This window comes from Mycobacterium sp. Dal123C01 (assembly GCF_052566995.1).
Window position 1 is genome coordinate 5,361,713 of sequence record NZ_CP199580.1, and the last position, 113,656, is coordinate 5,475,368.

At 63.9% G+C, this 113,656-nt stretch carries 108 protein-coding genes, 2 tRNA genes and 2 pseudogenes (2 of these 112 cut by a window edge); 48 read left to right on the top strand and 64 right to left on the bottom strand.

Annotated features, from left to right (window positions below; all coding sequences use genetic code 11):
- From ACTXG5_RS25025 to ACTXG5_RS25045, 5 genes are all read right to left on the bottom strand, one after another.
- A protein-coding gene (locus ACTXG5_RS25025; RefSeq protein WP_445161346.1) for a DUF3349 domain-containing protein crosses the window boundary here: on the bottom strand, window positions 1–12 show its 5' portion. 411 nt of this gene lie to the left of the window's left edge; the window shows 12 of its 423 coding nt (coding positions 1–12); it begins with the start codon at window positions 10–12; its stop codon lies beyond the left edge, outside the window.
- A 117-nt stretch (window positions 13–129) separates the two neighbouring features.
- On the bottom strand, window positions 130–618 hold the full coding sequence (locus tag ACTXG5_RS25030; RefSeq protein ID WP_445161347.1) for a hypothetical protein: 489 nt from the start codon (window positions 616–618) through the stop codon (window positions 130–132).
- A 144-nt stretch (window positions 619–762) separates the two neighbouring features.
- Complete coding sequence (gene nrdF, locus ACTXG5_RS25035; RefSeq protein WP_445161348.1) at window positions 763–1,737, bottom strand: class 1b ribonucleoside-diphosphate reductase subunit beta; 975 nt, start codon at window positions 1,735–1,737, stop codon at window positions 763–765.
- A gap of 116 nt (window positions 1,738–1,853) precedes the next feature.
- Window positions 1,854–2,912 (bottom strand): YncE family protein, encoded by a 1,059-nt coding sequence (locus ACTXG5_RS25040; RefSeq protein ID WP_445161349.1) that lies wholly within the window; start codon window positions 2,910–2,912, stop codon window positions 1,854–1,856.
- A gap of 29 nt (window positions 2,913–2,941) precedes the next feature.
- Window positions 2,942–3,544: a TetR/AcrR family transcriptional regulator gene (locus ACTXG5_RS25045; RefSeq protein WP_445161350.1), complete on the bottom strand. Its 603-nt coding sequence runs from the start codon at window positions 3,542–3,544 to the stop codon at window positions 2,942–2,944.
- Between the two features lie 93 nt (window positions 3,545–3,637).
- On the opposite strand from ACTXG5_RS25045, the gene ACTXG5_RS25050 reads away from it, so the two are divergent.
- Genes ACTXG5_RS25050 through ACTXG5_RS25060 form a run of 3 tightly spaced genes read left to right on the top strand, consistent with a single transcriptional unit; the run spans window position 3,638 to window position 6,223 of the window.
- The gene (locus ACTXG5_RS25050; RefSeq protein WP_445161351.1) at window positions 3,638–5,212 is read left to right on the top strand and encodes a phytoene desaturase family protein; all 1,575 of its coding nucleotides are present in this window, start codon (window positions 3,638–3,640) and stop codon (window positions 5,210–5,212) included.
- A gap of 41 nt (window positions 5,213–5,253) precedes the next feature.
- The gene (locus tag ACTXG5_RS25055) at window positions 5,254–5,700 is read left to right on the top strand and encodes an SRPBCC family protein (RefSeq protein WP_445161352.1); all 447 of its coding nucleotides are present in this window, start codon (window positions 5,254–5,256) and stop codon (window positions 5,698–5,700) included.
- Window positions 5,684–6,223 (top strand): TetR/AcrR family transcriptional regulator, encoded by a 540-nt coding sequence (locus ACTXG5_RS25060; RefSeq protein ID WP_445161353.1) that lies wholly within the window; start codon window positions 5,684–5,686, stop codon window positions 6,221–6,223. Before ACTXG5_RS25055 ends, ACTXG5_RS25060 begins: the two co-directional genes overlap by 17 nt.
- A 30-nt stretch (window positions 6,224–6,253) precedes the next feature.
- Here ACTXG5_RS25060 and ACTXG5_RS25065 read toward each other — a convergent pair whose 3' ends face one another.
- A complete protein-coding gene (locus tag ACTXG5_RS25065; RefSeq protein ID WP_445161354.1) occupies window positions 6,254–6,826 on the bottom strand; it encodes a TetR/AcrR family transcriptional regulator in 573 nt (190 codons plus the stop codon).
- A 100-nt stretch (window positions 6,827–6,926) separates the two neighbouring features.
- Here ACTXG5_RS25065 and ACTXG5_RS25070 point away from each other — a divergent pair, with 100 nt between their 5' ends.
- On the top strand, window positions 6,927–7,856 hold the full coding sequence (locus ACTXG5_RS25070; RefSeq protein WP_445161355.1) for an SDR family oxidoreductase: 930 nt from the start codon (window positions 6,927–6,929) through the stop codon (window positions 7,854–7,856).
- A gap of 4 nt (window positions 7,857–7,860) precedes the next feature.
- On the opposite strand, the gene ACTXG5_RS25075 is transcribed toward ACTXG5_RS25070, so the two are convergent.
- The 6 genes from ACTXG5_RS25075 to ACTXG5_RS25100 all read right to left on the bottom strand — a co-directional run bounded on the left by ACTXG5_RS25075 (window position 7,861) and on the right by ACTXG5_RS25100 (window position 14,322).
- Window positions 7,861–9,438, bottom strand: a complete 1,578-nt coding sequence (locus ACTXG5_RS25075) for a flavin-containing monooxygenase (RefSeq protein WP_445161356.1) — start codon at window positions 9,436–9,438, stop codon at window positions 7,861–7,863.
- A 153-nt stretch (window positions 9,439–9,591) separates the two neighbouring features.
- On the bottom strand, window positions 9,592–10,332 hold the full coding sequence (locus tag ACTXG5_RS25080) for a TetR/AcrR family transcriptional regulator (protein WP_445161357.1): 741 nt from the start codon (window positions 10,330–10,332) through the stop codon (window positions 9,592–9,594).
- 56 nt (window positions 10,333–10,388) lie between these two features.
- Complete coding sequence (gene nrdE / locus ACTXG5_RS25085; protein WP_445164585.1) at window positions 10,389–12,470, bottom strand: class 1b ribonucleoside-diphosphate reductase subunit alpha; 2,082 nt, start codon at window positions 12,468–12,470, stop codon at window positions 10,389–10,391.
- Window positions 12,471–12,520: 50 nt separating this feature from the next.
- Window positions 12,521–12,976: a class Ib ribonucleoside-diphosphate reductase assembly flavoprotein NrdI gene (gene nrdI, locus ACTXG5_RS25090; protein WP_445161358.1), complete on the bottom strand. Its 456-nt coding sequence runs from the start codon at window positions 12,974–12,976 to the stop codon at window positions 12,521–12,523.
- Between the two features lie 35 nt (window positions 12,977–13,011).
- Window positions 13,012–13,251, bottom strand: coding sequence for a redoxin NrdH (locus ACTXG5_RS25095; protein ID WP_445161359.1), 240 nt, complete (start codon window positions 13,249–13,251; stop codon window positions 13,012–13,014).
- A 513-nt stretch (window positions 13,252–13,764) separates the two neighbouring features.
- Window positions 13,765–14,322 (bottom strand): NAD(P)H-dependent oxidoreductase, encoded by a 558-nt coding sequence (locus tag ACTXG5_RS25100; protein ID WP_445161360.1) that lies wholly within the window; start codon window positions 14,320–14,322, stop codon window positions 13,765–13,767.
- 90 nt (window positions 14,323–14,412) lie between these two features.
- Between ACTXG5_RS25100 and ACTXG5_RS25105 the strand changes: the two genes are divergently transcribed.
- Together ACTXG5_RS25105 and ACTXG5_RS25110 are read left to right on the top strand one after the other, a co-directional pair.
- Window positions 14,413–15,027 (top strand): TetR/AcrR family transcriptional regulator, encoded by a 615-nt coding sequence (locus ACTXG5_RS25105; protein ID WP_445161361.1) that lies wholly within the window; start codon window positions 14,413–14,415, stop codon window positions 15,025–15,027.
- Between the two features lie 9 nt (window positions 15,028–15,036).
- A complete protein-coding gene (locus ACTXG5_RS25110; protein WP_445161362.1) occupies window positions 15,037–16,080 on the top strand; it encodes a DNA polymerase IV in 1,044 nt (347 codons plus the stop codon).
- Here the strand turns inward: ACTXG5_RS25110 and ACTXG5_RS25115 are convergent.
- Complete coding sequence (locus tag ACTXG5_RS25115; protein WP_445161363.1) at window positions 16,042–16,947, bottom strand: SDR family oxidoreductase; 906 nt, start codon at window positions 16,945–16,947, stop codon at window positions 16,042–16,044. The two genes, ACTXG5_RS25110 and ACTXG5_RS25115, sit on opposite strands and share 39 nt — an antisense overlap.
- Before the next feature lie 37 nt (window positions 16,948–16,984).
- Entirely contained in the window at window positions 16,985–17,626 is a 642-nt protein-coding gene (locus tag ACTXG5_RS25120) for a TetR/AcrR family transcriptional regulator (RefSeq protein WP_445161364.1), read from the bottom strand.
- A gap of 115 nt (window positions 17,627–17,741) precedes the next feature.
- On the opposite strand from ACTXG5_RS25120, the gene ACTXG5_RS25125 reads away from it, so the two are divergent.
- Window positions 17,742–19,223, top strand: coding sequence for a cytochrome P450 (locus tag ACTXG5_RS25125; RefSeq protein WP_445161365.1), 1,482 nt, complete (start codon window positions 17,742–17,744; stop codon window positions 19,221–19,223).
- A gap of 11 nt (window positions 19,224–19,234) precedes the next feature.
- Here the strand turns inward: ACTXG5_RS25125 and ACTXG5_RS25130 are convergent, their stop codons facing one another.
- Window positions 19,235–19,789, bottom strand: coding sequence for a homocitrate synthase (locus ACTXG5_RS25130; RefSeq protein ID WP_445161366.1), 555 nt, complete (start codon window positions 19,787–19,789; stop codon window positions 19,235–19,237).
- Between the two features lie 363 nt (window positions 19,790–20,152).
- On the opposite strand from ACTXG5_RS25130, the gene ACTXG5_RS25135 reads away from it, so the two are divergent.
- The 3 genes from ACTXG5_RS25135 to ACTXG5_RS25145 all read left to right on the top strand — a co-directional run bounded on the left by ACTXG5_RS25135 (window position 20,153) and on the right by ACTXG5_RS25145 (window position 21,168).
- On the top strand, window positions 20,153–20,278 hold the full coding sequence (locus tag ACTXG5_RS25135) for a hypothetical protein (protein ID WP_445161367.1): 126 nt from the start codon (window positions 20,153–20,155) through the stop codon (window positions 20,276–20,278).
- Window positions 20,279–20,638: 360 nt separating this feature from the next.
- Window positions 20,639–20,782, top strand: coding sequence for a hypothetical protein (locus ACTXG5_RS25140; RefSeq protein WP_445161368.1), 144 nt, complete (start codon window positions 20,639–20,641; stop codon window positions 20,780–20,782).
- A gap of 197 nt (window positions 20,783–20,979) precedes the next feature.
- Window positions 20,980–21,168 (top strand): hypothetical protein, encoded by a 189-nt coding sequence (locus ACTXG5_RS25145; RefSeq protein ID WP_445161369.1) that lies wholly within the window; start codon window positions 20,980–20,982, stop codon window positions 21,166–21,168.
- A gap of 55 nt (window positions 21,169–21,223) precedes the next feature.
- On the opposite strand, the gene ACTXG5_RS25150 is transcribed toward ACTXG5_RS25145, so the two are convergent.
- The 3 genes from ACTXG5_RS25150 to ACTXG5_RS25160 all read right to left on the bottom strand — a co-directional run bounded on the left by ACTXG5_RS25150 (window position 21,224) and on the right by ACTXG5_RS25160 (window position 25,054).
- A complete protein-coding gene (locus ACTXG5_RS25150) occupies window positions 21,224–22,189 on the bottom strand; it encodes an anti-sigma factor RsbA family regulatory protein (RefSeq protein ID WP_445161370.1) in 966 nt (321 codons plus the stop codon).
- Between the two features lie 159 nt (window positions 22,190–22,348).
- On the bottom strand, window positions 22,349–23,839 hold the full coding sequence (locus ACTXG5_RS25155; RefSeq protein ID WP_445164586.1) for a FadR/GntR family transcriptional regulator: 1,491 nt from the start codon (window positions 23,837–23,839) through the stop codon (window positions 22,349–22,351).
- Window positions 23,840–23,860: 21 nt separating this feature from the next.
- Entirely contained in the window at window positions 23,861–25,054 is a 1,194-nt protein-coding gene (locus ACTXG5_RS25160; protein ID WP_445161371.1) for a thiolase family protein, read from the bottom strand.
- 66 nt (window positions 25,055–25,120) lie between these two features.
- On the opposite strand from ACTXG5_RS25160, the gene ACTXG5_RS25165 reads away from it, so the two are divergent.
- A complete protein-coding gene (locus ACTXG5_RS25165; RefSeq protein WP_445161372.1) occupies window positions 25,121–25,471 on the top strand; it encodes a Zn-ribbon domain-containing OB-fold protein in 351 nt (116 codons plus the stop codon).
- Between the two features lie 18 nt (window positions 25,472–25,489).
- On the opposite strand, the gene ACTXG5_RS25170 is transcribed toward ACTXG5_RS25165, so the two are convergent.
- Window positions 25,490–27,667, bottom strand: coding sequence for an acyl-CoA dehydrogenase (locus tag ACTXG5_RS25170; RefSeq protein ID WP_445161373.1), 2,178 nt, complete (start codon window positions 27,665–27,667; stop codon window positions 25,490–25,492).
- A 124-nt stretch (window positions 27,668–27,791) separates the two neighbouring features.
- Window positions 27,792–28,550 carry an SDR family NAD(P)-dependent oxidoreductase gene (locus ACTXG5_RS25175; RefSeq protein ID WP_445161374.1) on the bottom strand — a complete coding sequence of 253 codons (759 nt, stop codon included), beginning with the start codon at window positions 28,548–28,550 and terminating at the stop codon, window positions 27,792–27,794.
- A gap of 111 nt (window positions 28,551–28,661) precedes the next feature.
- Between ACTXG5_RS25175 and ACTXG5_RS25180 the strand changes: the two genes are divergently transcribed.
- From ACTXG5_RS25180 to ACTXG5_RS25200, 5 genes are read left to right on the top strand one after another with little or no spacing between them, the layout of a single operon-like run.
- A complete protein-coding gene (locus tag ACTXG5_RS25180; RefSeq protein WP_445161375.1) occupies window positions 28,662–30,203 on the top strand; it encodes an ATP-dependent DNA ligase in 1,542 nt (513 codons plus the stop codon).
- Between the two features lie 37 nt (window positions 30,204–30,240).
- Window positions 30,241–32,502, top strand: coding sequence for a carbon starvation CstA family protein (locus ACTXG5_RS25185; protein WP_445161376.1), 2,262 nt, complete (start codon window positions 30,241–30,243; stop codon window positions 32,500–32,502).
- A 45-nt stretch (window positions 32,503–32,547) separates the two neighbouring features.
- Window positions 32,548–34,071, top strand: coding sequence for an Hsp70 family protein (locus tag ACTXG5_RS25190; protein ID WP_445161377.1), 1,524 nt, complete (start codon window positions 32,548–32,550; stop codon window positions 34,069–34,071).
- Between the two features lie 19 nt (window positions 34,072–34,090).
- Window positions 34,091–34,969, top strand: a complete 879-nt coding sequence (ppk2, locus tag ACTXG5_RS25195; protein WP_445161378.1) for a polyphosphate kinase 2 — start codon at window positions 34,091–34,093, stop codon at window positions 34,967–34,969.
- 51 nt (window positions 34,970–35,020) lie between these two features.
- Entirely contained in the window at window positions 35,021–35,848 is an 828-nt protein-coding gene (locus ACTXG5_RS25200; protein WP_445161379.1) for an oxidoreductase, read from the top strand.
- A gap of 6 nt (window positions 35,849–35,854) precedes the next feature.
- On the opposite strand, the gene ACTXG5_RS25205 is transcribed toward ACTXG5_RS25200, so the two are convergent.
- The 4 genes from ACTXG5_RS25205 to ACTXG5_RS25220 are packed head-to-tail and all read right to left on the bottom strand — an operon-like array spanning window position 35,855 to window position 40,542.
- Complete coding sequence (locus tag ACTXG5_RS25205) at window positions 35,855–36,991, bottom strand: flavin-containing monooxygenase (RefSeq protein ID WP_445161380.1); 1,137 nt, start codon at window positions 36,989–36,991, stop codon at window positions 35,855–35,857.
- A gap of 17 nt (window positions 36,992–37,008) precedes the next feature.
- On the bottom strand, window positions 37,009–38,601 hold the full coding sequence (locus ACTXG5_RS25210; RefSeq protein ID WP_445161381.1) for an AMP-binding protein: 1,593 nt from the start codon (window positions 38,599–38,601) through the stop codon (window positions 37,009–37,011).
- A 23-nt stretch (window positions 38,602–38,624) separates the two neighbouring features.
- Window positions 38,625–39,350, bottom strand: coding sequence for an alpha/beta fold hydrolase (locus ACTXG5_RS25215; protein ID WP_445161382.1), 726 nt, complete (start codon window positions 39,348–39,350; stop codon window positions 38,625–38,627).
- A gap of 10 nt (window positions 39,351–39,360) precedes the next feature.
- On the bottom strand, window positions 39,361–40,542 hold the full coding sequence (locus tag ACTXG5_RS25220; RefSeq protein ID WP_445161383.1) for an acyl-CoA dehydrogenase family protein: 1,182 nt from the start codon (window positions 40,540–40,542) through the stop codon (window positions 39,361–39,363).
- A gap of 279 nt (window positions 40,543–40,821) precedes the next feature.
- Between ACTXG5_RS25220 and ACTXG5_RS25225 the strand changes: the two genes are divergently transcribed.
- The 6 genes from ACTXG5_RS25225 to ACTXG5_RS25250 all read left to right on the top strand — a co-directional run bounded on the left by ACTXG5_RS25225 (window position 40,822) and on the right by ACTXG5_RS25250 (window position 47,548).
- Window positions 40,822–41,853 (top strand): AraC family transcriptional regulator, encoded by a 1,032-nt coding sequence (locus ACTXG5_RS25225; protein ID WP_445161384.1) that lies wholly within the window; start codon window positions 40,822–40,824, stop codon window positions 41,851–41,853.
- A 123-nt stretch (window positions 41,854–41,976) separates the two neighbouring features.
- Window positions 41,977–42,891: a cyclase family protein gene (locus ACTXG5_RS25230; protein WP_445161385.1), complete on the top strand. Its 915-nt coding sequence runs from the start codon at window positions 41,977–41,979 to the stop codon at window positions 42,889–42,891.
- A 203-nt stretch (window positions 42,892–43,094) separates the two neighbouring features.
- Window positions 43,095–44,303, top strand: a complete 1,209-nt coding sequence (locus ACTXG5_RS25235; protein ID WP_445164587.1) for an acetyl-CoA C-acetyltransferase — start codon at window positions 43,095–43,097, stop codon at window positions 44,301–44,303.
- The gene (locus tag ACTXG5_RS25240; RefSeq protein WP_445161386.1) at window positions 44,300–45,094 is read left to right on the top strand and encodes an enoyl-CoA hydratase/isomerase family protein; all 795 of its coding nucleotides are present in this window, start codon (window positions 44,300–44,302) and stop codon (window positions 45,092–45,094) included. Before ACTXG5_RS25235 ends, ACTXG5_RS25240 begins: the two co-directional genes overlap by 4 nt.
- A complete protein-coding gene (locus ACTXG5_RS25245) occupies window positions 45,091–46,233 on the top strand; it encodes a CaiB/BaiF CoA transferase family protein (protein WP_445161387.1) in 1,143 nt (380 codons plus the stop codon). Before ACTXG5_RS25240 ends, ACTXG5_RS25245 begins: the two co-directional genes overlap by 4 nt.
- A gap of 19 nt (window positions 46,234–46,252) precedes the next feature.
- Complete coding sequence (locus tag ACTXG5_RS25250; protein WP_445161388.1) at window positions 46,253–47,548, top strand: acyl-CoA dehydrogenase family protein; 1,296 nt, start codon at window positions 46,253–46,255, stop codon at window positions 47,546–47,548.
- A 6-nt stretch (window positions 47,549–47,554) separates the two neighbouring features.
- On the opposite strand, the gene ACTXG5_RS25255 is transcribed toward ACTXG5_RS25250, so the two are convergent.
- Window positions 47,555–48,235, bottom strand: coding sequence for an MspA family porin (locus tag ACTXG5_RS25255; protein WP_445164588.1), 681 nt, complete (start codon window positions 48,233–48,235; stop codon window positions 47,555–47,557).
- 195 nt (window positions 48,236–48,430) lie between these two features.
- Here ACTXG5_RS25255 and ACTXG5_RS25260 point away from each other — a divergent pair, with 195 nt between their 5' ends.
- Window positions 48,431–48,682: a hypothetical protein gene (locus ACTXG5_RS25260; RefSeq protein ID WP_445161389.1), complete on the top strand. Its 252-nt coding sequence runs from the start codon at window positions 48,431–48,433 to the stop codon at window positions 48,680–48,682.
- 16 nt (window positions 48,683–48,698) lie between these two features.
- On the opposite strand, the gene ACTXG5_RS25265 is transcribed toward ACTXG5_RS25260, so the two are convergent.
- Both ACTXG5_RS25265 and ACTXG5_RS25270 read right to left on the bottom strand, forming a co-directional pair.
- The gene (locus ACTXG5_RS25265; protein ID WP_445161390.1) at window positions 48,699–49,658 is read right to left on the bottom strand and encodes a phosphotransferase family protein; all 960 of its coding nucleotides are present in this window, start codon (window positions 49,656–49,658) and stop codon (window positions 48,699–48,701) included.
- A complete protein-coding gene (locus tag ACTXG5_RS25270; protein ID WP_445161391.1) occupies window positions 49,658–50,458 on the bottom strand; it encodes an SDR family NAD(P)-dependent oxidoreductase in 801 nt (266 codons plus the stop codon). The genes ACTXG5_RS25265 and ACTXG5_RS25270 overlap by 1 nt, the downstream gene beginning before the upstream one ends.
- A 176-nt stretch (window positions 50,459–50,634) precedes the next feature.
- On the opposite strand from ACTXG5_RS25270, the gene ACTXG5_RS25275 reads away from it, so the two are divergent.
- A complete protein-coding gene (locus tag ACTXG5_RS25275) occupies window positions 50,635–51,270 on the top strand; it encodes an HD domain-containing protein (RefSeq protein WP_445161392.1) in 636 nt (211 codons plus the stop codon).
- A gap of 39 nt (window positions 51,271–51,309) precedes the next feature.
- On the opposite strand, the gene ACTXG5_RS25280 is transcribed toward ACTXG5_RS25275, so the two are convergent.
- Window positions 51,310–51,729, bottom strand: a complete 420-nt coding sequence (locus tag ACTXG5_RS25280) for a DoxX family protein (protein WP_445161393.1) — start codon at window positions 51,727–51,729, stop codon at window positions 51,310–51,312.
- A gap of 48 nt (window positions 51,730–51,777) precedes the next feature.
- Between ACTXG5_RS25280 and ACTXG5_RS25285 the strand changes: the two genes are divergently transcribed.
- A complete protein-coding gene (locus ACTXG5_RS25285; RefSeq protein ID WP_445161394.1) occupies window positions 51,778–52,116 on the top strand; it encodes a DMT family transporter in 339 nt (112 codons plus the stop codon).
- On the opposite strand, the gene ACTXG5_RS25290 is transcribed toward ACTXG5_RS25285, so the two are convergent.
- Window positions 52,009–53,010, bottom strand: a complete 1,002-nt coding sequence (locus tag ACTXG5_RS25290; protein WP_445161395.1) for an alpha/beta hydrolase — start codon at window positions 53,008–53,010, stop codon at window positions 52,009–52,011. The genes ACTXG5_RS25285 and ACTXG5_RS25290 overlap by 108 nt on opposite strands.
- Window positions 53,011–53,129: 119 nt before the next feature.
- Window positions 53,130–53,489, bottom strand: a pseudogene (locus tag ACTXG5_RS25295) (catalase); the annotation flags it as partial.
- A 175-nt stretch (window positions 53,490–53,664) separates the two neighbouring features.
- On the opposite strand from ACTXG5_RS25295, the pseudogene ACTXG5_RS25300 reads away from it, so the two are divergent.
- Window positions 53,665–54,371, top strand: a pseudogene (locus ACTXG5_RS25300) (hypothetical protein).
- Window positions 54,372–54,505: 134 nt separating this feature from the next.
- Window positions 54,506–55,567 carry an NAD(P)-dependent alcohol dehydrogenase gene (locus ACTXG5_RS25305; protein WP_445164589.1) on the top strand — a complete coding sequence of 354 codons (1,062 nt, stop codon included), beginning with the start codon at window positions 54,506–54,508 and terminating at the stop codon, window positions 55,565–55,567.
- Here the strand turns inward: ACTXG5_RS25305 and ACTXG5_RS25310 are convergent.
- Window positions 55,564–57,060: an MFS transporter gene (locus ACTXG5_RS25310; protein ID WP_445161396.1), complete on the bottom strand. Its 1,497-nt coding sequence runs from the start codon at window positions 57,058–57,060 to the stop codon at window positions 55,564–55,566. The genes ACTXG5_RS25305 and ACTXG5_RS25310 overlap by 4 nt on opposite strands.
- Window positions 57,061–57,249: 189 nt before the next feature.
- On the opposite strand from ACTXG5_RS25310, the gene ACTXG5_RS25315 reads away from it, so the two are divergent.
- Both ACTXG5_RS25315 and ACTXG5_RS25320 read left to right on the top strand, forming a co-directional pair.
- Window positions 57,250–59,760: a glycogen/starch/alpha-glucan phosphorylase gene (locus tag ACTXG5_RS25315; RefSeq protein ID WP_445161397.1), complete on the top strand. Its 2,511-nt coding sequence runs from the start codon at window positions 57,250–57,252 to the stop codon at window positions 59,758–59,760.
- A 43-nt stretch (window positions 59,761–59,803) separates the two neighbouring features.
- A complete protein-coding gene (locus tag ACTXG5_RS25320) occupies window positions 59,804–60,409 on the top strand; it encodes a hypothetical protein (RefSeq protein WP_445161398.1) in 606 nt (201 codons plus the stop codon).
- 31 nt (window positions 60,410–60,440) lie between these two features.
- On the opposite strand, the gene ACTXG5_RS25325 is transcribed toward ACTXG5_RS25320, so the two are convergent.
- Entirely contained in the window at window positions 60,441–62,627 is a 2,187-nt protein-coding gene (locus ACTXG5_RS25325; protein ID WP_445161399.1) for an acyl-CoA dehydrogenase, read from the bottom strand.
- 105 nt (window positions 62,628–62,732) lie between these two features.
- Between ACTXG5_RS25325 and ACTXG5_RS25330 the strand changes: the two genes are divergently transcribed.
- Genes ACTXG5_RS25330 through ACTXG5_RS25340 form a run of 3 tightly spaced genes read left to right on the top strand, consistent with a single transcriptional unit; the run spans window position 62,733 to window position 65,548 of the window.
- Window positions 62,733–63,551 (top strand): amidohydrolase family protein, encoded by an 819-nt coding sequence (locus tag ACTXG5_RS25330; RefSeq protein WP_445161400.1) that lies wholly within the window; start codon window positions 62,733–62,735, stop codon window positions 63,549–63,551.
- The gene (locus ACTXG5_RS25335) at window positions 63,544–65,055 is read left to right on the top strand and encodes a class I adenylate-forming enzyme family protein (RefSeq protein WP_445161401.1); all 1,512 of its coding nucleotides are present in this window, start codon (window positions 63,544–63,546) and stop codon (window positions 65,053–65,055) included. Before ACTXG5_RS25330 ends, ACTXG5_RS25335 begins: the two co-directional genes overlap by 8 nt.
- A gap of 10 nt (window positions 65,056–65,065) precedes the next feature.
- A complete protein-coding gene (locus ACTXG5_RS25340) occupies window positions 65,066–65,548 on the top strand; it encodes a polyketide cyclase / dehydrase and lipid transport family protein (protein ID WP_445161402.1) in 483 nt (160 codons plus the stop codon).
- A gap of 35 nt (window positions 65,549–65,583) precedes the next feature.
- Here ACTXG5_RS25340 and ACTXG5_RS25345 read toward each other — a convergent pair whose 3' ends face one another.
- The 3 genes from ACTXG5_RS25345 to ACTXG5_RS25355 form a co-directional block, all read right to left on the bottom strand.
- Window positions 65,584–65,790 carry a long chain fatty acid-CoA synthetase Faa4p gene (locus ACTXG5_RS25345; RefSeq protein ID WP_445161403.1) on the bottom strand — a complete coding sequence of 69 codons (207 nt, stop codon included), beginning with the start codon at window positions 65,788–65,790 and terminating at the stop codon, window positions 65,584–65,586.
- Window positions 65,791–65,926: 136 nt separating this feature from the next.
- Window positions 65,927–66,733: an SDR family oxidoreductase gene (locus ACTXG5_RS25350; RefSeq protein ID WP_445161404.1), complete on the bottom strand. Its 807-nt coding sequence runs from the start codon at window positions 66,731–66,733 to the stop codon at window positions 65,927–65,929.
- Window positions 66,730–67,608 (bottom strand): HpcH/HpaI aldolase/citrate lyase family protein, encoded by an 879-nt coding sequence (locus ACTXG5_RS25355; protein ID WP_445161405.1) that lies wholly within the window; start codon window positions 67,606–67,608, stop codon window positions 66,730–66,732. Before ACTXG5_RS25355 ends, ACTXG5_RS25350 begins: the two co-directional genes overlap by 4 nt.
- Window positions 67,609–67,797: 189 nt before the next feature.
- Here ACTXG5_RS25355 and ACTXG5_RS25360 point away from each other — a divergent pair, with 189 nt between their 5' ends.
- The gene (locus ACTXG5_RS25360) at window positions 67,798–67,983 is read left to right on the top strand and encodes a hypothetical protein (protein ID WP_445161406.1); all 186 of its coding nucleotides are present in this window, start codon (window positions 67,798–67,800) and stop codon (window positions 67,981–67,983) included.
- A gap of 172 nt (window positions 67,984–68,155) precedes the next feature.
- Window positions 68,156–68,920 (top strand): pyridoxamine 5'-phosphate oxidase family protein, encoded by a 765-nt coding sequence (locus tag ACTXG5_RS25365; RefSeq protein WP_445161407.1) that lies wholly within the window; start codon window positions 68,156–68,158, stop codon window positions 68,918–68,920.
- An 11-nt stretch (window positions 68,921–68,931) separates the two neighbouring features.
- Here the strand turns inward: ACTXG5_RS25365 and ACTXG5_RS25370 are convergent, their stop codons facing one another.
- Window positions 68,932–69,822 (bottom strand): DUF1295 domain-containing protein, encoded by an 891-nt coding sequence (locus tag ACTXG5_RS25370; RefSeq protein WP_445161408.1) that lies wholly within the window; start codon window positions 69,820–69,822, stop codon window positions 68,932–68,934.
- A 1,059-nt stretch (window positions 69,823–70,881) separates the two neighbouring features.
- On the opposite strand from ACTXG5_RS25370, the gene ACTXG5_RS25375 reads away from it, so the two are divergent.
- The 6 genes from ACTXG5_RS25375 to ACTXG5_RS25400 all read left to right on the top strand — a co-directional run bounded on the left by ACTXG5_RS25375 (window position 70,882) and on the right by ACTXG5_RS25400 (window position 76,165).
- Window positions 70,882–72,147, top strand: coding sequence for a PPE family protein (locus tag ACTXG5_RS25375; protein WP_445161409.1), 1,266 nt, complete (start codon window positions 70,882–70,884; stop codon window positions 72,145–72,147).
- Window positions 72,148–72,161: 14 nt separating this feature from the next.
- Window positions 72,162–73,529 carry a PPE family protein gene (locus ACTXG5_RS25380; protein WP_445161410.1) on the top strand — a complete coding sequence of 456 codons (1,368 nt, stop codon included), beginning with the start codon at window positions 72,162–72,164 and terminating at the stop codon, window positions 73,527–73,529.
- Between the two features lie 93 nt (window positions 73,530–73,622).
- Window positions 73,623–73,988, top strand: a complete 366-nt coding sequence (locus ACTXG5_RS25385; RefSeq protein WP_445164590.1) for a DUF732 domain-containing protein — start codon at window positions 73,623–73,625, stop codon at window positions 73,986–73,988.
- Window positions 73,989–74,037: 49 nt separating this feature from the next.
- Entirely contained in the window at window positions 74,038–75,009 is a 972-nt protein-coding gene (locus ACTXG5_RS25390; protein ID WP_445161411.1) for a PPE family protein, read from the top strand.
- 152 nt (window positions 75,010–75,161) lie between these two features.
- Window positions 75,162–75,446 (top strand): hypothetical protein, encoded by a 285-nt coding sequence (locus ACTXG5_RS25395; protein ID WP_445161412.1) that lies wholly within the window; start codon window positions 75,162–75,164, stop codon window positions 75,444–75,446.
- A 20-nt stretch (window positions 75,447–75,466) separates the two neighbouring features.
- Window positions 75,467–76,165 carry a PAS and ANTAR domain-containing protein gene (locus tag ACTXG5_RS25400; protein WP_445161413.1) on the top strand — a complete coding sequence of 233 codons (699 nt, stop codon included), beginning with the start codon at window positions 75,467–75,469 and terminating at the stop codon, window positions 76,163–76,165.
- A gap of 46 nt (window positions 76,166–76,211) precedes the next feature.
- On the opposite strand, the gene ACTXG5_RS25405 is transcribed toward ACTXG5_RS25400, so the two are convergent.
- The 7 genes from ACTXG5_RS25405 to ACTXG5_RS25435 all read right to left on the bottom strand — a co-directional run bounded on the left by ACTXG5_RS25405 (window position 76,212) and on the right by ACTXG5_RS25435 (window position 84,070).
- Entirely contained in the window at window positions 76,212–77,708 is a 1,497-nt protein-coding gene (locus ACTXG5_RS25405; protein ID WP_445161414.1) for a flavin-containing monooxygenase, read from the bottom strand.
- A 53-nt stretch (window positions 77,709–77,761) separates the two neighbouring features.
- On the bottom strand, window positions 77,762–78,514 hold the full coding sequence (locus tag ACTXG5_RS25410; RefSeq protein WP_445161415.1) for an alpha/beta hydrolase: 753 nt from the start codon (window positions 78,512–78,514) through the stop codon (window positions 77,762–77,764).
- On the bottom strand, window positions 78,511–79,902 hold the full coding sequence (locus tag ACTXG5_RS25415; protein ID WP_445161416.1) for an NAD(P)/FAD-dependent oxidoreductase: 1,392 nt from the start codon (window positions 79,900–79,902) through the stop codon (window positions 78,511–78,513). The genes ACTXG5_RS25410 and ACTXG5_RS25415 overlap by 4 nt, the downstream gene beginning before the upstream one ends.
- Before the next feature lie 89 nt (window positions 79,903–79,991).
- Window positions 79,992–80,408 (bottom strand): hypothetical protein, encoded by a 417-nt coding sequence (locus ACTXG5_RS25420; protein ID WP_445161417.1) that lies wholly within the window; start codon window positions 80,406–80,408, stop codon window positions 79,992–79,994.
- A 22-nt stretch (window positions 80,409–80,430) separates the two neighbouring features.
- A complete protein-coding gene (locus ACTXG5_RS25425; protein ID WP_445161418.1) occupies window positions 80,431–81,912 on the bottom strand; it encodes a glycoside hydrolase family 130 protein in 1,482 nt (493 codons plus the stop codon).
- Between the two features lie 5 nt (window positions 81,913–81,917).
- On the bottom strand, window positions 81,918–82,940 hold the full coding sequence (locus tag ACTXG5_RS25430; protein ID WP_445161419.1) for a glycosyltransferase: 1,023 nt from the start codon (window positions 82,938–82,940) through the stop codon (window positions 81,918–81,920).
- Window positions 82,937–84,070, bottom strand: a complete 1,134-nt coding sequence (locus ACTXG5_RS25435) for a glycosyltransferase (RefSeq protein ID WP_445161420.1) — start codon at window positions 84,068–84,070, stop codon at window positions 82,937–82,939. Before ACTXG5_RS25435 ends, ACTXG5_RS25430 begins: the two co-directional genes overlap by 4 nt.
- Window positions 84,071–84,323: 253 nt before the next feature.
- On the opposite strand from ACTXG5_RS25435, the gene ACTXG5_RS25440 reads away from it, so the two are divergent.
- A complete protein-coding gene (locus tag ACTXG5_RS25440; protein WP_445161421.1) occupies window positions 84,324–86,354 on the top strand; it encodes a hypothetical protein in 2,031 nt (676 codons plus the stop codon).
- A 196-nt stretch (window positions 86,355–86,550) separates the two neighbouring features.
- The gene (locus tag ACTXG5_RS25445) at window positions 86,551–87,942 is read left to right on the top strand and encodes an amidase (protein WP_445161422.1); all 1,392 of its coding nucleotides are present in this window, start codon (window positions 86,551–86,553) and stop codon (window positions 87,940–87,942) included.
- A 110-nt stretch (window positions 87,943–88,052) separates the two neighbouring features.
- On the opposite strand, the gene ACTXG5_RS25450 is transcribed toward ACTXG5_RS25445, so the two are convergent.
- From ACTXG5_RS25450 to ACTXG5_RS25465, 4 genes are all read right to left on the bottom strand, one after another.
- Complete coding sequence (locus ACTXG5_RS25450) at window positions 88,053–88,895, bottom strand: hypothetical protein (protein WP_445161423.1); 843 nt, start codon at window positions 88,893–88,895, stop codon at window positions 88,053–88,055.
- Between the two features lie 211 nt (window positions 88,896–89,106).
- Window positions 89,107–89,197, bottom strand: a tRNA-OTHER gene (locus ACTXG5_RS25455).
- A gap of 149 nt (window positions 89,198–89,346) precedes the next feature.
- A complete protein-coding gene (locus tag ACTXG5_RS25460) occupies window positions 89,347–89,706 on the bottom strand; it encodes a hypothetical protein (RefSeq protein WP_445161424.1) in 360 nt (119 codons plus the stop codon).
- Window positions 89,707–89,708: 2 nt separating this feature from the next.
- On the bottom strand, window positions 89,709–89,915 hold the full coding sequence (locus ACTXG5_RS25465) for a helix-turn-helix transcriptional regulator (RefSeq protein ID WP_445161425.1): 207 nt from the start codon (window positions 89,913–89,915) through the stop codon (window positions 89,709–89,711).
- A gap of 102 nt (window positions 89,916–90,017) precedes the next feature.
- On the opposite strand from ACTXG5_RS25465, the gene ACTXG5_RS25470 reads away from it, so the two are divergent.
- From ACTXG5_RS25470 to ACTXG5_RS25485, 4 genes are all read left to right on the top strand, one after another.
- Window positions 90,018–90,419, top strand: a complete 402-nt coding sequence (locus ACTXG5_RS25470; protein ID WP_445161426.1) for a hypothetical protein — start codon at window positions 90,018–90,020, stop codon at window positions 90,417–90,419.
- A 74-nt stretch (window positions 90,420–90,493) separates the two neighbouring features.
- The gene (locus tag ACTXG5_RS25475) at window positions 90,494–92,587 is read left to right on the top strand and encodes a hypothetical protein (protein ID WP_445161427.1); all 2,094 of its coding nucleotides are present in this window, start codon (window positions 90,494–90,496) and stop codon (window positions 92,585–92,587) included.
- Window positions 92,588–92,670: 83 nt separating this feature from the next.
- Window positions 92,671–93,078 carry a hypothetical protein gene (locus tag ACTXG5_RS25480; RefSeq protein WP_445161428.1) on the top strand — a complete coding sequence of 136 codons (408 nt, stop codon included), beginning with the start codon at window positions 92,671–92,673 and terminating at the stop codon, window positions 93,076–93,078.
- Window position 93,079: 1 nt separating this feature from the next.
- Complete coding sequence (locus ACTXG5_RS25485; RefSeq protein ID WP_445161429.1) at window positions 93,080–93,607, top strand: hypothetical protein; 528 nt, start codon at window positions 93,080–93,082, stop codon at window positions 93,605–93,607.
- A gap of 69 nt (window positions 93,608–93,676) precedes the next feature.
- Here ACTXG5_RS25485 and ACTXG5_RS25490 read toward each other — a convergent pair whose 3' ends face one another.
- The 8 genes from ACTXG5_RS25490 to ACTXG5_RS25525 all read right to left on the bottom strand — a co-directional run bounded on the left by ACTXG5_RS25490 (window position 93,677) and on the right by ACTXG5_RS25525 (window position 103,177).
- Window positions 93,677–94,390, bottom strand: coding sequence for a PaeR7I family type II restriction endonuclease (locus tag ACTXG5_RS25490; protein ID WP_445161430.1), 714 nt, complete (start codon window positions 94,388–94,390; stop codon window positions 93,677–93,679).
- Window positions 94,391–94,431: 41 nt separating this feature from the next.
- A complete protein-coding gene (locus tag ACTXG5_RS25495) occupies window positions 94,432–96,105 on the bottom strand; it encodes an Eco57I restriction-modification methylase domain-containing protein (RefSeq protein WP_445161431.1) in 1,674 nt (557 codons plus the stop codon).
- Window positions 96,106–96,265: 160 nt separating this feature from the next.
- Complete coding sequence (locus ACTXG5_RS25500) at window positions 96,266–97,690, bottom strand: ADP-ribosylglycohydrolase family protein (protein ID WP_445161432.1); 1,425 nt, start codon at window positions 97,688–97,690, stop codon at window positions 96,266–96,268.
- Window positions 97,691–97,891: 201 nt separating this feature from the next.
- Window positions 97,892–98,464, bottom strand: coding sequence for a recombinase family protein (locus ACTXG5_RS25505; RefSeq protein WP_445164591.1), 573 nt, complete (start codon window positions 98,462–98,464; stop codon window positions 97,892–97,894).
- Window positions 98,465–98,661: 197 nt separating this feature from the next.
- Window positions 98,662–101,061 (bottom strand): hypothetical protein, encoded by a 2,400-nt coding sequence (locus ACTXG5_RS25510; RefSeq protein WP_445161433.1) that lies wholly within the window; start codon window positions 101,059–101,061, stop codon window positions 98,662–98,664.
- A 25-nt stretch (window positions 101,062–101,086) separates the two neighbouring features.
- Window positions 101,087–101,557 (bottom strand): hypothetical protein, encoded by a 471-nt coding sequence (locus ACTXG5_RS25515; RefSeq protein WP_445161434.1) that lies wholly within the window; start codon window positions 101,555–101,557, stop codon window positions 101,087–101,089.
- On the bottom strand, window positions 101,557–101,907 hold the full coding sequence (locus ACTXG5_RS25520) for a DUF732 domain-containing protein (protein ID WP_445161435.1): 351 nt from the start codon (window positions 101,905–101,907) through the stop codon (window positions 101,557–101,559). The genes ACTXG5_RS25515 and ACTXG5_RS25520 overlap by 1 nt, the downstream gene beginning before the upstream one ends.
- Before the next feature lie 1,009 nt (window positions 101,908–102,916).
- Entirely contained in the window at window positions 102,917–103,177 is a 261-nt protein-coding gene (locus ACTXG5_RS25525) for a hypothetical protein (RefSeq protein WP_445161436.1), read from the bottom strand.
- 296 nt (window positions 103,178–103,473) lie between these two features.
- On the opposite strand from ACTXG5_RS25525, the gene ACTXG5_RS25530 reads away from it, so the two are divergent.
- Complete coding sequence (locus tag ACTXG5_RS25530) at window positions 103,474–103,734, top strand: helix-turn-helix domain-containing protein (RefSeq protein ID WP_445161437.1); 261 nt, start codon at window positions 103,474–103,476, stop codon at window positions 103,732–103,734.
- A gap of 101 nt (window positions 103,735–103,835) precedes the next feature.
- Here the strand turns inward: ACTXG5_RS25530 and ACTXG5_RS25535 are convergent, their stop codons facing one another.
- Both ACTXG5_RS25535 and ACTXG5_RS25540 read right to left on the bottom strand, forming a co-directional pair.
- On the bottom strand, window positions 103,836–104,099 hold the full coding sequence (locus ACTXG5_RS25535) for a hypothetical protein (protein ID WP_445161438.1): 264 nt from the start codon (window positions 104,097–104,099) through the stop codon (window positions 103,836–103,838).
- Between the two features lie 89 nt (window positions 104,100–104,188).
- Window positions 104,189–104,860, bottom strand: coding sequence for a DUF6308 family protein (locus ACTXG5_RS25540; protein ID WP_445161439.1), 672 nt, complete (start codon window positions 104,858–104,860; stop codon window positions 104,189–104,191).
- Between the two features lie 189 nt (window positions 104,861–105,049).
- Between ACTXG5_RS25540 and ACTXG5_RS25545 the strand changes: the two genes are divergently transcribed.
- Entirely contained in the window at window positions 105,050–106,891 is a 1,842-nt protein-coding gene (locus ACTXG5_RS25545; protein WP_445161440.1) for a serine/threonine-protein kinase PknH/PknJ, read from the top strand.
- Between the two features lie 847 nt (window positions 106,892–107,738).
- Here the strand turns inward: ACTXG5_RS25545 and ACTXG5_RS25550 are convergent.
- From ACTXG5_RS25550 to pgm, 7 genes are all read right to left on the bottom strand, one after another.
- Entirely contained in the window at window positions 107,739–108,869 is a 1,131-nt protein-coding gene (locus ACTXG5_RS25550; protein ID WP_445161441.1) for an AAA family ATPase, read from the bottom strand.
- Window positions 108,758–109,942 (bottom strand): hypothetical protein, encoded by a 1,185-nt coding sequence (locus ACTXG5_RS25555; RefSeq protein ID WP_445164629.1) that lies wholly within the window; start codon window positions 109,940–109,942, stop codon window positions 108,758–108,760. Before ACTXG5_RS25555 ends, ACTXG5_RS25550 begins: the two co-directional genes overlap by 112 nt.
- A complete protein-coding gene (locus ACTXG5_RS25560) occupies window positions 109,939–110,223 on the bottom strand; it encodes a helix-turn-helix domain-containing protein (protein ID WP_445161442.1) in 285 nt (94 codons plus the stop codon). The genes ACTXG5_RS25555 and ACTXG5_RS25560 overlap by 4 nt, the downstream gene beginning before the upstream one ends.
- Before the next feature lie 311 nt (window positions 110,224–110,534).
- Window positions 110,535–111,665 carry a tyrosine-type recombinase/integrase gene (locus ACTXG5_RS25565; protein ID WP_445161443.1) on the bottom strand — a complete coding sequence of 377 codons (1,131 nt, stop codon included), beginning with the start codon at window positions 111,663–111,665 and terminating at the stop codon, window positions 110,535–110,537.
- A gap of 86 nt (window positions 111,666–111,751) precedes the next feature.
- A tRNA-Ala gene (locus ACTXG5_RS25570) sits at window positions 111,752–111,827 on the bottom strand.
- A 53-nt stretch (window positions 111,828–111,880) separates the two neighbouring features.
- The gene (locus ACTXG5_RS25575; RefSeq protein ID WP_445164592.1) at window positions 111,881–113,050 is read right to left on the bottom strand and encodes an MFS transporter; all 1,170 of its coding nucleotides are present in this window, start codon (window positions 113,048–113,050) and stop codon (window positions 111,881–111,883) included.
- 92 nt (window positions 113,051–113,142) lie between these two features.
- On the bottom strand, window positions 113,143–113,656 hold the end of the coding sequence (gene pgm / locus ACTXG5_RS25580; protein WP_445161444.1) for a phosphoglucomutase (alpha-D-glucose-1,6-bisphosphate-dependent). It continues 1,127 nt past the right edge of the window; only the last 514 of its 1,641 coding nucleotides appear in the window; its start codon lies beyond the right edge, outside the window; its stop codon occupies window positions 113,143–113,145.

Consider the following 113,656-nt stretch of genomic DNA (forward strand, 5'->3'; position numbering starts at 1 on the left):
AGTTTCCGACACCCACTCAGTCTCACGGTAGGGGCACGACCGTGGTGCCGGACCGTAGCGACTATTCATATGCAGTTCACGACCTGAACATCTGGTGCGAGAAATCCCCGGTGCCGGTTACCGGTGGGCTCAACTGTTCTCGTCGCGCAGGGCTTGCATCGCCAAGTTGTTGAGCAGCTGCCGGCCGGGATCGGTGCGTAACTGGGGCAGCAGCGCGGAGACGAGACCGGCGGCGGTGAGCGCGAGGCGCACCAGACCGTCAGGCGCCGTGGCTGCGTCGCGGATCACTTCATACTCAACGTCGGCATCGTGAGAATGCTGTGCCATGGCGATCCGGGCGACGAGTTGGTTGTCGCGGTCGAGATCGACCTCGTCGGCGGCAGACGCCACGGTGAGCATGTCGCCGATCTCCGCGACTTCGTCCGGTTCGCACAGCTGAGCCACCAGTTGCCACAGGATCGACACGGTCGCGCGGATCAGCTGTGGAAGCCGGTCAGTGGGAATGACGTCATCGTCGAGGATGACGCGCATACCCGCTTCGTCGCCGCGCTCGCCGTGCTGAATCAGCGCCAATGCGCGACGGAAGTCTGCTGCGCCTACGCCGTCCTCATCGCTCATCCTGCACATCCTGCCCCGCCGCGCCGGGGCGACGTCAATCAGCCTGCAGGAAAGCAGAATTCACAAGGGCACACGCATGCCGAACCACGTCACCGCGTTCTCACCACGCATCCACCGGGCAATTGCGCCCTTTAACTCCGACGTTTAGAAGTCCCAGTCCGCGTCTTCGGTGTTGACGGCCTTGCCGATCACGTACGACGACCCGGAGCCGGAGAAGAAGTCGTGGTTCTCGTCGGCGTTGGGCGATAGCGCCGACAGGATCGCCGGGTTCACATCGGTCTCGTCGCGCGGGAACAGCGCCTCGTAGCCCAGGTTCATCAGCGCCTTGTTTGCGTTGTAGCGCAAGAACTTTTTGACGTCCTCGGTCAGCCCGACCTCGTCGTAGAGATCCTGGGTGTACTCCACCTCGTTGTCGTAGAGCTCGAAGAGCAATTCGTAGGTGTAGTCCTTGAGCTCGGCCTTGCGGGTTTCGTCCACCAGCGCCAGGCCCTTTTGGAATTTGTAGCCGATGTAGTAACCGTGCACGGCCTCGTCGCGAATGATCAGCCGGATCATGTCGGCGGTGTTGGTCAGCTTGGCCCGGCTCGACCAGTACATCGGCAGGTAGAAGCCCGAGTAGAACAGGAAGCTCTCCAGCAGCGTGGAGGCCACCTTGCGCTTCAGCGGCTCGTCGCCCTTGTAGTACTCCATGACGATCTCGGCCTTGCGCTGCAGGTTGACGTTCTCCTCCGACCAGCGGAAGGCGTCGTCGATCTCGGCCGTCGAGCACAGCGTGGAGAAGATCGAGCTGTAGCTCTTGGCGTGCACCGACTCCATGAACGCGATGTTGGTGTAGACGGCCTGTTCGTGCGGTGTCAGCGCATCGGGAATCAGGCTGACCGCCCCGACCGTGCCCTGAATGGTGTCCAGCAATGTCAGCCCGGTGAAGACGCGCATCGTGAGCTGCTTCTCGTTGGCGGTCAGCGTCCCCCACGACGGCAGGTCGTTGGACACCGGCACCTTCTCGGGCAGCCAGAAATTGCCGGTCAACCGGTCCCAGACCTCGGCGTCCTTATCGTCTTGCACCCGGTTCCAGTTGATCGCCGACGTCCGGTCGATCAGTCTCATGTTGTCGGTCACCAGAACCCCACTTCACACGCCGTTTTGCCTGAGGGATGTCAGGCTCCAGACACTACCCCTGGGGTCCGACAAGCACGTGGAACACAAGAACTTGTGTCTGCGTGTCGCCACACCGATTACGGCGCAACGTCGATCACCTGCACGACACCAGCGGAAACCCCGGCCACGAACAGCCGACCGCTCTGCGAATCCACCCCCAGGGTGTAGGGATTCTGCACCGTGGCAAACCGTTGCACCCGGCGCGGCGTCGGCTCGCTCATGTCGTAGCCGATGACTTCGTTGGTGCCCGAGGAGGCCACCCAGAGCCGGTCACGCGCGGCGTCGTAGGCAATGCCATACGGTCCGCCCGGCTGACTGATGCCGGCCACCTGGCGCGGCGCGGGCAGCGGAGTGAACACCAGGACCGCATCGCCACGTGTATCGGTCGCGATCATGCGTCCGTGTCGGTCGGCGACCAGATGGGTGGGACCCGCACCGGCCGGCGTTGAGCCCACGATGGTCAGCCGGCTGGCGTCGTACACCGTCAGGTCGTTCTTACGCACATCGAGCACGCCCATCGAGGTGCCGACGGGCGCCGTCCCAGCCGGTTGCACGCCGTCGGTGAAGACTTTGACAATCTGGTCGCCGCGCAGCACCGTCACCGTCCCGCCATGTTCGTTGGCGACGAAAACGGTGCCGTTGGCTGCCTCGGCGGCGTCGTGCGGCGCGCTGCCGGTGACGATCGGCGGCTGCGCCCACCCCCGTGGAAGCTCGACCCGCACCAGGGCGTTGGCACTCTCGACCGGAACCAGGATCGGACCCCCCGGGGCGGCGAGCTGCAGATGCCGGACGGTGCCCGGCAACGGGACTCGGGCGGTGATGGCGCCGGAGCCCACGTCCATCAGTACCAACTCGTTCGGATCACGCGTGGCGACCGCGACGGTCCGCGTTAGCGCGTCGACGACGACACCTTCGGCCGCGTGGCCCACCGGGATGATCCGCCCGACGGGTGTTTCGCTGGGCGGCAGCGCGTTCTGCGGCTCGGCCGCCGACGGCAGCCCTGCCATAGGTGGGCGACTGCCCTCGGTGGGCACCCCGGGCGGCAGCAGGCCGGTGGTCGTCAACGCGGTGTGCGGCGCCGCCGCCTCATGGTGAGCACATGCCACCAACAAGACGACCGCAAGACCGAGTAACATTCGGCCACAACGGCTTTCGCTACGCATCGTCAGTCCAGCCCGGCGTGTTGCAAGGTGTGCGTCAGACCGTCTTCCAGCGCACTCAACGCAATGTCGGTGAGACGGCTCAACTCGTCGATGCCGTCGCCGCCCTTGCTCATCCAGGCTTCCAGCGAGGCAAACACCGCTGTGGCCAAACTGTGTGCCGCGATGTCGGCGATCATCGCGCCGTCGGCAGTGGGTTTGGACCGTTCATGGATGAAGCGGCCGATCTCGTCGGCGACCTGGTCCCGCATCCGGCGGATGTGCGTGGCGATGATGTCCTGGTCGAGGTCGCGCGACCGGATGGTGGCCGCTTCGCGGACCATCGCGAAGTCAAAAGGGAAGGCGTCCACCGCTTTTCGCACCGACGCGGTGACGGGTTCGCCGTGCGGGCGCAACGCCAGCGCTCGGGCGAACCATTCGAAGCCGATGTCGTAGTCGGCAAAGATCACCGCGTGCTTGGACGGGAAGTGCCGGTAGAAGGTTCGCTCGGTCACCCCGACATCGGCGGCAATATCGGAAACGCTGGTTTGGTGCACGCCGTCGGCGACGAAGCGCTTCATCGCTGCCTGTTGCAGCGCCTGGCGCGTGCGCTGTCTACGGGATTCCACGGGGTAAGCAGACACCAAATGTCAGCATTGACGCAAATATGTCATGTGTGACATTGTGCCTTCTGTCGAGGGATCAGCACCGGAGGAGTCAGCATGGCCGACTATGACGCGATCATCATCGGAGCAGGTCACAACGGTTTGGTGGCCGCGAATGTGCTGGCGAAGGGGGGCGCGAAAGTGCTTGTCCTGGAACGCGCGCACTTCCTTGGCGGGATGGCCGCGACCCGGGAGCTCTTCGACGGATACAAGCACAGCGTGGGCGCGTGGGCCGTGCTGATCTGGCGCCAGGAGATGACCGAACGCCTGGAGCTGACCAAGTGGGGCTTCGAGCTGATGGATCAGTGGACCTCGACATGCACATTCGGCGACGCCGCCGACACCCCGTTCGTGATGTACAACGACCTGGAGCGCATGGGGCGTCATCTCCTCGAGGATCACGGCGCCGACGTCGCGACCGCGCTCGGCGGATTGTTCGCGCACCTCGGGCGATTCGCGCCCTATTTCGTCGACTCGGCGTTCGGTCCGCCGCTCGACATCACCGAGGTGATCGCCTCCCAGCCCACCCCCGCGGATCGTCACGACTTCGCCCAGATGTGGTACGGCAGCACGATGGACACGGTCCGCCGCTTCCTGGACCCCGACCAAGGCCGCTGCATCCAGGGCTCGCTGGCCGCGATGTCGATCGACGCGTTCGACGGCGGCCCCTGGACCCCGGGCTCGAATGCGTCGACGCTCTACCACTACCTGATCGGCGGCGGCAACGTCGAATACATCATGCCGCGCGGTGGCATCGGCGCGCTGAGTGCGGCGCTGTGCCGACGCGCCGAGTCGTTGGGCGCCGAGGTGCAGCTCAAGCAGCACGTCAAGGAAATCCTGGTCACCGACGGGCGCGCCACCGGGGTCCAGTTGCGGGATGGCACAACGATTTCCGCCGACGCGGTGCTGTCGTCACTCGACCCCTACACCACATTCGTGAATCTGGCCGGCGTGCAGAACTTTCCGCCCGACTACATCCGCAAGATCAAGGAGATCAACTTCAACCTGGGTTATATCCAGGCGCATCTCACCATTGACCAAGCGCCCCAATGGATCGAGCGCCTGCAGCCCTACCTGCAGGACAACGGGCAGTCGTGTCCCACCGTCGCCTATGCACCGTCCCCGGAATACATCAGCGACGCCTGGGAGCAATACCGCAAGGGGCTGCTGCCCGACGCGCCTCCCACCTACCTGTACATCCCCAGCATGGTCGACTCGTCGCTGGCGCCCGAAGGCAAGCACAGCGCAACCATCTTCACGCCCTACTTCCCCACCGGGCTGGACGCCGACGAAAACCGAAGCTGGAAAGAGCAATACGCCGACACCTGCGTGCGTATTTTCGACAAGTTCGCGCCCGGGTTCGCCGACTCGGTCACCAACCGCGTCGTGTTCTCCAACCGCTACTTCGGCAGCACCTTCAGCGCCCACGCCGGCGACTACTCGCACGGCCTGCTGCAGCCCAACCAACTGTGGACGGGCCGCGTCGTCGAGGGAGCCGACAAGTTCGCCACGCCGGTTGACGGGCTCTACCTCTGCGGCCAGTGCACCCACCCTGGTCCGGGAGTCACCGGCATCCCCGGGTGGAACGGCGCCGAAGCGGCCCTCAAACATCTCAACGCGCGCGTCGGATAGGCGGCTGTTCACACCCCGGTTAAACATGTACCATTTGGTACATGTTTAACGAAGACAGCGTTGAAATCGAGGCGCCGGCGCAGCTGGTCTGGGATGTCTTCAGCGACGTCGAGCACTGGCCCGACTGGACCGCGTCGGTGACGTCACTGGTCGGACTCGATGCGCCCGCCCTCGCCGTGGGCCGCCGGTTCGCGATCAAACAGCCCGGCATGGCGAAGCTGGTTTGGACGGTCACCGAGATCGACCCGGGCTCGTCCTGGACCTGGGTGCAACGCGCGCCCGGCTCGCTGGTGACCGCCCGGCACGATGTCATCGGCCAACCGGGCGGTCGCACCTTGGTGCGCCAGCAACTCGACCAGGGCGGCGCACTCGGCGGTCTCGTCGGGCGGCTGATGGTCAAGAAGACCAAGCGCTTCCTCGAACTCGAGGCCCAAGGACTCAAGGCCCGGTCTGAGCAGCTCAGCCGAGCCGATGGCTCGCACTCCTGACCTACAGCGGCGCCGGGAACTGCTCGACGCCCTGATCGAGGAGTTCTCTGACGGCGGCATCGGCGACCGCTCACTGCGCGAGGTGGCCGCCGCCGTCGGCACCAGCCATCGAATGTTGCTGCACCACTTCGGATCTCGAGAGGATCTGCTCGTAGCGATCGTTGAGCAGGTGGAACAGCGGCAGATGGGCCTGCTCTCCGAATTGCCCACGAATCCGGCCGAAGGCTTTGCCGCGATGTGGGCCGATCTCCATCGGCCCGAGCTACGCCGGCTGGAACGGCTCTTCTTCGAGTGCTACGCCCGTGGCGCCCAGGGCGAGAAGCCGTTCGATCGCATGGTGCCCGGCGCTGTCGACGGCTGGCTCTCCGAGGTCAAAGGTGTTGCCGGCCAGGCATTCGATCCGGCGATGGCCCGGCTCGGGCTGGCCGTCACGCGCGGACTGCTGCTGGATCTGGTGGCCACCAACGACGATTCCGGCGTGGACGCGGCCGCCCAGGCTTTCGCGAGTCTCCTGCGCCGATGAACGACGCACCGCACGCGCCCCGTCCGGAGACTACTTCGCTTTTGGCAACACCGAGATGAGTGTGTCGACGAGTTCCTCGGCGTTGGTGTGCCACTTGTCCAAATCCATGTGGCCGCTTAGATCCAATCCCGTGATGCCGTGGGCGCTGGTCAAAAGGAGTGCCCCATAACGTCGGGCCTGCCCCGGACCGGTGATGCGACCCACGATGTCGAGGAACAAGTCCTGCGTGCGTTCCGCTACCCGGATCGCTTCGGTCGGGTCACCCGCCGGCGTAGTGAACATCAGGCGGTACAGGTGCGGCCGAGTACGTCCGATGGTGATCAGCGAAAGCAGACCGGCTCGCAAGGACTCCTCGGGCGAGTCGTCGCTGTTGACCAACACCTCGAGCGCATCACCGAGGTCGCTCAACGCGTTCGTAGCCAGGACCGTGAGCAGAGATTCCTTGTCCGCGAAGTGCCGATACGCCGCCGAGCGCGACACGCCACTGCGAGCACCCACCTCGCGCAGCGTCACCGCCTCCACTCCGCCGAGGTCGAGCAACACCCCCGCCGCCTCGATCAGCGAATGGCGCGTTGCCGCAGCACTCTCCGATCGTGTGGTCACTCGCAGAGCATAAGCCGGGTTTGAGTTGACAATGTCAACTCAACTGTTATTTTGAGATGACAGCGTCAACTCAAGCGCTCACCACCGGATGGAGCCCGCCATGAATTCCTCGAATCGCGCCGACCGCCAGGAGCTGATCGTCGTCACCGGTGCTTCCACGGGTATGGGCGCGGCCAGCGCTCGAGAACTGGCCCGCAAGGGTTTTCACGTGCTCGCCGGTGTACGCCGCGAGGCCGACGCCGATGCGCTCGTGGCCGACGGGCTTGAGGGGCTAGAACCGCACATCCTCGACATCACCGTGGAATCGGACGTGGCCGCGATCGCCGACCGTGTCGCCAGCGATCCGCTGCATCGTCCGCTGCGCGCCCTGGTCAACAACGCCGGGATCGCGATCAACGCGCCGGTCGAAACGCTGCCACTGGCGCAGTGGCGCCGGCAGTTCGAGGTCAATCTGTTCGGTCACATCGCGATGACCCAGGCGCTGTTGCCGGCCCTACTGATCAGCTCGGGCACCGTCGTGAACATCAGTTCCGTCGGCGGCAAGGTGGTGTTGCCGACGTACGGCGCCTACGCCGGTTCGAAGTTCGCCCTCGAGGCCGTCAGCGACGCCTTGCGGCGTGAGGTCGCCCAGCTGGGCATCAAGGTGGTCGTCATCGAACCCGGCGCAGTCAAGACCGACATGGCCGAGCGTGGAATCGCCACCGCGGAGGGACTAATGGCGAACATGACCGCTCCCCAACTCGCACGGTACGACGACCTCGCCGCGGCCGTCACGGCGCAAGCCCGATCGTTCATCGACACCGGCGTTTCGGCCGAACACGCGGCAAAAGTGATCGCCAAGGCCGCCACCGCATCTCACCCCCGGACTCGCTACACGATCGGACGCGACGCCGCGATCCTCGTGCGGATCAGCCGCGTTGTCTCCGATCGGGTCCTGGACCGCATAGTGCGCATGAATCTTGGGTCCTTTGTCAAAGGCCCGGAATCAGGCGAAAGGCACAGCGCCCCAACAACTTCGCTCGGGGTCTAGGCGATCAGCCTTGAGCCGCCACCGCCGCGCTCTTGGCGCGTGAGCCGGTGCGCACCCCGAGGAACTGGTACTCGTCGCGCTTGATTGAGCGGGTCGCCCGCCAATACTGCCAGGTGTAGCCGCCCCACAGCACCGTGTTCTTGCCGTGCTCGTCGAGGTACCAGCTGCTGCAGCCGCCGCTGTTCCACACCGAGTCCTTCAGCATCTCCTGCAGTTCGGCGTTGAACTTGTCCTGCGCGGCGCGGATTGGGGCCAGAGCCTGGGCGCCGAGTTTGTCGCAGGTCTTGATCGCATCGGCCACGTAGCGGATCTGGGACTCGATCATGAACACCACGGAGTTGTGCCCCAGCCCGGTGTTGGGTCCCAGCAGGAAGAACAGGTTGGGCATCTCGGCGACGGTGATCCCGCGATGCGCGCCGATGCCCTCCCTGTTCCAGCGGTCGACCAGGTCCTCACCGTGGCGTCCCTTGATCTGGACGTAGGTGTAGGAGTCGGTGACGTGGAAGCCGGTGCCGTACACGATCACGTCCGCTTTTCTTTGGGTCTCACGGCCGGTGCCGTCGGCGGTGACGATTCCGTCGGGCGTGATCCGGGCGATGCCGTCGGTGATCAGTTCGGTCTTTGGGTCGGCGACCGCACCGTAGTACGTCGACGAGTTCAGGATCCGCTTGCATCCGATGCGGTAATTCGGAATCAGCTTGCGCCGCAGCCCGCGGTCCTTCACCGAACGACGGATGTTGTACTTGCAGTACGCCTCAATGAATTTCAGCAGGTTCGGCCGCTTGGTCAAGCCGATCGCCACCGCCTCCTGCCCCCAGTAGATCGCCAGACGCACCAGCGCCCGCAGCCCGGGGACGGTCTCCATGGCCCGGCGCAGTGCCGGCGGGAGGTCGGGGTTGGAGCGCGGCACCACCCACGGCGGAGTGCGTTGGTAGAGCTGAAGTTCGGCGACCTGCCCGACGATCTCCGGCACGATCTGGATCGCGCTGGCGCCGGTGCCGATCATCGCCACCCGCTTGCCGGTGAGGTCGACGCTGTGGTCCCACTCCGCGGAATGGAATGCGGGGCCACGGAATTCGTCGCGGCCCTCGATTTCGGGGATCGACGGGATGTGCAGTGCACCCGCGCCCGAGATCAGGAACTGGGCGATGTATTCGCGCCCGTCGGTGGTGAACACATGCCAGCGGTGCTCGTCGTCGTCCCAATGGGCCCGGTCGACCAGCGAGTTGAACTCGATGTAGGGGCGCAGCCCGTATTTCTCGGTCACTCCCTTGAGGTAGTCCCAGATCTCGGGCTGATAGGAGAACGGGTTCTTCCAGTCCGGCTTGGGCTCGAAGGAGAACGAGTACAGGTGCGACGGGATGTCGCAGGCACACCCCGGGTAGATGTTGTCCCGCCAGGTGCCGCCGACGTCGTCGGCTTTCTCCAGGATGACGAAGTCCACACCCTGCTGCTGCAGCTTGATGCCCATGCCGAGACCGGAGAATCCGGTCCCGATGATCAGGGCGCGGGTATGCACCGGCGTCGGGGCCTCGTGCCCCGGAACCGGGTTTGCCTCGGCTTGTATCAATGCATCGGTCACAGTGGATCGGTCTTTCTATTGGCCTATCAGCTCGGACGTCAGCTGGCGCGTCTCGTGCCGACCCTCGCCCAGCTCACGCGAATACCCAGTACCCACGGTATCGGATACAACGATTGTTAGCAAAGCCCGATGCGATGTCAACATCGCCGCTGCTCAGCTGGCGGCAGGATTGCTTCGCACGGCGCTGTGGATCGGCTGGTCGGGGTCCACCGCGATGCCCAGCGCCTCGGCGGTGCCGACGATGACCCCCATCATGATGGTGGTCAGATGGGCGACGAACTGCTCGTGCGGCATGCGTCGTGGGCTGTCCGGGTCGGGGCCCAACCACCACTCGGTGGATGACGCGGCCGCTCCGAAGGCCGCGTGTGCGGCCAGTTCGAAGGCCGCATGGTCCAGCTTCATGTCCTTGAGTTCGTTGTCGAACATGTCGGCCATGGTCAAGGTGATCTGACGGCCCTCGTTGAGCGTGCGCACCGTGGACTCGGTGGTCGCTCCGGAGCGCGCCGAAATGAACACGCGCAGCACGTTGGGATGCTGATCGACGAGGGTGACGTACTCGTCGACACCGTGGCGGACGATGTCGCGGGCCGAGTCGGTGGCCAGGTTGATCGACGGGAAGATAGCGGCCCACAGCATGTCGCGCAGCTGCTCGCCGATCGCCTGGAACAGGTCGGACTTGTCGTGGAAATGCCGGTAGATCTTCGGCTTGGCGGTGCCGGCTTCCTCGGCGATTTCCCGCACGCTCAGCTCGGGCCCCAGGCGGTCGATGGCGCGGAATGCCGCCTCGACGATTTCGCTGCGCACCTTCTTGCGGTGCTCCCGCCAACGTTCGCTGCGCGCGTCGACCTTCGCCCCCGGCTTCACGCTCGGGTGGGGTCGAGGAATTCTCACCACCTAAAGCACCTTACCCCGTTGTAGGCGCTGACCTGCACAGACTGGCCGCCGGGCGCCTACAGCATGCAGGACACGCAGCCCTCGACCTCGGTTCCTTCCAATGCCATCTGCCGTAGTCGGATGTAGTACAGCGTCTTGATCCCCTTGCGCCAGGCGTAGATCTGGGCCTTGTTGACGTCGCGGGTGCTGGCGGTGTCCTTGAAGAACAACGTCAGCGACAGGCCCTGGTCCACATGCTGAGTGGCGGCGGCGTAGGTGTCGATGATCTTCTCGTAGCCGATCTCGTACGCGTCCTGGTAGTACTCCAGGTTGTCGTTGGTCAGGTACGGCGCCGGGTAGTAGACGCGGCCGATCTTGCCTTCCTTGCGGATCTCAATCTTGCTCGCCACCGGGTGGATCGAGCTGGTCGAGTGGTTGATGTAGGAGATCGATCCGGTCGGCGGGACAGCCTGCAGGTTCTGGTTGTAGATCCCGTGCTGCTGCACCGATTCCTTCAACCGCTTCCAGTCATCCTGCGTCGGAATCCGAATCTCGGCCTCGGCGAACAACTCCCGCACCCGCGCGGTGGCCGGCTCCCACACCTGGTCGGTGTACTTGTCGAAGAACTCCCCCGACTTGTACTTCGACCGCTCGAACCCGCCGAACGCACTACCCCGTTCGATCGCAATGCGATTCGATGCCCGCAGCGCGTGATACAGCACGGTGTAGAAGTACATGTTGGTGAAGTCGATGCCCTCTTCGGAGCCGTAGAGAATCCGCTCCCGGGCCAGGTAGCCGTGCAGGTTCATCTGGCCGAGACCGATGGCGTGAGAGTCGTTGTTGCCCTGCTCAATTGAGGGCACCGACCAGATGTGGGTCTGGTCGCTCACCGCGGTCAGCGCCCGGATCGACACCTCGATGGTCTGCGCGAAGTCCGGCGAGTCCATCGCCTTGGCGATGTTCAGCGAGCCGAGGTTGCACGAAATGTCCTTGCCCACTTTGGCATACGACAGGTCCTCGTTGAACAGCGACGGCGTGGACACCTGCAGGATCTCCGAGCACAGGTTCGAGTGGGTGATCTTGCCCTCGATCGGGTTCGCCCGGTTCACCGTGTCCTCGTACATGATGTACGGGTAGCCGGACTCGAACTGCAGCTCGGCCAGCGTCTGGAAGAACTCGCGCGCCTTGATCTTCGTCTTGCGGATGCGCGCGTCGTCGACCATCTCGTAGTACTTCTCGGTGATCGAGATGTCGGCGAACGGAACACCGTAGACGCGCTCGACGTCGTACGGCGAGAACAGGTACATGTCCTCGTTTTTCTTGGCCAGCTCGAAGGTGATGTCGGGAATCACCACGCCCAGGCTCAGCGTCTTGATGCGGATCTTCTCGTCGGCGTTCTCCCGCTTGGTGTCCAGGAACCGGTAGATGTCGGGATGGTGCGCCTGCAGGTACACCGCGCCGGCACCCTGACGCGCACCGAGCTGGTTGGCGTAGGAGAACGAGTCCTCGAGCAGCTTCATGATCGGGATGACGCCCGAGCTCTGGTTCTCGATGTTCTTGATGGGCGCGCCGTGCTCGCGAATGTTGCTCAGCAACAACGCAACTCCGCCGCCACGCTTGGACAGCTGCAGAGCGGAGTTGATGGACCGCCCGATGGACTCCATGTTGTCCTCGATGCGCAGCAAAAAGCAGCTCACCGGCTCGCCGCGCTGCTTCTTACCGGAGTTGAGGAACGTCGGGGTGGCCGGCTGGAACCGGCCGTCGATGATCTCGTCGACGAGCTTCTCGGCCAGCATGGTGTCACCGGAGGCCAGAGTCAGCGCCACCATGACGACGCGGTCCTCGAACCGCTCCAGGTAACGCTTCCCGTCGAACGTCTTCAGCGTGTACGAGGTGTAGTACTTGAACGCGCCGAGGAACGTCGGGAACCGGAACTTCTTGGCGTAGGCCCGGTCGAGCAGCGTCTTGACGAAGTTGCGCGAGTACTCGTCGAGCACCTCGCGTTCGTAGTAGTTCTCCTTGATCAGGTAGTCGAGCTTCTCGTCCTGATTGTGGAAGAACACCGTGTTCTGGTTGACGTGCTGCAGAAAGTACTGATGCGCGGCTTCCCGGTCCTTGTCGAACTGGATCTTGCCGTCCTTGTCGTACAGATTGAGCATCGCGTTGAGCGCGTGGTAGTCCGTCTCGCCCGGAAGGGCGTGCGGGGCGGCTACAGGCTCTGCAGCTGTGACGGTTGGTGACACGTCTGGTCCTTCCAGAAGTCAGCAAGCCCCGAGCGGACGGCTTCCACGTCGTCCGGGGTGCCCATGAGTTCGAACCGGTAGAGGTACGGCACGCCGCATTTGCGGGACACCACATTGCCCGCATAGGCGAATTCCGTGCCGAAGTTGTTGTTGCCCGCGGCGATGACGCCGCGGATCAACGACCTGTTGTGCTCGTTGTTCAAGAACGCGATGACTTGCTTGGGGACGTAGCCACCGTCATTGATGTCCGGCGTGACCCGGCCTCCGCCGTACGTGGGCAATATCAATACGTACGGTTCGTCGACCTCGATGCGGCCATGCAGCGGTATCCGCGTGGCGGGACCACCCAGCTTCTGGACGAAGCGGTGGGTGTTCTCCGACACGGAAGAGAAATAGACGAGGTTGCACTGCGTGACATCCATGGCACCGCAACCTCCTTACTTGCTCATCTACTGGACTAGGCGCTCAGCGCCGCCCCGGCAAGCGCCTTGATCCGATCCGGCCGGAAGCCCGACCAGTGGTCGTTTCCTGCCACCACCACGGGGGCCTGCAGATAGCCCAATGCCATCACGTAGTCGCGCGCCTCGGCATCCAGGCTGATGTCGACCTTCTCGTAGGCCAGGCCCTGCTTGTCGAGAGCCTTGTAGGTGGCGCTGCACTGCACACATGCCGGCTTGGTGTACACGGTGATGCTCATTGAAGCCGCTCCTCTGCGGAAAGAAGGTCGGAAATTTTGTTACGGACTGGCAACTGCTTGGGGCACTACATCTGCGCTAAGTTCAGCGATCCGTCAAGCCCCAAGATTCCCGTTCTGCGGCTGTCAGGTTGAAGCACCTGGCTTCGAACCTTCCAACCGATTCCGAGTGGTTCACCGGGCCGGGCTGGCTTGGTGAACCTGGGATCTGCCGGCTGTCGAAACACTACACCTAGGGGCTGACAAGATCCCGAGATACAAGATGTTCCGAATAACAATTCTGAAATTCCCTGGTCGTAAGCCCTGACGCGCATGCCCGCCCCGGCGTGTCGCAGATCACAAACCCCGTCCAAGACGCACATGTGTATCGGTATAGCACCGGCCACCGACAACACCGGTGCCGTCCGCGTGCCTACCCGCCGCTAGCAAAGCCGCCAGGCTAGCTGGCGGCTTTCGCTATTCACTTGCCAGAACGCTGCTGGTCACCAAGCGCACGGCTTGTTGGATACCGCCAAATCAGCCGACCTCGGCCGCGAGCTTGCCGACCACGTCGCGCACATTGGCCACCAACTCGGCGTGCTCGGCGGGAGCCTTGCCCTCCAAAGTTCCAAACGGCACCGACAGTTTGATCGTGTCCACTACCCGTGCGCCGGCGATACCGAAGGACTTGCGGGTCTCGTCGTGCGCCCACACCCCGCCGTACTGTCCGAAAGACCCTCCGACCACTGCCAACGGCTTGCCCTTCAACGCGCTGTTGCCGAACGGTCGAGACAGCCAGTCGATCGCGTTCTTGACGACGGCCGGAATGCTGCCGTTGTACTCGGGGGTGACCACCAGGGCGGCATCCGCCTCGCCGGCCGCGGCGCGCAGCGCATCCACCGAAGCCAGCGGCGGCGCGTCGGTGTTCATGACGTCGTCGATCTCTTCGTTGTAAAACGGCAAGTCCGCCAGACCCTCGAACACGGTGATGGCGACATCGTCGGGCGCTACCTCGACCGCAAGTTCGGCGATCTTGCGATTTATCGATGCCGCGCGCAGACTCCCCACCAACGCCACGACTTTGATCTCTGCCACTGTTCGGTTCCCTTCGGTTGTTGGTCTACATCTTTCCACGACTTAAACGGACTGTAGTCCGTTTTATTCCGGCCGCGTTAAAGTGCAGTGGTGAGCGGTGTCGAGAGGTTGGGCGAATTGCCCGTGTCGGCGCTGCGAGAGCTGCCCCAGGAGCGAGGCGACGCGGCGCGCAACCGCGAGCTGCTGCTGCAGGCAGCACGGCGCCTGGTCGCCACGCGTGGCGCGGACGCGGTCACGATGGACGACGTCGCCGCGGCCGCCGGTGTCGGAAAAGGCACGTTGTTCCGCCGGTTCGGCAGCCGGGCCGGGCTGATGATGGTGCTGCTCGACGAGGACGAACGCGCCAGTCAGCAGGCCTTTCTGTTCGGCCCGCCGCCGCTGGGACCCGACGCGCCGCCGATGGACCGACTGGTGGCGTTCGGCCGGGACCGCCTGTGCTTCGTGCACGCCCACCACGCGCTGCTCTCGGCGGCCAAAGGCGATCCGGTGACCCGCCACGTGGGCGCCGCTGCGGTGCAGCGCACCCATGTGCGGGTGCTGTTGCAGGCGGCCCACACCAGTGGCGATCTCGAGGTCCAGACCGACGCGCTGCTGTCCCTGCTCGACGTGGATTATGTGGAGCACCAACTGAATTACGGCAAACACACCCTCGAGACGCTGGGCGATGCCTGGGAAAGCTTGGCGCGCAAACTGTGTGGGCGGTGACCTGACCCCATGGCCTCGCCGGAGTCGAGCTGGGTCCTGCATGTCGATCTCGACCAATTTCTGGCGTCGGTCGAGCTGCGCCGCCATCCCGAACTGGCCGGGCTGCCTGTCATCGTCGGCGGCAGCGGTGATCCCACCGAACCGCGCAAGGTCGTCACCTGCGCCTCGTACGAGGCCCGCGAGTTCGGGGTGCACGCGGGCATGCCATTGCGTACCGCCGCTCGGCGCTGCCCCGGCGCCACCTTCTTGCCATCAGATCCGGCCGCCTACGACGAGGCATCCGAGCAGGTGATGGGATTGCTGCGGGACCTGGGGCACCCGGTCGAGGTATGGGGCTGGGACGAAGCCTATGTGGCGGTGACGGCCGCCGATTCCGTTGAAGTCGCGGAACGGATTCGCGCCGTTGTCTTTTCGGAGACCGGGCTGTCGTGTTCGGTCGGCATCAGCGACAACAAACAGCGCGCCAAGGTGGCCACCGGCTTTGCGAAACCGGGCGGCGTCTTCACGCTCACCGACGCGAACTGGATGAACGTGATGGCCGAGCGTCCGGTGGACGCGCTGTGGGGCGTGGGCCCGAAGACGGCGAAAAAGCTTGCGGCGCTGGATGTTACCACTGTGCGAGAGCTGGCGAATAGCGATGCCGAGCTGCTGACGTCGGCCTTCGGCTCGCGCACCGGCCTGTGGCTGCTGCTGCTCGCCAAGGGCGGTGGCGAGCAGCAGGTCAGCGCCGAGCCCTGGGTTCCGCGCTCCCGCAGCCACGTCGTCACATTCCCGCGCGACCTCACCGACCGATCCGAAATGGACTCGGCTGTAACAGAATTGGCGAGGCAAGCCCTGGATGACGTCGTGGCGTCGGCACGCGTCGTCACCCGGGTCGCGGTCACGGTGCGGACCGCGACGTTCTACACGCGGACCAAAATCCGCAAGCTGCCGGCGCCCACCACCGATCCCGACGTCATCGTCGCGGCCGCCCTGCAGGTCCTGGATCTGTTCGAACTCGACCGTCCGGTCCGATTACTCGGGGTGCGACTCGAATTGGTCATGCCGGCCTAGCTGCGCCGGGCTGGGCCGAAGCGCCCGGGTGAAGATGACGTTCACCTGACGCATGGCCACGCTATAGGGCCACCACGCCAGCCGCTTGAACGCATACAGCGCGCGAATGTCCTGCGACGTGTAGATCAGGTATCTGTTTTTCGCCACTCCGGCCAAGATCTTCTCGGCAGCCGTCTCCGCCGACACCGCATGACCGCTGAAGCGGTCGACCCACCGGCTGACCCTGGGGTCGTCCCGGTCTACGCCGGCGATCTCGACGGTTTTGACCAGCGGCGTCTTCACCGCGCCGGGCACCACCACGGAAACCCCGATGCGGTGCCGGGCCAGATCGAAGCGCAGCACCTCGGACAGCCCGCGTAACCCGTACTTGCTGGCGCTGTAGGCGGCATGCCAAGGCAGCGCGACCAATCCGGCCGCCGACGACACATTGACCACGTGGCCACCGCGGCCGGCCGCCACCATCGACGGAACGAACGTCTCAATGACGTGGATCGGGCCCATCAGGTTGATCGCGATCATCTTGGTCCACTGCTCGTGGCTCAGTCGATCAACGGTCCCCCAGGCCGACACTCCGGCGATGTTCATCACGACGTCCATGCTCGAGTGGGCGGCGTGGATGTCGGCGGCGAACGCCGTGACTTCGTCGTAGTTGGCGATGTCCAGCACCCGGTGCGCCGGCACTTGCGCACCCAACGCGCGGGCGTCGGCCACCGTTTGTGCCAGCCCGTCGGCGTCGCGATCCGTCAGGAACAACTCGGCCCCCTGCGCCGCCAGCCGCAACGCGGTGGCCCGGCCGATGCCGCTGGCCGCGCCGGTGACAAGACTGCGCTTTCCCGCGAAGTACCGCGCGGATCCTCTCTGCGCCATGACGGTGACGATACCGCCGGTAACGGCCGGGCCCGCGTTATGCCCGGGCGCCACTCCACAACGAGTTCAGCCACAACTGTTCGAGAAGCCGGACGCGACGGTCGATGTCGTCGTCCGCTCCGCCGATAAAGGCCGGGTCACCGGTCAGCATCAACGCGGTGGTGCCGGTCAGCGTGCGCACCAGCGTCGGAATGTCGTCGCTGATCGGGTTCGCGGTCCCGGCTTTGATCTCGGCGTCGACGATGGCGACGATCTCGCGCACGACCACCTCGAACTGCTGCTCGAGAATGCCCCGGATCTCGATATCGGTGTAGCGGGCGGCATTACAGGCCGTCATCACCGGGTCGTTGTGCGCGTAGACGGCGGCCGCGCTGCCCACCATCCGCTTGGCGAACTGCTCCGGTGACTCGTCGGGCTGACGGGGAGCAAAAAACTGCGTGAGTTCTTCGAGCTCTTGGGTGGCCTCGGCCACGATCTGGGCGAGCACCGCGTACTTGGAGTCGAAGTAGAAGTAGAAGCCGGATCGGCCCACCCCGGCGCGAAGACTGATGGTGCTGACCGACAGCTCCGCGAACGGCCGCTCCTGCAGCAATTCACGCACCGCGGCCATGATCGCCTGCCGGTGCTTATCGCCACGTCGCCGCGTCGCCGGCTCGCCCGGCTCCGCGTGGCTGCTCATCCCCTGACCTTGCACCACACTCCTCCAAATACAAACTTGACAGCCGTCAACTTCGTCCCGAAGGATAGTGGCAAGTGACGGAGGTCACCAGCCCCGGGTTCGCAAAGGAGCGTTCATGCCCGCCACCATCAGCACCCCGCAATACCTGCTCGACCAGGCACGGCGCCGGTTCACCCCGTCGTTCAACAACTTTCCCGGCATGGGGATGGTGGAACGCAAGCTGCTGAACACTCAATTCCCGGAGCGCAAACTCGCCGACCCACCACCGGGCAGCGAGCTCAAGGCTGCTATCGGCGACGCGGGGCTGCCGGTCCTCGGCCACGTCATCGAGATGCTGCGCGGCGGACCCGACTATCTGAAGTTCCTCTACGAGACCAAGGGCCCGGTCGTCTTCGGCGACTCACCCGTGCTCCCGGGCATCGCCGCGCTGGGCCCGGACGCCGCCCAGGTCGTGTACTCCAACCGCAACAAGGACTACTCCCAGCAGGGCTGGGTTCCGGTGATCGGGCCATTCTTCAACCGCGGCCTGATGCTGCTCGACTTCGAAGAGCACATGTTCCACCGGCGGATCATGCAGGAGGCGTTTGTCCGTTCCCGGCTGGCCAGCTACGTCGAGCAGATGGACCAGGTGGTCTCCAAGACGATCTCCAACGACTGGGTGGCCAACGACGCTCGCTTCCTGCTCTACCCGGCGATGAAGGAGCTGACGCTCGACATCGCCTCGATGGTGTTCATGGGCCACGAGCCGGGCACCGACCACGACCTGGTGACCAAGGTCAACAACGCGTTCGCGATCACCACCCGCGCGGGCAACGCGATCATCCGCACCCCGGTGCCGCCGTTCACCTGGTGGCGGGGCCTCAAGGCGCGCGAACTACTGGAGAACTACTTCCGCGAGCGGGTGCAGGAACAACGCGCCAACCCGGGCACCGACCTGCTGTCGGTGCTGTGCCTGACCGCGGACGACGACGGCAACAAGTTCTCCGACGAGGACATCGTCAACCACATGATCTTTTTGATGATGGCCGCGCACGACACCTCGACGTCGACGGTGACGACGATGGCCTACAACCTGGCCGGACACCCGGAGTGGCAGCAGCGTTGCCGCGAAGAATCCGACCGGCTCGGCGACGGGCCGCTCGACATCGACTCGCTGGAGAAGCTGGAGACACTCGACCTGGTGATGAACGAGTCGATCCGGCTCGTGACGCCGGTGCAGTGGGCGATGCGGCAGACGGTGCGCGACACCGACCTGCTGGGCTACTACATCCCTAAGGGCACCAATGTCATCGCGTACCCCGGGATGAATCACCGGCTACCCGAATTGTGGACGGACCCACTGAAATTCGACCCGGAGCGGTTCACCGAGCCGCGCAATGAGCACAAACGGCACCGCTACGCGTTCACACCGTTCGGCGGGGGCGCGCACAAGTGCATCGGAATGACGTTCGGGCAGCTGGAAATCAAGACGATCCTGCACCGGCTGCTGCGCAAGTACCGGCTCGAGCCACCCCGCCCGGGCTACAAGTGCGAGTGGGACTACGGCGGCATGCCGGTGCCGAAAGACGGCATGCCAATTGTGTTGCGCCCGCTATGAACTCGCGCCGGCTAGGCAGCGTCTTTTTCGCTGCCCAGCCGATTGGCGCAGGCGATCAGCGCGCGCAGCGCCGACTGCGTCGGATCCTCGGATAGGCCGAGTGCCCACTCGGCGCGCAGGCCATCGCTGCCGCAGATGAAGGTGGCGGTGCCCTCCCGCGAAGCCATCTGATGGAATTTCAGTGTCTCGATCGCGATCCCGCGCTCATGCAGCATCGCGGTGAGTGCGGCGATCGGACCGCTGGCGGCAGCGGTCGAGCTGCTGAGGCAATCGCCGACGGCGATCATCGCCCGGAAGTTGCGGGCTTGCGCACCGAGCCGCCCGCCGCGTCCCTCGGTGTCCGTGCACGCCCAGTACCCCAGCCGCAGCGGGCCGGCGGTGTGGCCGTAGGTCGTAACGAAGCTCTCCCAGGACATCGCGTCGGCCTGTTCGCGCAGGCCACGCGGCAATGCGACGCCATAGTGATCGGCGAACCACGCGTTGGCCCTGCACTCTGGCGCCGGATCGCTCGAGGGGTCCAGCTCTAAAAAGGAGAGTGGCTCGGAAAGAGTCTGTGGAAGGGGCATTGTGTCGGTCTTCTCTGGTCAGCAGGAGCGACCGACGGGTAGTAGCTTCCGACCCACAGCGGGGGGTCGGTCTGGATCAGACCCCGCTGCGGGTGCTGGCTACTACGGCACTCGTGAGAAGACGCACGAGCGCGACAGTAGACGCCGCAGGTCGATAGTGCAACTTCCTTTAGCGCTACGCGGCCGCCCGATCGCCAATTGAATTCAAATGCCGTGAATGGTCTGGTTAAACGCTTAAGCGCACTGCGCGCCGCGCTGGAACTCAATACCCCGCAATAGGTTTACATGTGTCGAATAGTGGCTATCCCGACGTCGCCTCAGCCGCGCGCGGCTATGCATCCCCCTCAGATGAAAGGCACGACAATGGAGTCGACGGTAGCCGAGAAGGCCCGTGAAGCGGCGACGGTGGCCATCGGGCTGATCGAAGTGTTGTTGGTTCCGACTCGATTGTCATCAGCGTGGGAACGGGTAGCTGCAGCGGAGAGCTAATCACCGTCGCTCCGAATACCGAGTCACGAGTCGCTATCCGGTCGTCGCGTCAGCGCAGGGCGCCCGGCCGTTCGACAGATCAATGGCATGACGACGAAGTCGATAAGCGCCAAAACAACCCTTTAGAGCTGCCGCTGCGGCGGGCGGGCTGACCATCTCCCGCTTAGCCGGCCAGGGCTGTCGCCACCGCGGGATGCTCCTCCATTGCTGTTGTGCCAGTGCAGATGTGACAAAACTCAGTCTCAAACGCATCGTGAAAAAGATCACGAAATCTGGTTTACACGTGTGTAACAGGGGGGTATGCGGAGGTGTCCTTAACCGCAACAACGGCTATTTGTCCCCTCTCGGAAAGGCACGACGATGAAGTCGAAGAACGCCAAGAAGACCATTCGAGCAGTAGCAGCAGCGACCGGTGTGGTCGCGATATTGCTGGTACCGACGGGATGCTCGACAGCCGCCGGTGGCACGGGCGGCGGCGGACTGATAACCATCGGCGGCCTTTAGCCAATCAGGGACAAGCTGCACGCTCGCTGCGGGATCATCCCCCAGTAATTCTGCCTGCGTGCCACCTATTCGTACGCTCATTCGCCAGTAGTTCAGATGTATGTCTGTCGGCGACAGCCATGCCTATCTGTTGCTCTACATATGCCTAATCACTAATACGACAAGGAAACGCCAACCCGGCGATGAAAGGGAAGATCATGAAGGGGAAGAGCACTAAGAAATCCGTTAAAGCCGTTGCAGCCGCCGCGGGAGTGGCCGCGGTGTTGCTCTTACCGGGCTGCTCGACAGCTGCAGGCGGCACGGGTGGCACCCTCGGCGGCACCCTGGGCGGAACTGTAGGCGGGGTCACCGGCGGTTTGGGCGGCATTCTCGGCGGGATCCTCTAACCGACGGGCAAGGCGGCCCGCCAGGAACCTCGGTTCCTGGCGGGCCGCCTTCCTATTACCCGATTGGCCCCGGCGCGGCATCCATTCGCAGGTATGCCTGAATCGTCGTCCCGGTACTCGCGGTGTGAGTGCGCACCAGATCCGAGATGGCATTGACCAGAAACAATCCGCGGCTGGCGGGGCCGGCAGGGCCCGGGTCCAAGCGTCCCACCAGCGGGTCGTCGATCCACCCGCTATCGCGCGCCTCGCACACCAGATGGTCGTCGTCGCGCCAGAAAGCCAGCCGGCAGGCGCCGTCGGTGTACATCAAGCTGTTGGTGGCCAGCTCCGTGGCGACCAGCTGCAGATCTTCGATGCCATCCTGGGACAGTCCGACCCAACCGGCGTAGTTGACCGCGAAAGACCGCGCCGGCCGCAGGTCCGCAGACCTGCGGACCATGTAGGTGACGGCACCCGGATTGGCGGCCAGTGGCTGATTGCACTGCGCCAGCACGTCATCCGGCGCGTAGTCGGGGCTGGGTTGCAGCGAACCGCCCTTCCACAGCAGCGGGTGGGTCGCACGGGCGCTCGCCAACACGTCCTCGTCCAGCCTTTCCGCGTCGTAGAGACACAACGCGGTCAGCTGGCGGCCTTCGAACGCGTGGTTGACCAGCGCCTCATGCTGCATGCAGGCCAGAGACTCGTCCGTGCTGCGGCCGGGCCAGAAAACCTGGCTGACAATGCGCGCGCGCCGGTCGGCGTTCTCTTCGACGAAGGAGCCCTCCAACGCCAGGAACCGGCTCGGGTTGCGGCCGGTCTCGGCGATGTCGACCATCTGCAGTCCGGCGGTCGAGCCCTCGCCACCCAGCGCATCGCGCAGCAATGCCAGATACTCGCCGGGAACCGCGACCAGTACCGGCTCGTCTAACGCCAAACCTTCGAGCACGAAGCGAACCACAGCCTCCACGTACTCCCGTTGGGAGTAGTAGAAGAGCGCGGAATGAACGAAGCCTTGTCGCCCGTCCTCCGCGCCCGTAGTCATTTCGAAGCTCCTGCTTTCCATCACCAATGCCAACCCCCTGCTGGACCGGCCGTCCTGTTGTCTGTCTGCACTTCTCAGTTACTCATCCCAATACCCCGGACTTGCGTTCCCTACGCAGAGAAGTGATCACAAACCGGCCTCGGATGGACGCGGCGTGCGTCACAGCCACCACGAGGCGGCGGCGTCGAGATGACGACGGGTGCGATAGCGCGCCAAGCTGTCGTCGCCGACCGCGATCGCGTCGAGAATCCGTAGATGGGCGTGCTCGACGGCGACGACGTCGTCCCGCGCCGGTGGCTCCTGTCCGGTGCTGGACCAATGCCGGCGAAATAACTCGACGATGATCCGCAGGAACAGGTCCAACAGGGCGTTGCCGGCCAGTTGCGCCAGGCCGATATGGAACCGAAATTCCTCGGATGTTGCTTGGCGCGCATCATCAGCGGCGTGCAGGTTGTCGTCGAGGGCGGCCCGGTGGTTGTGCAGGAAGGCGGCCACATCGGGTTCGGTGCGCCGCTTCACCACCTTGGCGACGTTGTCGATCTCGATGGCGTCCCGGACGCAACGCAGGTCCTCGCGGCTCGGCTTCCGGAATTGCAGGTACAACGCGATGGTGTCGATGCTGGCTTGCGCATGGGGTTTTGTGACGACCAGCCCGCCACCGGGTCCGCGACGCATCTGCGCGACCGAGTGATATTCGAGCAGCCGCACCGCCTCGCGCAACACCGCGCGGCTCACCTGGTAGCGCTGCAGCAACGCCGTCTCGGTTCCGAAGACCGAACCGATCTGCCAGTCGCCGGAGCCGATCTCCTCGCCGATGCTGGCCGCCAGCACCTCGGCCATCTTGCCGCGCGGTAATTCCGTGTCGGCCGGCTTACGTCGCCGGCCGGCGCGGGCGACCCGGCCACCGCTGCGGCCCGCGTCGTCCCCGCGGTGATGCTCTTGCAGCCAGGCGGTCACCGCCTCCACGTGCCGCTCGGACAATGTCTTGGCACGCGCGGAATCTCCAGCGGTGACCGCGGCAACGATTTCGGAGTGATCGCTGTGCATGTAGTCGAGCGCCTCGATGGCCTCATTCGCCGAGTCGGTCCGCGACCGCAGGGCGTACCGCGTGGTAAGCCTCATCAACACGTCGATAAACAGTTGTAGGACAGGGTTTTTCGATCGTTCCGCCAACGCGATGTGGAATTCGTCCCGCGGCGCGGGCAGACCCGGCCGCCACTCTTCCTCCGCGCGCAGCACCCCGCGCAGCCGCACGATGCCGGCTTCGTCGATCCGCTCCGCCGCGAGCGAGGCCGCCAACGGCTCGAGCACCAGCCGCGCGTTGAGCAGATCGCCGAGCGTGGTGCCCAGGTACTCGAGATAGATGACGACGGCGCGGGTCGCTGGTCCCGCGTCGGGCTCACTGATCAGCAGCCCGCCGTTGGGTCCGCGGCGCGTCCGGGCCACCTGATGGTGCTCGACCAGGCGAACGGCCTCCCGCAGCACCGATCGACTCACCCCATAGCGTTGTTGCAGAGCGTGTTCAGAACCCAGCGACTCTCCGACAGGCCAGCCCCGGCGAACAATATCCGCCTCGATGTCCCGGGCAATCGTCGAAGCCAGCTTTCGTGTCCCGCCCGCGCGCGACGCGGGGCTTACCTGAAGCTCAATACCGCACTCCCACAAGCTGTCTCAACACGTGAGCAGCATGCAACCCGCGACGGGGCCCCCGCCCACGGAAACCACGCCGACCTCTGGGCGTTGCGACACCTGCCGCTCCCCCGCTTCGCCGCGCAACTGCAGACACCCTTCGTGCAGCGCCCAGTAACCGTGCATGCGGCCCGCCGAGAGTTGGCCGCCGTAGGTGTTCAGCGGCAACTCACCGTCGCGGGCGATCCGCGCGCCCCCCTCGACAAACGGACCGGCCTCGCCGTCACCGCAGATCCCCAGGGCCTCTAGCCAGGCGATGGTGAGATAGGTGAAACCGTCGTAGAGTTCGGCGAGGGCGAGGTCGGCGGGTTTCAATTCGGTGCGTGACCACATCTGCGCCGTCGCATCCGACATGGCCATCTTCGGATAGTCGTCGCGGTGGAACCAGCCACCGGCGCCGTTAGACCCGCCGATCGCCTCCACCCGCACCGGCCGGTGCGGGCAATCGGGGGCGTACTCCGCATTCGACACCACCACTGCGATCGAGCCGTCGATGGGCACGTCGCAGTCCAGCAGCCCGAACGGCGTCGACACCAGCCGCGCCCCCAGGTAGTCGGCCATCGTCATCGGCTCGCGGTAGACCGCAAGGGGATTCAGCGCGGCGTTGCGCCTGCCGTTGAGGGCAAGCCAGCCCAACTGCTCCTTGGTGGTTCCGTACAACTCCATGTGCCGGCGGCAGTTCAGCGCCAGCCAGTTGGCAGCGGAATAGGCCTGCGCCGCAACCAGATCGTTGACATCGTCCATCGCACCGACAGCCGGCTTGGCTTCGCCCTCGGGAGTCTCGAACATCCGGGCAAGCGGCGGGGCGGGCGCATTTTCGTCCGGCTTGACCGGGACTGTGCCACCGAGCATTTGGATGGTCCGGTACACCACAACGTGCCGGGCGCGTCTCTCGGACACCGCGCGGCATGCCGACATCACCGGACTCAGCAGTCCGCCGGTACCGAACCCGGCTCCGCAATCCGCCGCCTCGATGCGTAATTCGGCGTTGACCTCCGCGGCTGGCGTGTCACCCAACGTGGCGATGCCGTCGATGTCGGCGGGCGCCAATCCAGCGTCGGAGATGGCCCCGCGCACCGCCTCCATGGTCAGGTCGCGCCCCGGGATGCCGGTACGGCGGCCGATCCGCGAAATGCCGATACCGGACACGATCGCGTTTTTTTCGAAATACGTCATCTGCACCGCCCATCAGACCGAACCCGTCATACCCACACCGAACCAATAGAGTGTACTGTATTGCCCGTGTCAGCCGAGTCGACATCAGAGCTGCTCATCGAGCATTGCGACGATTGCCCGCGCTGGGTGCATCCCGCGGCAGGCGAATGCCGGGAGTGCGGCGCCACGCTCGTCGCGCGGCCGGTCTCCGGACATGGCACGGTGTTCACCTACACGGTCAACCACCACCCGTATAACCCGGAGATCCCCGTCCCTTACGTGATCGCGATCGTCGAACTCGCCGAACAAAGCGGGCTGCGCTTGGCCGCCAATATCGTTGGCTGCGAGCCAGATTCGGTGACGTGCGGGATGCCGGTGCATCTCTGGCCCGAGAAGGGTGCCGGCGGGGCGCCGTTGTTCGCGCCGACCGCCGGCTGACCGGCGCTAGCAGCCCTGCTAGTTGATCAGCGGGTCGCGCGGCATGCCGAGAATCCGCTCGGCGATCTGGTTTCGAGTGACCTCCGAGGTGCCGCCGGCAATCGCCATGCCGCGTGCACCCATGATCAGCCGGCCCGGCGCCGCGCCGGGTCCGTCGACCAGCGCGACCTCGGGCCCGGTCAGGGCCGCCATGATCGCGGCCCCCTCCACCATGTGATCTGCCAGCTTCAGTTTGGTGACGTTGCCTTCCGGCCCCGGGCCCGCACCTTCGACGCTGCGGGCCACCCGGCGCAGGTTGAGGAGCCGCAGCGCGGTTTCGTTGGCCAGGTAGGACCCGACCCGGATATCCGCGCCCGCCAACCGATCTGCGTGCTGTTGGGCCATCTCTACCAGCGCGGTTGCCAACCCCTCGTAGAACGACCCGCTGCCGCCGATGCTGACCCGCTCGTTGCCCAGCGTCGCCCGCGCGACCGTCCACCCTGAGTTGGGCGCCCCGACAACGTCTTCGTCGGGGACGAAGAGGTCGTTGAAGAACACCTCGTTGAAGTCCGAGCCGCCGGTGATCTGCCGCAGCGGTCGCACCTCGACCTCGGGCGCCTTCATGTCGACGATCACCGTGGTGATGCCGGCGTGCTTGCGCGCATCCGGGTCGGTGCGCACGGTCGCCAGGCCGCGCGCGCAGTAGTGGGCCCCGCTGGTCCACACCTTTTGACCGTTGATCTTCCAGCCGCCGTCGACCCTCGTGGCCCGCGTCTTGATGGACGCCGCATCCGACCCCGCGTCGGGTTCGGAGAACAGCTGGCACCAGATCTCGTCTTTGCGTAACGCCTTCTCGACGAATCTTTCGATCTGCCAAGGAGTTCCGTGCTGGACCAGGGTCAGGATCACCCATCCGGTGATGCCGTAGTCGGGCCGTTTGATCCCGGCCGCACGGAATTCTTCCTCGATCACCAACTGCTCCACCGCATCGGCGCCCAGGCCCCACGGCTTGGGCCAGTGCGGCATCACGTAGCCGGTCGCGATCAGCTTGTCGCGTTGCGCCTGCTTGTCCAACGCGGCGATCTCGGCGGCGTCGGCGTGGATCCGGGTACGCAGCTCTTCGGCCTCGGGAGGCAGATCAAGGCTGTTTTCCCGGACGGCACCCGCCGCGGTGCGCTCGAACACATCGCGGGCGGGTGCGTCGCCGCCGAACAGCGCCGTCGTCACCAGCGCCCGGCGCAGATGCAGATGCGCGTCATGCTCCCAGGTGAAGCCGATGCCGCCATGCACCTGAATGTTGAGTTCGGCATTGCGGGCGTAAGCCGAAAAAGCCAGCGCCGCAGCCACTGCGGCGATGAGGCGAAACTGCGCTTCGTCCTCTGATGAGTCCTCTGCTGCCGCACGCGAGGCGTCCCACACCGCCGCGGTCGCCGACTCCACGGCAACGAGCATGTTCGCGCAATGATGCTTGACCGCTTGGAACGTAGCGATGGTGCGGCCGAATTGCTGGCGCACCTTCGCGTAGTCGACTGCGGCATCGACACAGTCGGACGCTCCGCCCACCGCCTCGGCGGCAAGCAACGTCCGCGCCCGGGCCAACGCCGATTCCCGCGCCCCCGAAATGATGTCGTCGGGAGCGACCCTGACGTTCTGCAGACGGACGCGTCCGGAACGCCGAGTCGGATCGAGGTTCTCGGGCACCTCGACAGAGACACCGGAGCGGCCGCGGTCCAGCAGCAACAGGTCGTCACCCGCGGCGATCACCAGCAGCTCGGCGAGCCCGGCCCCCAACACGACTCCGGCTTCACCGTCGGCGACACCGTCGGTGATGTGCACCCGGCTGTCCAGGCCGATGCCCGCGGTGACGGTGCCGTCGATCAGGCTGGGCAGCAATCGCGACTTTTGTTCGGCTGTACCGTCTTTGGCGATCACCGCCGACGCGATCACGGTCGGGACGAACGGCCCCGGCGCCACCGCGCGGCCGAGCTCTTCGATCACCACCACGAGTTCGGGCAACCCGTAGCCGGAGCCGCCGTATTCCTCGTCGACGTGCAGGCCGAGCCAGCCGAGCTCGACCAGGTTATGCCAGAACGGAGGCCGGGATTCGTCGGCCGCGTCGAGCAGCGATCGCGCCGCCCAGCGTGCCTTTTGCGAGGTCAAAAACGACCGGGCTACTTCGGCAAGTTCGCGATGGTCGTCGGTCAATGCGATACCCATGAGGGCCCTCCTCGCGCCGCATTCCCAGCGGGGACTGGTTTGGTTGGCCTGCCCCGCTCCGAGGGGAAGCGGGGCGGCTACTTAAAGAGTGTACTTAATGCGAGGAGGGCACCTGAGGGGGCGTCTACTTGGGCGCGAACCGCTGTCCCGCGTCCAGCCGCAGGCATTGGCCGTTGAGCATCGGGTTGTCGACGATGGCCGCGGCCAGCTTGGCGTACTCCTCGGGCCGGCCGAGTCGCTTCGGGAACGCCGCGTCCCTAGTCAGGGCCGCCGCGAACTCGTCCGGAATGCCCTGGGTCAGCCCCGTGGCGAACAGGCTCGGAGCGATGGCCAGCACCCGGATGCCCAGCGATCCCAGGTCACGCGCCATGGTCAGGCACATGCCCGCAATACCCGCCTTGGCGGCGGTGTAGGCGACCTGCCCGATCTGGCCCTCGTAGGCGGCGATGGAAGCGGTGTTGATGATGACACCGCGCTCTTCGTCTTCGGGCTCGTTCTTGGCCATGTGCGCGGCCGCCAGTCGGCTGATGTTGAAGGTGGCGATCAGGTTGAGATTGATGACGGATTGGAAGGATTCGAGGTCGTGGGGGCCCGTCTTGGTCATCGTCCGCTTCGCGATGCCGCCGCCGGCGGTGGTGACCACGACGTGCAGGCCGCCGAGCTTGTCGACCGCGGTCTGCAGCGTTTGCTCGGTGCCGGTGTAGTCGGTGACGTCGACCGGGTAGAACGAGCCGCCTATGCCCTCGGCAACAGACTTACCATCGGAACCCTCGCGATCGAGGATGGCGACATCCGCACCGCGCTCGGTGAGCAGCTCTGCTGTGGCACGACCCATTCCCGACGCGCCGCCGATGATGACGGCCTTCTTCCCATTGATCTCCATCCGGCCTCTCCTTTTTGGGTTGTCAGATCCTGTGCAATCTGTAACGTTACGTAGGAACGCTAGCGTGTCCGCTCGGGCTGGTTGTCACCGAGCCATGCCAAGCTGACGACCGTGCTCCTTCTCGACGTGGTAGCCACGTCTGCTGACGTCGGCGCCACGTCGTCACGGCTGACCAAGGTCGCGCGGATCGCCGACCTGCTGACCCGCGCAGCACCCGACCCCGCATTGGTCGCGATCGTCGTGTCCTGGCTCTCCGGTGAGTTGCCGCAACGTCAGATCGGCGTGGGCTGGGCGTCGTTGCGGTCCCGACCGCCGGCGGCTTCGGCGCCGGAGCTCACCGTCACCGGCGTGCACGCCACCTTCACCGAGATCGGCGACGTCTCGGGCAAAGGATCACAGGCACGGCGCGCCGAACTCCTGGCGAGGCTGTTCGCCGCCGCGACCGAACCCGAGCAGGCGTTCCTGGTGCGGCTGCTCGGCGGCGGACTGCGCCAGGGCGCACTGGCCGGGATCATGACCGACGCCGTCGCCAAGGCCGCCGAGCTCCCGGCCGCCGCGGTGCAGCGCGCGGCGATGCTGGGCGGGGATCTGCCCACGGTCGCCGCAGCCGCCCTGACCGGTGGCCCAGTAGCGCTGCAGGCATTCACCCTACGGGCGGGCCAGCCCGTCGGCCCGATGCTCGCACAGACCGCGACCAGTGTGGCCGACGCGCTCGAACGCCACGGCGGCACAACGATCTTCGAGGCAAAGTTGGACGGTGCACGAGTGCAGATCCACCGCGCCGGGGACGCGGTCACGATCTACACGCGAAGCCTGGACGACGTCACTGCCCGGCTGCCCGAGGTCGTGGAGGCGACGCTGGCGCTGCCGGTGCACGACCTCATCGCCGACGGGGAGGCGATCGCGCTGCGCCCCGACAACCGGCCGCACCGCTTTCAGGTCACCGCATCACGGTTCGGCCGATCCGTCGACGTCGGCTCGAAAAAAGCAGGAGCCCAAGCCGCGCAGCCGCTTTCGGTATTCTTCTTCGACCTCCTGCACTGCGACGGCGTCGACCTGCTCGACGCGCCCACCACCGACCGGCTGGCCGCCCTGGACGGGCTGGTGCCGACCCGACACCGGGTCGACCGGTTGGTCACCGCCGACCCCGGTGCCGCCGCGGCTTTCTTGGAGGCGACGCTGGCCGCCGGTCACGAAGGGGTGATGGCGAAGGCACCCGGCGCGCCCTACCTTGCCGGCCGGCGCGGGGCGGGCTGGCTCAAGATCAAGCCGGTACACACGCTCGACCTCGTGGTGCTCGCGGTGGAATGGGGTTCGGGACGCCGAGTCGGCAAGCTGTCCAATATCCACCTGGGCGCGCGCGATCCGGCCACCGGCGAATTCATCATGGTGGGAAAGACTTTCAAGGGCATGACCGATGCCATGCTGGACTGGCAGACCGCGCGGTTCAGCGACCTCGCCATCGGATCGATGGACGGCTACGTCGTCCAGTTGCGCCCCGAGCAGGTCGTCGAAATCGCGCTTGACGGCGTGCAGCGCTCGACGCGCTACCCGGGCGGTCTCGCGCTGCGGTTTGCCAGGGTCGTGCGCTACCGCGACGACAAGAGCCCGGCCGAAGCCGACACCATCGACAACGTCCGTGCGCTGTACTGATTCTCCCCGGGCGACGAACTGCCCGCCGTCGTAGGGTTTGACCGTGACTGTGCACGACAAAGACGTCAGCTACATCCGTACCGACGACGACTTGCCACCGGTTGCGATCATCGACCGCTCCCCCATCACCGTCGGGCACAAAATCGTCTTCAGCATCATCGCGGTGATCGGTGCGATCGCCTGGGCGTTCATCGCGTTCGTTCGCGGTGAAACGGTGAATGCCGTCTGGTTTGTGGTCGCGGCGGTGTGCACGTACGTCATCGGATTCCGGTTCTATGCCCGGTTGATCGAGATGAAGGTCGTTCGCCCGCGCGACGACCACGCCACACCGGCCGAAGTTCTCGACGACGGCACCGATTACGTGCCGACCGACCGGCGCGTGCTGTTCGGCCATCATTTCGCCGCCATCGCCGGGGCCGGACCGCTGGTGGGTCCCGTGCTGGCCGCCCAGATGGGCTATTTGCCCTGCAGCATCTGGATCATCTTCGGCGCGGTATTCGCCGGAGCGGTGCAGGACTACTTGGTGCTGTGGATTTCGACCCGGCGCCGGGGCCGGTCGCTGGGCCAGATGGCCCGCGACGAACTCGGTGCGACCGGCGGCGGCGCCGCCCTGCTCGGGGCCTTCGTCATCATGGTGATCATCATCGCGGTGCTGGCACTGGTGGTGGTGCGGGGACTGGCCCAGAGTCCGTGGGGTGTGTTCTCCATCGCGATGACCATCCCCATCGCCATCTTCATGGGCTGCTACTTGCGGTTCCTGCGTCCGGGACGGGTGGCCGAAGTGTCACTGATCGGCTTTGCGTTGCTCATGGCCGCCGTGGCTTCCGGTAACTGGGTCAGCGAAACATCTTGGGGCGCATCCTGGTTGAATCTGTCCGCGGTCATGGTCTCGTGGTTGATCATCATCTATGGCTTCGTGGCGTCGGTGCTGCCGGTGTGGTTGCTACTGGCGCCGCGCGATTACCTGTCGACGTTCATGAAGGTCGGCGCCATCGCGATGCTGGCGCTCGGTATCTGTATCGCGCATCCCGTCATCCAGGCGCCCGCCGTCTCACGGTTCGCGCACAGCGGTGACGGGCCGGTGTTTCCCGGCGCACTGTTCCCCTTTCTGTTCATCACCATCGCGTGCGGCGCGCTCTCCGGATTCCACGCGCTGATCTCGTCCGGGACGACACCGAAGCTGCTGGAGAAGGAAAGCCAGATGCGCTTCATCGGCTATGGCGGCATGCTGACCGAGTCGTTCGTCGCCGTCATGGCACTGATCAGCGCGGCGATCCTCGACCAGCACGTGTACTTCGCGCTGAACGCCCCGGCCGCGCAGACCGGCGGGACCGCGGCCACCGCGGCGCACTACGTCAATGGGCTCGGGTTGTCGGGCGCCCCGGCGACCGCGGAACAGCTCAATCAAGTCGCCGCCGGCGTCGGCGAAAAGTCGATCGTGTCGCGCACCGGCGGAGCCCCGACGCTTGCGGTGGGCATGTCCGAAGTACTGAACCGGGTTTTCGGCGGCGCGGGCCTCAAGGCGTTCTGGTATCACTTCGCGATCATGTTCGAGGCGCTGTTCATCCTGACCGCTGTCGACGCCGGCACCCGGGTCGCGCGTTTCATGTTGTCCGACGCGTTGGGCAACCTGGGCGGTCCGCTGGCCAAACTGCGGAACCCGAGCTGGCGCCCGGGCGTATGGGTCTGCAGCCTGGTCGTGGCCGCGGCATGGGGCAGCATCCTGCTGATGGGCGTGACCGATCCGCTCGGTGGCATCAACACACTGTTTCCGCTATTCGGTATCGCCAATCAGCTGCTCGCGGCGATCGCGCTGACCGTCGTCACCGTGATCGTCATCAAGAAGGGCCTGCTGAAGTGGGCATGGATTCCGGGGGTTCCACTGCTGTGGGATCTCACGGTCACGCTGACCGCGTCGTGGCAGAAGATCTTCTCAGCGGATCCGGCCATCGGCTATTGGTCACAACATTTCCAGTACTCCGCCGCCAAGGACGCGGGCAAGACCGCATTCGGCTCGGCCAAGAATGCACATCAGCTAGACGACGTCATCAGGAACACCTTCCTGCAGGGCACCCTGTCGATTCTTTTCGCGATCGTGGTGATCATCGTGCTGGCCGCGGGAATTATCGTCGCGTTCAGGACAATTCGCGGCGGCGGCAGGCCGTTGACCGAGGATGAGCCGATTCCGTCGAAGATGTTCGCGCCCTCGGGCCTGATTGCCACCGCCGCGGAGCGGGAGGTGCAACGGCAATGGGACGCGCCGCAGGCATCAATGTCCGGCGAACGCCACGCCGGTTAAATCAGTAGTCCCGAAGTTCGCTGCACCGCCCTAAGATTGTGCGGAATGAGAGTCGGTATCGACTTCGGCACCACCCACACAGTCGTCGCGCTCGTCGACCGGGGCAACTACCCGGTCGTCTCGTTCGACGGAGTCGATGCCTGGCCTTCGCTCATCGCCGCCAACGCGGCCGGGGAGTTGCGATTCGGTGTGGACGCCGCTGCCGTCCGCCACCAGCCGGGTTGGTCGGTGCTGCGATCGATCAAGCGCCTGCTCAACGATGGCGGACCGCAAACCGAGGTGACGCTGGCCGGCCGCAGCTACCGGTTGGCCGAACTTCTCACCGGCTTTCTGGCTCAGCTGAAAAGCGATCTTCTGCAGCGCTCCAATGGCTGCCTGACACCGGGTGACACCATCGAGGCGGCCATCAGCGTGCCCGCCAATGCCTCCAGCGCCCAGCGCCTGCTGACGCTGGATGCCTTCGTGGCGGCGGGTTTTCACGTCGTCGCGCTGCTCAACGAGCCGTCCGCGGCGAGCCTCGAATACGCGCATCGGTACCGCTCCACCATCACCGCCAAACGCGAATACGTCCTGATCTACGACCTTGGCGGAGGTACCTTCGACGCGTCGCTTCTCAAGATGACCGGGCACTCGAACGAAGTCGTACTCAGCGAAGGCATCCAGCGTCTGGGCGGAGACGATTTCGACGAGGCGATTGTGCGGCTCGTCCTGGACGGTTCGAAGCTTCCCGATCCGGATGCCGCCGCACGCGACCTGCTGAAGGAGGAATGCGCGGCTCGCAAGGAGGCCGTCGGGCCGCAGACGCGTCGCTTCCTGGCGGACATGGCGGCGATCGATGACAAGGTCGATCGGCCGCCGTTTTCGTGCGGCATCGACGACGTCTACTCGGTATGCGCGCCGCTCGTTACACCGACGATCGAACTCCTCAACCGCATCCTGCGCGACCCGACTCAGGGCAGGGACGTGGCGTGGTCCGAGGTCGCGGGCATCTACGTGGTGGGCGGGGCCGGCGGCTTCCCCCTCATCTCCCGGATGCTGCGCACCACGTTCGGCGACAAGCGTGTGAAACGCTCACCGCACCCCTTTGCCGCGACGGCCATCGGTCTCGCCGTCTTCCTCGACAAGGAGTCCGGTTTCGCGTTGTCCGAACGCTTTTCGCGACACTTCGGAGTCTTCCGCGAGGCCGAGGCGGGCGCCGACGTCGTCTTCGATCCGATCGTGGGCAAGGACGCCGCACTGCCCGCCGACGGGGATACGCCGCTCATCGTCAAGCGGACATACCGTGCGGCGCACAACATCGGACATTTCCGCTTCGTGGAGTGCAGCCGCCTCGTCAACGGCCGTCCCGACGGGGACGTGACGCCCTACGATCCGGTCCTCTTCCCCTTCGACCCCGCCCTCTACGACCGTGACGACCTCGGGCGCCAGCCGGTCGGGCGGCGCACGGACGGCCCGGACGTCGAGGAGCGCTACGTCGTCGCGCCCAGTGGCGCGGTGGAGGTGACGCTCACGACGCAACCGGGCGGCTTCATGCGCACCTTCCGCCTGGAGCGATGTGCCTCGGCATAGCCGGGGATAACGTCGGACTATGGCGGAGATTGATCTCGAGGCCCTGTCCACTCCGGATCACGGATACACGGTCGATGACAACGATGACGACGATCCGGTCCTGCTCGACCGCGAGGGCAATCATGTGCAAACGTGGCGCGAGCGCTATCCCTACGACCACCGGATGCCGCGCGACGAATACGAGCACTTGAAGCGGCGGCTGCAGATCGAGCTGCTGAAGCTGCAAAACCACGGCAAGCGCACCGGCACCCGACACGTAATCCTGTTCGAGGGTCGCGACGCGGCGGGCAAGGGCGGCACCATTCAGCGATTCATGGAACACCTCAACCCACGCGGCGCGCGGGTCGTCGCGCTCGAGAAGCCGACCGAGCGCGAACAATCGCAGTGGTATTTCCAGCGCTACATCACCCATCTGCCGGCCGGCGGCGAAATGGTGCTGTTCGACCGGTCGTGGTACAACCGCGCGGGCGTCGAGCGGGTCATGGGATTCTGCACCCCCGAGGAACACGCCGAATTCGTGCAGCAGGCACCGCTTTTCGAAGGAATGTTGGTCGCCAACGGGATCGACCTGACCAAGTTCTGGTTTTCTGTGTCACCCTCCGAGCAACGCACCCGGTTCGCGATCCGTTTGGTCGACCCCGTACGGCAGTGGAAGTTCTCACCGATGGACATGGAGTCGGTCACCAAGTGGGACGAGTACACCGCCGCAAAAGAGGAGATGTTCAAGGCGACCGATACCGACATCGCCCCGTGGATCGTGGTGCGAAGCAATGACAAGAAGCGGGCCCGCATCAACGCCATGCGCCACGTTCTCGCCAAAACCGATTACGACGACAAGGATCATGAGCTTGTGGGTGAGCCGGATCCATTGATTGTGGGCCGCGCGTTGACCGACTGAGCTCGACACGATGCCGGCGCTGACTGCGCCACGACTGAAAGAAGACCGCCCATGCCCACCTGGCTCATCACCGGCTGCTCGACCGGACTCGGCCGCGCCCTCGCCGACGCCGTCATCGGTGCCGGCCACAATGCCGTCGTCACCGCACGCGACGCCGCAAAGGTCGCGGATCTGGCCGACGCCGCACCCGATCGGGTGCTGCCCATCGCGCTCGACGTCACCCAGCCCGATCAGGTCGGTTCGGCCGTGCAGCAGGCCCAAGAGCGGTTCGGCGGCGTCGACGTGCTGGTCAACAACGCCGGTTACGGTTATCGCGCCGCGGTCGAAGAGGGTGAGGACGCCGAGGTCCGCACCCTGTTCGAGACGCACTTCTTCGGTGCCGTCGCCCTGATCAAGGCCGTCCTCCCCGGCATGCGGGCGCGACGCAGCGGCGCCATCGTCAACATCTCCTCGATCGGCGCTACGGTGACGCCGGTGGGATCGGGCTACTACGCCGCCGCCAAGGCAGCGGTCGAGGGCCTCAGTGGTGCGCTTCGCGGCGAGCTGGCCCCTCTCGGTATTTCGGTGACGGTCGTTGAGCCGGGCGCGTTTCGCACCGACTTCGCCGGACGCTCGCTCGTCCAGTCGGCCGCTGCCATCGCCGACTACGCCGGCACCGCCGGGCAGCGCCGCAAGGAGAACGACACCATGGACGGCAATCAGGCCGGCGACCCCGCCAAGGCAGCTGCCGCGATCTTCACCGCCATCGAATCCAGCGAGCCGCCCGCCTTCCTGCTCCTCGGCCCGGACGCGCTGGCCCTGTATCGCTATACCGCGGATGCTCGCACCAGCGAGATCGCGAACTGGGAAGAACTCACCAGCGGCACCAACCTCGACTGAACGGCGTCAACGCCGATCGGCACCGGCGATGCGTTTCGCGAGCGCGCGCGATTGTTTGGCCACATGACCGATCAACGCGGGCCGGGTCAAAATCCCGTGGAAGTACAGGCCTTCGGCAGCGGATGACGGCGACAACTCAATGGGCACACCGTCGGCAGTGAGCACACCCAGATGGCCGGCCAACGGCTCCAGTCCCGTCCGGTAACCCGTCGCCGCGATGACCACGTCGGGGCTGATTCTGCTGCCTTTCCTGCTACCTCCGCCAAGCACTACGTCGCTTCCTTCGAACGCGGTCACAGCACCGACAACCTCGACCGACCCCTCGCGGATAGCGTCGATGACCTCGGCATCGACGATGGTCGGCGCAACGTGCAGTCGATGCGCTCTGGCGAACGGACCCTCTGCGGGAATCGGCAGACCGAACTCGCTGAGATCGCCGAACGCCCGAAGGCGGGCAGCGGTCGCGATCCGATCGGATAATCGTACCGTCAAGTGGTACAACGGGATTGAGAGAAGATCATTGGGAAGTCCGGCAGGAGCGTTGCGCGGCATGATGTTCGGTGCAGTGCGCACCGACAGCCAAACCTTCGCGGCCGCAGCGGTGCTCAGATCGTGGGCGATCTCCATACCCGACGATCCCGATCCGACAACCAGTACTCGCTTGCCGGCGAACGGCGCCGGATTGCGGTAGGTGTACGAATGCGACAACTCACCGGCGAAGCTACCCGGCCAGTTCGGTATGACCGGGGTGTGTAGATATCCGGTGGCGACCACGACCTGTCGGGCCTCGATCTCGCCGTTGGATGTGCACACCAACCATCCCGACCGGTGCCGGTCGATCCGCTCTACCGCGGTGTTGACCCGTAGCTCGACGCCCTCTTCGCGGACATGCCTTTCGAAGTGCCCGACGACGTGATCGCGGCTCGGATAGAGCGGAGTGCCTTTCGGGTAGCGCCGTCCCGGCAGGTGTGAGAATTGCCGACCGGTGTTGAGTTTGAGCCGGTCGTACCGGCCGCGCCACGCTGCCGCCACGTCAGCGCCCCGCTCGAGAACGAGCGACCGGGTGCCCAGGTCGCGAAGGCTCAGTGCCGCAGAGATTCCCGCCGGGCCGGCACCGACGATCACGACGCCACGGTCACGCATATGGTGTGAGCTTTCGTTCAAGCGGATCGCGGGGTCCGTGAGCGCAGATCCTTGCGCAGAATCTTGCCCGTCGGCGACTTCGGGATCTTGTCGACGAACTCGACCTGACGAATCTTTTTGTAGGGCGCCACTTTTCGGGCAACGAAGTCGATGATCTGATCTTTTGATACCGCGACCTCGCCCTGCCTGACCACGAACGCTTTCGGAATTTCTTCGCCCGAGACATTGTTGATGACACCGACAACCGCGACATCGGCGACGCCCGGGTGGGTCAACAGCAGCGCTTCCAGTTCGGCGGGTGCGACCTGATAACCCTTGTACTTGATCAGCTCCTTGAGCCGTTCCACGATGTACACGCAGCCTTCGGCGTCCACCCGCGCCAAATCACCGGTATGCAGAAAGCCGTCGGCGTCGATGATCTCCGCGGTCGCGGCATCGTTTCCCAAATAGCCCGCCATCACGTTGGGTCCGCGAAAGCACAGCTCACCTGGCTCACTCAAGCCAGAAGAAGGAAGCGGTATTTCGGCCCCCGTCTCGATGTCGACGAGCTTGCTCTCCGAGTTCGGCACCGTCCACCCGCATGAGCTCAGCGGAGCCGCCCTGCCCGCGGGATGCCGGCCTTCCAGCGGAATCGCGTGGCTGGCGGGGCTTAGTTCGGTCATGCCGTACGCCTGCACAATGCGGCATCCGAGTCGATCCATCACCACCTTGGCCAGTTCCTCGTCCAGCGGCGCGGCCGCCGAGGTGAGGGTGTGCAAGGACGACAGGTCAAAGGAATCAACCATCGGGTCCTTGGCCAACGCCACGGCCACCGGCGGCGCGATATAGGCCTGTGTGCAGCGGTATTTCTGGATGGCAGCCAGAAACTCGCCCAGGTCGAAAGCCGGCATGACGATCAGCCGGGCCCGGTCCCGCAGCGCGGCACACAAGAGCCCGGTCAATCCGTAGCTGTGAAAGAACGGAACCACCGCGAGGAGTGTCTCATCGGGGCCCGCGCCCGAGAGTGGGTGAAGTTGGGCTACGTTAGCGACGAGATTGCGATGGGTCAGCTTCACCCCTTTGGGCTTTCCGGTGGTGCCCGAGCTGAAGGGAAGTACCGCCACGTGTGTCGCGGGATCGAAGTCAACCTTCGGACAGCCGTTGCCCGTTGGGATGATGAGATCGTCATCATCGAGAAGCAGCACATCACCGCTGGAAAGGCCCACCGCGGTCGCCGCCTCCTCGGCCTGCGTCCGCAATCGTGTGGCCGCGATCAACAGTCGGGCGCCCGAATCCCGTAACTGACGGGCGATCTCGTCCACGGTGGCCAACACATTCATGGTCGTTGCCGTCGCGCCCGCCCGCAGAATTCCGTGCACGGCGGCCGCGAACGCCGAACTGTTGGGCGACAGCAGACCCACCACGTCCCCGACACCGATTCCGCGTTGAATCAACGCGGCGGCGCAGCATTCGATACGGGTGACCAGCCCGCCGTAGCTGAGTTCGGTTCCGGTTGCGGTTTCGACAAGGGCGACGCGATCGCCGTCGGCATCATCGAGGTCACCGAAAACGTAGTCGTACACACTGGTGTCCGGGATGACGACGTCGGGAAACGGACTGACAAAATTCATGATTCCTCCGCATTAAGGGTGGTTCAGTCTCGGCCGGCTTCGATGATCTTGTCGGCCAGAGCAAGTGGGTTGGAGAAGACGACCTCGTGGCTGCCCGGCATTTGGACGAGTCGGTGCAACCCGAGCCGGCTGGACATTCGCGGATGCCACGCCCACTCACCGGGCGGCATCACCGTGTCATCGGTGCACACCAGGTAGCTTTTCGGCGTGTTCAGTGAGTAGAACTTCTTCAGGTCTAGGGGTTCGAGAAGCTGTTGGAACGGTTCGGGCGAGAGTTGGTCGTAGGCCCAGCGTGCCGTTTCCAAGTCCGCGTCGTTGATGAAAGCCTCTCGCCACAACTCAAAGGGCAGCGTCACGGTGTTGTCGGACGACTCGGCCGCCAACTGCGCCAGTGCGCCGCGCTGGACCGGTGGAAAAGCGTCCAGCATGCATTCGCCGTCGTTGAGCACGAATCCGCTGTAGAACACCAGTCGCCGAATGCGTTCCGGAATCGACTCGGCAACCTTGCTGATGACGGTGCCACCGTAGCTGTGACCGACTAGCACGATGTCGGTCAGCCCGTTATCGACGATGAAATCCACGATGGACCGCGTCGACTCGGCATGGGTCACGGCTTTACCCGCAGCTCGCCCGTGACCAGCCACTGTCGGACCGAATGCTTTGTGGCCCAGGTTATTCAGGCGTTCGATAACGCGGCCCCAGGCCGAGCCGTCACGGCATGCTCCGTGAACCAAAACGAAAGTCGACATCCTTACCTCCTCACACCAGCGGGGCGATGCGTTCCGGCACGCCCAGCAGTGACTTGCCGTAGATCTCGTAACCGACATAAGTGTTCAGCGCGGCGTGTCGCGCAGCGACATTGGCGTCGCGCCAATATTGCTGCATTGCACTGGAATCGGCGAAGCTGCCCGAGCCATGGACGTTGATCAGGATCTGTATCGCCTCGAGCACTTGCCGGGCGGCGTAGCCACACTGCGCGCGCGCCTGGGCCCGCAGCGGGTATCCCGCGTCGTCGCTGACCATCTCGCCCGCGTCCAATGCGTCGGCGACCTCGTAGGCGTGCAGTCTGGCGGTGCGCAGCTTGAGCTGCGCCTCGGCAACCTGTATCTGCACGCCCGCCGAATCACTTTGATGGACAAAGAATGTGTTCGCCAGCGACTTCGACGGAGCCGTCTTCAGCACCAAGTCCGCGGCCGCTTGGCCCAGACCGAGCAACGGCCCTACCAAAAGGAGGGCAGCCGTCGGAGCCAACGGAAGCTCATGTTCGGAATCGCTTCCCGACATCCGTCCGTTCGTCAGTGTGCCGAGTGGGATCGCCCGGTGCTCCGGCACGAAAACCTCTTCTGCCAACAATGTTTGGCTTGCGGTGCCGCGCATGCCGACTGTGTGCCAGGTGTCGCGCAGTCGCACCTCGGACGCCGGCACGAAGCACAGGAAGGACTCGACGTCGCCATCGTCGCCACCGGGCACGATGACACCGATTGACGCCCAGTCGGCATGCGGAGCTCCCGATGCATACGACCAGCTTCCGCTGACCGAGAACCCGCCATCGACGCGGCGCGCCCTACCCGGGGCCAGTCCGCCGGCGATCCGGGAATCGGGCGAGCTGAAGATCTCGGATTGGGCCAGCTCCGACCCGTGCCTCGCCACGACAGCGGCCCCAGCTCCGATGCTCACCAGCCACGCCGCTGATGCATTTGCCTGGCCGAGCGTTTCGGTGACCTCGAGCACCGTCCGTTGCCGGGCGTGCAAGCCGCCGAACCGACGCGGCTTAAGCAAGCGGAAAAAGCCGGCATCGGTCAGGGCATCAATTGCCTCGTTTGGCAGTCTGCGCGTGGCTTCACTTGCCAACGTGCTTTCGCGAAGCAGTGGCTGCAATCGCACCGCATTCGCCAACAATTCCTCATGCGCTGCGTGACATTGCGTTGACGTGGTTGTCATCTCACTCCGATCGCGTATACGAAATCCGTTGTCGGATAACGCTTTCACAGCAAGGCTAGAGCCGCTAGAGCCGCGAGACCTCTAACCAGTACAGTTCGCGCAACGTTTGAGACACTTTGCTACGCGTACCGATGCACGGGCTCTCACCGGGGCCGGTAATCCCGGTTTGCAATGTCATTAATGTGACGTCCGCCACATTAGCGATCCGTACAAGCACCCGCCGCGAATGCCCGAGTAGTCCGGTCAGCGGAATACGAAGCAGGAGAAGCGGAGTTCGAAATGGGCGAGAAAGACAGACCGCCGAATATTGCCGAACGCAAAGTCACCGACTCGTTGAATCAGGTCGCCAAATTCTTTCCATGTCTACAAGCGGTTGGGGCTTTTGACCCCACCAAGCCGTTCTTATTGAGCCAACGTGCGGGAACGCTCGGACCGATAACCGTGCTTGACCTCACCCTCAACGTGGATACCTGGATCCGCTGCACCAACGACCGGCCGTTCTACCAAGTCAATGTTCTTGCATCGGGAAAAATGGAGTTGGTACACCGGGGCTACTCGATTAGCTATGAGCCCGGGGTGGCAACGATTCTCTTACCCGAGGGAGAACTCAATGTTCCCCGGTGGCGAGCAGGCTGTCGAATGCTGTCGTTGCGGGTGAATCGGAATGCCCTCGAGGACGTTCTCAGCGAAGCGCTCGGACGGCAACTGACAACACAGATCGAGTTCAAGCCGTGCATGGCCACCGGCAAGGGCGCGGCGCGCAGCTGGATGCATATGTTCAGCGTGTTCGCTCAAGAGCTCTTCCGCGCCGACAGCGCGCTGAGTCAACCGCTTGTGGCCCTGCCATTCGTGGACAGCTTGCTGCATGCACTGCTACTCGCGGCGGACCACCCGTATCGGTGCGCTCTCGCAGAGCAGACTAAACTTGTTGCCCCCCAAGCTATTCGTCCTGCAGTGGACATCATCGAGTCGGAGCCGCATCTGCCGCTGACGGTCACCTCCCTGGCGGCTGAATGTCATGTCAGCTCACGCGCCCTGCAGCAGAGTTTCCTTCGCCATATGGGCATGTCTCCGATGACTTACCTTCGGCAGGTCCGGTTGAGCCGCGCACATCAGGAGCTGCTTGAGTCCGATCCCTCGGTCGACACCGTGGCCTCGATCGCCAGGCACTGGGGATACACCAATCCCGGACGGTTCGCCGCCGCACACGCCGCCCGGTACGGCGAAAAGCCGGCGGCCACGCTACGTCGGTCGCGACGGGCAATCCCCGTCTCGCAGCTCAGGACTCCAGCACGCGCCGTCACGGCGTAGCCGCCAGCCCGGTGGCTGCGCCCCAATGTTCCTCTACCCCATGCATGTTCGTTACGCGTCCCGAACCGTGCGTCTTCTGTTCACGTTGTTCAAACCAGTCCCTCGTCACCCTAGGTTGCAATCATGACTGTCGACTTCAGGACCCTCGGCCAAGAGCTCTCCAACTGGGGACGGTGGGGGCCGGCCGATCAGATCGGCACACTGAACCTGGTTACTGCCGCTCATATTCAGGCGGCTGCCCGCGAGATCCGCACCGGCAAGGTGTTCCAGTTGAGCATTCCCGTCGGAAAGGACGGCCCTCAAAATGGATTCATTGGTCGGGTCAATCCGGTACACCTGATGTCCGTACAACCCGGCGACTGGGATCGCGACGGCATGCAGGTGGCCGACGACTGGATCATGATGCCGTTGCAGTCCGGCACTCAATGGGATGCTCTGTCGCACATCGGCTACGACGGCAAACTGTATAACGGTTACGGCACCGAGCAAGTCAGCACGCTCAACGGCGCCGGGCAATTGGCGGTCGATGCTTTCAGCGATCGAATCGTCGGTCGGGGCGTACTGCTCGACATCGCACGACTGCATGGTGTCGATTGGTTGATGCCGGGCACCGCGATCACCGCGGCCGATCTCGAAGAAGCCGAACGCGCGCAGGGTGTCACCGTCGGTGATGGCGACTTCCTCCTGGTCCGCACCGGTTGGAGACAGCGCCTGGCGACCGAGGGGAAAGACGGCTGGATGGACGCCGAGCCCGGGTTGGGTATCGACTGCCCACGCTGGCTGCATGACCGCCGAGTCGCCGCGGTCGGTGCCGATAACTGGGCCATCGAGGTCATCCCAAGTCAGACGGCGATGATGCTGCCGCTGCACTGCATCCTGATCCGTGACATGGGCATGCCGCTGGCCGAGATCCTCGATCTGGAAACCCTGTCGCAAGACTGCGCGGCCGATGGCACGTGGAGCTTCATGTTCGTCGCCCCACCACTGCACATCAGCAATGCGGTCGGCTCGCCGACCACCCCGATCGCGATCAAGTGAACCCCTCTCATTGCTCCGCGTTCGTCGACCAAGCCACGCCAAGGCGGCGATAATCCGACGGGACCGAGAACAGCTTCGCCTTTTTGGAGAGGGTTATTCTCCCCAGTCGAGAGACGCATTACTATCAGCAGTGCATTGACGGGGTTGATGAGGTGTGAGTCGACCCTCTTGCACGACGATCGGAGCCCAACATCGACGCCTGGATTCTCGACGCGGTACGCACGCCCCGTGGGCGGGGCCGCCCGGACGGTGGATTGCACAACGTACATCCGCAGATGTTGTTGGCCAGTTGCCTGACGGCCCTGGCCAAGCGCACCGGCTTCGAGCCGGTGAACGTCGATGACGTGATTGTCGGCAACGGCATTCTCAGCGGTGACCACGGCGACGACATCGCGCGCCTGTCGGTGCTGTTGGCCGGCTGGCCGGAGACCGTGCCGGGAATGACGCTGAACCGCTTCTGCGGATCGGGTCAGCAGGCCGTCACCGTAGCGGCGTCGGCGATCGCCGCCGGTAGTGAGGATCTGGTGGTCGCCGGCGGAGTCGAATCGATGTCCCGGTGGGACGTCACGGCCGGAGTGCCGACGATCGACGGCAACAATGCGGACCTGCGCGCGCTGTATCCTACGGTGCCGCAGGGAATTTCGGCAGATCTCATCGCGACCCTCGAGGGCTTCACCCGCGAGGTCGTCGACGCCTACGCGGCGCAAAGCCAGAGCCGGGCCGCTGATGCGATCGACGAGGGAAGATTCGATCGCTCGCTGGTCGAAGTGGACACGCCCGACGGCGCATTCGCACGTGACGAACACCCTCGCCCCGGAACATCCACCGAGACGCTGGCGCGGCTGCGGCCGGCTTTTGCGGCGATGGGCGCCACATGTGCCGACGGTGAGCAACGCACGTTCGACGAGATCTGTCTCGAGCGCTATCCCAGCATCGACCACATCGACCACGTTCACCATGCGGGCAACTCGTCCGGGGTGGTCGACGGTGCGGCCGCCGTGTTACTCGCTTCCCCGAATTGGGCGCACGCCAACGGCGTAACACCGCGAGCGCAGGTTCGGGCCACCGCCGCGATCGGCAGCGATCCGATCATCATGCTGACCGCACCCGGACCGGCGGCGCAGCGCTGCCTGCAGCGCGCCGGCATGACCGTCGCGGACATCGACCTGTGGGAGATCAACGAAGCCTTTGCCGCCGTCCCGCTCAAGACGATCCGCGACCTCGAGATCGATCCCGACCTGGTCAACGTCAACGGAGGCGCGATAGCCCTCGGCCACCCGATCGGCGCCACCGGCGCCATGCTCATCGGGAGCATCCTCGACGAGCTCGAACGTCGGGATCTGACAACAGGACTGGTGACGATGTGCACCGGTGGCGGCATGGGCACCGCGACGATCATCGAGCGGGTGTGACCGTGCCGGGCACGCTCGAGCTCGACCGGCCGCGCGAGGGCGTCGTCATCCTGCGGCTGAACCGCCCCGAGCGCCTCAACGCGATCAACGCGGCCATGCAAACTGAATTGACCCAGGTACTGGGCGATTTAGCCGGCGACGACTCGGCGCGCGCCGTCGTCCTCACGGGCGCCGGGCGGGGCTTTTGCGCCGGAATCGATATCCGTGACTTCGGACCCGGCATGCTCGAGGCCACCGCCCCCGCATTGGAACGAATGCGGTTTCAGGAGAGGATGGCCGGCCTGGCCGAGGCGCTCCGCGCGCTGCCTGCGCCCGTCATCGCCGCGGTCAACGGCCCGTGCGTCGGAGCGGGCTTCGCGTTGTGCCTTGCGTCAGACATTCGGATCTGTTCGGCCACGGCATCGTTCGGCAACGCTGCGATCCTGCTCGGGTTGTCGGGCGCCGAGATGGGCATGAGCTATCACCTGCCGCGCATCGTCGGTACCAGTGTCGCGGCCGACTGGATGCTCACCGGCCGCACGGTGTCGGCGACCGAAGCCGATCGGCGCGGTCTGATCAGCGAGGTCGTCGAGCCGGATCGGCTCACCGACCGGGCGCTCGAGTTGGCGTCGCTGATCGCAGATCTCGCGCCGCTGGGCGTGCAACTGACCAAACGCGCGCTTCAAGTCAACACCGACGCGCCAAACCTCTCCTCGGCGCTGGAACTGGAGAACCGCAACCAAGTGATCTCGCATGCCACCGAGGAAGCCGCCGCGCGCCGGCAAAAGTGGTCTTCGGGACAGAGCCAGTGAGCGGTCCGCTCAACGGGGTCCGCATCGTGATGATGGGCGGCCTGGGGCCCGCGCCTTTCTGCGGGATGTTGTTGGGAGACCTAGGCGCAGACGTCATCCGCGTCGATCCCCTTGCCGGTGTCGACGGCCCACTCCCCATCGACTACACGGTCCGCCGTAGCCAGCGGTCGCTTGCCGCCGACGTCAAGGATCCCCGGGGCAGGGACCTCGTCTTCCAGCTGGTCGCCGACGCCGACGCCTTCGTCGACGTGTACCGCCCAGGCGTGGCCGAGCGGCTGGGCATTGGCCCCGATGCGCTGCAAAACCATAATCCGCGTCTTGTCTACGCCCGCATGACCGGCTATGGGCAGGACGGACCGCTGGCGGGCCACGCCGGCCACGACATCAACTACCTCGCGCTGGCCGGCGCCCTGCACGGCATCGGCACCGCCGAATCACCAATTCCGCCACTCAATTTGGTCGGGGACTACGGCGGCGGCGGCATGCTGCTCGCGGTGGGTCTACTCAGCGCGATCCTCGAGGCCCGCGAGTCGGGTGCAGGTCAGGTGCTCGACGTCGCGATGGTCGACGGCGTCGCAACCCTGCTGGCACCGTACTTCGGGATGGTGCCCGCCGGCACGTGGCGCGACCGCCGTCAGGACAACCTCCTCGACGGTGCCGCGCATTTCTACGGCGCGTATGCCACCGCCGACGGGCGTCACATCGCCGTCGGCGCGATGGAACCCAAGTTCTACACCGAACTCTGCGATCGCCTTGGCGTCGACGTGCCTCATGACGACGACGAGCCGGCCGCCTGGGCCGCACACCGCGCGGTGCTGGCGGCGCGCTTCGCCGAGAAGTCTCGCGACGAGTGGGAACGACTCCTCGACTCCCCGGGATGTTGTGCCACGCCGGTACTTTCGCTATCGGAGGCACCGCGTCATCCGCACCTTGTCGCCCGGGACACCTTCATCGACGTCGACGGGATCACTCAGCCCGCGCCGGCTCCACGCTTCTCACGCACCCGACCCGATGCGCCCTCGTCGCCGTCGTTGCCGGGTGATCACACGCACGCGTTGCTGCGTGAGATGGGATTCGACGAGACCGCGGTCACCGCACTCGTCGACGGCGGCGTGGTGGCGCAAAGCAGCTCGCACTGACCAACGAAGGGGACGACAGATGTCATGGGATTTCTCCACTGATCCGGAGTGGGCGCAACAACTCGAATGGGTCGAGGACTTCGTGCGCACCGAGTGCGAGCCGATCGACCTGATTGTCAAGGAGTCGCACGATCTCAACGATCCGGTGCGCCAGGCGCTGATCCCGCCACTGCAGGAGATCGTGAAGCAGCGCGGGCTGTGGGCCACGCACCTCGGTCCGCATCTGGGCGGCCCGGGCTTCGGTCAGGTGAAACTGGCTCTGCTCAACGAGATTCTGGGCCGCTCGGAGTGCGCACCGATCGTGTTCGGGTCGCAGGCACCCGATTCCGGCAACAGCGAGATCCTCGCGCGCTACGGCACACCCGAGCTCAAAGCTCGCTACCTCGAGCCGTTGCTGGACAACCGCATCATCTCCTGTTTCTCGATGACCGAGCCGCAGGGCGGCGCCGACCCGAAGGTCTTCACCACGTCCGCGGTGCCCGACGGCGATCACTGGATCATCAACGGGGAGAAGTGGTTCTCGTCGTTCGCCTCGATGGCCTCGTTCATCATCGTGATGGCGATGACCGATCCCGACGCACCTCCCTATCAGCGTTACTCGATGTTCGTCGTCCCCGGCGACACGCCTGGTATCAACGTGATGCGCGATGTCGGACTGGGGTATCAGCCCGTCGGCGGCGGGCGCGAAGGCTACGTCCGCTACGAAAACGTGCGGGTGCCGGCCGATCACATGCTGGGCCCGCGCGGTGGGGCTTTCGTGGTGGCGCAAACCCGGCTCGGCGGTGGTCGCATCCATCACGCGATGCGCACGGTCGGCTTGGTTCGCCGGATCTTCGACATGATCTGCGAGCGGGCCGTGTCGCGCTATACCCAGGGCGAGGTGCTCTCCAACAAGCAACTCGTGCAGGAGATGGTCGCCGACTCATGGATGGAGATCGAGGCGTTTCGGCTGCTGACTCTCCAGACCGCGTGGAAGATCGACCAATTCAACGACTACAAGGCGGTGCGCGCCGACATCTCGGCGGTCAAGGCGATGATGCAGAAGGTGCTGCACGATGTGTCGGCGCGGGCGCTTCAGCTGCACGGATCGTTGGGCACCACGCATGAAATGCCGTTCGTGCAATACCTGGTGGAGTCCTTTGTCCTCGGTCTTGCCGACGGCCCGACCGAAGTGCACAAGGTGACGCTGGCCCGGCTGCTGCTCAAAGACCGCGAGCCCGCACCCGATCTGTTTCCCTCCGAACACCTGCTGCGGTTGCGCGCGGCCGCCGAGGCCAAGTTCGCCGACAAACTGGCGGGGATCCCCCGCCACTAGCCGCGATCACACCGCTGTGGTCACGCCGACGTAGGACAGCACCACGTCGGAGAGATCCGTCGACCGGGTCAGCGTTGCGTAGGACCGAATGAACGACTGGCCCACGCAACCGTCGATCTTGACGTGGAAGTTGCTGATCATCACCCACGGGTTAGAGCCCCTGAACTGTTTTTTGGTGACCGGGACCACGATCACGAAGCCGGGCTTGAGTCCCACGTTGATCGAGCCGCCCACCGGGGCGGAAATCACCGGCAGCAAGTTTCCTGGTATGGGAAACGCGCCCGTGAAGCCGAGCGACGGGGTGAGCCCGGCATTACCGCCCAACTCGACGCCATTGGACGTGCTCATGTCGATTCCACAACCGATCTCGTAACCCACTTCGAGGAGGCCCTGCGCCAGTTCGGGGCCCCTTAGCGAACCGACGAATATTCCGCTCGAGAGGTATTCCCGAGACGAGACGGCGGTGGTCAACGGTGCCACGGGGGCTTGCATCTCGTCCTTGGCGCCGAGCCCGAGGATCCAGCCGTCGGGTGTATTGACGGTTGCCGGAGGATTCGAGGGCACCCGCCCGTCGTTCGGTGCCGAAGCGGCAACGGGCTCAGCCTCCGGGTCACCACCCGCCGCCGGAGCCACGATCACGGACATGGCAAGGCAAACGGCAAGCACCGCACCACGACGTACGACCAGGGCAATCGGCCTCACGGCAACAAGCTATGTGCCGCGATCTCCAAGCAGCGTAATTTGCTGGCCAGCCGAGTAAAGTTGTGTTGAGTTTGTAACTCATATGCGATGTGCGTTCGGCACGCTGGCATTTCCCCAGGCAGCCGGCGAAATCGCTAGAATTGCGGCAATGATGCACCGCAGACGACAGAGAGGGCGGCGATGAAAACTCGTTCGTACGCTCGCGGGCTGCTCGCCGGTGCGATCAGCGTCGTGGCGCTGGTGGGCGCTACCGGCGTGGCGCAGGCGGCCCCGGGCCCGACTCCCCCGCCGCAGCCGCCGACACTCAACCAGTTGGAGACGATCGACGCTCCCTCCATCTATACGAATCCGGCCGACCGAGGCCGTCCGTCCGAGAAGAACTGGGACGGTTTCGGAATGTATTGCCAAAATATTTTTGTCCGGTGCGGCTAAGCGACCTTCCGTCGCCTTAGTCCACGATCGACCGGGCGCGACTCAATAGCCGCGGCAGCGTGGACGCCATGGCTTCCAATTCCTCCCGTGGAGCGCGCCGTCGGCGATTGTGCTTGACGATCAGCGACCACGTCGCCGCCGACTTGAAACAGGCCAGCGCGCAAAACCAGGCCAGGTCGGCGACCTCGTGCCCCAGCTCGTGCTGGTAGATCTCGGCAAGTTCGGCGATCGGCGGTGCCATACCGTCGGCGGCCGGGACGCGTCGGTAGGTATCCGGGTCGCAGTTGATCAGGAACCAGCCCGCGTCGATACGCGGATCACCGATCGACCAGATCTCCCAATCGATCACCGCGTTGACGCTCGCTCCGACGGCCATCAGGTTGCCCAGCCGGAAGTCACCATGCACAACGCTGGGCCCGACAGCCGTTGGCGCGCAGCGCAACAACGCGTCGCGGACGCCTTGCCAGCCGGGAACCAGCGCCACATCGACAGTCTGCAACGTCTGACACCAGCGCTCGACTTCTGAGACCGGATCGATGACCGGTTCCCCATCCAGCCCGAGTTCACTCGGCGACACACTGTGCAGCGCGGCCATCGCCCGGCACGCATTGCGGTAGCGCTCGACCACCTCGGGTGTCGGCGGGCAACCGTCGAACAGCGGCTCGACGCAGTCACCTTCGACGTGGGACATCACAAACAGCGGAGGGACCAGCGGTGGATCTCCCGGGTTCTCCCACAGCACCTCGGGAACCGGAACCCGAGTAGCGGCAAGGGCTTTGATGATGCGAGCCTGCCGCAGCACATCCCGGTGCGCGATCGGCTCAACGCCTGGCGGGGCGAGCTTGATCACCACTGGTCTGCCGGATCGTGCGCCTCGGAAGGTGAAGCTGGACGCACCGCCGGCCAGCGCAGTGACGTCGGTGACGTTGGCAGCCGCGAGTCGCTGTCGCAGCTCGTCGAGGTCGACCTCGACCATCAGCCGGTGGGCTGAAACCAGCCGACCTCAGCGAGGAAGGGCTGGGTATGGGCGATGCGCCCGGTCAGGGTTTTCGGATCTCCCGTGCACAACCGGAACGCGGTCTCGGTGATCAGTTCGATGTCCTCGGTGTCCGTCTTGGCCAGGTCGAGGGTGCCTGCTCCCGGGGTCGCCACGGGGTTGGACGGGGCGGCGGCGTTGACGGCGATGCCGTCGTCATACAGTTCTGCGGCAAGGCTTTTGGTGAGCCGGTTGAGCCCGGCCTTGACTGTGCCGTAGATGCCGAAGCCTGCTGTTCGGTCGAATTCGGAGAATGGTGGGCCGGGCGGTAAGTCGCCACCAACCGAGGTCACGTTCAGAATCCAGCCCCGCCCGCGGTCGCGCATCGCGGGAATCGCCAACTGGCTCAAATGCAATGGCCCGAGGACATGCATCTCCATCATCAGCCGGGCGCGCCGCTCGGGAAAACCGTCGAGGGGGCGGAGGAAGGTGACCGCGGCGTTGTTGACCAGGATGTCGGGGGCGCCGACGGCGTCGCTCACTTCACCGAACAGCCGTTCGCGTTCCTCGGCTTGTGACAGATCTGCCTGGACGGCGATGGCCCGACCGCCCGCCTCGACGATCTCGTCGAGGGTCTCGCGCAGGGATCCGTGGTATTTGGGATCGGGGTCCATCGTGCGGGCGGTCAGCGCGACCGTGGCGCCCCGGGCGGCAAACCGTGCGGCGATCGCTTTGCCCAGCCCCCGGCTGCTTCCCGTGACCAAAGCCACCATTCCGTCGCACCGTTGGTTAGCGCTCATCGTCGACCTCCTCGGACACCCTGGCAACGGAAACGGCTTCTCCAAACTAGAGAATGCCATTATCGCTGACCGATCCGAAGTATAGGCACAGCGCCCTGGCATCGTGGCTCAAATCGTGGGGATCGTGTCGTCCTAGCCACTCACAAGATGGCGGCGGTGGCCCTAACGTTCTCGCCATGCAGCTCATTTCAGCTCTCCCCGACACCTCCGTCGCGCAGGCGGCCATCCGGTTGGCGCAGTCGACCGAGTCGCCGTCAGTGTTCAACCACAGCGTGCGCAGTTACCTGTTCGGTGAGCTGGTCGCGGCACACGAAGGAATGCGCCCGGGCGCGGACTACGACGGGAACGCCCTGTTCTTGGGGTGCGTGCTCCACGATCTCGGCGTCGGCTCCGCGGCGCCCGGCAAGGCGAGGTTCGAAGTCGAAGGCGCTGACCTCGCGGCGACACTGCTGACCGAACAGGGCTGCGAGCGCACGCTGGTCGACGGCGTGTGGGAGGCCATTGCCTTGCACACCTCGATGGGCATTGCCGACCGGTTCGGAGCGCTGTGTCACCTGGTTCGCAGCGGTGTGGGCCTGGATTTCGGCCGCAATGCCGAATTCATCGACGAGGAAATCGCCGTGGCGATCCACTCCCGCTATCCCCGGCTTTCGATGGCGCGCACGCTGCTGGATGCGGTCGCCGCGCAGGCACAGTCCAGCCCCGAGGCAGCTCCGCCCTATTCGTTTCCCCACCAAGTGCTGCGTGAACGCGAGACCGACGGCGTCACGCTGCTGGAACTCGCGGCGTCGCACGGCCGGTGGGGCGACTGAGTCCGCTTGGCGTCGACGCCAAGCGTCGACCGAGTCCGATCAGCGTCCACGCCACGCGTCGATCGAATAGCGGCCCCCGCCCACGAAGACCAACAGCAAGAAGCCAAAGCAGAAGAGTATCGCCGGCGTACCGCCGTTGCCGGCCGGTGGATCACCGATCGGCCACAGCGAATGCGGCTGATGCATCCAGAAGTATGCAACCGCCATGTGGCCGGAAGCGATGAATGCGCCTGCGCGAGTGAATAATCCGGTACCAATCAGAAGCCCCGCGACAAGTTCGATGAGTCCGGCATACCAGGCTGGCCACGCCCCGACCTCGACGGGCACACTCGGGCGGACGGGCCAGCCGAACAACAGCATCGAGCCGTACCCGGCGAACAGGAATCCATAGACCAACCGGAACAGGCTCAGCACGGCCGGTGTGTAGCGGTCCAGGCGGTGGTTGAGTTTTGTCGTCACAGGGCAACGGTACGGCCGCCGACCGACGGGTGGTGTAGACACATCCGTATGCAAGGAGGCGCGTACACGTACCTGCTCCTGTTCGGCGCGATCATCACGGAAGTGGCGTCGACCAGCCTGCTCAAGAGCACCGAAGGTTTCACCCGTCTCTGGCCGACCGTGATTTGTCTGATCGGCTACGGCGCCTCGTTCACACTCTTGGCGTGGTCGATCCAGCGCGGTATGCAGACAGACGTCGCCTATGCGTTGTGGTCGGCGATCGGCACGGCGGCCATCGTGCTAATCGCGGTGCTGTTTCTGGGCTCCCCGATCTCGGTCGCGAAGGTCGTCGGCATTGGGCTGATCATCGTCGGCGTGATCACGTTGAACCTGTCCGGCGCCCACTGACGCGACGACGACGTGCGTCCAGCCGAGCAGTCGCTGCCATAGCCGGCGCCGGCTCGATGCCATGTTGTGACAGTGCGCGCTGTCGGCCAATAGGAACGTGGTGACGTCGGGGCTACTGCAATACAGGCCGGCCTCAGCGCGCGGGTCTGGTGAGACGTCCACCGCGCCGAAGCCCAGGAGCACCGGTACGTCGATCAGCGCGGCGTGCTCGGCGACAATGCCGGGGACCATGGCGGTACCGAAGACCCGCGGTACCACCGACTTCGTCGTCACAGAGTCGGCTGCTACGACGTCGGCGGGAACGTCGTCAAGGTGAAACCAACTCTGCATGTGCTCGCGGGGGCCTTCGGAATACGGTTCGGGAAGAGCGGAAAGGATCTGCTGCGCAAGCGCCGCACGGCCGTGGGCAGTCGCCGCGCTGGCGATGATCGCCGGATCCAGATTCAGCTGCGCGACATGCTGATTGGTACATCCCAAAATCGCCAGCGCCGCGTAACCGGGAAACAGCGCCTGCTGAGTGATCGCCAGGTAACCGCCCAGCGAATGCGCGACGGCGACAGGCGGCGCGTGGTTGCCTGTTGCGGTGGGCAGCGCGGCGACGGCACAGGCGAGTGCGGCCGCGATATCGCTGAAGCCGAAATCACGCGCGGGTTTGGAACTTTCCCCCGTGCCTAACGGATCGATTGTCAGGACGGCATAACCGTTCTCGGTGGCGAAGTCAGCGAAGCTGTATCCACTATGGCCGACAACGTGGAGGTCCCAGTACTCGCGGCTGTAGGTACCGCCCGGCAGGCAGACGAGCACCGCGGGGGCCGCAATGCGGTTGCGTGGCGGATAGTACGTCGCTGCCAACGATGCCCGCTCCCCGACCACGTCACTGACGTCGAAACGCATCGGGGTTCGAACCTGGGCGGAAGTCATATTATGAGCGGGGATCGCCGGTTAGCCCTGGGCCACACCGAGATCTGCGATCGCCTTTGCGACTCCGGCACCATAGTCGGGATCGGCTTTGGCGTATAGAACTTGAGGGCGAACCCGCGGATATCGCGTACCGCGTCCGCCGCGCCCCGTTCGCCGGCGACCACAGAGAATCGCGCAAACATCTCGGTCTTCTTGCCGACCTCGGAGAAGATCTTTGCGCAGCTGTACTTGGTGATGTCATTGGTGACGGTGAACGTGCCGTATGCCCCTGAGCCTTTCGCGTGCATGCGTCGCTCGGGGATAAGTTCGCGGGAAAAGTGCGCCAGCTTCTCCAGATACCAAACGTCCTGCAGGAGCATGGGGCCCCGGGGGCCCGCCGTCTGGACGTTGTTGTTGTCCACCACCGGCGCACCGCCCGCCGTGGTGAGTTTTCCATCGCGTTTGCTGCCCATGATTCAGCCGGCCTCCTCTCGACTCATCCCACTCCCGATGGCCGCCGAATGCAACAGGTCCAGCGAACGCACTCCAGCATCCGGACCAGGACTCCAAGAATTCGTAGAGGTCACTAAGCGAACCTTTCTCTGATAGTCGCTTCACCACTGCGAAGCCTGTCGAACAGGACACCGGATGATCAGGATTGCGACCGTGGCCCGCACGGCAGCCCTCGCACTGCTGACCGGTGCGGTCGCGCTGGGGTTGGCGGTGGGCAGTGCTCAAGCCGCTCCCGGCCCACCCCGCGGCGCGGGCACGTTCTACGGCGACCCCACCGCGGCCGCCCCGTTCTGGCGCTACCAGCAATCCGACGACGACTGCGTGGAGATGGCAGTGGCCGACGTGGTCGGTGAGCTGACCGGCAAGCAGCCATCCGAGCACCAGATCGTGAAGCTGGCTCAATCGACTCCCAGTACGGTTCACGCCGGACCGATCTACACCAAGCCGAAGAAACACAAGAGCGGCGAAGGCACCTCGTTCGACGATGAGCCGACGCTGTTGGCGCACTACGGCATCCGCGCCGTAAGTACCGACAAGGAAAGCGCCGCAAAGACCGGTGTCGCGACCGGCATGGTGGCGCTGGAGCAGGATCTGGCCAAAGGCCGCAAGGTCATTGCGGCAGTCAACGCCGAAATCATCTGGGGTGACCCCGTCGAAGACAAACCCTCGGACGCGAACCCGAGGCGAACCACGCCGTGGTGGTGACCGGTGTCGACACCGCGGCCGGCATCGTGCACCTCAACGACAGCGGCAGCGAGCAGGGCCGCGACGAGCAAGTCCCGATCGACGTGTTCATCCGGTCGTGGGACAGCGGCGACGATCAGATGACGGTTACCAGCTAGGCGCCCCGTCAGCTGTTGTCAGCGCGATTGTTTGCTGGCATTGTCAGGATCAAAGCGGCTGTATCGCAACATGTCTCAAACCGCCGAAGCCGGGCGTGCCCTTATGGCGCGCCAGAAAGGGGAACGTCGTGAAGATGCGGGCGGCTCGGATGCACGGGTACAACGAGCCTTTGCGGCTCGAAGAGATCGCCGTGCCCGACTTCGGCCCCGATGAGGTCCTGGTGAAGGTGGCCGCCGCCGGCATGTGCCGCAGCGATTACCAACTGGTCGACGGCTATTTCGAAGAAGGCATCCCGATGACGTTTCCGATTACCCCGGGGCATGAGGTCGCCGGACGGATCGAAGCGCTGGGTGCCGATGTGCCAAGCTTGGCCGGCCTGGCGGAGGGCGACCTGATTGTGGTCAACCCGAATTGGGGCGACGGCCAATGCCGCCAATGTCACGAAGGCAATGAGCAGATCTGCGCCAACGGACAACTGATGGGATTCGGGCCGCCCGGTGGTTTCGCCGAGTACGCGCCGGTGCCCTACCGCCACGTCATCGGCATACCGGAGCGCCCCGATCAGAAACCCGAGACGCTGGCCCCTCTGACGGACGCCGGACTCACTCCGTATCGCGGTATGAAGAAGCTTCTGGCCGCTGGAAAGCTCGGCGCCGGCCGCACCGTGGTCGTCAACGGCATCGGCGGGCTCGGCGGCTACGGCGTGCAGTACGCCAGGCTGCTCGGCGGAGGAGCGACCGTGGTGGGATTCGCCCGCAACGACGAAAAACTTGCTGTGGCACGGGAAAACGGCGCCCATCACACCGTCAACACCCGGAACAAGACGGCCGAAGATGTGCAAAACGAGCTGGAAGACCTGACCGGCCGACGCGACGTCGACGCCGTACTGGACTGTGCCGGCGCCGAAGAGTCATTGGCGCTTGGCTTTGCGATCCTGGCGACAGAGGGCGCGCTCACCTCGGTAGGCCTGATCGGACAGCGCGCGCAGCTGGCGCTGTTCCCCTTCGTGAGCGGAGAGAAGTCCTACTTCGGATCCTTCTGGGGCAACTACAACGATCTGACCGAAGTCCTCGCCCTCGCCGGCGAAGGCATGATCAAACACAACATCATCCCGGTCAATTTCGACGACATCAACGAAAGCTTGGAGGCGTTGGGCCGCGGCGACATGGTGGGACGCGCCGTCGTCATCTACTAGGCCGCATCCTGGGCACGGCTCGGGCGTCTGGTGGACGGGTCCTGGCAGGCGTGGTTGATCCCGGGCAGCACCTGGTGCGCGACGTCGGCGCCGGTGCGGATGGTCACCCATGCCGTGATTCCACCGATCAGGCAGACGCCCGCGGTGATCAGCATGGCCAGCGAAAAGCCGGGGCCGAGCGGTTCGCCGGGGCCCGCGCGGATACCGGCCGCGACCGGCAGCACGGCGACGGCGAGCAGCCCGGCGACGCGCGAGATGGCGTTGTTGACACCGGATGCCGTGCCGGCAAAGGTGTCGGGGACTGCGGAGAGCACCGCCGAAGTCAGCGGCGCCACGGTGACCGCCAGCCCGAGGCCGAACACGACGACGGCGGGCAGGACCGCACCCAGATAAGTCGTCCCGGGCACGACGCGGGCCATCAACGCCACGCCGAGTGCGGCGATGAGCGGTCCGACGGTCATGGGGACCCGCGGGCCGGTTCGCTGCGCGAGCGCGCCTATCCACGGCGAACCAATCAACATGATGATCGTCATGGGTAGCGTCGCCAGCCCACTCCGTAGCGCGGAGTAGTGCAGGCTTTGTTGTAGCTGCAAGACCAACAGGAACAACGCACCACCGACCGCGGTGTACACGGCCAGGGTGGTGAGGTTGGCGCCGGTGAATTGCCGGGAACGAAAGAGGTTGAGAGGCAAGAACGGTGACTGCACCCGCTGTTCGATCAGCGGGAAGGCAACCAACCCTGCTATGCCGACGATGACGGCGGTCACGGTGGCGAACGTCCAACCGTGAGAGGGAATTTCGATCAGCGCGTAGACCACCCCGGCTAATCCGGCTGCGATAGCGGCAGTTCCGAGGATGTCCGGGCGGCCGGAGGCGGTGGGATTCCGGGATTCGGGGACATGGCGGGTCGCGATCCACGCCACCGCCACGGCGAGCGGAACATTCAAGTAGAACACCCAGCGCCACGACGCCGAGTCCACCAGCCAGCCACCGATGAACGGTCCCAGTGCCGTCGTCACTCCGGACATGCCTGCCCAGATTCCCACCGCGCGGCCGCGGTCGTCATCGGTGACGCCGGCGTCGATCAAGGCGAGGCTGCCGGGCACTAGTGCGGCCGCCCCGACACCTTGCACCAGCCGGGCGCCGATCAACCAGCCGATGGTCGGGGCCAGGCCGCAAGCCAGCGACGCCACGGTGAAAACGGCCAGCCCCCCGAGAAAGACCCGCCGGCGGCCGTAGCGGTCGCCGGCCGCGCCTCCGGAGAGCAGCAACGCGCTCAGGCTCAGGAGGTAACCATCGAGGACCCACTGCTGGCCGGTCAGGTCGGCACCCAGCTCGCGGCCGATGGTCGGCAGCGCGACGTTGACCACGGTGCCGTCCAGCATGGCCACTCCAGAGCCGAGGACGGCCGCGGCGATCAGCCAGCGCGCACCGGTCGACGCCAACGGCACCTGACGTGGCTCGACGATTCCACCGCTCGTCGGATGGTCCACAGCAGAGAATTCTGCGCCGTCTTCGCCCCCGCCGGCAACGCCATTTCGTCGCCAGTGCGTGGACTCACGTTCACGCGACAGACGCCAATTGCGCGCCTCGTGTGCAAACGTCACTGACAAACTCAGGACCTGCGCGCCGCGGGCACTTCGATGCGATACTGCCACCATCTCTAGGGAGTAGGACTCACCATGACCGATGTCGATCAGACAGCCTCCGCCAGCAGTTCCGTGCGGCCCGACCTGGTCGAGCCGACCCGCACCGGGATGCAGGCCGCCGCGCTACAGCGAGCGATCAACGACCACCTGCGCTACTCGATCGGTCGCCCGGCCGCGGCCCGGCGACCCGAGCACTACTACCGGGCGCTCGCGCTGGCTGTGCGCGACCGCATGCAGGATCGCCGAGGAGTATCGACGCAGACCTCACTCGATCTCGGGCGCAAGGTGACTTGCTACCTGTCGGCCGAATTCCTGATGGGTCCGCAGCTGGGCAACAACCTGCTGAACCTTGGCCTGGAGCGGGCAGCCCACGAGGCGCTCGCGGCAATGGGCCAGAATCTCGACACGGTGCTGGCGTGCGAGGAGGAACCCGGACTGGGCAACGGCGGCCTGGGCAGGCTCGCCGCGTGCTACCTGGACTCGCTGGCCACCCTGGAGCGTCCGGCGATCGGCTACGGGATCCGTTACGAATACGGCATCTTCGACCAGGAGATCCACGACGGTTGGCAGGTCGAGAAGACCGACAACTGGCTCGCCAACGGAAACCCGTGGGAGATTCACAAGCCCGACGTCAGCTACCTGGTCAAGTGGGGCGGCTACGCGGAGCACTACACCGACGATGCCGGCGGCGAGCGGGTCCGCTGGGTGCCGGGCCGACTACTCAAAGGCACCGCCTACGACACGCCCATCCAGGGTTACGGCGTCAACACCTGCAACGTGCTGACGTTGTGGAGCGCGCGGGCCGTCAATTCGTTCGCGCTGGAAGCCTTCAACACCGGCGACTACTACAAGGCGGTCGAAGACGAAGTCACGTCGGAGACGGTCACCAAGGTGCTCTACCCGAACGACGAACCCGAGGCGGGTAAGCGGCTGCGCCTGCTCCAGCAGTACTTCTTTGTCTCCTGCTCGCTACAGCACGTGTTGCACATCGTGGACGACCTAGCTGACGTGTCCATTAAGGAACTCCCCGAGCGATTCGCGTTGCAGCTCAACGACACTCACCCGTCGATCGGGGTCGCCGAGCTAATGCGGCTGCTCGTCGACGAGCGCGACCTCGCGTGGGACGAGGCGTGGGAAATCACCGTCGCGACGTTCGGCTACACCAACCACACCCTGCTGCCTGAGGCGCTGGAAAAGTGGCCGCTGGAGATGTTCTCGGAATCGCTCCCCCGCCACCTCGAGATCATCTTCGAGATCAACCGGCGGTTCCTCGACGAGGTACGCAGCCGGTTCCCCGGTGACGAGGACAGGATCCGCCGGATGTCGTTGATCGGCGAGGACGGTGGCAAGAACGTTCGGATGGCCCACCTGGCCACCGTGGGCAGCCACGCCATCAACGGTGTTGCCGCACTGCACTCCGAATTGCTGAAAGCCAGTGTGCTCAAAGACTTCTACGAATTATGGCCGGAGCGGTTCAGCAACAAGACCAACGGCGTGACGCCACGGCGGTTCCTTGCACTGTCCAACCCCGGGCTGCGAGAGCTGTTGGACCGCACCATCGGTGAAGGCTGGCTGACCGATCTGTACCGCCTGCGCCGGCTGGAGCCGCTGGTCGACGATGCCTCCTTCCGGGCGCAGTGGCGCGACGTGAAGCGCAGCAACAAGAACCGCCTCGCCAAGTACATCCAGTCGGTGGCGGGCGTGGAGCTGAACCCCAACTGGATGTTTGATGTCCAGGTCAAGCGCATCCACGAGTACAAGCGCCAGCACCTCAACGTGCTGCACATCGTCGCGCTCTACCATCGGCTCAAGCAGAACCCCGGACTGTCGATTCCGCCGCGGGCCTTCATCTTCGGCGGTAAGGCCGCGCCCGGCTACTTCTTGGCCAAGCGGATCATCAAGCTGATCAACTCGGTCGGTGAGACGGTCAACGCCGACCCGGATGTCAACAAGTTCATCAAGGTGGCGTTCGTGCCGAACTTCAACGTGCAGAACGCGCACATGATCTATCCGGCCGCCAACCTGTCCGAGCAGATCTCCACCGCGGGCAAGGAGGCCTCGGGCACCGGGAACATGAAGTTCATGATCAACGGCGCGCTGACCATCGGCACGCTGGACGGAGCCAACGTCGAGATGCGCGAAGAGGTCGGGCCGGAGAACTTCTTCCTGTTCGGTCTGACGGAGCAGGAGGTCCAGGACCTCAAGGCCAAGGGATACCGGCCGGCCGACTACATCGACGGAAATGACGAGCTGCGTGCGGTGCTGGATCTCATTGCGGGCGGAACGTTTTCGCATGGCGACACCGAGGTCTTCCAGCCGCTGGTAGACAACCTGCGCTACGACGACCCCTTCTTGGTGTGCGCCGACTTCGCGTCCTACGTGGAATGCCAGGACCGGGTGAGCGCGGCATGGCTCGACGGGGAGTCGTGGACGAAGATGTCCATCCTGAACACCGCACGCAGCGGCAAATTCTCGTCGGATCGCGCCATCACGGAATACTGCGACGACATCTGGAAGGTCTGGCCACTGACCGTGACGATGTAAGCCGTCCGGGCTGGGGTGGGCTCGGCCGTTTAAGCTCTCACCCATGCCGATTCTTGGAGACGCAACTACCGTCGCAGCGCGATTGACGAAGTCGGCGTCCAACGCTTTGCGGATCCAGCTCGCCACCTCTGACGGAACCGAATTGGGCCGCGCCCAGCAAAAGGGCGGCGCCGCGGTGTTGTTCGGATTCAAGAATGGCGGCAAAAGCGACTACACCCTGTCCGGCGCCGCGGGTGACGAACTCCAGATCGCGGTAGCAGGTACCACGACCGTCACCAGACAGAACTCACCCGTGGGCAGAATTGTGCCGGCCGACGGCGCGGCGAGATTGGAAGACGGCGGCGGAAGCGTTCTGGCAGTGGTTCAGCCGCACTCCGGCTTCAAGGCCGATCGCGCCTGGCATCACCGGATACTGTCCCCCGCGGGTGACGAACTCGGTGTCCTCACGTTGATAACGGTTCACACCGGCTGGCACGATATCGACTCCGAGGCCATGCAATTGCTGTTCGATTACAACGTCAATGCCCAGAAATTACCGTCGGCGGGTGCGCTCCTGAGACTCCGCGCGCCGGTCGCCCCGGAATTCGGCGACGTCATTGCCGCGGCGTGCGTTGACTTCTCGGTCCTACCCCGCGGGTACGTCGCGTAAGTCCGCTGCAAAGCCCGGTCCCGACAGCGAATCACGGGTCGCGGGGCAACCCCAACAATCGCTCAGCGATGATATTCAGCTGCACCTCTGAGGTCCCGCCGTAAATGGTGGTGGCGCGGCTGGACAGCAGATACTCAGCCCACTGGCCCTGCAACTGCCCGGTATCACCGATTGCTCCGTCGACGCCGAACGACCCCAACCCGAATTCGGCGTAGTCCTGGGCAGTGCGCATCGAGAGCAGCTTGGATATCGCGGCCGACGGGAGTGCGTCACCACCGGCCAGCGTCAGCAGCGTCGAGCGCATGTTGAGGATCTTGGCCGCGTGGCCCTCGGCCATCAGCTGGCCGGCGCGGCTCTGCGCAATCTGGTCGAATCGACCGTCGCGCACGAGCTCGACCAGACGGTCCAGGCTGGCGAGGTTCGGGTTCTCGGCGCTGCCGATGGTCACTCGCTCGGCGGTCAGAGTGTTGCGACTGACCTCCCAGCCACGATTGACCTCACCGAGCACCAGGCCGTCCGGCACAAACACGTCGTCGATGAACACTTCGTTGAAGAATTCGTTGCCGGTGAGCTCGCGCAATGGCCGCACCGCGACGCCTTCGCTGGCCATGTCCAGCAGGAAGTAGGTGATGCCGTTGTGTTTTGGAGCGCTTGGCTCCGTTCGCGCCAGCAGCGCACCCCACTGCGCGTACTGCGCGAGAGTGGTCCAGATCTTCTGGCCCGTGATTCGCCAGCCGCCGTCGACCTTGACGGCCTTGGTGGACAAACCGGCCAGGTCCGAGCCGGCGCCGGGCTCGGAAAACAGCTGGCACCACATGATTTCACCGCGCAGCGTCGGCGGCAGGAAGCGCTGCTTCTGCTCCTCACTGCCGAACGCAACAATGGACGGGACAAGAAAGCTGGCGATGCCCAGCATTGGGCGCCGAACCCGGCCTGCGCTGAATTCCTGTGCGGTGATGATCTGCTCGACGGGGGCGGCCGAGCGGCCCCACGGTTTGGGCAGATACGGCATCACCCAGCCGCCCTCAACGAGGGCGTCCATCCGCTGATCGGCCGGAATCTCTTTCAGGGCAGCAACTTCGGCGCGGATCTCGTCGCGCAGCTTCTCGGTCTCTGGGTCGAGGTCGAGGTCTAGCTTGCGCACGCCGGTGGTGGTCGCGGTGTCGACGACGCGCAGTTGATAGTCGGCGGCGCGGCCGAACGCGGCGGCGAGCCCGAGCGCCCGACGGTAGTAGATGCCCGTGTCGTGCTCCCAGGTGAAGCCGATGCCGCCGTGCACCTGGATGCAATCCTGGGTGCAGCTCTGGGCAGCGGCCGGAGCTAGCGTCGCCGCCACGGCAGCAGCGAATTGCACCGCGGATTCCGGCTTTTCGATCCCTTCACCGATGGCGCGGGCGGCGTCCCATACCGCCGCGGTTGCCCGCTCGGTGCGGGCCATCATCTCGGCACACTTGTGCTTGATCGCCTGGAACTGACCGATCGGCCGGCCGAACTGCTCACGGATCTTGGCATAGGCCGACGCCGTGTCGGTGGCCCAGCGCGCAACGCCGACGGCCTCGGCCGACAGCAGCGTGGACACGATGGCCTGCGCGGCGTCGACGCTCAGGTTGCTCAGCAGCCGGTCCTCGCCGACCTCCACGTCGCCCACGCGAATATGGGCGACTGGTCGCAACGGGTCCACGCTCACGACCTGCTCGACGTCGAGCTGGCCGGCGTCGAGCACCGTCCATACGGTGCCGATGTCGGTGGACACCGGCAACACCAGCAACGTCGCCTGTGCGGCCGCGGCCACCGAACGCGCTTCGCCCCGGACGACGAGCACATCGCCGCGTCGGGTGGCCGTTAGCGAGGATTCCAACGCGTAGGCGGCGATCGTCGCGCCCGACGCCAGGTCGCCGAGCAGCTTCGAGTCCGGATCGTGCGCCGAGATCAGGGCGCTGGCGATCGCCGATGGGACGAACGGGCCTGGCACGGCACCGCGGCCGAACTCGGCCAAGACCACCGCCAGCTCGAGGATGCCGAACCCTTGCCCGCCAACGGATTCCGCCAGGTGCACCCCGTGCAGGCCCTGATCCGCGGCAGTCCGCCAATACGGCGGCGGTGTGGCGATCGGGGTTTCCATCGCTTGATGGAGCATCTCGGGCAGCACCGTCCGTGCCACCAGTGACCGCACCGAGTCGGCCAGGTCCTGGTGTTCAGCAGTGATCGCAATCGGCATGAGGCTGAGGTTACGCGGGGCCGTTGCTTTGTAATGCCCGGCTTTGTCATTTCCACCCAACGCCCGGCGGTACGCTCCGCGATGGCCCCGATCCGAGGAGGAACCATGGTCATCGACCTCTGGGTGAATTCGCTGTCCAAGGAGGCCGCCGCCGCATTCTTGGGCAAGTCGGGGTTCGGCTCGGTCGAGGGATTCTTCGGCGTCGACGTACGAGACGGCATGACCCCGGTCGACCTGGTGGCCGAGATGGACCGGGTCGGCGTTGACCGGGCGGTCCTGAGCACCCCGCTGTCCAGGGTCGACGACGACACCTTGGCCTTCGCCGCCGAGCGACGCGACCGGTTGTATCTGGCCACCTCGGTCGACCGCCCGGACCGGCCCAGGCAGCAGAGCATGGCCCTCCGCCGACGGGCGGCCGAAGGAACCGTCGACCTCGTGCGGGTGTCGCCGTTGGTCGACCAGTACCCCCTCAACCACGCGCTGTACTACCCCGTCTACGCCACCTGCGAAGAGCTGGGGCTGCCCGTGTCGATCAACATCGGCATCCCCGGACCCAGGGTCAGGTCCCGCTGCCAGGACCCGGTACTGCTCGAGGACGTGCTGATCGACTTCCCCGAACTGGTCGTCATCGGCGCGCACATGGGCCACCCGTTCGAGGAGCTGCTCATCGAGTACATGCTCAAATGGCCCAATCTCTACCTCTCGAACTCGGCCTTTCTGGCCAAGTACATGCATCCCTCGCTGATCAAGTTCATGGGCTCGCGACGCGGCAGGGGCCGGGTGCTGTTCGCCTCCGACCATCCGTTCCTCCCGATGGAAAAGGCCCTGCAGGCCGCCCGTTCGATTGCCCTGGACGAAGGGCCCATGGCGGACTTCCTGGGCGGCACCGCGCAGCGCCTCCTGGAGAAGCGGCGCAATGGTTGATCTCCTGCCCGACCAGCTGCGGCTGATGGCGTCGGCCTACCCGGACGAGGTCGCGTACCGGAACCTCGGTGACGAGTCGTCGATCACGTTCGGGCGCTGGGAGACCGAGTCGAATCGGTTGGCCCACGGCCTGCAGGCCAAGGGCGTCGGCAAGGGGGACCTGGTCGCCATCGATCTCGAAGCGGAGCAGATCCTCGACTTCATCGTCACCTACAGCGCGGTCCACAAGATCGGCGCCGTGTCCGTGCCGATGAACAACCGGCTGTCGCCGCCCGAGGTGCGGTCCATCCTCGAGCACGCTGAGGTCGCCGCGGTCGTCTGCAGCGGCGCGTTCGAAGACGCCGTCGCCCCGCTGTCCGGGTCGCTGCCGTCGTTGGCCGTCGTGGCTACCGCCGGCCCGTCGGAGCACAGTCGATTCGCCGACCTCGAGGACCTGAAGAGCGCGGACGCCTCGCCCATCCAGGTATCCATCGACGAGACCGACCTGGCCGACGTGATGTACACGTCCGGGACGACAGGCACGCCGAAAGGTGTTGCCGTGCGGCATGGCAACGTCGCCCTACTGCCCAACGCACTGCCGCGATGGAACGGAATGAAGTGGCTCACCGCCACCCCGGTGTTCACCTTCGCCGGCCTCGGCTTCATCTACAACCCGATGAAGGCCGGCATGACCGTGCTGTACCTGCCCAAGTTCGACGCCGGGCGGTGGCTCGACATCGTCGCGCGCGAGCGACCGGTCATCGCCTTTGTCGTCCCGGCCATGGCCAGACTCCTGATCCACCATCCCGAGTTCGACTCGGCCGACCTCTCGAGCCTCAAGCGCCTGATCCTGGGGAGCGCCCCGCTTTCCCCGGACACGGTGGAGCGCCTGCAGGCCCGATTGCCCGGAGCCGCCGTTCTGAACAGCTACGGCATGACCGAAGGCGGGCATGCCACCTTCACGATGGATCCCGAGGGCGCGCGCACGCGCCCGGGCGCCGTCGGGCGACCCACGCCGCCTGTGGAAGTGCGCATCGTCGACGACCAGGGAAAAGTCGTGCCCACCGGGGAGGTCGGCGAAGTCATCACCCGAAACCCCGGCGGACACCGCGAGTACTACCGCAACCCCGAGGCCACCACCCGGATGTGGGACGGCGGCTGGTTGCACACCGGTGACCTCGGCCGCCTCGACGCCGACGGCTATCTCTTCATCGTCGGGCGCAAGAAGGAGATGGTCGTCCGAGGAGGGATGAACATCTACGCGGACGACGTCGAGTCGGTCCTGCAGGCCCACCCGGACGTGATCGAGGCCGCGGTGGTCGGCATTCCGCACGAGGTGCTGGGCGAGGACATCGCCGCCTACGTCGTCCTGCGGCCGGGGGCGACGCTTTCGACCGCCGACCTCCAGGGCTTTGCCAGCGAGCGCCTCGCCGACTACAAGGTGCCCCGCCGGATCGATTACCTTGCGGCCCTGCCGCGCAACCCCGGAGGCAAGGTGCTGAAGTCGCAACTGCGGCACGAATAGAGGAGACGCTGTGCAGGACCACAGATTTGATTTCGTCGTCGACGGCACGCCCGAAGAGGTGTGGGACGTGATGTGGAAGCAAACCCGGGCGGGAATCGTGACGGACACGGTGAAGATCGAGATCCTCCATCCCGGGGACGAGCAGGGCAACGGGCTGGTGCGACACTGCTACTTTCCCGTGCCGAAGTATCTGCTCTCGGGCGGCAAGGCCCAGTCCTGGGAATGGATCACCGAGGCCCAACGCCCGGTGTCGTGGCGGTACGACGCCATCGGCAAGCCGCTGTGGTCCAAAGCCTCGGGCTGGACCCGGCTAGAGGATCTCGGAGGCGGCAAGACCCGCGTCTACTTCCGCGAGACCTACGAGGTGTTCAACCCGTTGATGCGCGCCCTACTCGAGAAGCGGGTCCACCACTTCATCTCCGACGGCAACGACAAGTTGATCGAGGCCGGATTGGTGCGTTCGCTGAAAAAGCTCCACGGGCGCAACCACTAGGCACGCCAGCGGGAAGGAGCGAAATCGACCCGGCGCTAGGAGATCTCTTGTGCGACATAGACGATGATGTAACCCACCGGGATGCCCGTGCGGGCGGCAATGCATTCCCGCGCCACCAACTCGATCGTCGACCGGCGGCCGGAGCGGGCCACCGCAGCGATCTCTGGGATCCGGATGAGCCACCCATCGGTCTCGCGGGTGACTTCGATGTCGAAGCACTGACCGATCTTCGGGATGGTCACACGCTGAACGCTGCGCGGCGATTGTGCCCGTCGCAGAGTGGGCTGAATAAGCATCTGCTTTTCCTGAGTCGACAATGAGCCGCGCGCAAGAATAATCCTAAATCGGCACAAACACCTAATCGTCCAGGCGGCAGCGTCAGTGGTAGCCCGGCAAGTCCGGCACGCCGCTGGACGTCAACCAACCGCCGCCGTCGACAACCAGCACGGCTCCGGTCACGTACGACGCGGCGTCGCTGGCCAGGAATAGCACCGTCTCGGCAATCTCGGTGGTCGAGCCGGGACGCCGCAGCGGATTCTGGATGGCGCGGTGCTGGTCGTCGCCGGCGATTCTCCTGATCCCCTCGGTGCCCGACATTGCCCCGGGGGCAACGACATTGACCCGAACCCCGTCGGGTCCCCATTCGATCGCGCAGGCACGGCTGAACGCGTCAACGCCGGCCTTAGCCGAAACGACGTGCGCTTGCAGGGCCATGCCGCGGTACTGGATCGCCGCGCTGATGTTCACCACGGCGCCGCCGTGATCGCGCAGCCAAAGGTCGTACGCCGCTTTGGATACGTTGAATGTTCCGAGTAAGTCGATGTCGACCACCGCTTTGAATCCGTTAGGGCTGAGGTCGCTGATCGGGGCGGGGAAGTTTCCGGCGGCATTGTTGACGACAACGTCGAGTCGACCGAAGGTGGTCAACAGTTCCTCGACGATGGCCGTGACCTCGTCGTGGCGGCGGACATCGCAGACGCCGTAGACGGCCTCAATCCCCTCTTCCCGCAACGTCCTAACCGCGGCTTGAAGATTAGGTTCCTTTCGGCTGCAGATCGCCACGCGAGCGCCGTGGCTGCCGAATACCCGGGCGATCTCCAGACCGAGCCCCGTTGCCCCACCAGTTACCAGCGCCACCTTCCCTTGCAGGAGATCGGTCCGGAATGGACTCGGGCGGACGGTCATTGGGACTCCAGTTCGCTGATGAGGTCAGCGAGGGCGAGGATCCGCTGCGCGTCGCGCACGTGCAGGCTTTCGATCATGCGGCCATCGACGGTGATGACGCTGTTGCCCGCGGCCTGGGCCTGCTCGTAGGCCGAGACGATCTTGCGGGCGTCGGCCAGCTCCTTTTCCGAAGGGCCAAAGACTTCATTGGCCGGGGCAACCTGGGACGGATGGATCAGAGTTTTGCCGTCAAAGCCCATCTCACGGCCCTGCTGAGCCTCGGCCCTGAAGCCGGCTTCGTCGGCGATGGTGTTGAACACACCGTCCAAGATGACCTTCCCCGCCGCCCTGGCACCCAATATGGCAAGCGACAACGCGGGCACAACCGGCGCACGTCCGGGTACGTGTAAACCATGCAGATCGTTCACGAGGTCGTTGGTACCGACGACCAGCACCGTCAACCGATCGCTGGCTGAGGCGATCTCCTCCACCCGCAAGATGGCCCGCGGCGTCTCGATCATCGCCCACAGCTGCAACGACTGCGGCGCGTCGAGGGCGTCGAGCGCGGCGGCCAGCGCCTGGACCTCTTTTCCCGTCTCTACCTTCGGCACCAGCACGCCGTGGGCGGCCGAATGAGCCACCGCGACCAGATCGTCATCGTGCCAGTCGGTGCCTGCGCCGTTGATGCGCACCACAATCTCGCGAGGCCGGTAACCGTCTGACGAGATCGCGCCGCACACCCTCGCTCTGGAATCGGTTTTGGCATCGGGGCCTACCGCATCCTCGAGGTCGAAAATCAACACGTCGGCCGGTAGCGATTTCCCCTTGTCGAGTGCTCGATCTTTATTGCCGGGAAGGTAGAGAGCGGATCGGCGCGGGCGCGGCGTCGGTGCCATGGGGCCAGCGTAGAGCTTTCGCCTCGGCCACCCAGAAAGTGGTGGCCACTTGAGTTGCGGAATCGCCACGGTTTTGTCGCGCAATACGCGTCATTTCGAGGACGCGCGAAATAGGGCGGTGAGAAACCGTGTTTACAGGTTTATGCTGATATTTGCGGCGCAGCGCCGACCGAAAAGGTAGGTCGAAGCATGAGCACGGACAAGATTAATCGCGGCATCCTTCTCGCCATGGTGGCGCTCGTAACGATCGCCTATATCGCGTTGTACGAGCACGCGTCGGCCAACTTCCGGCTGTACGTGCCTCTCTGCGTGGCAGCCCTGGTGGGACTGCTGATTCACGACGCGGTGAGCAGCCACAGGCCGCGGAGGCACTGAGCCGATACCTCTTGGCGGGGCATTTGCGCGCCAAGTCACCGCCGACGCACCGGGGAAGGTGTGGAACCCCGGCAACGTTAATACTTATGTGACTATGACGGGCTTTCACGAAGGTGAAGTAACTACCCAACGCCGAGCCGGCGTCGAATCTCACGCAAAGCGGCTCGAGAAAATGCTCGATCCGACCGGGCTGTCCAAAGGTGCCACACAATTCCTGGCATCCCAACGGTTTGTCGCACTGACCGCACGCGACCGAGAGGGCGTCCTATGGACCTCCGCATTGTCAGCCGAGCGCGGGTTCCTGCGCGGCGAAGGCGACAGACTGCAGATTCTGGCGGAGCCTCGCGAGGGTGATCCCCTGCACGCGATGCCGATCAGCCAGCAGGTCGGGTTGATCGCCATTGATTTCCCCACCCGGCGCAGAATGCGGATCAACGGCATTCTCGCCGATGCCGACGCCATGGGCCTGACCGTGCAGGTGGACCAGGCCTACGGGAATTGCCCCCAGTACATCCACCGGCACCAGGTGAATGCCGCGGCGATTACCGCCACGTCGGACAACCCAAGGCGCACAACATCTTTGACCGCTGCCGATCAAGCAATGATCGTGGCCTCGGACACGTTTTTCCTCGGCACCACCCACCCCACCCGGGGCAGCGATGCGTCCCACCGTGGCGGCCCGGCGGGATTTGTTCGGGTCGAGGCTCCCGGCCGGTTGTGGTGGCCCGATTACCCGGGCAACAACATGTTCAACAGCTTCGGCAACCTGGCAGTCGACGATGAGGCGGCACTCCTATTCATTGACTTCGAAACCGGCGCCACGTTGCACGTGTCTGGTACCGCGCGGGTGCGGTGGACGAGCCCCGGCGCGGACGGTGACGACGGCGGCGTTGGTCGACGCGTTGAATTTTCAGTCGGCGCCGTCGTTGCGGTGTGACTAGGAGCCTTTCACGCCTTGGTCTTGTGTGGCGGACGCGGCACGAACCGCGGCACCCGGTCGATCACGGCCTCATAGGACGGGCGGCGTTGCAGGCTGCGCTCCTCCATCATCGGAATGCTGGCCCCGAGCAGCATCGCCAACATTGCGACCGCCCCGAGGATCAGCCACCACCAGTCACTGGGGGCCGCCGCAATACCGAAGAACGCGATCGCGACCCAGAAGCTGAACTCACCGAAGTAGTTCGGGTGCCGCGACCAGCTCCACAGGCCTCGGTCCATCGCCTCATTACCGCGCCGCTGCGCCACAAATCGGTGCATCTGCAGATCGGCGACAAATTCCAGCGCCACCGCGGCTAGGCCAACGACGAAGCCAACCCAGCTGAGCCACACCCACCCCGGGCCGGGCCGGCTCACCGCGACGTACGCCGGAACCATGCCCAGAAAGACCTGCAGTGTCGGGATCAGATGGATGGCCACCAGGTCGGCCAGAATCTCCCAGCGCCCGGCCCGCTGCTTGAAAATCGGGTAGCGCCAATCCTCGTGGTGCAGACCCGGAAACGCGTACACCCAGTTTGCGGTCAACCGCACCGCCCACAGCATCACCACTACGGCCAAGAGCCAGCACCGCAATACGTCGACCGCGGGCGCGATCTGGCTCCACCAATAAAACAACAACAGCGGCGGAACGACACTCCAGTAGGCGTCGTAGAAGCTGGAGTTCCGGTAGGCCCGGCTGAACGCGAAAACGACCAGGGTCGCCAGGACGTCGGCGATCAAGGTGTCGAGCCAGAGCTGTCCGGTGTGCGGGCCCCAGGTCAGCCACGTCGCTGCCACCGCGATGGTGATGAGGTACGCCGCGGTGACAAGCCACAGGGACCGCGTCTTGCTGACCATCGTCATCCTCGGAGAGTAGCGAGGCCGCGACTGTGATTGCGACGCCAGCGCCACCGCGGCTGCTGAACCAGCAAACCGCCTTACCCTCTCGTCACGCAGCACGATCCTCAGTCATCCCGCTGCCTCCTCGAAGGAGGAATTCATATGGATTCCATAGAGTTTTAAATTAGATATATGCGAAGTGTCAACAGCTTCCCACACGCTCGAGTTATCGACGTTTGATGGGCCCGCGAATGGTGTCTAATCGCTGCCATACTTCGACTTGAACTCAGCCGAAAAGCAATCCCAAAGGTCGAATTCATGGAGCACTCATATTTTATATGAGGACTCTATGTGCGTCCCGGGCTCGACATTGACATGGACGATCGCCTCCTTCGCGCAAGACGAACGTCGCCCAACCCCCTGATGGCACCCAATCGGTCCTGTGCCCGCTCAAGCGAAGTCGGGTCACGAGTTTTTCGGCAGGCTTTACCCGATAATTAGCTCTGCTCTGTATATGTCTTTAACTGCTGAAATGCCCGATCTCGGCGCTGCCCTCGACTGTCGGCCGACGCCTAGTACTCCTGCGACAAGGTGGATACGGTCGTGCAGTAGCGCCCACGTCTTATCCGGCACGACATGGAGCGTGTGAGGAGACGACCCTTGATCGGGCGCCGTGCGGCCGCCAACGGGTGCCATCCGAAAGCCGCGAACACTCATATTTTTGATCGCGAGATTTTTATTCGCCGATAGTCGACGATTGAGCCGAATTTTAGTTCCTGTTCGCGGTGCCTCGTATTCGAGTTCGCACCAGGTAGAGAGTTTTTTGCCCCCCGGATTACCCAACGCTTCGACTAACGGCGTTGTCTTCCGAAAGCGGCCACAGCGTGGCATCGGTGGACGTCGATCGAAGTTTTTCCTGGCACGACCGGATAGTTTCTCCATACGAGGAGATGAGCCTAGTTACCAGCAAACGATCTCCTCGCTGCTGGCAAACGCAGAGTCGCTCAATGTTGTTGACGTTCAGCGCTATCGGCGAAGTTACGAGCGGCCGGTGGTGATCGCAGGCTGGGGCGGAGGAAGCCAATGGATTACGGAGCGTTACCGCCGGAGATCAACTCCGGAAAGATCTACTCGGGCCCCGGCTCGGCGCCGTTGCTGTCCGCCGCCGCTGCTTGGGATGCGTTGGCAGCCGAATTACATTCGACGGCAGCGTCTTACGGTTCTGTGATTTCGGAGCTGATAACCGCCTGGCATGGGCCCTCGTCGACCGCGATGGTGGCCGCGGCGGCTCCCTACATCGCGTGGCTTGACCGTAGCGCCGTGCAGGCCGAGCAGACGTCAGTTCAAGCCAGGGCGGCGGCGGCCGCCTATGAGGCCGTTTTCGCGGCAACTGTCCCGCCGTCGGTGATCGCGGCCAACCGAGCGTTGTTGACGTCGCTGATTGCGACCAACGTTCTGGGTCAGAACACTCCGGCGATCGCGGCGACCGAGGCCCAGTACGCCGAGATGTGGGCCCAAGACGCCGGCGCGATGTACTCCTATGCCGCCTCCTCGGCGACCGCGACCAGACTGGCCCCGTTCACCGCGGCACCAACGACCGCCGACCCGGATGGGGAGACCGACCAGTCGACCGCGGTCGCGTCCGCGCTCCAGTCGTCGGCTGCCTCCGACGTGGAATCTGGACTGTCAGAGGCAGTCTCGCAGGCTCCCCTCGCCGCGCAAGCTCTCGCCGTTAACGCGAACGCGGTGACGACGGCGGCGGCTCAGCTCCCGCTGAGCCTGACGGACATCACCGGGATTCTGAAGACCTTCAACAGTGTGATGGGCACTGTCTCCGGACCGTACACTCCGCTCGGGGTCGCGAACTTAATGAAGAACTGGTACCAGATCGCCGTCAGCATCCCGAACCTGGGTGTCGGGATCCAAGGTATTGGCCCCTTACTTCACCCGAAGCCGCTCATCGGCGTTTTGGCGCCGCTGCTGCGCAGCGAACTGCTGAGTGGCTCGAGCGCGTTGTCGAGTGCGGGAACGGTTTCGGCGGCGGCGGGCCGTGCCGGCTTGGTGGGGTCGTTGTCGGTGCCGGCAAACTGGGCATCAGCCGTTCCCGCGATCCGAATGGCCGCCTCCGAGCTGCCGGAAACGATGCTTGAGGCCGTCCCCGCGATGGCCGTGAATGGGCAACAAGGCATGTTCGCGCCGACGGCCCTGTCGAGTCTGGCCGGCCGTGCCGTCGGCGCGTCGGCCACCCGCGCCGTCGCCCGGTCCACCGTTCGCGTGCCCGGAGCCGTGGCTGCGGACAGCATCGCGACGACGTCCACCGTCATCGTCATACCGCCGAATGCGAAATAAGGGAGAGTGCGGCAATGGTTTTCAGCGATTTCGCAGCGCTACCGCCGGAGGTGATCTCCACCCAGATCTATACGGGCCCGGGCGCGGGTCCCTTGCTGGCCGCCGCCGCGGCGTGGGACGGGCTGGCCGCCGAGTTGCACTCCACCGCGGCCTCCTACGGTTCGGTGATTTCGGAGCTGGTCGGCGAGTCGTGGCAGGGTCAGTCATCGGAGTCCATGGCGGCCGCGGCGGAACCGTATGTGGCGTGGATGTCGGCCACGGCCGGTCAAGCCGAGGAGACCGCCGCCCAGGCCCGGGCCGCGGCCAGCGCCTACGAGGCCGCCCTGGCGGCCGCCGTACCGCCCGTGCTCGTCGCGGCGAACCGTAGCCAGTTGGCGGCACTGTTGGAGACGAACATCTTGGGGCAAAACGACGAGGTGATCGCGGCGACCGAAGACGAGTATGCCCAGATGTGGGCCCAAGATGTCGCCGCCATGTTCAGTTACGCCAGCGCATCGGAGTCGGCGGGTGAGCTGACCGCCTTCGAGGAGGCACCGGCCACCACCAATGCCACCGGCCAGGTGACCCAGGCTGCCGCGGCGGCCACCGCGCAGTCACAGTCGTTGTCGTCGTGGCTGAAACAGCTCGAGGACTACATCACCTCGCTCACCGGTCAATACACCCAGTTTTGGCAGAACCTGATCGGCGGGGCCACGGGGAGTACGGAGATAGCACCCTTCTGGGAGACGCTCTACTCGAGCATTGGGCAAGTCGGCACTCAGGCGACGTGGACCAACGTCGTCAATGCCAGTTCCAGCCTGGGCATCTCGCAGTGGAAGAACTTCTTCATCTATTCGCCGTGGGCCGCCGCGATGTCGAAAACGTCGTTGGGCGCCGGTCTGGCATCTCCGGGGCATGTTGCCGCGGCCGTCCCGGTCAAACCCGTATCGGCGGTATTGGGCAACGCGCCGACGGTCGGCAACTTGTCGGTGCCGCCTAGCTGGGCAACCGCCGCCCCGGCGATCAGACTGGCCTCCACCGCGCTACCGGCCACCAGCCTGGCTGCGGCTGCTGCGGCAGATATCTCCGCTGGCCTGGTCAACGAGGCGACCTTGGGCAGTCTGGCGGGCGGCGCGCTGGGTGGCCCGGCGTCGCGCGTCGTCAGCTCAACCGGCATCCAGGCCCGCGCGATCACCGGCGAGCGCCGCATGGGGCCGGTCAAGCTCGACCGCATCATCGCCCAACTGCAGGAGATGCCCGACCAAGTACAGCACTGGAACGTCGACGAGGCCGGCCTCGATGAACTGGTCGTCAAACTCAGAACAACACCCGGCGTGCACGCCGTGCACGTGTCAGACGGCGAGGAGATCGCGGTCGGCAGATCCGAATCCAAGATTGGGTAACGTGTTGCCGCACAACATTTTACGTGGCGCAATCAAGACGGGCAGACACACGGCTGGGAGATCGCCATCATGGGACGCATCGAGGGAGGATTCGTGAAACTGCTTTTTGCACTTCTGGGCGTATCGCTGGGGATTGTTGTCGCGGCGCCCGCGCACGCCACGCCTGGCGAGGATGAGGCAGCCACCGATGAAAACAATGAAATCTTCATCGCTGACCTATCCAAGGTGGGGATCAGCTTCCAGGACCCCAACCAAGCAGTGTCGGCTGGAAAGGCGGTATGCGGCTTACTTTCTCGAGGCGTATCCGGTCTTCAGCTCCTCAATGACTTGCGGGACAACAACCCCGCACTGACGACCAACGGCGCTGCCCAGTTCGCCACGATTTCGGCAAAGTCCTACTGCCCAAGACAACTCGACGGGTCTGCGGGATCAACTGTCAAAGGTAGTGGCGGTGGCTGATCAACCAAATACTGCCCACCCACCCACAAGGTCGTGAACTGGATTGGCAATGGATTTCGGTACCCTTCCACCGGAAAGCAGTTCCGGGCGAATGCATTCAGGCCCCGGCCCGGGATCAATGGCGAACGCCGCCAAGGCTTGGGGTGTGGTAGCGGCCCAACTCAGTGACGTGGCAGTGGGCTACAGGTCGGTGATCTTCAAGCTGGCTTTGGGGTGGCAAGGTGCTTTGGCGATGATGACAGTTGAAGCCGTTGCGCCCTACATAGCGTGGCTTGAAGCTACTGCTGCACAGGCCCAGCAGACTGCTCACCAGGCCAACGCGGCTGCGAGCGCCTATGGTGCGGCGCTTGCCGCGATGGTGGCACCCAACGTGATCGGAGCCAATCGATTGCAGCGGATCTCGTTGGCTGAGAAGAACTGCCTCGGCCAAATCAGTGCGGTCATCGCAGACACCGACGCTGACTACGAACAGATGTGGGTCCAAGACGCCTCCGCCATGTACGCCTACGCCCGCGCCTCGGCCCATGCCTCGAAGCTGACACCGTTCAGTTCGCCCCCGCTCAGTAGCGATCCGATTGAGCTTGCGCGCCAAGGCGCGCGGGCCATCCAACCACGCCGTTGGCCGCTGATGGCGGCTCCCGAAATCACATCGACCGGCCGTCAAGTGATGTCCGCGATTCCCTCAGCTCTCAATTCGCTATCGTCCTCACCGCTGGCAACCTTGGTTGCGTCCTTGTCGTCGGTAACGGCGCCGCTGTCCAAATTGAGTTCACTTACTGCGCCAGCGGACTTCGCGGTTAGTCACCTGAATTCTCTCAATAAGGCGGCAGCGTTGAGTCAGGCGGCGGCCATCTGGCCGCTTTGCCCCAGTGGGGGTCGCACCAACGATGCGGCGCCTCGTGTGAGCTTCGGTAGCGGCGCATCAATCGGAGTCTTGTCGGTACCTCGGGCGTGGGGTCAATCGATACCGCGCCCAGAGGGGCTGGATCTGGAAGCGGGTCAGGTTGACCGAAGCCAGTGAGCCGAGGCCATGGCGGGCGCGTGACCGGTCACGACCAGCTGCGAAAGCTCAGCTGACCGATTAGCGAAGCGGTCGTCCGGGGCGGATCAGTCCTCGCCGGACGGGTGATCTGAATCACCCATCCACTACGCGCACGGCTCCGAAGAATGAATATGAGTCAACTAGAGCGCGCCGACGACCTGGCGGTGCGGGTCTTTTGGTTCCTTGGCGACCACTGGTTCGGCCCCCAATTGACCACAGATGAAGAGCTGGCTGCACTGCGAACCGCCGCGTTTCGCCTGTTGGAGGAGTCACACGCCGACGAACCATTGGTATTGAAGGCCGGCGATATCGCTCACGCCTTCCTTGAGCTGTCGTCCCCGCTCGACATGCCCGACAGCTTTGAGAAGTTGAAGAAAGCCAGCAACGCGTACGAGCAAGCAAGGCTTCGGCGATGACCCGGCGAGGGGGCCATCGCGTGAATCTTCATTCGGTGCCGGCGAGCGCTGGTGCGCCCGGTGATGGCGACGGGCTCGCCGCGGTTTCTCCGCAGGCAGTGGGCTGGTTTCGGTTCTATTTTGACGACCGCCGCTGGGAGTGGTCTGAGCAGGTGCAGCGGTTGCACGGGTACGAGCCGGGAACCGTGTCCCCGACTACAGAGCTGGTGCTTTCCCATAAGCATCCCGATGACCGGGACCGAGTCGCAGCGACCATCGACGACATCATGCACACCCGGGGGGCATTGAGCAGCCGACATCGCATCATCGACACCGACGGCGCGGTCCACTGGGTGGTCGTCATCGGGGATCAGTTCCTCGATAGTCGCGGTGTGGCGATCGGCACTCACGGCTTCTACGTCGACATCACCCCCATCCAACGTTCGCGTGAGGACACCATCACCGCGAGGTTGGGCGAGATCACGGACAACCGCGCGCCGATCGAGCAAGCCAAAGGCATGCTGATGCTCGTCTACGACGTCGAGGACGACGCCGCGATCGACTTACTCAAATGGCTGTCCCAGGAAAGTAACGTTAAATTGCGCGTACTAGCCGAACGGATCAGCGCAACTTTGCGGGCAACGGCGCGGGGCACAATCGTCGATAGGACCATTTTCGATCATGCACTGATGACCGCACACCGTCTCGCCGGTTGCGACGAAGCCGTTCGCGCCGAATAGTCGACGAGACCGATGGCCACGCCACGGCAGTGCGAGCGACCCGCCCTTAGGTTGTGCCAAAGACCAGAGAATCGTCAATGCGCCTGAGGCGGTGGCTGATTGCGTCAGTCAGGTAGTTTTGGCCCACTTTCCATGGACCCTTACTTCCCGACTTAGGCAGCTCGTGCGCGTTCCTCGTCACGTACCCGGAGTTGAGTTCGAACAGGGGGCTCGCCGGCATTGGTCCGGTACCGCGATGAGGGTAAGCGGACGCGTACCCCCGTGCGTTCATATAGGCCAACAGCTTGGCCACTGAACGGGCAGTCATGTCGGCACGCAGCGTCCAGGTCAGACCCGCATAACCGATGCACCAGGCGAGGTTCGGGACGTCTTCGAGCATGCGCGCCTTGTACATGTACCGCTCTTGCGGCTTGATCTCGGCGCCATCGATGCTGATCGCGATCCCGCCGAGCGCCAACATGTTCATGCCGGTGGCGGTCACAATGATGTCGGCGTCGAGGCGTTCGCCAGACTTCAGTGCGATCCCGGTGGCATCGAAATGGTCGATGTGATCGGTGACCATCGCTACCCCGTCCTCGCCTATTGCTCGGTAAAACTCGGAGCTGGGCATGATGCATATCCGTTGGTCCCATGGGTTGTATCGCGGTGTGAAGTGCGTGTCGACGTCATACCCTTCGGGCAAATGGTCGACTGCCGCCTTGCGCAGGATCCTTTTGACCAAGCTGGGGACCCGGTGCGAAAGCTCCCACAACAGGACCTCGACGACCGCGATCCTGAAGCGCGTGACGGCGTGAGCGACTTTGGGGGACAGCATCTTACGGGCAAGCGCGGCACCCGGGTCAACCTTCGGCAGTGAGAGGAGGTAACTGGGTGAGCGCTGCAGCATGGTCACCTTCGCGGCCCGCTTTGCCAGCGAGGGCACCATTGTCACGGCGGTAGCACCGCTGCCGATGACGACGATCCTTTTTCCGGTGTAGTCCAGGTCCGTCGGCCAGTGCTGGGGGTGCACTAGTGTGCCGCCGAACTGCTCGGCGCCGGGGAAGTCGGGGGTATAGCCCTCGTCGTAGTCGTAATAGCCGGTGCCGAAAAAGACGAACCGGGCCCGGAAGATCGCGGGTGTCTGGTCGGCGCCGGCGGCATACACAGTCCAAGTGTTGGTGGCGGAATCCCAATCAGCTGAACGGATGTGGGTGTTGAAGCGGATGTGCTCGTCGATCCCGTGCTTGTGCGCGGTCGCGGTGATGTACTCGCGGATCTGCTCGCCGCCGGCGATGGCTTCTGGTTGAGTCCACGGCTCCCACGGGAAGCACAAGGTGTGCGCGCTGGTATCGCAACGAACACCCGGGTACCGGAAGACGTCCCAGGTGCCCCCGATCTGGGCCCGCCGTTCCAGGATGACGTAGCGCAAGTTCGGGTTACGCTCGGCGATCCGATAGGCCGCGCCGATGCCGGATATGCCGGCCCCGATGATGATGACGTCGAAGTCGTCGCCATCGCCGGGCCAAGTATCTGCATCCGACGAGCTCTGGGGGCCAGCTGTCATTGCGATGGAACCTTCCGTGGTGATGTGTTAATCCTGTTCTGCTGCTTGCCTGTTCAGATGTTGCCGACGCGTAGACCACCCCCGTCGATCACTTGCGTCGCTGTCTCGGCGATGATCTGAGCGACCTCGGCCGGTCGGGACAGCATCGGCGAATGGCTGCTCGGCAGGCGGCGGATGTTCGTTGCGCGTTTTGCCATCTGTTCTTGTGCCGCCGGAGGGAGCGCCTGGTCGTCGTCGCAAATCACGTAGGTGGACGGGATTTTACGCCACGCCGCCGCCGTAAGCCGGTCCGTGACCATGGAGTAACTGGACGGTTGCAGGCGGTCAATCGCTCGCGTGGCATCGTCGGGTGGGACATCGGCATAGAACGTCTCGAACGGCTGGCCGGCAGTGAGCATGTCACCATCGACAATCCACCACGGAGGGGGTTCGTCGACGAGGCCGAGCAGCGAGTCGCCGATGTCGAGCTGAAATGCCGCAAGGTAAATGATGTGTGTGACGTTCGCCAGGCCCGCCGCCGCCTGCGTGGCGACCACGCCTCCGTAGGAATGCGCCACGACCACTACCGGGCCGTCGATGGCCGCTAGACGACGACGAACCGCGGCCGCATCGTCGTGCATCCCATAGCGCGGCTGGCCTTTGGCCGCCACGCTTGGCAATTCAACCGTGTGTGTGGGCCATCCCAGTGCTGCGAGCCGGTCGATAACCTTCTCCCACACCCACACGCCGTGAAACCCCCCGGGGACCAACAGGATTTGAACACCGTTGTCGCCGCCGGTGGCGTCAGCTATTGCGATGTCATTCATGATCGCTGCCTTTCACATTCGACGACGGCACGGTCGGCGAGCTGGTCGAGTGGGCCTGCGAGCGCGACACGCCGAGCGATCTCCACCACGCGCGCCATCATCGCGGGTTCGAGCAGTAGGTCCGGCGTGTCGAGCAGGTTGAACACACGCACGAACGCAGTGGCGATTGCCGGGTCAACCGAGGCCGCACGGTAGACGAGTTCCAGATACTGGTTGAGGGCCTCATCGTCATCGGTTTGGGCGACCTTGGCCTGCGGATAACGGAGATCGGCATTCACCGCGGTGAGCCAGGGCACGTCGATGATTTCGGCGGCAGCGGCGAAGAACTCGGCGGCCGGGTTCTTGCTGCCTGCCAAAAACAGGTCGCGTAGGAGGACCGCCTCGGCGGCGGCCACCGACATTCCTTGTGCGAAGATCGGATTGAAGCTGCACAGGGCGTCGCCCACGACAAGGTAGCCGGCGGGGAAGTCGGTGAGTCTTTCGTAGTGCTTGCGAACGCTGAATGGGAAGTGCGCCTTCACCGGATCGGTGATACGGGTGGCGGTGCGCAGGAAGTCGGCGAAGTCGCGGGTCGGCAGCTTGTCAACGAATTCAGCGAGTCCCTCGTCGTCCATCGGTGGCGTTTCTCCGTAGATCCCGCCGGCGGTGAGCATGAACGTGTCGTCCTCGAGCGCGAGCAGGAACCCGCCGATGGGCAAATCGGGGTAGGAGCCGACGGAGGTGCCCGCTCTGCCATCGAGCTGGCCCGTCTCGCGGCGGTACGTTTGCGTGACGTAGGTGATGTCAACGGGAATCCGGGTTTCCTCGGCAGGCTGGTAGCCGAGCGCCGTGAGCCACTGCGAGCTCCGGGAGGCGCGGCCAGTCGCGTCGATAACGAGATCTGCTGGCAGTTCAGCTGCTTCGGCGCTGTTGGCCCTCGGTATGATCCGCACTCCGGTGATGGTCTCGCCGTCATCGGTGCTGATGATTCCGAGCGCGTCGCAGTGGTCGATGATTTCCACTTCTGGTAGCGCCTTAACCCGCTCGCGCACCGTGTGTTCCAACAGCCGCCTGCTGCAGGAGAATCCGACGATTCCTGATGGTTCGGGCTTTATCAGGTGTGCGTCCACCCACCAGTGAATGTCGGATTGCACATCCGAACGGACGGCTCCCGCGGCGGCTAGATCGGCCTCGAATCCCGGAAACAGCTTGTTCAGTGCAGCGAGGCCGCCGGCGAGGAGGCCGTGCAGATGCTTACCCTGCGGTACACCACGCCGGTCCGAGGCATCGTCGGGCAGATGATCTCGCTCCACCAGCACAACGCGGTCGAAGGTTTCGCTCAACGCGCAGGCCGCCAGGAGCCCGGCCATGCTGGCACCGAGTACGACGGCTTGAGTCGGTTTGGTCATGCCAGCGATCGTGGTGCTGCTCGACGCTCAGTTGCCAGACCATTTAGCGCTCAATAAATGCCCAGTTTCGCCGGGCGCTCGACCCGCGGCTACAGAGCAGGCGGAATGCGATCCCCCTGCGCCGAGGTGCCCGGGTGGCGGATCCTGTTGTGCCCGACCTGGCGATTGTGCATGGGTTCGCGCGCCGACTTCTGGTGTTCGAGCTGCCAGATCAACTCATGCTTGGCTCCGTGAAGCGCGCGCGTGATGTCGCGGTCGTCGGCGACGGCCACCAGCGGCGGGAGACCAGGCAAGGTCGTCCGCAAGGTGACGCGCTGCTCCCTGCGGCCGCGGTCCTGCAACGAGACTTCCAGGCCGATGTCGGCCGGGTCCCACCGGCCCAGATGCTGCTTGAGCGTAGCCAACGCCGCCAGCACGTGCGGACGCTCCCTGGCGACGAATCCCACACCCAAGTGCAGGACGTACTCGCCGAGCGGATTATGCGTTCTGTCGCTGGAGCTTCTCATCGTGCTGATGGTGACCTCATCTCTAGCTACCCGGTTTCTGAACGATCGTGGCCAGCAGCCGCGCAAGTGGCGCGGTGGCGATGCCGATGGCGCCGTCGGCGATCCCGTAGGGAATCACCAGGGTGTCGGCGTGCACGAGCGCGCCGCAGGAGTAGACGACGTTGGGCACGTAGCCATTTTGTTCGTCGTGGGCAGGGCTGAGGAGTGGGCTTCGTAGCCGGCCGAGCACCCGGGTCGGATCGTCGAGGTCAAGGAGAATCGCGCCGATGCTATACGTGCGCATGGGTCCAACGCCGTGGGTGAGCACCAGCCAGCCTGCGTCGGTTTCGATTGGCGGGCCGCAATTTCCGAGTTGCAGCGCCTCCCATGCCTCGGCCGGCTGCTGGCAGGGCGACGCGCTTGTCCAGACCGCCAGATGGTCGGCGAAGGCGACGGTGTTGGTCTCGCGGTCCGATCGCGACATGGCGGCGTAGCGACCGTGTATTCGTCGGGGAAACAAGGCCAAACCTTTGTTGGCCGCGGCCTTCCCGACGAGCGGCCCGGAGGTAAAGGACTGGAAGTCCTTGGTCTCGAGCAGTTGTTGGCTGATGTGGGATCCGCTGTAGGCCGTGTAGGTGGCGTAGTAGGTGACCGACCCGTCGTCGTCGACGAAGCGGACGAAGCGGGCGTCTTCCATGCCGGCCTGCTCGGCCTCCATCGACGGCCACAGCACGCGTTCGGAAATCGATGCGTTGCTGGGGAATTCGACGGCATAGGACCGGGCGGCGATTGTGCGGATCAGGGCGACCGAGCGCTCCCCGTGTCCGCGGGTGCTCAGGTTGGCGCGGAGATCGTCGAGTCGCTCGTCGAGGTCGGATCGCGTGAAGCGGTCGCCGAGCGCGTTGAAGACGTAGTTCGCGGCCTCGCCGGCATTGCCGATGCGGCCGAGTTCGCCGCGGAACACCGCGGCGTCGAGCAGCGCGCCCGACACGTTTCCGGTGGTGGCGAAGCGGGCCGGCTCGTCGATCGTGGCCCGGCCCGCGGCGTCGACGACACCGGTGCGGAACCCGATGGACGAGCGGTGTCCTTCCCCGATTCCGCGCACGCTCATCACGAATCGCAGGCTGCCTGCCGCCGTGCCGGTCTGGTCGGGGTGTGCCACAATGCTGGGATTGCACAGCGCCGCCCCCTCGATGGCGTACTCGCTGGTAAAAGTCGCTCCCAGCAACAGTATTCGCTCATCAGAGAGGTCGATGTCGGGATCCAGGCGGTCGGCGAGCTCGTGGGCGTGCCGACGGAACGTGCCCGCGAGGTCACGGTGGCGCCCGTCGAAGCGGATGAAGATGTCGTCCAGGGACGACCGAACCTCGTCGTCGGTCAGGGCGAGGATGCGCTTGAGCACCACTCCCGATCGGGACTCCTGAAGCTCGAAGCCCTCCTGGCCGGGCACGAAGAGCCGGGTGATCACCCGCGCCGGATTGGCCGCGACCCGGTGAGGTTCGCGGGTGACGAGCCCGGCACGCATCAAAGTCATTGTGGGACTGGCGAAAAGCGCTGCGCGTGCTGCATGGTGGAGATCACCGCGAGGGTCGATTCGGCCCCCTGGTTGAGGTTGACGCAGTCGGCGAGCAACCCGTCGAAACCACCACCGGTCTCCGTGTCCCACATGAGCAACCCGGAGTCGTTGGCCCCCTGGAACCAGGCGGCGCACGACCGGATCCCATCCGGCCAGAGCGCCCGCCGGTCGACAGCTGCGGCGCGTGCGCAGGCGTCGGCGAGGGTGGCCACCTCGATCGGCTGCTGGTCGAAGGCGGGTCGGCTGTCCTGCGGTCCCCGGCCGCCCGCCGGGGCGGGCGACAGGTGGCCGTCAATCATTTCGTAGTCGAGCAGCCACTCCAGCAGATCCAGGCCACGCTGTTTCAGGTCCGGGTCGTCCAGCGCGACGCCGGCAGCGATCATCGCCTCGGGGAGAATCGCATTCGCGTACGTGAGCCTTGGCTCGGGCCATGGCCACTCGGATGTGGTCTCGGGCCTCGCGAGGGTGGCGGTGTAGTCGGCGAGGAGTCGCAGGGCCGCGGAATTGCCGGGCTCGAAGCTGAGCAGATCGGCGGCGCCGACGGCGGCGAACGCCATCGACCGCGGCCACGGCGACCTGGCCTTGGCTGCGCGCTCGAACTGAATCACGGCCAGTCGCCGGACTAGGCTGACGCCGCTATGGGCGGCGGCGGTGCCGAGCCCCCAGATGCAGCGGCCCCAGTGGTCGTCGGTGGTGGGCTGGTCGGTCCAATGTCCGGCGTGGTCCATCCGGTTGCGGCAGGAGCCGTTGTAGGACTGGGCGTCGTTCAAGAACTGCAGGGCCTTGCGGGCGAGGCCCTTCACGGCACCCGGCGCGTCGGGCTCGCGGGTGGTGACGACGAGCACCCTGGCCATGTCGTCGGTGCAATACCCGTGCTCACGGCGGGGCTCGGTCATGCAGGCGTGCTCGAAGGTGGCGCGATGGTCCGTCAATCGCAACAAGTGCGCGAATGTCGGGGTGGGCGCGGCGCCGGTCACGTCAGTGCCGATTCGGTAACCAGCAGGCCTTGCGCCACGCCGACGTAGGCGTTGACGACGACGGGCCAGGCGACCGTCGGGGCCAACCCGCGGGCTTCGGTGGCCATGGAGTCGGCGACCTGCGGATCGGTCAACAGCTGGTGCAGCGCTGTGACCAGTGCGTCGGGATCGTCGTGAGCGACGACGGCGCCTGCGCCGCTGCCGAGGAGCTCGACCGCATGGGGGAAAGCGGTGGCGACAATAGGGCGGCCACTCGCAAGAGAATCGACCAACACACCGGAGGTGACCTGGTCCTTCGAGTCGTAGGGCAGGACGACGACGGTAGCCGTCTGAATGAGCGCGGTGAGCTCGTCGGGGGTGCGGTACACGGCGTCGAAGGACACCGAATCGGCCACGCCGAGGCGTTTCGCCTGCGCGACAAGCGCTTCGCGATAACTGTCCCCATGCGCGGCGAGGACCTTGGGGTGGGTGCGGCCGGCGACGATGTAACGCGGCGGGTTGGGCAGGCTCTTGAGCGACGTCATGGCGTCGATGACCCGCTCGATGCCCTTGCCCGGTCCCAGCAGGCCCCAGGTCAAGATGGTCGGCCGGTCGGGACGCTGCACGCCGTTGGTGCTGGGGAGTGCCGCGCCGTGCGGGATGGTGATGACCTTGTGGGGGTCGACGGCGAAGCCCGCGCACAGGCGTTCGCGGGCTACCTCCGACATCACGATCACTTGATCAGCCAATGCCATCACCGATTCGAGCACCGAAAGCTGGTGTGGTGTTGGATGTTTGACAACCGTGTGAACGACGACGATCGACGGGATGCGCAATCCGGCCATGATCTGGACGACTTCGTCTCCGTCGGGACCGCCGTAGATGCCGTACTCGTGCTGGATGAGGGCGACATCGCTCTGGTTGAGTAGCTCGGCGGTTGCCGCTACGGACGAAGCCGAGCCGTTGACGAGCTCGCCGACGACCTTGGGCTCCCCGGAGACGTCACCGTCGGCGATGCGCACGACATTGACGTCGGCGCCCTTGGCTGTCAGTCCATCTGCCAGGGCCGCGCTAAAGGTCGCCAGGCCGCATGGTGTCGGCGAGTAGGTGCCGAGGATGCCAAAGCTCGGCACATACGAAAAGTGTTGCATCCCAAAGGGGGCAATCAATGGCTGAAACAACGATGGAACATTCAAAATCATCCCGACTGAACGGTAAAACTAACGATGTGTCCGGCGTGAGCGGATGCTCGGGCAAATCAGCGTCAGAAGCTGAGCCATTCCGGATCGGCTGGGAGTACCAACACCCGTGACGGTACACCCTCACCGGCCGAAAGGCGTGGTCGTGGGTGCGCTGAGGTCATCAGAATTCCTTTGATATCATCATTTTGTTATCATCGGAAACATGCCGCAACGTCTTCGACACCCACCCCTTGAAGATCGATGCACTCTTGGCCAACGACTTCGCGCGGCACGGATGCGGTCGTTCGTCGGTCGCAACGCTGAGCGCGATTTATTCCGTTCCGCTCTGGAGACCGACGAATGCGGCTTCTCCGTGCTGTACATCCACGGTCCTGGCGGTGCAGGGAAAACGACCTTGCTGCGGGTGCTCGCCGACGACGCCCGCGCGGCCGGCAGATCTGTGGTCGAGGTCGACCTCCGCGTTACGAGCGCCACCCCACCCGCGTTCGAAGCCGCGTGCGGCAGTGCGCTAACGACTGACGGGGTCGTGCTGGTGATCGACACCTTCGAGCAGAGCCAGGCGCTGGAGAGCTGGCTGCGCATCCGCTTCCTGCCGCGGCTGCCCGTCGACGCACTTGTTGTCATCGCTGGCCGGCTGCCGCTGGACCCGGGCTGGCGCACCGATCCCGACTGGAACAACGCCCTGCGGATCATCACACTGCCGGATCTGAACACGGTGGAGGCGCGCTCGCTGCTCGCGGCGCGGGGAGTGCCCAAGGAGCGGTATACGGCGCTGCTCAACTTCGCCGGCGGTCACCCGCTGGCACTGACTCTGGCAGCAGAGTTGGCGACCCGTCGCGAATTCGCACCAGAGGACTGGAGACCTAACCAGGAGATAGTAAAAACGTTGCTGCACAGGCTCGTCGGCCACGTCCCCAGCTCGGCGCACCGCCAGGCTCTCGAAGTCTGCGCCCACGTTGAGGTCACCACCGAGGAACTGCTGCGCAGCGCGATCGGGGACGGCGCCGCGGAGCTCTTCGAATGGCTACGTGATCTGCCGTTCATCGAGTCCGGCCGCTACGGTGTGTATCCCCACGACGTCGTCCGGGACCTATTAACCCAAGATCTACGTTGGCGCGACCCGCAAGGCTACGTATCGCTGCACCGCAAAATTCACGATCATCTACTCAACCGCGTCCGCGCCGCCTCCGGCCCGGACGTGATCGAGACGACCCGCTCGTGGCTCTACCTGTATCGCCACGCCAGCTCGGTCGCCGACTACCTCACGTGGACCGGCCGCGGCGAGGTCTACGAAGCCGCCTATCTGCCCGAGAACCGGGCGGCGGTGCTGCGGCTGACCTCCGAATGCGAGGGCGACGAGTCGGCACGAATTGCCGCCTTCTGGCTCGACCGCCAGCCTGACGCGTTTCACCTGCAGCGCCGGGCCGAGACCGGCGAGCTCGTCGCGGTTTCCGCGTGGCTACGGTTGCACCGTCCCGAACCGGACGAGATCGCCGCCGACCCCGTCATCGCGGCGCTCTGGCGTCACTGTGAGAGGCATGGTCCGCTCCGCGCCGGTGAGCAGATTGCTGTCTCGCGCTTCACTGTCGACGCCGACGCATGCGAATGCACCTCACCGGCAGTTGATCTCAAGATCACCCGGGTGGTGGCGGAGTGGCTGCGCGCACATCGGATGGCCTGGTCATTCCTGGTTCTTCTCGACATTGAAGCCTGGGACATCCAATCGAAATCGGTTGAGCACCAGCCAATCAGCGAGAGGGTGACGGTCGGCGACAGGGAGTTGGTGCTCTACAGCCACGACTGGCGCACAATGCCGTTGCAGCTGTGGATGAGCCGGCAGGACACTGAGGTGCTGTCCGGCCAAACCGCCGCGGCCGCTGAGCCATCGCGCCATGTTTTGGCCCGCCGCCAGTTCGACGTCGCGGTACGCGCAGCGCTGCGACACGTCGCCCACGACGCCGCCCTCGACGCGAACCCCTTGTGTGGCACCGGCTTAGCGGATACGGGCCACGAACTCCGCATGGTGGTGACCGAGGCCGTCCAGACGCTCGCCGACGATCCCCGCGCTACCAAGCAATATCGCGCAGTGCACACGACGTACTTCCTCCCAGTACCCACCCAGGAGGCTGCGGCCGCACAGCTAGGCCTGCCCTTCAGCACCTACCGCCGACACCTCGCCAGCGGGATCAAACGGATCTGCGAATCACTGTGGAACTGGGAACTGAACACGTGATGGCCGCGCACCGGAGCTGGCGCACAGCGGGGGCAAACTGGGCGTTTATTGAGCACCAAATGGTCTGGATACTGAGCATCGAGCGACGCCATGATCGCTGGCATGACCAAATCGACTCAAGCCATCCGCCGCCTGTCGAGCAGCTCAAACGCCTTCGCATTGCCGCAGAAATCCTCCAAGGTCAGGACGTGCGCTGATGGACACGACAGATATCGCTTTTGCCGGGGCTGCGGAACAGGCGCGCATGCTCGCCGACGGCGTGATCACCGCGCCCGCGCTGCTTGAGCTCTACCTCGAACGCATTGCGCGGCTGAATCCGCAGCTGAACGCCTACCGAGTAGTGCGCCGGGATGCCGCCCGCGTCGAGGCGGCGACCGCGCAGCAACGGCTCGACGCGGGCGAGCGGCTAACTCTTCTCGGAGTGCCCGTGGCGATCAAGGATGATGTCGACGTCGCCGGTGAGGTCACGACCATAGGAACGAGTGCTCACGGCCCGGCAAAAACACAAGATGCCGAGGTGGTCTCCCGGCTTCGGGCGGCGGGGGCAATCATCATCGGGAAGACCTCCGTCCCCGAGCTATGCATCTGGCCCTTTACCGAGACACTCACGTTCGGGGCGACGCGCAACCCCTGGGACACGACGCGTACGCCGGGCGGCAGCAGCGGCGGGTCCGGCGCCGCAGTGGCTGCCGGGCTCGCACCAATCGCGCTGGGCTCCGACACCGGCGGCTCCATCCGCATCCCGGCATCCTGGTGTGGCCTGTTCGGCATCAAGCCGCAACGCCACCGGGTCCCGACGTCCCCGCACGACGACGTGTGGACCGGCCTGACCGAGTTCGGGCCACTGTGCCGGACCGTCGAGGACGCGGCGTTGTTCCTCGACGCCACAACGATCCTGCCCGCACCGGCGGGCGGCTTCGTCGCCGCGGCGGCCCGCTCCCCGGGGCGGTTGCGCATCGCCTTGAGCACCAAGGTTCCGCCACCACTTTTCGCCCGCCTCGGACCGGCGCAATACGCGGCGGTCGAGGAGGCCGGCATGCTGCTGCGCGAGCTCGGCCACCAGGTCATCGTCCGAGACCCCGACTACCCGCCGGCGGCGGTCGTCGCGAACTTCATCCCACGCTTCTTGCGTGGAATCCACGACAACGTAGAGAAGATGCCACACCCGGGTCGTCTCGAGGCCCGGACCCGCGGTATGGGCCGACTCGGCGGCCTGTTCTCCGACCGGCGAATGGCCGCGGCCCGGGCCGCAGAAGCAGCCATAGCCGCGCGCGTGCAAGCGATCTTCGACGACGTCGATGTCCTCATTACACCGAGCACAGCGGCCGGCCCCTCCCGCATCGGTGCCTACCAGCGGCGCGGGGCCATCGGCACATTGTCGGCGTCCTCGGCGCGCGTGCCCTTCCATCCGGTGTTCAATGTGACCGGCCAGCCGGCGGCAGCCGTGCCGTGGGGGCTGGACGGCGATGGTCTGCCGTTATCCGTGCAGCTCGTGGGGAGACCCTCCGACGAGGCGACGCTGCTCGCGCTCAGCACACAGATTGAAGCCGCCCACCCGTGGGCCCAGCGACGCCCCCACACCTCGTGAGCTGTTGATCCTCTTGGCGCACAAGGCGATACGTGGCGGGGATGTCCGCAGCGCCGCATCCTATGCCCGTTCTTGACGAGAGTCTTGATGTGCATTCTGCGTCGAGGAATTCATACCTCTGAACGGCAGTTTTCGCCCAGCAACTTCCCTTCGCCGTCAACCCTTTCCAAAAGCACTTCCGCAAATCCCCTGCATAATCCGGCGAGCTTGTCGCGCGGGAGCCCGCTCGGCAACAGCGAAGGGAATCCACCCTCGCTCTCGATGAGATACAGCCGACCGAACTCGACCAAGCGATCAGCGTCTGAGTGCAGGGTACTCATCGCGGCAGCCTGGGCAGTCTCACGATCACCGAACCGTCCGCGGAAGAAGGTCAGCAGTCGCGGCGCGCGCGTCCCGCAACCGTACAGATGCTCAACCGCGGCAGCGATATTGGAGCCTGAGCGCATTTGCATGCCGAGGATATAGGCGTCTGCATCCTCCATCAGATCGGTGAGCTGGAAACTGCTCACCACATCTGCACACATCAGTTTGGCTCGCGCGAAATCGTGTCCGGAGGCGTACTGCGCGTGCTCGCGGCGCCAGTCACCGTAGAAGGTGATCCAGTCACCGGCCCACCCGGCGATGTCACCGCGGTTGATGCTTGTTCCCTCGGGGCGGCCGTACTGGTAAACACCGGTGCACGATGCGCCCAGATGCGAGACCTTGATCGCCACCGGAAAGACGGGATCGCGAAAGCTGTCGATCTGTTCGATACCGGATTCGTTCACCACACGGACGAAGTCCTTATCAATTCCGCCGACCAGGGCATGCCACTGGATCGACGCATACTCGCGGTGCCGCAAGAATTGCAGGACGAGCGCGTCATGGTCCGCCTCCGCTCGGTAGTCCTGTGCAAGCGCAAACAGCTGGGCTATATAGCTGACAAACTCCCCCGGGAGATGCTGAGTCTTCATACCCAGTCCCACGAATGGATGGCGGGATCGTTCAACATCGTCGGGCCCGGGACTATTTGACAATGGTGGATCTGATCTTGGTCTGGCGCCGGATGAGCTTGGCGGAAGGCGGCTTTGCGACGGGATCGCAGTGGCGCGAGACCGGGTTGGTCTTCACCACCGCGCACGGAGATTACATCCAACCCCACAATTCAACCGGCGGTTCCACCCTTGGTGGAGCTAAGGGGATTCGAACCCCTGCGTCTACCTGCGGAAATTCCGTTTGAGCTGCAGGTTCGGTCCGTCCCGTTCCAATTCGTTCCCGCTCGTTGCCTGCGGTTTCGTTTTCAGGTCTTGACGGCGTCAAGAGCCGGATCGTCCTGCTGTCGGCGAAAGATCATTTCTCCGGCGCTGCCCTCGCCGCGTCGTAGCCACGCTTTTTCGACTCGCGCGCCTGGCGACGCCGGGCAGCTTACGTTCGACCGGTCGCATCCGACTGCTTTCCTCTGAGGAAATTGTCGAGTTCTTCGGCCTGGACGAACGAACGGCTGCCGATCTTGACGAGCGATAGTGCGCCTTTGTTGACGAGCCCGTAAAAGGTTGAGGGGCTGATCCCGCCCAGCTGATACCGGGCTTCCTTGACCGGCATGAGGTGCCGCCTATGTTTCTTGTTGCACGAAGGACACAGATCAGACTCTTCGTCTGCGATTTGGGGACGTTCAACGACTGTTGCAGCCGGCGATGTTGCACGCTCCCGTTCAACGGCTGCCTGGACGGCCTCGTTAATTAGGTCGCGCAACGCCTGGGCGAGCCGGTCGACGGCGTCACTCATCGCTATGGTCTCGGATCGTCGGTACGTTGAACCGTGTTGCGGTCTAACCATTCCAAGATGTCGGACCATCGGTAAAGCACCCTCCTGCCCCGCTTGATGAACTTCGGGCCGGTTCCCTTGTAGCGATCCTGGGCGAGCGAAGCGGGAGTCGTGTGGAGATATTTGGCGACTTCGGCGGGGGTCGCTAGCGCCGGTAGTTGATCAGACATGACCGGCGATCATAGCTAGCCCGGATCGAACCCTCTGCCGAGCGCGATGACACGCCCAGTGGCGTCCACACCGACGAGCGCGCCCGGCGGATGATGGTTGACGTGACAACCCCGGACGGAGCCCAGCTGCCTCCTGACATCCTGGCGGTCATCGACCACCTCGTGGAGAGGGCGAGCGCATACCGGAGCATCGTCACAGGCGAGCCCCGCCTGCAGATTCGAGAGATCCAGGCCTTCAAGTCTGAGTTGATGGAGCGAACTTCGCGGTGGCATCACGACCGGGTGACGCCTGCCGCATTCAGCGCAGAGTGCATCGCCAAGGGCTTGCGGCCCGAGAACGCCGCCACGCTCGCCGGTCACCTGCGGTCCCGTCAGGCCGGGAAGGCATTTCGACCTCGCAGGGAGCGGAAGGGGTCCAACTACGATGGGGTGATCCGCGCCGAAGGCCTTCCGGTCGACCTCCACGAGAACCTCGATACCGGAGACCCGTCCGAAGAGTGGTAGCCGAGATCGACAGAAGGCCTCCAGGAGGCCTCAAAGGGCGTCTTGGGGGCTTCGCTCGATTACGCTTTTGCCGGGTGAGGCAGTGGATCGACAGACATCCGAGTTGGTTAGCCACCGGGTTTGGTGTCACAACCGTGGCACTCGCCGTGGTGTTCGGTGTCCGGGCCGCGATGCTGCGCGCTAGGGGCTGGCGGGTTTCCCTGGGCATGGTGCCGGAGTGGTTGCGTCAGGGGCTGAGAGGCACCAATCGCGTTCTGCACCACAATTGTGCTGCAGGCGTACCGAGCGAATTCCTGGCCATAAGTGAGCACACGCGATTCATGACCGATACATCCTCGCCAGATCCCGCCGACGGGTCGGAACCCTCGGCCTCCGAACCGACTGGTAACGAGGCTGTCGTGGGAGATCGATCCTCAGCGATAGCCCCTGACCACTTGCCGGGACAAGAACCTGCGTCGCGGATCATTAATCAGATCACGCTTCCCGAGTACGACAGAAGCTATGCAAATGCAGCACGGGCTGCGGTACCCGATATTGGGTCAGGCTCGCGCTGGTACGACATCGCCTATCGACTGTTGCAATGGTCTCGCAAGTCACCACAGGGCAAAGCCCTATCACAACGGGCGCGGGTGCGGATCAGTCGATGGATCAACATTCTCTACCGCTACCACGACCTCGACCGTGACCGGGCCTGGAGCCGCGACGACCCAATGCACAACCTGACGGTGCCCGCCGACGAGCATGTCGCCGTGCCAACCCTATGGGTAGTCGAGCTGTTTCCACCCAGTGCGGCAGCGAAATTGGCATCGATAGTCGAGAAATACAACCCAAGCGCTAAACTGTTCGAGCATCGCGATTCGACTACCGTCCTATCGCAGTCGCGAGCAGGGCACGGCTACGACTGGTTTGAACTGGCATCGATCAAAGACCCATCGTCGAATCGGATTGTTCCTGACGCACGCCTTGAGAAACTTCCGGATCGTTTCTGGGGCGTACATTTAACTGAAATCCAACTCGGCTCTGGCCTCACGGCGGTCGTGGCGCGCTTCCACTGCACCGACGAGGGCGCTTCATCTCTGGATCGCGAGTGGCATAAGCCGCACGAACCACGTCTCCGCAGGCAAGGTGAACTTCTCATCGCTGACGACCGGAAGTGGAGCGCATTCTCCGGGACACAGCGGGTTCGACGCCAGTCTCACGACATGGCTCGTGAGTGGATGAACGAGCACTGCGGAGGATTTTTTGCTCAATCCGGAGAAAACCAACCGTTGATGGATCTGCTGATTGTCGAGCAGTATGTCCCCACCGACGACCGACAACCCGACCCAGATCAGGACGACAGCTTTCGCGCCCTTGGTCTTTCGGTCCATGGAGCTGTGGTCATCTCACCGCAAGTTCCTGAATTAGTTTTGACGCAAACCGAATTGGATATATGTCCCACGCTCCGAACGTCGCGGTCGTGGGCATTGTGGGGCAACCGCTCCGCCGCGGCTGCGGCACGACCGCACATCCGCCTGTACAACGGGGAATCGGATACACCGGAGGCACTCGGTCACGCAGCAGATGACGAAGCTCGCGACATGCTGCTCGGACTCTCAATCACCGAACTCATCGAACTCATGGAAACGCAGTACACGACGGTGCGCGACACGGCGCGGAAGCAACATAGGTCGTTCTCTTCGCGTGATCTGCAAAGCCTTCGCAGTCAACTACTCACGCTCAGTATCGATCTGACATCCCTAGAGGTTGATGTCCCGTCGTGGTGGGTACGCCACGCGCCCAGCGTCCCTGTCTTTGTCTATCGGTACGTCGACACCGACGAGACTCTGCTCAATCTCACGGATCATCTGAGGTCCCGGCAAATCGATGACCTAACGCGACTGAGCAAGGCTGATCACGCGATTCGCGACATCTTGAGTTCCGTCGCCGCGCTTGGCTCCGCTCGCGATACCCGTCGGGTAGGTCGCATCGCGCTGGCCGTGGCCGCTCTCGGTCTTCTTGTTGCAACGTTTACCCTGCTCGTCGCGGTGACCACTCTGCTGGTCACTAGCCCCGGAGATGGCTCCATCGCCTGTCACACCTGGCGAACAATGTGTGGACCAGCCGGCGATCCACACGCCGGGAACCAGCGCGTTGAGCAGCCGATTGCCCCAACCACAGCTCCATGAATATCTGCGTCTAGTCCCCTGCGCGTGACAAACTGTTCGGGACTGAGTCCTGTTTAGGCCAGCAAAACGAATTGGGGAGCGCGGTGACTGACGCCGATGCTGTAGAGGTCAAGTTGGCGCTCGGCCTACCTGGACTCTCGCGGTTAGCCCATGACCGCGCAGTGAAAGTCCTGCAGCGTTTCGCCGATGAACTTGCACAAGAAGCTGCACGAATAGAAGAAGGCGGTCGTGCCCTGGGACTGCCGCCGGAAGTCACAGCAACCATCATCGATAATGCCTATGGATTCTTAAGGCAGCCCGGAAACGTGCCGCCACCGCGACCCCGAAGCAAAACGACAAAAACGGTCATGGTCGGTCAGGCTGTATCGGGCGTAGTAGCTGGAGCGATGCTCACGCTGATGCACAGCATGTGGCAGGCCGCATTCTGCACGGCTGTTGGCGTGACCTTCTGCATCGCCACACTCTGGCTGATTTTCGGAGATCATGGTTGATATGAGCAAAAAGCCGGTCGGCGGACAGTCCAGCGCGAGCATGCCGCGCTATGCAGGGTTGGCAGCTGCAGGCGCTCTATTGGCAGCAGTGATCACCTCTCTCGTCTTGTTGTTGACGAAGCAAATGCCGTCAGGTGCAGTGATTTCGGTTGCGGCATCGTCCTTCTCGGCATTTCTGGCAGCGTGTGTCACATTTTATTTCAGCAGCCTCCACTCGGCGTCATCTCAGAAAGTGGAACGTCGCTGGGACGAGCTGCTCACGGTAGTAGCTGGGATCGAGTCGGCGGCGGCCAAGGCCACTGGGACTGAGGGTCGACCCGGAACGATCACTCAGCTGATGGCCGGGCTTGAAGCGAGGGGACTCTGGGACGCCAACGATACTGCCGAGTTCAGGAAAACTTTGCGTTTGCGTAACGACTTTGTCCACGGTGGGCAACGACCAATCGAATCCGACGCAGAACTGACCGAGGCAGTGGAGAGTGCCCGACGGCTACTCAACAAAGTTGAAGCAGTTCAAACGACAGAATGAGTCGAAGCCATCGTGCCGATCCAACAGGCCGAGGCGCTGAACGACACGAAACGCCAGACGATACCGTTACTATCCGGCGAGGCCGCCCACATACGCCACTCGACCTGCGATGGCCGCTGTCAGATTCTGAGTCGATACCTCGCGCAACGGCTCCTCGCAAATGCCTTGGCCCCTTACTGTGGAGATCAAGCAGGCTGCATCGTAGAGGCCTTCGCGCACAAGCCGTTCGAACAGTATCGAATAACGGTCGATGTATGAGGAATCGTTGAAAGCGGGGTCGGTGGGATAGACAGGGTTACCCCTGTCTTTGATGGCGGTTGTGGAGCCGGGCGCATGCTCGACGACGAATACAAACCCCAGCCAGGGCCGAACCCTCCCAACATAGCCCTCCTGGTAAGCGCGCCACAGATCCACGGCGTTGCCGATGGCTTCCTCGGTGCGGTTGTTGAAATTGTTGCCGAAAGACCCGACCTGGGACTTGCACTCGATTGCGGCGACCAGGGTGTCCTCGTATGTGACCACGATGTCCCAGTTCTTCGTGCGACGGTAGAAGCCAGGAAGGGAGATAAACCCGGTCCGGCGAATAACCGCACCCATCTCAACCAAAGAAGAAAATTGGTCCGCGATCACATCTTGAAGTGGGGCCATGTGTTGACCCCCTGTGACTGATCCACGAGTTCCCGCGTCGATCTTCCCGGAGTCGATCTGCCTTTGTGTCTGCAAGTCGCGGCCCGTCCAGAAGGCGTGAACGGCGGCGTCGTAGTCCTCGAAGGTCACGGTCACACTGGGCATGTTTCCATCCACCAACCATGATGTATTGCAAGTCAGGCAGGTGTCGTGAGTTCGTAGTCCTTTGGGTCGATGCCGTATGCCGCCGCCGCAGCAGCGGTCGCCGCGTCCACGTCACGGTCTCGGAACGCTGCTCGCAGTGACTCTGCCACTGAAGAGTCGACTGATTCCGGCTCGGGAACTCTAATCTGCTTTAGGTACTGCGCCTGGAAACGGAGGGTGCCTCCCCGCATACGAACGCAGTATGCCTCGATGAATGCCTGCGCAACCCGAGCGAGCAGCAGACCGCCTAGGACTTCCAAATCCCAAGTGTCCGACACTACGTAATAAAGGTTATGGTGCGGGTAGCAGCCGCCCGGCTCAAGCACGGGATGTATGAACGCCTTCATGTCCTGCAGCAACAACTTTGGCCTTGCGGTCAACGCGGCGTTCACCTTGTCGATGGTTCTATACCAGGACGCGGGGTCTCTCTTGGACACGAACCGTTCGCGTAGGGCCGGGTGCTTCGACAAATACGCCGCTAGCTGAGGGTAGTCGTCGAGCGCAACAAGCGAACCGTCCTCGTCCCACGGGTTCACCAAATAGTTGCCGTGCCACTCGAAAGTGCCGGTCATAAGGTCCCGCGACATGGCCAGCGGCAAAATTCGGTCGGACTCTGCCACGGTCGGATCTTTCGTTACGTAGACCTTATCGGCTCCGGTGGCGACGCCGATGGAGACCTTGGTGCCGGTTCTTGGGTCGTGCAGCGGGCCGAACTCATCGTTTAGACGCGCAATGAGTGCGAGCCTCGCTGGGGAGCCCGTGGGCCATAGCTCACCTCCACCGAACCAGTGTTTGAGTCGATGCGCCTTAACACCGATCTCAGTGAAATCCTGGAAGTTCTCGTCGGAGGCAGCTTTCACGAGCGCGAAGGCGCTGGAAGGCCCGAAGTCCGCAGTAGTGTCGGCGACGACCACATCCCCCTGCACCTGGTTGGACAGGACGGTGATCGCCGGATATGCCGATACGCGACCTTCGAAGGCATCGACATCATGCATCGTCCAGAGGTGCTCGACGGAGTATTCGCTGGCCACGACTTTCCTCAGCTCCGCACCATATTGGTTGCGCATCCAGCGATCAGCGCATATGAATCCGACTCGCCCTCCGGGCGAGAGAAGTCTCAGCGACCGCTCGATGAAGCCGATGTAGATGTCACCTCGGCCACGCATTGTCGGCCAAGTCTGGCGGTACTGAGCCGCGAGCGCATTAGGGAGGTCGTCGTACCGGATATACGGGGGGTTCCCGATAACGAGATCAGCCGCTAGGTCGTCGACTTCGGAGAACAGGTCAGGACCAGAGAGCAGGAAATCACCGTGCCGCACCCAGCGTTCTGCCAGCTGGGCTGAGATCTCCTCAGCCGCACCGGCTCCGGCGAGCAAGTCATGACACAGTGCACGAGATACCTCGACGTGGCTCGCTTGCAGGTCGTAGGCCCGGATGCTGTCGCGAAGCGCTGCGAAGTCATCGCCGCGTGCGGTCGCGCTCGCGAGGAGACGCTCTACTGCAGGCCCAAGGAACGCGCCGGAACCACAAGACGGCTCTAGCAGATGCAAAGCGCCGAGATCTTGATCCGTCGTATAGCCACAGAGGTCCAGCAGTACCTCGACCACCCATCGACGAGTGAACACCTCACCGTAGCTCTGATTGACATCCTCGGCACCCACGCTCACGCTTGCCACTCTAGGAGTGAGCACAGACAAGCACCCCGAAGACACGAATCTTGTTGACATGCGAATGTGTAAGTCGTCATCCGCCGCCTCTCCTGTCGCAACCAGGCGGACTTATCGAAACCTCTGGCGAAACTCTCGAATGTCAGAGGGCTCACATGCTTCATGGAGCCAATCTGTGGAGCGCAAGGCGGAAGTCTCTGTTGGGATACGCATCCGGCAGAACGGAGGTGATCTCCCGCAGGGCGGCTTGGCCGCTGACGCCTCGTCTGCCTGCACCGTAAAGTGCCGCCACGGTCGGTGTCCGGCTCTGGCACGCTACGCAGTGGAGGAGCACGGTACGTCCCTCGTTGCGCAGCTGCTTGATGAGTCGCACAGTGTCTGTGAGCACGAAGTCCAGATTGGGGTTCGAGTCCGTGTCGATGTCGTCGATAAGGCGGATGTCGATCTGTTCCACGCTCATCAACAGGTCATCGTCGTTCAAACGACATAGGGATACCACGGCGTCCACACCAGGTGGTAGCGCCCGCAGCGTTGCAACGTTAGCGAGCCAAACGCCGTCGTCATGTGGATGCCGAACCGGGATCAGCGGTTCAACATCGTAGCTAAACGGCTCGTCCTCTTTCACTATTCGAGTCGCCAGTGCAACCAGGCCCCGTGTCGACAGCCCTGGCCAGCCATGCAGCACTCGACGCCAATTCGCAGGGACCGCCGACGCCCCGTAGGCCGCCCCGAGCAGCCCGCCCGCGATGGCGGCGACAGTATCGGTGTCATTCCCACACCGGACGGCAGCGTCAAGCGCTAAGCGGAGGTGATCGGCCCGGAAAACTCCGGCTGCGGGGTCGTCGGTCGGAACAGGGGTCGTGGCTATGGCTGACCACCCAGCCTGCAGGGCACTGACTACCCAACCATTGTTCGGAAAGTCAGCTGGCTGGGCATTTTCTGCTGCGTCGAGGCGTGCTGCCCACGTGTCTCGTCGATCAACGGGTAGCTGGCTTAAGCCAATACGTGCATCCATGCTGCCAGTGAGGATCGCGTGGCGGATCTCCAGGCACCACAGAACGCACGCATCGCCCGCATCGGCGTCGAAATGTGTCAGCTCGCTCACCGTTCTGGCTGCCTCGACGAGACCGCTCTCGTCGTCAAGATAAGCCAAAGCGACTGGGGCTGTGCGCATCAACGAGCCGTTGCCCGCTGTGCGTCCTGTGCGTTTGTGGAGCGCCGTCGATGCCTCACGCGCAGTTCGTGCGCTCAGACCAAACGAGCCTGCCGACCGCAAGACCTGACTGGTCTGGATACCAACGTCTTTCGCTGTCCGCGTCCACTCGTGCCAGCGCCGAACGACGGCATCGAGAGCCGTTTCCTCACGCAAGTCGGCCCCGGTGGCGGCGACTTCGGCGATGGCGATGGCCATCGATGTGTCGTCGGTCCATTCACCGGGCTCCCATACGCCGCCGCCAGTCATCGCGACTTCCAGCTCGGGTCCACGTGGCGGGCCAAACTCGTATGGGGCACCGAGCGCATCGCCCGCTGCAGTGCCCAGCAGAGCACCAACAGCGCGGTCGAGTTGTGCAGGAGTCAATTTCACTAGGTCAGGTCTCCTCTCGTCCACAGCCATTCGGGCCACCGAGCCCGTCGAACCTTGAATCAGGTAGAGGTTCTCTGCGCGCCGGTGGCTAGCTGGTACCCCCGTCCGGGGTACGCGGTTTGGGCGTTACCCCCGTCGGGGGTAAGCGATTTGGAATTACCCCCATCGGGGGCGAGTGGGGTGGGTTACCCCCGATGGGGGCTATGCGGCTTCGTCGGCTAAGTATCGGTAAAGAGTGGCGCGGCTTACGCCCAGGTACTTTGCGATGTCCTTCGCAATATGGCCGTCGTACTTCATTCGCCTTGCCGTTGTGATGTGACTCGGGTCCGCGACTTTCTTCCGTCGCCCAAACTTGGTGCCGCTCGCCAGAGACATCGCTCGTTTGAGGGCGGTGCGCTCCTTCACCAGCTCGCGCTCGTATTCGGCGAGAGACCCCAAGACTCCAATCATCATGCGGCCCAGCGCACTTGACGAGTCGATGCCATCGGAGGTCGACACCAGTGTTACGCCGCGTTCGGTCAGCGCCTTGACAGTTTCAAGGATGTGCAGCGTGTTGCGTCCCAGGCGGTCCAGTTTCCACACGACAACAGCGTCGCCCTCGCGAACGTAATCAAGCAGCGCAGCGAGACCTGGCCGGTCATCCCGAGCACCAGACATGGTGTCGGAGAAGGTCTTCGTCACGCCAGCAGCGGCCAGAGCTGCGTTCTGCTGATCCAACGTCTGGGCAACGGTACTCACTCGCACGTACCCCACACGCGCTCCACCGTCAAGCAGCGTCGGGGCTTGCGAATCGGTGTCTAGCACAGCTAATTATAGCACTTATCACACGACTTGTGTTGCTGAGACAGCGTTTTGAGATGCCCCGAACGAGACATACTTTTGAGACACCGTCACCTGGGACGTTCCGAAGGACGGGCCGGGTGCGACAGTTGTCTCGTATGTGCTCTGTTTTGAGACGACGACGTGGCCGTTTACCTGTGTGGGATATCCCATGGTGCACGTTCACGCTTGCTTGGGTCATCAGTCCGCCGAAGTAGGTAATCGCCGAACGCCTTCTGCACGAACTCTTCCTGGCTCAACGCAGCGTCAGGTGGCAGCTGGATCAGATTGTCCCTCCACCCAAAGAAGTCATTCCCGTACGTCGACCGATAGGCAGGACGGTCATAAAGGTGCCCCGCAGTTAGTGCGAAATGTGGCCTGCCATTGGGGTCGACGGTCTCCCACCAGGGACCAGAGCAAGATGATCCCGGATCTAACGTGGCGGCGAAGGTGGCCGTTGCTCCGACACGGTCGGCTGCAGTCCAAAGCTTGTCTAGCTCTATTTCGTTTAGGCCGCGTTGCCTAGTTTTGCACTCCCCGACTAGCCATTGCCCGTTGGAGAGGACAAAGGCTACATCAAATTCGGCTATCACTTCCTGGCCGTCGAGTTCGAGTAGCTCAATGCCCGGATATGCGCCGAATACTGCTACGTTGCCGAGGATTTGGCTGATGTGGCGGAGCGCAAGCACGTGTGGGAGTACGTCATGCTCGACCGCCCGCAGCAGTATTTCGCTGGCGCGATACTGATAGTCGATTTTCTGGGAACCGAAGGGTGTGTCGATAAGTAGGCCGCAGCCGTGACACTCTAGCTCGGGTATGGCGTCTCCCAGTGGTCGCCACTGCACGTGCTTGCAGTTCCGACAGACTGCCTGCACACCTCGGAGAATCAAACGACGCCGCACCGCCCAGTCCAGCCAAACCGCCGTTTGGTTGGCATTAAAGGCCTTGGTGAGGCCCAAGGCGGCCTGAATCTTGTTGAAGTTCAAATGACCGATCTCGTCGACATCGGGCGAGCCGAGGGCAGCATCCAACCTCGAACTCAGCACCTCATATTTCTCTGAACCTGGAATCACGTCGCCGCCTTCGAGAAATTGATTGAGACGACGCTTGACAAGGCTTGCATGGCCTCGCCTGACTAACTGCTCCAGCAACTCGGTCACGCCCGGATACACAAACATCGAGAGATCGGCCCCGGTGGCGCGTATGAGGTTTTCTGCCGCCTTGCCCGGAGTGCTGACTCGCGCCCGCAAGGAGTGATCGAGCGCTAACGCCCTGAGGACTTCCAATCCTGCGGGCTGTCGGAGGGTTTTGAAACCGTCGAGCTTCCCTACGTGATTAATGTTGCCGTGGAGGTATCCAGGTCGCCGCCACCTGCTTCGCCTCATGGTCGGACTTGGAGGCAGCCGCCCCTCCGATATGGTCGATGTCATTGTCAGCCAGTTTGAGTGATCACCGCCCAAGTATTCCTGGCCTAGAGTTTCAATGTCCGTGGGAGAGAAGCAAGCTACAGTCGCCTTTCCCTCGACGAACTGAGCTATCTCCGTTGACGCGACGCAGCACCCGTAGATCTCGCCGACCATATCCCACGGGTCGACCACATCGAACCCTGTGCTATCAGCCAACGTTCGAAGTTCGTCAAGTGACACTGAAAATGAGGTGATCGCAAGGTTGTGGCCCAGACCGAAGAAATGTTGAACCTGCGATGTCTGGCGCAGTGCGAGGATGTCTAGGCGAGTGGATTCGGTAAGAGGTATGGCGAGAGGAAGCCCGTCGGGATGCGCAAAGCGTGCGCGCAGATTCCAAAGGAGAGTAAGATCATTCGTGCTGTCAACACGATAAACAACCAGAACATTTGGGCCGTACTGGCTGAGCGTTTCCGAGTACCCCCAGGTGAACCGCGACATAGATGGCAGCCCCATGTTGTATCCGCCGATGACGCTCGTGGGCAGCCGAACTCTTGTCAGCTGAACCGCCGACATCCGTTGCAAATCAAGCACCCTCGGGATCATGTCCTGGACGGAGGGCTCACCGTCGACTGAATGGATGTCCACCAGATCGTCGATGGCCAGGTCGTCCACGAGGCCATGCCTCCGGTTGCGGTCCCAATCTGGCTCATCAGGCACGTCGCCGAACAACGATAGATAAGCTGGGTACCACGGACTTTCCACCGTTACGCCACGACATGTTTGCACCTGAGGCCGGTACTTCAGATAAGCAACCTGACGCAACAACCACTGCGTAGCGTCGGCGTGGTGATCCGAGTAGCGCTGCTCAATCTCCTCTGGCAGGAGCTTCCGACCCTCCAGACCATCAATATTGCTGCCTAACAACATCTTTACGATTCGGTCGTTTAACTCCGGGACTGCCGGATCGACCGAGATTAACGGCGAAAATCCGCCACTCCACCGCGTGCAGAGCAGGCTGACGACGGTTCGGAAATCTTCGACCGAGTCGGATTGGACAGCAACCGCCGTAAGTCTGGGACGCAATTGGCGCTCGATAGAGTAGACGCCATTCAGCAAATCTTCGGTAAGCGTTGGCCAAAGATCCACGTAGAACTCCTTCGAGCGAAAATTGTTAGAACGAAGAGACGTTGTCAATGCTGACGAACATGCCGTGGCCTGTGCCATCGTTCGTGAATCGCGTGCCATCCTCGCCGGGAACTATCGTCCAACCCTGGATGTGAAATGTCTGACCGTAGTTCAGTACAACGTCATTCGCCGTGGCTTGTGGGGTGCCGGGGATGTTGCCGTCGTCCCAGCGAAAAGCGCCTCCTGATGTGACTGTGGCGAGATCCCAGTGATGGCCAGATGTACAGCGCAGGTAGGTACCGGGGGGCGGCGGACAGTTAATCGGGGGTTCAACGGGTGCCTGGGTAAAACCGGGAAGGTACTGGCAGACAACGGTGTTGGGTCCCACTTCACACCGAGTGTTGCCTGACTGGGTCCGTACCGAGGTGTCGGCGAAGGCGCTGGAGACACTGCCAAACACCGCCGTTGCTGCAATCGCGGTACCCAACGTGATCAGTCTTGGCATCACGGTCGGCATTAGATTCCGCTTGTGTTCGGGACATTTGGGCAGAGGTCGCGTAGGGCGAAATGAATCAAGGTGCCCACCTCGGCATTTGACGATGCAATGCCTCGGTTCGAGAGCTGCATCCCCAGTCGCCCCTTCTCCAGGTCCGGTGAAACGCCGCCAGCAATATCGGAGCAAGCCTGGTGGCCCATATTCACCAACCCAGGAGGCGTCAGCGGTGGGTGTGCCATGTTCCCCTCAAGAAGGTGCGAGAGGAACTGGGTGTCATCGGCGGCGGCACGTGGTGCTGTGGTAACTAGGCCGCCAACGAGTGTCGTCAATGCTACGGCAGCCAAAAATCGTCGGTCAACGAGCTTGATCATCGAGCCTCCAGCAAACTGAGTTGCGACCGGCTAGAAGGGTAGCCCCGCCTCAGAACTGTTGAGGCACTTTTGCAAAGTCAAGAGTGAATTGACGGTTAAGGCCTCCCCGGTAGGCTCTCGACCAGCACGGGAGGGGCGTTGATGGCACGCAGCACCGCAACACTGCAAGGTGACAGATGCAGCTCCGCGACATCTATTGGCGTAGGTAAACGACAGCGTTGTTCCCACCCTGGCAGACCGAGCCAGCGTTCGTACACGTCATCGTGTATTCCTGCCCGGTCACAGGGCTGTGCACGTTAAACGGCTGTGAGCCCTTTCCATAGCTCGCATATGCCTGGGCAGTGCTCATGGCAAATTCGCACGAGGTACCGGAATTGCCCGCGTAAACGGCTGCTCCACTAGGGCCTTGGCCACAATAGGTGTCAGCGAAGGCGGCTGGGGCTGCGAAGACCGTCGTTCCCACAGCCATCGCGAACGACACAGCAGAGACTTCGAGAGCTTGCTTAATCATCGGATGACCTTTCGTTGGCGAAACTCCTTGACCTGGGCGCGGCGCTCTCGCGACCACAGTGTCGTCTTGTAGTCGCGGTTGTGCTGCCAATTGTCACGGGTGGTAGAGCGTCCAAAGCCCCGATTGGCACCCAATCAAATGGTCATCAGGCGTTTTGGACACTGGATCGGACGGAGAACACGGTGCTCCTAACAAGCGAACAGCCGTAGGCATGACGGACGGGACCCAACTACCAGCGCGTGTGCACACGACCGCTTGGCCCGAAGCGTCGTAGGCCAATTTGAGTGGGTCACTGCAAGACTGACCCACCTGCGGCCCCAAGGGTGGTTGAGCATGATCAGGCGTTGCAACCGCCGACGGTGCCGTAGCAGTAAGCCACGAGCCAACCAGTGCAGCGCAATTAACAGCGGACCGAAATCCTCTGGGTCCCATTGTTGCTCCTTTCTTCGCGATCTGCGGGCGAGGCGGGCACCCACCGCAACGGACCTCCTTGCGTCGTCAATGTCCAGACGCCAGCATCGCGTTCCCTCCGTCGTTGCAACCTTTGAGAAAGTCAGCGGAACTGAAATTGAGCGGCAGCTGTGGGCGACTGCCCAATGTGCTCCCGCTGACATTCGCTTCGAGATAGGCCTCGCAGTCCGAGGGGATGTGCTCACCGTGCGGGCCGAAAAGTTGCGCAGGCGAGTCGTCAGGCGCTTTGCCCTGACTGCGCAGCTGGGCGTTAGCCTGGGCAATGATTTGGCGGCTGTTGGTGATCATTGAGTTATAGCCGTATTGGTAGGACGGGCTAGATGGGTCAGCACGTGCGTATGCAGTCACTAAAGCGGTCGACCCGGCAGCCCACCCGATTGCGACGCAAACCAATACCCAGCGCATGTCAGTTAATCGTGCCATGGCGCGCTCCTAGTTTGCTGTCGCTTGGACAGCCTTTCATCTCGCCACCCCTCGCAGACAGCGTTAACTTCCACCCGACCCACACAAGGCCCGGCACCAAGCACGAACAGAGTACTACTAGTAGGGCAGACAGTTCGCAGGTTTTCACTGACTACTGGGGCGTGCCCACGCGACCAAGTCAGAATGATCCCGAACGTGTCGCGGCCTGGGAACTCCGCCGCCGCCAAGTCGGAGAACGAATCAGGGCGCTCCGGACGGAGCGCGGCCTGACGCAAGAGGCTCTCGCTCTCCGGTCAGGCGTCACGCGCAACGTACTCATCGACGTGGAACTTGGCCGCCGAGGCTTGCTCTACGAGCGGCTATTCGACATCGCCGAGGCACTTCAGGTGCCCGCAGGACAGCTCCTGGGGGGAAAGCCATAGTCCACCAGCAGGTCCGCCACCGCATTTCTCCTCAAGCGGGCCTACCGGGCAGGGCTTCCGGATCTGAATAGCAGACAGCCTTCGTCAGCATCCTTAAGTTACTAATGGCTTCCACCATTGCCGGTCGCCTCGAACATCTGCTCCAGCTGGCGTTGTTCAAGTTCGCGGCGACAGCCGCGAATATAGTCGTGGAGCTCGTGCCACCGCTCATACATCTGCGGCGGCCATTCAGCGATAGGCGGCAATGTCAGCATCAGGCCGCGAACCCTGTCGCGCCTTCCCTCATCTTCGGTGTTGTCCGCGATATGCCCCAACATTTGGTGGAGCGCAGCGTCAACTGGGTCAACGACATCGTCGGATTGCACACACATGAAGCTAGACGTGGGTACCGACAACCAGCTGACCCGCGTAGGTTGGCGGCCTTGAAATCGCAACTCACCGCACGCTCAGAGTTCTAATACGGCTTGGGGCCGCCCTCGACCGACATCCATAGCAAAACATCGAGGATGCGAAGCCCCGGGATCGAACCCGGCACGTTCGATGCAAGTTGCCGTAGTTCGCCCAACCAGGCCCAAATTAACCGATCTTCGTCATTGAGAACGTATTGGAACCTCCACCAGCTGCCAACGGCCCCAAGGCCTGTGGCCTGCTCGACAAAGCTGTCCCAGATCGGTAATAGGCGGGGGCGCTTCGCCGCTAACAGCTTGCTTGTTGTTGTCGGACCTAATCCGTCGCGGGCCTGCCTCAATAGATCCCAAAGGCGTCCAGCTGGCGAGTCGCCGCCAAACATCTTCGGATCGACGTCGACCATGTCGACATCAACCGGAAGCTGACTGAGCAGCTCGCTAACGAGAGCGGCATCGCGGCCAAGCAGTCTTATCGCAGCCTCAGCCGGGACGCTGACGCTGAGCATGCTGACCGCCAAGAAATCAGCCGGACCCAGGGTGTTTGGATCAGCATTGAGGGAAGCCATCTCCTCGAAGCGCGCCCCTGTGAAGCGTGGATTGCCCGTGTCGTCTACGGCGTAGTAACGCTGAAGACAATTGACGGCAGCATCGGTTTGGGTTTGAACAATCATCGTCGGCCATGACTGCCGCCACTCCGGATAGCTGCGCTTTTCCGTCATGCCACTTCCCTTCAGATGCGGTTGCAAGTCCAGTCCGGCGCACGGTAGCAGGCCTGACCGACGCCCCGCCGCGTAGCATTTCCGGAGTTTCACGTCCGACCGTGGCTGCGACAAGCAGGTGGGCGTGGCCCGGTTAATGACAGTGTGCAAATCAGCCCGGTCCGCCATTGAAGTTCGTAGTATCCGCCTATGCCGTTGAGCGGGGGCCAGACGTTCGCTGGTTACAAGATCGTGCGCCTGCTCGGGTCTGGCGGGATGGGCGAGGTATACCTGGCCGAGCATCCTCGACTGCCGCGCCGCGATGCGCTTAAGGTGCTTCCAGCCGATATATCCGCAGACCCCGATTACCGCGCCCGCTTCAACCGCGAGGCCGATCTCGCATCAAAGCTCTGGCATCCGCACATCGTGAGCGTCCACGACCGGGGTGAGTTCGATGAGAAGCTGTGGATCTCGATGGACTTTGTCGACGGCCTCGACGCGGCTCGGCTCTTAGCCACTCGCTACCCCGCAGGAATGCCCGCCGATCATGTGGTGCGCATTGTCACAGCTATAGCCAGTGCGCTCGACTACGCGCACAAGCAGGGCCTGCTCCACCGCGATGTCAAACCGGCCAACATCATGCTTACCCATCTCGATGACGACGATGATGAACAACGGATCTTGCTGACAGACTTTGGCATCGCCAGGAACGTCGGCGACATCAGTGGGCTGACCGCCACCAATATGACCGTTGGCACAGTGGCTTACTCCGCTCCCGAACAACTCATGGGTGAGGACATCGACGGTCGCGCCGATCAGTACGCCCTCGCGGCGACCGCCTATCACTTGCTGACCGGATCACACCTCTTCCCACACTCGAATCCGGCGGTTGTCATCAGCCGCCACCTCAACGCCCCACCGCAAGCATTAGCAGAAGGTCGTCCAGAACTTGCTCCGTTAGACCCCGTGCTGGCGGCGGCCTTGGCCAAGGACCCCGAACAACGTTTCCAGCGTTGCGCAGACTTCGTCCGGGCGCTGGCCGAGCAATCGGCACGGAACAGAACGCCATCGTCCACCAATCGGACGGAACCAGCGCCATACCTGGGCAAGGGAGCGACCGTGATGCCCTCGGAGCCCTCCGCAGGGCCTGTCACTACTCGACCATCTGCCGCCCAAGCACGACGGTGGTTAGTTCCTGTCTCTGTGACAGCGGCGATCTTTCTCGTCGGCGCACTTGCACTGACGTGGCGACCTTGGGACGGACAACGCTCCACAGCTGCGAAGACCAACTCTGATCGTGCACCAGCCGTCTCAACCGTAAGCAGCACTACTCCGGCTCCACAACCGGCAGCGCTGCCTCCGGCAGTTTTACCGGCCAAGGCGATAGACAGCGTTCTGCTTACGCCGGACGAGGTGAACAGCATCCTAGGGACCTACGATCTGAACGGCACGAGCCGTGTCGGTGTCATGAAAGTCGACCGCTCAACATATGGAATGGCTGACAACTCCAGCCTCGTCACTCCGCCGAGCTGTGCGGGCGTCGTGTTCGGTGCCGAGCACGAGGTGTACGCGAACACGGGCTTCGACGCTTTACGGGATCAAACATTTAACATGCAGCCCTTGGCCACGAACGCTACTGGTTCAGCCCCGGTAGAGCTTGATCAAACAGTCATAGTGTTCCCGTCCGCCGACCTTGCCCAAACGGTCTTGGCTGCAGCCCAGAATCAGTGGCGCACGTGCGCAAGTAGCGGGGTCGATCAAAAAACCAGCTTCGAGTCCGGCTACGAGTGGAAACTAGCTGCTGTTCAGCGTCAAGGCGATCTGCTGTCTGTGAAAATGGCGGCGAACGGAGCCATGGACGGTCCTGCAGCGTGTCAACAAGCTCTCGGTGCTCGGCAGAACGTTGTCGTCAGCACCCGTAGCTGTAACAACATTCAACAATCAGCTGGCACGCATTACGACCCGGTCAAGGGTTGGCCGACGGACCCAAGTTGGGCCTCGAATGACGCCGCACGCCTAGCCAACGCCATGCTCGGGAAGATCAAGTTTTAGCCATTGCGCAGGTACGCAAGGTAGACGGCGCGGGTGGTCCCGAAAGCACCACCGCCCTATAACACTTCGCTATAGGTGCACTACAGGTTTTGGTGGTTCTAAATATCAAGATCTTGTCATCTGGCACCGCCAATCGCGCTGGGGAGTACCCGAAGTGGAACCGCCACGTACATCCGTGCGCTGTCGAGTGACCCAATAAGCGCTGGTCTCAACCGCTTCCGAACGATTCATTCGTGGAAGGCAGGACTGGGTGCGGTATGCGGCGATGTCAAAGAGCGCTGCGCTACCCGAAATACGACTTGGTTCGCCGGATTGCGATAATTCTATAGGGCAATGATGCGCTGCGGTTCACCAATGCAGACCCGTTACCGCGAGCGCTTGCTTCAAGAGACCACCGAGTTCAGAAGCGACCGACTCTGGCCCACCACAGAATCCGGTGAACCCGCAGCCTCCACTTCCCCATTCGGAGTGCGCAAGCATTACGTCGACTTTGCCTCCACGGATAGTGCACAACGATCCGCACCTGTGGCCGTGGTGTCGGTTACTGGCCTAGAAATCCGCCAGCCTCACCGTTTTTGCCCCTCGTCGCGACTTCCGTTGAGGGTGCTGGGCTGCCGATTCAGTTGTCTCTCACATTCTCTCACGCGCAGGCGACGCCCGCTGTGCGTGCGTGGGCGTGAGGCGTCCCGCATGCGGCCAAGAGTACATACCGACGGATGAAGTGGAATCTATATTCCAAATTCCAGTCCTTCCGACCCCTAAAGGGGTGTCGGACTGGATGGACGCTGCGGAACATGGAATACCTCCTGGAATTGCGTTGGACGACTGGACGTTTGCGCCTGCGACATCAGGGCTGTCGTTCCCCGCGTACGTACCGCGACCTGTGGGGAGTGCCTACGTTCCGGGCAAAGCCTTCTTCTACCAGCGTTTTCAGCGCAAAATAGACCGACGACTTGCCGACACCCCGCCCTTTAGCAAGCTCGACCACTTGACTTCCCGTGAACCCTTCGGGAGGTGCCGAGTTCCAAATGATTTCCAGAACGACGAGCTGAGAGTTGGCTCTCATCGTTTGCAGTCCAGCCGTGGCATTGGAAATAACGAGCGTTGATCTGTACGGCTCGAAGGTGTTTGGCATGAGTCCCGGCGACACCGTGTGAGGCACCAGGGCGAAAGGGTGATCGCACCCCGCCGGAACATCCTTGTGCTTCTCGCAATGGATCATTGCCTGCAGCCCTCTTCCTTCCATTCGCAGGTCCGACCACACGGCACCGTCCCACGCGTTGGAGCCGCGACCCGCGGTGCCACTGCGCGAGGAATGGTGAATACCAAGCACAGTGCAATCGGCGGCGGGACGCATGCTATCCGCCGCGTCGATGGCCGATCCTTGCTGCGTTGCCGAATTCTCTTCCAGCCCTAGGGTGCACCGGGCGCGAGTGTCCAATACCACCAAGTCGGCGTTGCGTTCGGCGACAACCTCGATTGCCTGGTCAACGACGGCTGGGTCGCCAAGCTGAAGTGGCAAATCTAGGAAGAAAAGGCGCTCCTGGATCAACGACACGTCAACGCCCCAGACCTCGCACCAGGCCAGCACTCGCGCCGTCAGACCGCTCGCCCCCTCGGCGGCGACGTAGACAACGGTTCCTGCGCCAGGGACGACGAAGTCCCCGAAGGATTTTCCGGCGGCCAGGGCACAACTCATCGCGATAGCCGCGAACGACTTGTACGAGCCCGGAGGACCAGATAGCTGCGCCAGAGTGTTTCTGTACAGGAGCCCCTCGATGAGCGGCTCGACAGGCCGCAGATTCTGTAGCTGCGAAACACTCAATAGCCGGTCTCGCAAGTGTGGAGGACTCTGCTGCGGACCCGTCACCTTGGCACCAACGTCGACTTGCGCGCGCGGGTCAAGCAAGGCTGGTGATTTCCAAGCTCGGTTCGAGCGCGTAGGTGGTGGAAGGTAGCCGCCTTGGCCTCCGCCCACCGATAGGCGCTGCCAATTTCATCTGGGGCCAGGCCGCGGGGTGCGCCGGTGATCTGGCACCAGTGCTCCAGCGCCCGTTCGAGGATCAGCAGTGCCTGGTCAAGGCCGTGCTTACTGATACAGCCGAGCCGACGAGCCGCCGCGAGGCGCACACATCGGGTCATTGCCCACTGGTGTCGTCCCGCTTTGGGCCTGTCAGACGCCCCACCCCACGAGCGCACCATTGCAGCGACATACGCACAGGTGTAACTACCGAGCTTCCAGCTCTCCGGCGGGCTCACTACTTCACCCGCGACGGGCTCATCAGAGGCAATTTGTGGTGCCCACTCATCGAGGAACTCCTCGACCTGGTTGGTGTTTAGTGGTCCGCCGCTGCCGCCTATCGCGTAGACAGGAACCGGGTCGGCTGGGTTCTTCCAGTTCGTCGTCTCAGGAACGCGAACGATGCGTGCCAGGTCCGACACGTTGTCCAAGCCAGCGGAAAACTCGTTGGCTACCCGGCTGCCCAACCGTCCAAAACGTCGGCTCAGCGTGGATGCGCGACGCCACCGATCTTCGGTGTCCAACACCCCATCCTCGATGGGCCACAGCGGTTGAAGACCGTGGCCAGAATGGATTACCACCGACGGTCTGGTGCCCACCATGCCCGATACCGCATCGACGAACTCGGAGGCTTGGTCGAGGTCGGGGAACGCACCAGGCTTTACGTCCACATCAAGGACGAGTGCGGCCCATCGGGTCGCCTTCCGGTCGCCGCCCCGTCGACCTCCTACGCTGGCAGGACCGACCGTCGGATTCACGGAGAACCACGTGTCGGATCGCGGGGGCAGCGACTCAATCCGTGCCGTCGCGTTGGCAGATTCGACCACCGACGCAGAGAACTCGCCCCCGACCGGCTGGTGACACACGGCGGTGTGCTCCCCGTCCTGCCAGCCAAGACAATCCATCATCTTGTCGAGCGTGAGCCGCTCACAGTCGCCAATAGTGACATCGAGATCTACGTCGGAAGCGTTCGCATTTTGTGAGTCGCTCCCGGTTGGCTGGTCCCGACCGAAGGGCTGTTTTCCGGTCATGATCGATCATCCCGGCCCATGCGCCGAGCGGTTGTCCGCGTCATCGAGCCGACATGAGGGATAGCAAGCGCGGCGACGTCGGCGGGCGCTGCGGACTTGGAGCCCACTGCGCAGCGTCTGACGATCTCGTCAAGATCGTCCTTAGACAGCATCCATTTCCTGGCAACTTTTCGGCCAGGAAACCGGCCAGCACGAAGCTGGTCAGCAAGCCATTTCGGCGTGCAGCCGAGGAGGCCAGCCGTCTGGTCAAGGGTGAAAAGAAGGGGTGTTGTAGTGGGCACGAGGGCGGCACTCCTGCAGGACAGAACGGACCATTACCTTTGTTGGCCGGTGCCTGCTGTCGTTGCCGTACAGCCGTCGCCCTTTCTAGGACGACTCTCGAACGCCCCGCTGCCGATCCAGCGCCCGAAACACATCGTCTACATTACCTGCCGTTACGTGCCAGCGCTCTCGAAGCTGTTTTGATCATCGCTGATCCGTGGCCATTCCCTGAGCTAGTAGGCGGGCCGCAGCAATTGGCTGTGCGATATAGGCCATTTTGGCGCGTAGGAAATTGCTACATCATGATCGCGGCCATCTTGGCAGCTTGCCTCTAGGCGGTGTTCTGCTTGGCCACAGCCTTTTTCGGCGGTCCAAGAACCTTGCTGACCACATCGGCCACCACACGTGACGACTTTCGATCCAAATGGCCGTAACAGTCAGAGGTCGTCTGAATCGATTCGTGACCTAAGTGGTGCTGGACGACTGTCAGGGCGACTCCGGCTTGGATGAGCCAGCTGGCGTTGGTGTGCCTCAAGTCGTGCACCCTCGGCCTCTTGATCAGGCCAGCGTCTTTGGCCCGGCCCAAGGCAGGCACCCAGACGTTGGGGTTGAAGTTGTGGGCTCGAACTGGGCCGTCATCGCCACGTCGACCCCGTCCACTGTTCGTGAAGACCCAATCCCCTGACAGATCGAGCTTGGCCAAGGTGGACGCAGACACGTCGATAGTCCTGGTGCTACGTCTCGTCTTGGTCGGCCCAAGCTGGTAGCCCTCGCCGGAGACGTAGCGCCATGCCCGCCTGATGTCGACGGTGCCCTCAGCCACGTTGATGTCACCGGCCTTCAAGGCCGACGCTTCGCCCCACCGAGCACCGCTGGCAACCAAGAACTCCACCAACGGCTGCCAGGACTCCGTCACCGATGACAGCAGCAGCCGAAACTCCTCGTGGCTCAGGAAGACCATCTCGGTAGGTTCGTCGCGGCGCAGGCGGTTGCCGTCGCAGGGGTTAGCCGTGATGTGCTTAGCTCGCATTGCGGCATTGAGGGCACCCGCGAGGAAGCCGTGTTTGTTCGCGGCGGTTTTCGCCGACCCCGTGAGGCCGTTGAGCCACTGAGCCACATCAGCATTCGTCAATGACGACAGCGGCAGCGGCCCTATGGCCAACGGTGCGATGTCGTTGGTGACGTAGGCCCGGTACTTGGTTCGGGTCGCCTGGTTCACGCCAGTGAGGTGCTCGATGTAGTGACTGCACCAGCTGACCACGGTATGACCGCCGTCGGTCTGCTGCCTGGTGCGCCAGACCTCGACGGCCTTCGCCGGGCCGAGCCGGTTGGCCAGGTTCTGGAAGTCGAGCGCTTCCGCGTGGTCGTTGAAGCTGCTGGATGTCTGCTTTCCGTTGAGCGTGTAAAGCACTGCCCAGTAACGAGATCCGTCCTTGCGATCCCGCTCCCGAATTGACGCCATGCAGCGCATGCTACGCCGAATCTTGACGGGAACCTTGACGAGGACTTCGCGTGAGGCAATTTTGACCCTGCGACCTGCAGTTATCCTGGTGGAGCTAAGGGGATTCGAACCCCTGACCCCCACACTGCCAGTGTGGTGCGCTACCAACTGCGCCATAGCCCCAAGTCGTGCCAATCGAAGCTACACCACTGCTAACCGTCCTTCAAAGTTGCTGGTCAGGCCAGCTCGACGTCCGCTGCGGTCGGCAACAGCTCCGACGTCGGATCGGATGCCGGCCGCGTTTCCGGCGCCACCACCCAGCCGACGGCCGCGATCAGCAGAACGATCCCGCTGATGAAGAAGCCCCAGCCGTAGTTCAGTTGCTCGGCGACCCAGCCGACCGCCATGGACCCGACGATGGCGCCCAGATCCGTCACCATCTGCACCGCCGCCACCGGAAGGCCCGCGCGGGCCTCACTGCCCAGGATGTCGGCGACCGCGGCCTGCAACGGTGACATAAAGATGCCTGTCGTTGCACCGCTCACAAACGCCGCGACCGTAAACGCCGGCAGCGACGACACGAGGCCAAGCCAGACGGTCGCCACCCCGGACGCCGCCAGGCCGACGATCAGCAACGTGCGCCGTCCCATCCGATCAGACAAGTAGCCGCTGGGGACGACGGCCAGCGCGTTACCGCCCGCGAACGCCGCGAGCACCCAGCCGATGACGCTGACGCTGCCGCCCATCACGTCGGAGATGAACAGCGGGACCAGCGCGATGCGCAGCCCAAACGCCGACCAGCCCGTCGCAAAATTGGACAACAGCGCCGACCGATACGCACGAACCCGCAGCGCCTCTCGCATCGTTACGGTCGCCCGGGTCGGCGGCGGGGGCGCGGCCAGCGCCGAATTCCGCAGGCTGTAGAACAACACCACCGCCACACCCAGCAGCGCGACGCCGTAGACGACGAACGGTGCGGTCAACCCCCAACCCGCCGCTAGACCGCCGACTGCCGGCCCGCCGACCGCGCCCACCATGAATGAGGTGGTGAACAGGCCGGCGATCCGCCCGCGCGCGTCGGGCGGGCTGATGTGGATCATCAGTCCCAACGCGGAGACATAGAACATTGTCGATCCGATGCCGCTGAGGATTCGGAAAAGCATTAGTTGCCAGTAAGTCTGGGAAAACGCACACGCGGCGGTGGACAATGCCACAATCAGCAAACCACCGATATAGATACGCCGCTCACCCAGCCGCTGTGCCAGTAACCCGCTTACCGGTGCGAAACACAACCGGCTCAACGAAAAGACGGTGATCAAGAAAGTCACCGCCTCGATGCTCACCCCGAAGGTGCGTGCAAAGGTCGGTAGCGCCGGGGATACGACGCCATAACCCAGCGCGATCATGACATTCGCCCAGCTGAGAATCCAGACTTCGCGCGGCAACTGAACAGAACGGGACCCGCGCCCCCCCGGGCGGGCAACGCAGAGGGAAAAGGTCACCCAATGACTTTATTAACTACCTCGCGCGCACTTTCTTGCACCTCGGCCAAATGCTCGGGCCCGTTGAAGGATTCCGCGTAGATTTTGTAGACGTCCTCGGTGCCCGAAGGCCGCGCAGCAAACCACGCGTTGGCTGTCGTCACCTTAAGGCCACCCAGCGGCGCGCCATTGCCGGGCGCGGCGGTCAGCTTGGCGGTAATCGGCTCCCCCGCCAACTCCGTCGCCATTACCTGGTCGGGCGATAATTTGGAGAGCCGGGCCTTTTGCTCCCGGTCGGCGGGTGCGTCGACCCGCGCGTAGTACGGCGTGCCGTACTTGTCGGCAAGCGCCTGATAGCGCTGCGACGGTGTGGCACCGGTGACGGCCAGAATCTCAGAAGCCAGCAGCGCCAGGATGATGCCGTCCTTGTCGGTGGTCCACACCGATCCATCGCGCCGCAGGAACGACGCCCCCGCCGACTCCTCGCCGCCGAACCCGATGGTGCCGCCGATCAGGCCGTCGACGAACCAC

Bases quoted from the DNA above. Each gene is read 5' to 3' on its own strand.
- ACTXG5_RS25030 (WP_445161347.1), bottom strand. From the start codon at position 618: ATGAGCGATGAGGACGGCGTAGGCGCAGCAGACTTCCGTCGCGCATTG.
- ACTXG5_RS25040 (WP_445161349.1), bottom strand. From the start codon at position 2,912: ATGTTACTCGGTCTTGCGGTCGTCTTGTTGGTGGCATGTGCTCACCAT.
- ACTXG5_RS25050 (WP_445161351.1), top strand. From the start codon at position 3,638: ATGGCCGACTATGACGCGATCATCATCGGAGCAGGTCACAACGGTTTG.
- ACTXG5_RS25055 (WP_445161352.1), top strand. From the start codon at position 5,254: ATGTTTAACGAAGACAGCGTTGAAATCGAGGCGCCGGCGCAGCTGGTC.
- ACTXG5_RS25060 (WP_445161353.1), top strand. From the start codon at position 5,684: ATGGCTCGCACTCCTGACCTACAGCGGCGCCGGGAACTGCTCGACGCC.
- ACTXG5_RS25070 (WP_445161355.1), top strand. From the start codon at position 6,927: ATGAATTCCTCGAATCGCGCCGACCGCCAGGAGCTGATCGTCGTCACC.
- nrdE (WP_445164585.1), bottom strand. From the start codon at position 12,470: ATGCTCAATCTGTACGACAAGGACGGCAAGATCCAGTTCGACAAGGAC.
- nrdI (WP_445161358.1), bottom strand. From the start codon at position 12,976: ATGGATGTCACGCAGTGCAACCTCGTCTATTTCTCTTCCGTGTCGGAG.
- ACTXG5_RS25095 (WP_445161359.1), bottom strand. From the start codon at position 13,251: ATGAGCATCACCGTGTACACCAAGCCGGCATGTGTGCAGTGCAGCGCC.
- ACTXG5_RS25110 (WP_445161362.1), top strand. From the start codon at position 15,037: ATGGCCTCGCCGGAGTCGAGCTGGGTCCTGCATGTCGATCTCGACCAA.
- ACTXG5_RS25115 (WP_445161363.1), bottom strand. From the start codon at position 16,947: ATGGCGCAGAGAGGATCCGCGCGGTACTTCGCGGGAAAGCGCAGTCTT.
- ACTXG5_RS25120 (WP_445161364.1), bottom strand. From the start codon at position 17,626: ATGAGCAGCCACGCGGAGCCGGGCGAGCCGGCGACGCGGCGACGTGGC.
- ACTXG5_RS25125 (WP_445161365.1), top strand. From the start codon at position 17,742: ATGCCCGCCACCATCAGCACCCCGCAATACCTGCTCGACCAGGCACGG.
- ACTXG5_RS25130 (WP_445161366.1), bottom strand. From the start codon at position 19,789: ATGCCCCTTCCACAGACTCTTTCCGAGCCACTCTCCTTTTTAGAGCTG.
- ACTXG5_RS25135 (WP_445161367.1), top strand. From the start codon at position 20,153: ATGGAGTCGACGGTAGCCGAGAAGGCCCGTGAAGCGGCGACGGTGGCC.
- ACTXG5_RS25140 (WP_445161368.1), top strand. From the start codon at position 20,639: ATGAAGTCGAAGAACGCCAAGAAGACCATTCGAGCAGTAGCAGCAGCG.
- ACTXG5_RS25145 (WP_445161369.1), top strand. From the start codon at position 20,980: ATGAAGGGGAAGAGCACTAAGAAATCCGTTAAAGCCGTTGCAGCCGCC.
- ACTXG5_RS25150 (WP_445161370.1), bottom strand. From the start codon at position 22,189: ATGACTACGGGCGCGGAGGACGGGCGACAAGGCTTCGTTCATTCCGCG.
- ACTXG5_RS25160 (WP_445161371.1), bottom strand. From the start codon at position 25,054: ATGACGTATTTCGAAAAAAACGCGATCGTGTCCGGTATCGGCATTTCG.
- ACTXG5_RS25170 (WP_445161373.1), bottom strand. From the start codon at position 27,667: ATGGGTATCGCATTGACCGACGACCATCGCGAACTTGCCGAAGTAGCC.
- ACTXG5_RS25175 (WP_445161374.1), bottom strand. From the start codon at position 28,550: ATGGAGATCAATGGGAAGAAGGCCGTCATCATCGGCGGCGCGTCGGGA.
- ACTXG5_RS25190 (WP_445161377.1), top strand. From the start codon at position 32,548: ATGAGAGTCGGTATCGACTTCGGCACCACCCACACAGTCGTCGCGCTC.
- ppk2 (WP_445161378.1), top strand. From the start codon at position 34,091: ATGGCGGAGATTGATCTCGAGGCCCTGTCCACTCCGGATCACGGATAC.
- ACTXG5_RS25200 (WP_445161379.1), top strand. From the start codon at position 35,021: ATGCCCACCTGGCTCATCACCGGCTGCTCGACCGGACTCGGCCGCGCC.
- ACTXG5_RS25205 (WP_445161380.1), bottom strand. From the start codon at position 36,991: ATGCGTGACCGTGGCGTCGTGATCGTCGGTGCCGGCCCGGCGGGAATC.
- ACTXG5_RS25210 (WP_445161381.1), bottom strand. From the start codon at position 38,601: ATGAATTTTGTCAGTCCGTTTCCCGACGTCGTCATCCCGGACACCAGT.
- ACTXG5_RS25215 (WP_445161382.1), bottom strand. From the start codon at position 39,350: ATGTCGACTTTCGTTTTGGTTCACGGAGCATGCCGTGACGGCTCGGCC.
- ACTXG5_RS25220 (WP_445161383.1), bottom strand. From the start codon at position 40,542: ATGACAACCACGTCAACGCAATGTCACGCAGCGCATGAGGAATTGTTG.
- ACTXG5_RS25225 (WP_445161384.1), top strand. From the start codon at position 40,822: ATGGGCGAGAAAGACAGACCGCCGAATATTGCCGAACGCAAAGTCACC.
- ACTXG5_RS25230 (WP_445161385.1), top strand. From the start codon at position 41,977: ATGACTGTCGACTTCAGGACCCTCGGCCAAGAGCTCTCCAACTGGGGA.
- ACTXG5_RS25250 (WP_445161388.1), top strand. From the start codon at position 46,253: ATGTCATGGGATTTCTCCACTGATCCGGAGTGGGCGCAACAACTCGAA.
- ACTXG5_RS25260 (WP_445161389.1), top strand. From the start codon at position 48,431: ATGAAAACTCGTTCGTACGCTCGCGGGCTGCTCGCCGGTGCGATCAGC.
- ACTXG5_RS25265 (WP_445161390.1), bottom strand. From the start codon at position 49,658: ATGGTCGAGGTCGACCTCGACGAGCTGCGACAGCGACTCGCGGCTGCC.
- ACTXG5_RS25270 (WP_445161391.1), bottom strand. From the start codon at position 50,458: ATGAGCGCTAACCAACGGTGCGACGGAATGGTGGCTTTGGTCACGGGA.
- ACTXG5_RS25275 (WP_445161392.1), top strand. From the start codon at position 50,635: ATGCAGCTCATTTCAGCTCTCCCCGACACCTCCGTCGCGCAGGCGGCC.
- ACTXG5_RS25285 (WP_445161394.1), top strand. From the start codon at position 51,778: ATGCAAGGAGGCGCGTACACGTACCTGCTCCTGTTCGGCGCGATCATC.
- ACTXG5_RS25290 (WP_445161395.1), bottom strand. From the start codon at position 53,010: ATGCGTTTCGACGTCAGTGACGTGGTCGGGGAGCGGGCATCGTTGGCA.
- ACTXG5_RS25305 (WP_445164589.1), top strand. From the start codon at position 54,506: ATGCGGGCGGCTCGGATGCACGGGTACAACGAGCCTTTGCGGCTCGAA.
- ACTXG5_RS25315 (WP_445161397.1), top strand. From the start codon at position 57,250: ATGACCGATGTCGATCAGACAGCCTCCGCCAGCAGTTCCGTGCGGCCC.
- ACTXG5_RS25320 (WP_445161398.1), top strand. From the start codon at position 59,804: ATGCCGATTCTTGGAGACGCAACTACCGTCGCAGCGCGATTGACGAAG.
- ACTXG5_RS25325 (WP_445161399.1), bottom strand. From the start codon at position 62,627: ATGCCGATTGCGATCACTGCTGAACACCAGGACCTGGCCGACTCGGTG.
- ACTXG5_RS25330 (WP_445161400.1), top strand. From the start codon at position 62,733: ATGGTCATCGACCTCTGGGTGAATTCGCTGTCCAAGGAGGCCGCCGCC.
- ACTXG5_RS25335 (WP_445161401.1), top strand. From the start codon at position 63,544: ATGGTTGATCTCCTGCCCGACCAGCTGCGGCTGATGGCGTCGGCCTAC.
- ACTXG5_RS25350 (WP_445161404.1), bottom strand. From the start codon at position 66,733: ATGACCGTCCGCCCGAGTCCATTCCGGACCGATCTCCTGCAAGGGAAG.
- ACTXG5_RS25355 (WP_445161405.1), bottom strand. From the start codon at position 67,608: ATGGCACCGACGCCGCGCCCGCGCCGATCCGCTCTCTACCTTCCCGGC.
- ACTXG5_RS25360 (WP_445161406.1), top strand. From the start codon at position 67,798: ATGAGCACGGACAAGATTAATCGCGGCATCCTTCTCGCCATGGTGGCG.
- ACTXG5_RS25365 (WP_445161407.1), top strand. From the start codon at position 68,156: ATGCTCGATCCGACCGGGCTGTCCAAAGGTGCCACACAATTCCTGGCA.
- ACTXG5_RS25370 (WP_445161408.1), bottom strand. From the start codon at position 69,822: ATGACGATGGTCAGCAAGACGCGGTCCCTGTGGCTTGTCACCGCGGCG.
- ACTXG5_RS25375 (WP_445161409.1), top strand. From the start codon at position 70,882: ATGGATTACGGAGCGTTACCGCCGGAGATCAACTCCGGAAAGATCTAC.
- ACTXG5_RS25380 (WP_445161410.1), top strand. From the start codon at position 72,162: ATGGTTTTCAGCGATTTCGCAGCGCTACCGCCGGAGGTGATCTCCACC.
- ACTXG5_RS25390 (WP_445161411.1), top strand. From the start codon at position 74,038: ATGGATTTCGGTACCCTTCCACCGGAAAGCAGTTCCGGGCGAATGCAT.
- ACTXG5_RS25395 (WP_445161412.1), top strand. From the start codon at position 75,162: ATGAGTCAACTAGAGCGCGCCGACGACCTGGCGGTGCGGGTCTTTTGG.
- ACTXG5_RS25405 (WP_445161414.1), bottom strand. From the start codon at position 77,708: ATGACAGCTGGCCCCCAGAGCTCGTCGGATGCAGATACTTGGCCCGGC.
- ACTXG5_RS25410 (WP_445161415.1), bottom strand. From the start codon at position 78,514: ATGAATGACATCGCAATAGCTGACGCCACCGGCGGCGACAACGGTGTT.
- ACTXG5_RS25415 (WP_445161416.1), bottom strand. From the start codon at position 79,902: ATGACCAAACCGACTCAAGCCGTCGTACTCGGTGCCAGCATGGCCGGG.
- ACTXG5_RS25420 (WP_445161417.1), bottom strand. From the start codon at position 80,408: ATGAGAAGCTCCAGCGACAGAACGCATAATCCGCTCGGCGAGTACGTC.
- ACTXG5_RS25425 (WP_445161418.1), bottom strand. From the start codon at position 81,912: ATGCGTGCCGGGCTCGTCACCCGCGAACCTCACCGGGTCGCGGCCAAT.
- ACTXG5_RS25435 (WP_445161420.1), bottom strand. From the start codon at position 84,070: ATGCAACACTTTTCGTATGTGCCGAGCTTTGGCATCCTCGGCACCTAC.
- ACTXG5_RS25440 (WP_445161421.1), top strand. From the start codon at position 84,324: ATGCCGCAACGTCTTCGACACCCACCCCTTGAAGATCGATGCACTCTT.
- ACTXG5_RS25445 (WP_445161422.1), top strand. From the start codon at position 86,551: ATGGACACGACAGATATCGCTTTTGCCGGGGCTGCGGAACAGGCGCGC.
- ACTXG5_RS25450 (WP_445161423.1), bottom strand. From the start codon at position 88,895: ATGAAGACTCAGCATCTCCCGGGGGAGTTTGTCAGCTATATAGCCCAG.
- ACTXG5_RS25460 (WP_445161424.1), bottom strand. From the start codon at position 89,706: ATGAGTGACGCCGTCGACCGGCTCGCCCAGGCGTTGCGCGACCTAATT.
- ACTXG5_RS25465 (WP_445161425.1), bottom strand. From the start codon at position 89,915: ATGTCTGATCAACTACCGGCGCTAGCGACCCCCGCCGAAGTCGCCAAA.
- ACTXG5_RS25485 (WP_445161429.1), top strand. From the start codon at position 93,080: ATGAGCAAAAAGCCGGTCGGCGGACAGTCCAGCGCGAGCATGCCGCGC.
- ACTXG5_RS25515 (WP_445161434.1), bottom strand. From the start codon at position 101,557: ATGCCGACCGTGATGCCAAGACTGATCACGTTGGGTACCGCGATTGCA.
- ACTXG5_RS25520 (WP_445161435.1), bottom strand. From the start codon at position 101,907: ATGATCAAGCTCGTTGACCGACGATTTTTGGCTGCCGTAGCATTGACG.
- ACTXG5_RS25525 (WP_445161436.1), bottom strand. From the start codon at position 103,177: ATGATCACCAACAGCCGCCAAATCATTGCCCAGGCTAACGCCCAGCTG.
- ACTXG5_RS25540 (WP_445161439.1), bottom strand. From the start codon at position 104,860: ATGACGGAAAAGCGCAGCTATCCGGAGTGGCGGCAGTCATGGCCGACG.
- ACTXG5_RS25545 (WP_445161440.1), top strand. From the start codon at position 105,050: ATGCCGTTGAGCGGGGGCCAGACGTTCGCTGGTTACAAGATCGTGCGC.
- ACTXG5_RS25555 (WP_445164629.1), bottom strand. From the start codon at position 109,942: ATGACCGGAAAACAGCCCTTCGGTCGGGACCAGCCAACCGGGAGCGAC.
- ACTXG5_RS25565 (WP_445161443.1), bottom strand. From the start codon at position 111,665: ATGGCGTCAATTCGGGAGCGGGATCGCAAGGACGGATCTCGTTACTGG.
- ACTXG5_RS25575 (WP_445164592.1), bottom strand. From the start codon at position 113,050: ATGATCGCGCTGGGTTATGGCGTCGTATCCCCGGCGCTACCGACCTTT.